This window comes from Microcoleus sp. AR_TQ3_B6 (genome assembly GCF_036702785.1).
Lineage (GTDB): Bacteria > Cyanobacteriota > Cyanobacteriia > Cyanobacteriales > Microcoleaceae > Microcoleus.
Genome location: NZ_JAUBVJ010000009.1, coordinates 13,202 through 128,544 on the forward strand (window position 1 = coordinate 13,202; position 115,343 = coordinate 128,544).

General features: G+C 46.0%; 93 protein-coding genes, 31 tRNA genes and 2 pseudogenes. 32 read left to right on the forward strand and 94 right to left on the reverse strand.

The window, feature by feature from the left end; genetic code table 11:
- The first annotated feature begins 629 nt into the window (after positions 1–629).
- Together secA and QUB56_RS06720 are read left to right on the forward strand one after the other, a co-directional pair.
- Positions 630–3,446 (forward strand): preprotein translocase subunit SecA, encoded by a 2,817-nt coding sequence (gene secA, locus QUB56_RS06715; RefSeq protein ID WP_332954253.1) that lies wholly within the window; start codon positions 630–632, stop codon positions 3,444–3,446.
- A gap of 472 nt (positions 3,447–3,918) precedes the next feature.
- The gene (locus QUB56_RS06720; protein WP_332954255.1) at positions 3,919–4,542 is read left to right on the forward strand and encodes a hypothetical protein; all 624 of its coding nucleotides are present in this window, start codon (positions 3,919–3,921) and stop codon (positions 4,540–4,542) included.
- 519 nt (positions 4,543–5,061) lie between these two features.
- Here QUB56_RS06720 and QUB56_RS06725 read toward each other — a convergent pair.
- The 4 genes from QUB56_RS06725 to QUB56_RS06740 form a co-directional block, all read right to left on the reverse strand.
- Positions 5,062–5,190: a hypothetical protein gene (locus QUB56_RS06725; RefSeq protein ID WP_332954256.1), complete on the reverse strand. Its 129-nt coding sequence runs from the start codon at positions 5,188–5,190 to the stop codon at positions 5,062–5,064.
- A gap of 17 nt (positions 5,191–5,207) precedes the next feature.
- Positions 5,208–5,501: a DUF3288 family protein gene (locus QUB56_RS06730; protein ID WP_332954257.1), complete on the reverse strand. Its 294-nt coding sequence runs from the start codon at positions 5,499–5,501 to the stop codon at positions 5,208–5,210.
- A 202-nt stretch (positions 5,502–5,703) separates the two neighbouring features.
- Positions 5,704–6,624, reverse strand: a complete 921-nt coding sequence (locus QUB56_RS06735) for a hypothetical protein (protein ID WP_332954259.1) — start codon at positions 6,622–6,624, stop codon at positions 5,704–5,706.
- 73 nt (positions 6,625–6,697) lie between these two features.
- Positions 6,698–7,243: a tetratricopeptide repeat protein gene (locus QUB56_RS06740; protein ID WP_332954261.1), complete on the reverse strand. Its 546-nt coding sequence runs from the start codon at positions 7,241–7,243 to the stop codon at positions 6,698–6,700.
- Between the two features lie 172 nt (positions 7,244–7,415).
- Here QUB56_RS06740 and QUB56_RS06745 point away from each other — a divergent pair, with 172 nt between their 5' ends.
- Both QUB56_RS06745 and QUB56_RS06750 read left to right on the forward strand, forming a co-directional pair.
- Positions 7,416–8,144 carry an SDR family oxidoreductase gene (locus QUB56_RS06745; protein WP_332954263.1) on the forward strand — a complete coding sequence of 243 codons (729 nt, stop codon included), beginning with the start codon at positions 7,416–7,418 and terminating at the stop codon, positions 8,142–8,144.
- 203 nt (positions 8,145–8,347) lie between these two features.
- Positions 8,348–9,337, forward strand: a complete 990-nt coding sequence (locus tag QUB56_RS06750; RefSeq protein ID WP_332954265.1) for an NADPH:quinone reductase — start codon at positions 8,348–8,350, stop codon at positions 9,335–9,337.
- Between the two features lie 569 nt (positions 9,338–9,906).
- On the opposite strand, the gene QUB56_RS06755 is transcribed toward QUB56_RS06750, so the two are convergent.
- Positions 9,907–11,961, reverse strand: a complete 2,055-nt coding sequence (locus QUB56_RS06755; protein ID WP_332954267.1) for a serine/threonine-protein kinase — start codon at positions 11,959–11,961, stop codon at positions 9,907–9,909.
- A gap of 437 nt (positions 11,962–12,398) precedes the next feature.
- Between QUB56_RS06755 and msrP the strand changes: the two genes are divergently transcribed.
- The 4 genes from msrP (at position 12,399) to QUB56_RS06775 (ending at position 15,777) form a co-directional block, all read left to right on the forward strand.
- Complete coding sequence (gene msrP, locus QUB56_RS06760) at positions 12,399–13,382, forward strand: protein-methionine-sulfoxide reductase catalytic subunit MsrP (protein WP_332954268.1); 984 nt, start codon at positions 12,399–12,401, stop codon at positions 13,380–13,382.
- 244 nt (positions 13,383–13,626) lie between these two features.
- Entirely contained in the window at positions 13,627–14,187 is a 561-nt protein-coding gene (locus QUB56_RS06765; protein WP_332954271.1) for a hypothetical protein, read from the forward strand.
- Between the two features lie 204 nt (positions 14,188–14,391).
- Entirely contained in the window at positions 14,392–15,054 is a 663-nt protein-coding gene (locus tag QUB56_RS06770; protein WP_332954272.1) for a Uma2 family endonuclease, read from the forward strand.
- Between the two features lie 66 nt (positions 15,055–15,120).
- On the forward strand, positions 15,121–15,777 hold the full coding sequence (locus tag QUB56_RS06775; RefSeq protein WP_332954274.1) for a Uma2 family endonuclease: 657 nt from the start codon (positions 15,121–15,123) through the stop codon (positions 15,775–15,777).
- 111 nt (positions 15,778–15,888) lie between these two features.
- Here the strand turns inward: QUB56_RS06775 and miaA are convergent, their stop codons facing one another.
- Positions 15,889–16,791, reverse strand: a complete 903-nt coding sequence (gene miaA / locus QUB56_RS06780) for a tRNA (adenosine(37)-N6)-dimethylallyltransferase MiaA (protein WP_332954276.1) — start codon at positions 16,789–16,791, stop codon at positions 15,889–15,891.
- Positions 16,792–17,050: 259 nt separating this feature from the next.
- On the opposite strand from miaA, the gene gyrB reads away from it, so the two are divergent.
- The 5 genes from gyrB to QUB56_RS06805 all read left to right on the forward strand — a co-directional run bounded on the left by gyrB (position 17,051) and on the right by QUB56_RS06805 (position 25,618).
- A complete protein-coding gene (gyrB, locus tag QUB56_RS06785; RefSeq protein WP_332954279.1) occupies positions 17,051–18,991 on the forward strand; it encodes a DNA topoisomerase (ATP-hydrolyzing) subunit B in 1,941 nt (646 codons plus the stop codon).
- Positions 18,992–19,698: 707 nt separating this feature from the next.
- Complete coding sequence (locus QUB56_RS06790; protein WP_332954280.1) at positions 19,699–20,415, forward strand: heme oxygenase (biliverdin-producing); 717 nt, start codon at positions 19,699–19,701, stop codon at positions 20,413–20,415.
- 1,221 nt (positions 20,416–21,636) lie between these two features.
- The gene (locus tag QUB56_RS06795; protein ID WP_332954282.1) at positions 21,637–23,127 is read left to right on the forward strand and encodes a hypothetical protein; all 1,491 of its coding nucleotides are present in this window, start codon (positions 21,637–21,639) and stop codon (positions 23,125–23,127) included.
- Between the two features lie 76 nt (positions 23,128–23,203).
- Positions 23,204–23,383 (forward strand): hypothetical protein, encoded by a 180-nt coding sequence (locus tag QUB56_RS06800; RefSeq protein WP_332954283.1) that lies wholly within the window; start codon positions 23,204–23,206, stop codon positions 23,381–23,383.
- Positions 23,384–24,217: 834 nt separating this feature from the next.
- The gene (locus tag QUB56_RS06805; protein ID WP_332954285.1) at positions 24,218–25,618 is read left to right on the forward strand and encodes a hypothetical protein; all 1,401 of its coding nucleotides are present in this window, start codon (positions 24,218–24,220) and stop codon (positions 25,616–25,618) included.
- A 668-nt stretch (positions 25,619–26,286) separates the two neighbouring features.
- On the opposite strand, the gene QUB56_RS06810 is transcribed toward QUB56_RS06805, so the two are convergent.
- A complete protein-coding gene (locus QUB56_RS06810) occupies positions 26,287–26,985 on the reverse strand; it encodes an S-layer homology domain-containing protein (RefSeq protein ID WP_332954287.1) in 699 nt (232 codons plus the stop codon).
- 81 nt (positions 26,986–27,066) lie between these two features.
- Positions 27,067–30,630, reverse strand: coding sequence for a transcription-repair coupling factor (mfd, locus tag QUB56_RS06815; RefSeq protein WP_332954289.1), 3,564 nt, complete (start codon positions 30,628–30,630; stop codon positions 27,067–27,069).
- Positions 30,631–31,053: 423 nt separating this feature from the next.
- Between mfd and QUB56_RS06820 the strand changes: the two genes are divergently transcribed.
- Positions 31,054–32,385, forward strand: a complete 1,332-nt coding sequence (locus QUB56_RS06820; RefSeq protein ID WP_332954292.1) for a hemolysin family protein — start codon at positions 31,054–31,056, stop codon at positions 32,383–32,385.
- A gap of 198 nt (positions 32,386–32,583) precedes the next feature.
- Here the strand turns inward: QUB56_RS06820 and QUB56_RS06825 are convergent, their stop codons facing one another.
- The 15 genes and pseudogenes from QUB56_RS06825 to QUB56_RS06895 form a co-directional block, all read right to left on the reverse strand.
- Entirely contained in the window at positions 32,584–33,915 is a 1,332-nt protein-coding gene (locus tag QUB56_RS06825) for a hypothetical protein (protein WP_445243317.1), read from the reverse strand.
- 6 nt (positions 33,916–33,921) lie between these two features.
- The gene (locus QUB56_RS06830) at positions 33,922–35,247 is read right to left on the reverse strand and encodes a hypothetical protein (RefSeq protein ID WP_332954295.1); all 1,326 of its coding nucleotides are present in this window, start codon (positions 35,245–35,247) and stop codon (positions 33,922–33,924) included.
- A gap of 13 nt (positions 35,248–35,260) precedes the next feature.
- Entirely contained in the window at positions 35,261–36,493 is a 1,233-nt protein-coding gene (locus QUB56_RS06835) for an SGNH/GDSL hydrolase family protein (protein ID WP_332954296.1), read from the reverse strand.
- Positions 36,494–36,497: 4 nt separating this feature from the next.
- Positions 36,498–36,662, reverse strand: coding sequence for a DUF5989 family protein (locus tag QUB56_RS06840; RefSeq protein WP_190657062.1), 165 nt, complete (start codon positions 36,660–36,662; stop codon positions 36,498–36,500).
- Positions 36,663–37,070 (reverse strand): SxtJ family membrane protein, encoded by a 408-nt coding sequence (locus tag QUB56_RS06845; protein WP_332954298.1) that lies wholly within the window; start codon positions 37,068–37,070, stop codon positions 36,663–36,665.
- Between the two features lie 79 nt (positions 37,071–37,149).
- A complete protein-coding gene (locus tag QUB56_RS06850) occupies positions 37,150–39,126 on the reverse strand; it encodes a carbamoyltransferase (protein WP_332954300.1) in 1,977 nt (658 codons plus the stop codon).
- Positions 39,127–39,297: 171 nt separating this feature from the next.
- Positions 39,298–39,783 (reverse strand): hypothetical protein, encoded by a 486-nt coding sequence (locus QUB56_RS06855; RefSeq protein WP_332954301.1) that lies wholly within the window; start codon positions 39,781–39,783, stop codon positions 39,298–39,300.
- 162 nt (positions 39,784–39,945) lie between these two features.
- Positions 39,946–40,866 carry an NAD(+) kinase gene (locus QUB56_RS06860; RefSeq protein WP_332954302.1) on the reverse strand — a complete coding sequence of 307 codons (921 nt, stop codon included), beginning with the start codon at positions 40,864–40,866 and terminating at the stop codon, positions 39,946–39,948.
- A gap of 547 nt (positions 40,867–41,413) precedes the next feature.
- Positions 41,414–43,063, reverse strand: coding sequence for a hypothetical protein (locus QUB56_RS06865; RefSeq protein ID WP_332954304.1), 1,650 nt, complete (start codon positions 43,061–43,063; stop codon positions 41,414–41,416).
- A gap of 41 nt (positions 43,064–43,104) precedes the next feature.
- A pseudogene (locus QUB56_RS37145) lies at positions 43,105–43,475 on the reverse strand (DUF3226 domain-containing protein).
- A 173-nt stretch (positions 43,476–43,648) separates the two neighbouring features.
- Positions 43,649–44,758 carry an AAA family ATPase gene (locus QUB56_RS06875; protein ID WP_332954309.1) on the reverse strand — a complete coding sequence of 370 codons (1,110 nt, stop codon included), beginning with the start codon at positions 44,756–44,758 and terminating at the stop codon, positions 43,649–43,651.
- A 45-nt stretch (positions 44,759–44,803) separates the two neighbouring features.
- On the reverse strand, positions 44,804–48,667 hold the full coding sequence (gene cobN, locus QUB56_RS06880; RefSeq protein WP_332954310.1) for a cobaltochelatase subunit CobN: 3,864 nt from the start codon (positions 48,665–48,667) through the stop codon (positions 44,804–44,806).
- 190 nt (positions 48,668–48,857) lie between these two features.
- On the reverse strand, positions 48,858–49,718 hold the full coding sequence (locus QUB56_RS06885) for an EamA family transporter (protein ID WP_332954311.1): 861 nt from the start codon (positions 49,716–49,718) through the stop codon (positions 48,858–48,860).
- Entirely contained in the window at positions 49,715–50,452 is a 738-nt protein-coding gene (locus QUB56_RS06890) for an ABC transporter ATP-binding protein (RefSeq protein WP_332954314.1), read from the reverse strand. The genes QUB56_RS06885 and QUB56_RS06890 overlap by 4 nt, the downstream gene beginning before the upstream one ends.
- 172 nt (positions 50,453–50,624) lie before the next feature.
- A complete protein-coding gene (locus tag QUB56_RS06895; RefSeq protein WP_332954315.1) occupies positions 50,625–51,437 on the reverse strand; it encodes an ABC transporter ATP-binding protein in 813 nt (270 codons plus the stop codon).
- A 211-nt stretch (positions 51,438–51,648) separates the two neighbouring features.
- On the opposite strand from QUB56_RS06895, the gene QUB56_RS06900 reads away from it, so the two are divergent.
- The 3 genes from QUB56_RS06900 to QUB56_RS06910 all read left to right on the forward strand — a co-directional run bounded on the left by QUB56_RS06900 (position 51,649) and on the right by QUB56_RS06910 (position 57,370).
- Positions 51,649–54,651: a HEAT repeat domain-containing protein gene (locus tag QUB56_RS06900; protein WP_332954316.1), complete on the forward strand. Its 3,003-nt coding sequence runs from the start codon at positions 51,649–51,651 to the stop codon at positions 54,649–54,651.
- A gap of 4 nt (positions 54,652–54,655) precedes the next feature.
- Positions 54,656–55,429 (forward strand): Uma2 family endonuclease, encoded by a 774-nt coding sequence (locus QUB56_RS06905; protein ID WP_332954318.1) that lies wholly within the window; start codon positions 54,656–54,658, stop codon positions 55,427–55,429.
- Positions 55,430–55,501: 72 nt separating this feature from the next.
- Positions 55,502–57,370, forward strand: a complete 1,869-nt coding sequence (locus tag QUB56_RS06910) for a tetratricopeptide repeat protein (protein ID WP_332954319.1) — start codon at positions 55,502–55,504, stop codon at positions 57,368–57,370.
- 381 nt (positions 57,371–57,751) lie between these two features.
- On the opposite strand, the gene QUB56_RS06915 is transcribed toward QUB56_RS06910, so the two are convergent.
- Complete coding sequence (locus tag QUB56_RS06915) at positions 57,752–58,378, reverse strand: L,D-transpeptidase (protein ID WP_332954322.1); 627 nt, start codon at positions 58,376–58,378, stop codon at positions 57,752–57,754.
- 672 nt (positions 58,379–59,050) lie between these two features.
- Between QUB56_RS06915 and QUB56_RS06920 the strand changes: the two genes are divergently transcribed.
- Positions 59,051–59,557, forward strand: a complete 507-nt coding sequence (locus QUB56_RS06920) for an autotransporter (RefSeq protein WP_332954326.1) — start codon at positions 59,051–59,053, stop codon at positions 59,555–59,557.
- Positions 59,558–60,142: 585 nt separating this feature from the next.
- Complete coding sequence (locus QUB56_RS06925; protein ID WP_332954328.1) at positions 60,143–61,489, forward strand: sorbosone dehydrogenase family protein; 1,347 nt, start codon at positions 60,143–60,145, stop codon at positions 61,487–61,489.
- A 210-nt stretch (positions 61,490–61,699) separates the two neighbouring features.
- Here the strand turns inward: QUB56_RS06925 and QUB56_RS06930 are convergent, their stop codons facing one another.
- The 4 genes from QUB56_RS06930 to QUB56_RS06945 all read right to left on the reverse strand — a co-directional run bounded on the left by QUB56_RS06930 (position 61,700) and on the right by QUB56_RS06945 (position 64,375).
- Positions 61,700–62,266 carry a DUF924 family protein gene (locus QUB56_RS06930; protein ID WP_332954329.1) on the reverse strand — a complete coding sequence of 189 codons (567 nt, stop codon included), beginning with the start codon at positions 62,264–62,266 and terminating at the stop codon, positions 61,700–61,702.
- Between the two features lie 143 nt (positions 62,267–62,409).
- On the reverse strand, positions 62,410–62,895 hold the full coding sequence (locus QUB56_RS06935; protein WP_332954331.1) for a peptidoglycan-binding domain-containing protein: 486 nt from the start codon (positions 62,893–62,895) through the stop codon (positions 62,410–62,412).
- 1 nt (position 62,896) lies between these two features.
- Positions 62,897–63,535 carry a ThiF family adenylyltransferase gene (locus QUB56_RS06940; RefSeq protein ID WP_332954332.1) on the reverse strand — a complete coding sequence of 213 codons (639 nt, stop codon included), beginning with the start codon at positions 63,533–63,535 and terminating at the stop codon, positions 62,897–62,899.
- Between the two features lie 12 nt (positions 63,536–63,547).
- Entirely contained in the window at positions 63,548–64,375 is an 828-nt protein-coding gene (locus QUB56_RS06945; RefSeq protein WP_332954334.1) for a hypothetical protein, read from the reverse strand.
- 153 nt (positions 64,376–64,528) lie between these two features.
- Here QUB56_RS06945 and QUB56_RS06950 point away from each other — a divergent pair, with 153 nt between their 5' ends.
- Complete coding sequence (locus QUB56_RS06950; RefSeq protein WP_332954335.1) at positions 64,529–64,921, forward strand: DUF4189 domain-containing protein; 393 nt, start codon at positions 64,529–64,531, stop codon at positions 64,919–64,921.
- Positions 64,922–65,056: 135 nt separating this feature from the next.
- Here the strand turns inward: QUB56_RS06950 and QUB56_RS06955 are convergent, their stop codons facing one another.
- Positions 65,057–65,404: a hypothetical protein gene (locus QUB56_RS06955; protein WP_332954336.1), complete on the reverse strand. Its 348-nt coding sequence runs from the start codon at positions 65,402–65,404 to the stop codon at positions 65,057–65,059.
- A 428-nt stretch (positions 65,405–65,832) separates the two neighbouring features.
- Between QUB56_RS06955 and QUB56_RS06960 the strand changes: the two genes are divergently transcribed.
- Positions 65,833–66,087, forward strand: a complete 255-nt coding sequence (locus tag QUB56_RS06960) for a DUF433 domain-containing protein (RefSeq protein WP_332954338.1) — start codon at positions 65,833–65,835, stop codon at positions 66,085–66,087.
- Between the two features lie 84 nt (positions 66,088–66,171).
- On the opposite strand, the gene QUB56_RS06965 is transcribed toward QUB56_RS06960, so the two are convergent.
- The 8 genes and pseudogenes from QUB56_RS06965 to QUB56_RS07000 form a co-directional block, all read right to left on the reverse strand.
- Positions 66,172–66,786, reverse strand: a complete 615-nt coding sequence (locus QUB56_RS06965; RefSeq protein WP_332954340.1) for a Uma2 family endonuclease — start codon at positions 66,784–66,786, stop codon at positions 66,172–66,174.
- A gap of 58 nt (positions 66,787–66,844) precedes the next feature.
- On the reverse strand, positions 66,845–67,162 hold the full coding sequence (locus QUB56_RS06970) for a type II toxin-antitoxin system prevent-host-death family antitoxin (RefSeq protein WP_332954341.1): 318 nt from the start codon (positions 67,160–67,162) through the stop codon (positions 66,845–66,847).
- 47 nt (positions 67,163–67,209) lie between these two features.
- A pseudogene (locus QUB56_RS06975) lies at positions 67,210–67,419 on the reverse strand (Txe/YoeB family addiction module toxin); the annotation flags it as partial.
- Positions 67,420–67,598: 179 nt separating this feature from the next.
- Complete coding sequence (locus tag QUB56_RS06980) at positions 67,599–69,038, reverse strand: hypothetical protein (RefSeq protein WP_332954342.1); 1,440 nt, start codon at positions 69,036–69,038, stop codon at positions 67,599–67,601.
- 482 nt (positions 69,039–69,520) lie between these two features.
- Positions 69,521–69,982 (reverse strand): hypothetical protein, encoded by a 462-nt coding sequence (locus QUB56_RS06985; RefSeq protein ID WP_332954344.1) that lies wholly within the window; start codon positions 69,980–69,982, stop codon positions 69,521–69,523.
- A 748-nt stretch (positions 69,983–70,730) separates the two neighbouring features.
- On the reverse strand, positions 70,731–70,931 hold the full coding sequence (locus tag QUB56_RS06990; RefSeq protein WP_332954345.1) for a hypothetical protein: 201 nt from the start codon (positions 70,929–70,931) through the stop codon (positions 70,731–70,733).
- 174 nt (positions 70,932–71,105) lie between these two features.
- Complete coding sequence (locus tag QUB56_RS06995; protein WP_332954346.1) at positions 71,106–71,255, reverse strand: radical SAM protein; 150 nt, start codon at positions 71,253–71,255, stop codon at positions 71,106–71,108.
- A 420-nt stretch (positions 71,256–71,675) separates the two neighbouring features.
- Positions 71,676–72,638, reverse strand: a complete 963-nt coding sequence (locus tag QUB56_RS07000; RefSeq protein WP_332954347.1) for a GNAT family N-acetyltransferase — start codon at positions 72,636–72,638, stop codon at positions 71,676–71,678.
- Positions 72,639–72,657: 19 nt separating this feature from the next.
- Here QUB56_RS07000 and QUB56_RS07005 point away from each other — a divergent pair, with 19 nt between their 5' ends.
- Positions 72,658–72,837, forward strand: coding sequence for a hypothetical protein (locus QUB56_RS07005; RefSeq protein WP_332954349.1), 180 nt, complete (start codon positions 72,658–72,660; stop codon positions 72,835–72,837).
- 32 nt (positions 72,838–72,869) lie between these two features.
- Here the strand turns inward: QUB56_RS07005 and QUB56_RS07010 are convergent, their stop codons facing one another.
- The 12 genes from QUB56_RS07010 to QUB56_RS07065 form a co-directional block, all read right to left on the reverse strand.
- Positions 72,870–73,568: a SprT family zinc-dependent metalloprotease gene (locus QUB56_RS07010; RefSeq protein ID WP_332954350.1), complete on the reverse strand. Its 699-nt coding sequence runs from the start codon at positions 73,566–73,568 to the stop codon at positions 72,870–72,872.
- Entirely contained in the window at positions 73,565–76,813 is a 3,249-nt protein-coding gene (locus QUB56_RS07015; RefSeq protein ID WP_332954352.1) for an HsdR family type I site-specific deoxyribonuclease, read from the reverse strand. Before QUB56_RS07015 ends, QUB56_RS07010 begins: the two co-directional genes overlap by 4 nt.
- An 18-nt stretch (positions 76,814–76,831) precedes the next feature.
- Positions 76,832–77,524: a histidine phosphatase family protein gene (locus QUB56_RS07020; RefSeq protein WP_332954353.1), complete on the reverse strand. Its 693-nt coding sequence runs from the start codon at positions 77,522–77,524 to the stop codon at positions 76,832–76,834.
- Positions 77,525–77,570: 46 nt separating this feature from the next.
- Positions 77,571–78,932: a restriction endonuclease subunit S gene (locus QUB56_RS07025; RefSeq protein ID WP_332954355.1), complete on the reverse strand. Its 1,362-nt coding sequence runs from the start codon at positions 78,930–78,932 to the stop codon at positions 77,571–77,573.
- Positions 78,925–79,998 carry a hypothetical protein gene (locus QUB56_RS07030; RefSeq protein WP_332954356.1) on the reverse strand — a complete coding sequence of 358 codons (1,074 nt, stop codon included), beginning with the start codon at positions 79,996–79,998 and terminating at the stop codon, positions 78,925–78,927. Before QUB56_RS07030 ends, QUB56_RS07025 begins: the two co-directional genes overlap by 8 nt.
- On the reverse strand, positions 79,998–81,536 hold the full coding sequence (locus QUB56_RS07035; protein ID WP_332954357.1) for a class I SAM-dependent DNA methyltransferase: 1,539 nt from the start codon (positions 81,534–81,536) through the stop codon (positions 79,998–80,000). Before QUB56_RS07035 ends, QUB56_RS07030 begins: the two co-directional genes overlap by 1 nt.
- Before the next feature lie 670 nt (positions 81,537–82,206).
- Positions 82,207–82,280: transfer RNA gene (locus tag QUB56_RS07040), tRNA-Lys, on the reverse strand.
- Positions 82,281–82,355: 75 nt separating this feature from the next.
- On the reverse strand, positions 82,356–82,898 hold the full coding sequence (locus QUB56_RS07045) for a Uma2 family endonuclease (RefSeq protein WP_332954359.1): 543 nt from the start codon (positions 82,896–82,898) through the stop codon (positions 82,356–82,358).
- A gap of 319 nt (positions 82,899–83,217) precedes the next feature.
- A complete protein-coding gene (gene tuf / locus QUB56_RS07050; RefSeq protein ID WP_332954361.1) occupies positions 83,218–84,447 on the reverse strand; it encodes an elongation factor Tu in 1,230 nt (409 codons plus the stop codon).
- Positions 84,448–84,572: 125 nt separating this feature from the next.
- The gene (locus QUB56_RS07055) at positions 84,573–84,707 is read right to left on the reverse strand and encodes a hypothetical protein (protein WP_332954363.1); all 135 of its coding nucleotides are present in this window, start codon (positions 84,705–84,707) and stop codon (positions 84,573–84,575) included.
- 198 nt (positions 84,708–84,905) lie between these two features.
- Positions 84,906–84,977: transfer RNA gene (locus QUB56_RS07060), tRNA-Lys, on the reverse strand.
- 101 nt (positions 84,978–85,078) lie between these two features.
- Positions 85,079–85,651, reverse strand: coding sequence for a dihydrofolate reductase family protein (locus QUB56_RS07065; RefSeq protein WP_332954364.1), 573 nt, complete (start codon positions 85,649–85,651; stop codon positions 85,079–85,081).
- A 235-nt stretch (positions 85,652–85,886) separates the two neighbouring features.
- Here QUB56_RS07065 and QUB56_RS07070 point away from each other — a divergent pair, with 235 nt between their 5' ends.
- On the forward strand, positions 85,887–86,057 hold the full coding sequence (locus tag QUB56_RS07070; RefSeq protein WP_332954368.1) for a hypothetical protein: 171 nt from the start codon (positions 85,887–85,889) through the stop codon (positions 86,055–86,057).
- A 71-nt stretch (positions 86,058–86,128) separates the two neighbouring features.
- Positions 86,129–86,359, forward strand: a complete 231-nt coding sequence (locus QUB56_RS07075; RefSeq protein ID WP_332954370.1) for a hypothetical protein — start codon at positions 86,129–86,131, stop codon at positions 86,357–86,359.
- 415 nt (positions 86,360–86,774) lie between these two features.
- On the opposite strand, the gene QUB56_RS07080 is transcribed toward QUB56_RS07075, so the two are convergent.
- The 33 genes from QUB56_RS07080 to QUB56_RS07240 form a co-directional block, all read right to left on the reverse strand.
- Positions 86,775–87,341 (reverse strand): 3'-5' exonuclease, encoded by a 567-nt coding sequence (locus QUB56_RS07080; RefSeq protein ID WP_332954371.1) that lies wholly within the window; start codon positions 87,339–87,341, stop codon positions 86,775–86,777.
- A gap of 289 nt (positions 87,342–87,630) precedes the next feature.
- Positions 87,631–87,843, reverse strand: coding sequence for a hypothetical protein (locus QUB56_RS07085; RefSeq protein ID WP_332954372.1), 213 nt, complete (start codon positions 87,841–87,843; stop codon positions 87,631–87,633).
- Between the two features lie 132 nt (positions 87,844–87,975).
- Positions 87,976–88,058: transfer RNA gene (locus tag QUB56_RS07090), tRNA-Ser, on the reverse strand.
- Positions 88,059–88,062: 4 nt separating this feature from the next.
- Positions 88,063–88,137: transfer RNA gene (locus QUB56_RS07095), tRNA-His, on the reverse strand.
- A 6-nt stretch (positions 88,138–88,143) separates the two neighbouring features.
- Positions 88,144–88,216, reverse strand: a tRNA-Ala gene (locus QUB56_RS07100).
- 207 nt (positions 88,217–88,423) lie between these two features.
- A tRNA-Ala gene (locus tag QUB56_RS07105) sits at positions 88,424–88,500 on the reverse strand.
- 7 nt (positions 88,501–88,507) lie between these two features.
- Positions 88,508–88,581, reverse strand: a tRNA-Arg gene (locus QUB56_RS07110).
- A gap of 356 nt (positions 88,582–88,937) precedes the next feature.
- Positions 88,938–89,010 (reverse strand) — tRNA-Arg (locus QUB56_RS07115).
- 6 nt (positions 89,011–89,016) lie between these two features.
- Positions 89,017–89,087, reverse strand: a tRNA-Val gene (locus QUB56_RS07120).
- Positions 89,088–89,223: 136 nt separating this feature from the next.
- Positions 89,224–89,294 (reverse strand) — tRNA-Gly (locus QUB56_RS07125).
- 5 nt (positions 89,295–89,299) lie between these two features.
- Positions 89,300–89,376, reverse strand: a tRNA-Thr gene (locus QUB56_RS07130).
- A 2-nt stretch (positions 89,377–89,378) separates the two neighbouring features.
- Positions 89,379–89,450, reverse strand: a tRNA-Thr gene (locus QUB56_RS07135).
- Between the two features lie 5 nt (positions 89,451–89,455).
- Positions 89,456–89,534: transfer RNA gene (locus QUB56_RS07140), tRNA-Met, on the reverse strand.
- A gap of 11 nt (positions 89,535–89,545) precedes the next feature.
- Positions 89,546–89,619 (reverse strand) — tRNA-Leu (locus tag QUB56_RS07145).
- Between the two features lie 104 nt (positions 89,620–89,723).
- Positions 89,724–89,797: transfer RNA gene (locus tag QUB56_RS07150), tRNA-Leu, on the reverse strand.
- Between the two features lie 28 nt (positions 89,798–89,825).
- Positions 89,826–89,901: transfer RNA gene (locus QUB56_RS07155), tRNA-Leu, on the reverse strand.
- A 4-nt stretch (positions 89,902–89,905) separates the two neighbouring features.
- Positions 89,906–89,978 (reverse strand) — tRNA-Pro (locus QUB56_RS07160).
- Positions 89,979–89,982: 4 nt separating this feature from the next.
- Positions 89,983–90,063 (reverse strand) — tRNA-Leu (locus tag QUB56_RS07165).
- 23 nt (positions 90,064–90,086) lie between these two features.
- Positions 90,087–90,163 (reverse strand) — tRNA-Leu (locus tag QUB56_RS07170).
- Positions 90,164–90,192: 29 nt separating this feature from the next.
- Positions 90,193–90,266 (reverse strand) — tRNA-Gln (locus tag QUB56_RS07175).
- A gap of 35 nt (positions 90,267–90,301) precedes the next feature.
- Positions 90,302–90,484: a hypothetical protein gene (locus tag QUB56_RS07180; protein ID WP_332954373.1), complete on the reverse strand. Its 183-nt coding sequence runs from the start codon at positions 90,482–90,484 to the stop codon at positions 90,302–90,304.
- Positions 90,485–90,598: 114 nt separating this feature from the next.
- Positions 90,599–90,988 carry a hypothetical protein gene (locus tag QUB56_RS07185; protein ID WP_332954376.1) on the reverse strand — a complete coding sequence of 130 codons (390 nt, stop codon included), beginning with the start codon at positions 90,986–90,988 and terminating at the stop codon, positions 90,599–90,601.
- 80 nt (positions 90,989–91,068) lie between these two features.
- A tRNA-Asn gene (locus tag QUB56_RS07190) sits at positions 91,069–91,143 on the reverse strand.
- A gap of 6 nt (positions 91,144–91,149) precedes the next feature.
- Positions 91,150–91,222: transfer RNA gene (locus QUB56_RS07195), tRNA-Phe, on the reverse strand.
- Positions 91,223–91,226: 4 nt separating this feature from the next.
- Positions 91,227–91,313 (reverse strand) — tRNA-Ser (locus tag QUB56_RS07200).
- A gap of 4 nt (positions 91,314–91,317) precedes the next feature.
- A tRNA-Arg gene (locus tag QUB56_RS07205) sits at positions 91,318–91,392 on the reverse strand.
- A 34-nt stretch (positions 91,393–91,426) separates the two neighbouring features.
- Positions 91,427–91,508 (reverse strand) — tRNA-Tyr (locus QUB56_RS07210).
- A 4-nt stretch (positions 91,509–91,512) separates the two neighbouring features.
- Positions 91,513–91,589: transfer RNA gene (locus tag QUB56_RS07215), tRNA-Glu, on the reverse strand.
- A gap of 6 nt (positions 91,590–91,595) precedes the next feature.
- Positions 91,596–91,670 (reverse strand) — tRNA-Trp (locus QUB56_RS07220).
- Between the two features lie 3 nt (positions 91,671–91,673).
- Positions 91,674–91,769, reverse strand: a tRNA-Ile gene (locus QUB56_RS07225).
- Positions 91,770–91,871: 102 nt separating this feature from the next.
- Positions 91,872–91,945 (reverse strand) — tRNA-Cys (locus tag QUB56_RS07230).
- A tRNA-Glu gene (locus QUB56_RS07235) sits at positions 91,946–92,020 on the reverse strand.
- 132 nt (positions 92,021–92,152) lie between these two features.
- Positions 92,153–92,226 (reverse strand) — tRNA-Asp (locus tag QUB56_RS07240).
- 6 nt (positions 92,227–92,232) lie between these two features.
- On the opposite strand from QUB56_RS07240, the gene QUB56_RS07245 reads away from it, so the two are divergent.
- The 3 genes from QUB56_RS07245 (at position 92,233) to QUB56_RS07255 (ending at position 95,163) form a co-directional block, all read left to right on the forward strand.
- Entirely contained in the window at positions 92,233–92,355 is a 123-nt protein-coding gene (locus QUB56_RS07245) for a hypothetical protein (protein WP_332954378.1), read from the forward strand.
- Between the two features lie 545 nt (positions 92,356–92,900).
- Complete coding sequence (iscB, locus tag QUB56_RS07250; protein ID WP_332954380.1) at positions 92,901–94,238, forward strand: RNA-guided endonuclease IscB; 1,338 nt, start codon at positions 92,901–92,903, stop codon at positions 94,236–94,238.
- A complete protein-coding gene (locus tag QUB56_RS07255) occupies positions 94,231–95,163 on the forward strand; it encodes a biotin--[acetyl-CoA-carboxylase] ligase (protein WP_332954382.1) in 933 nt (310 codons plus the stop codon). Before iscB ends, QUB56_RS07255 begins: the two co-directional genes overlap by 8 nt.
- Positions 95,164–95,494: 331 nt before the next feature.
- Here QUB56_RS07255 and QUB56_RS07260 read toward each other — a convergent pair whose 3' ends face one another.
- Both QUB56_RS07260 and pdxA read right to left on the reverse strand, forming a co-directional pair.
- Positions 95,495–99,100 (reverse strand): OmpA family protein, encoded by a 3,606-nt coding sequence (locus tag QUB56_RS07260; RefSeq protein ID WP_332954385.1) that lies wholly within the window; start codon positions 99,098–99,100, stop codon positions 95,495–95,497.
- A gap of 124 nt (positions 99,101–99,224) precedes the next feature.
- On the reverse strand, positions 99,225–100,322 hold the full coding sequence (gene pdxA / locus QUB56_RS07265; protein WP_332954386.1) for a 4-hydroxythreonine-4-phosphate dehydrogenase PdxA: 1,098 nt from the start codon (positions 100,320–100,322) through the stop codon (positions 99,225–99,227).
- A gap of 1,043 nt (positions 100,323–101,365) precedes the next feature.
- Here pdxA and petM point away from each other — a divergent pair.
- The 3 genes from petM to QUB56_RS07280 all read left to right on the forward strand — a co-directional run bounded on the left by petM (position 101,366) and on the right by QUB56_RS07280 (position 103,858).
- Positions 101,366–101,470 (forward strand): cytochrome b6-f complex subunit PetM, encoded by a 105-nt coding sequence (gene petM, locus QUB56_RS07270; protein WP_332954388.1) that lies wholly within the window; start codon positions 101,366–101,368, stop codon positions 101,468–101,470.
- Positions 101,471–101,961: 491 nt separating this feature from the next.
- Positions 101,962–102,939 carry an SDR family oxidoreductase gene (locus QUB56_RS07275; RefSeq protein WP_332954390.1) on the forward strand — a complete coding sequence of 326 codons (978 nt, stop codon included), beginning with the start codon at positions 101,962–101,964 and terminating at the stop codon, positions 102,937–102,939.
- 1 nt (position 102,940) lies between these two features.
- The gene (locus QUB56_RS07280) at positions 102,941–103,858 is read left to right on the forward strand and encodes an NAD(+) kinase (protein WP_332954391.1); all 918 of its coding nucleotides are present in this window, start codon (positions 102,941–102,943) and stop codon (positions 103,856–103,858) included.
- A gap of 187 nt (positions 103,859–104,045) precedes the next feature.
- Here QUB56_RS07280 and QUB56_RS07285 read toward each other — a convergent pair whose 3' ends face one another.
- From QUB56_RS07285 to QUB56_RS07305, 5 genes are all read right to left on the reverse strand, one after another.
- Positions 104,046–104,195, reverse strand: coding sequence for a hypothetical protein (locus QUB56_RS07285; protein WP_332954392.1), 150 nt, complete (start codon positions 104,193–104,195; stop codon positions 104,046–104,048).
- Positions 104,188–104,610 carry an aspartyl protease family protein gene (locus QUB56_RS07290; protein ID WP_332954395.1) on the reverse strand — a complete coding sequence of 141 codons (423 nt, stop codon included), beginning with the start codon at positions 104,608–104,610 and terminating at the stop codon, positions 104,188–104,190. The genes QUB56_RS07285 and QUB56_RS07290 overlap by 8 nt, the downstream gene beginning before the upstream one ends.
- Positions 104,603–104,824, reverse strand: a complete 222-nt coding sequence (locus QUB56_RS07295; RefSeq protein WP_332954397.1) for a hypothetical protein — start codon at positions 104,822–104,824, stop codon at positions 104,603–104,605. The genes QUB56_RS07290 and QUB56_RS07295 overlap by 8 nt, the downstream gene beginning before the upstream one ends.
- 284 nt (positions 104,825–105,108) lie before the next feature.
- On the reverse strand, positions 105,109–107,409 hold the full coding sequence (locus QUB56_RS07300; protein ID WP_332954398.1) for a hypothetical protein: 2,301 nt from the start codon (positions 107,407–107,409) through the stop codon (positions 105,109–105,111).
- Positions 107,410–107,636: 227 nt separating this feature from the next.
- Positions 107,637–109,187 (reverse strand): ATP-binding protein, encoded by a 1,551-nt coding sequence (locus QUB56_RS07305; RefSeq protein WP_332954400.1) that lies wholly within the window; start codon positions 109,185–109,187, stop codon positions 107,637–107,639.
- A gap of 199 nt (positions 109,188–109,386) precedes the next feature.
- Between QUB56_RS07305 and ppsA the strand changes: the two genes are divergently transcribed.
- Positions 109,387–112,083 (forward strand): phosphoenolpyruvate synthase, encoded by a 2,697-nt coding sequence (gene ppsA / locus QUB56_RS07310; protein ID WP_332954402.1) that lies wholly within the window; start codon positions 109,387–109,389, stop codon positions 112,081–112,083.
- Between the two features lie 60 nt (positions 112,084–112,143).
- Here ppsA and QUB56_RS07315 read toward each other — a convergent pair whose 3' ends face one another.
- The 4 genes from QUB56_RS07315 to QUB56_RS07330 form a co-directional block, all read right to left on the reverse strand.
- Complete coding sequence (locus QUB56_RS07315) at positions 112,144–112,329, reverse strand: DUF5615 family PIN-like protein (RefSeq protein WP_332954403.1); 186 nt, start codon at positions 112,327–112,329, stop codon at positions 112,144–112,146.
- Positions 112,326–112,556 (reverse strand): DUF433 domain-containing protein, encoded by a 231-nt coding sequence (locus tag QUB56_RS07320; RefSeq protein WP_006634608.1) that lies wholly within the window; start codon positions 112,554–112,556, stop codon positions 112,326–112,328. The genes QUB56_RS07315 and QUB56_RS07320 overlap by 4 nt, the downstream gene beginning before the upstream one ends.
- Positions 112,557–112,699: 143 nt before the next feature.
- The gene (gene era, locus QUB56_RS07325; RefSeq protein WP_332954426.1) at positions 112,700–113,611 is read right to left on the reverse strand and encodes a GTPase Era; all 912 of its coding nucleotides are present in this window, start codon (positions 113,609–113,611) and stop codon (positions 112,700–112,702) included.
- A 68-nt stretch (positions 113,612–113,679) separates the two neighbouring features.
- Complete coding sequence (locus QUB56_RS07330; protein WP_332954407.1) at positions 113,680–113,853, reverse strand: hypothetical protein; 174 nt, start codon at positions 113,851–113,853, stop codon at positions 113,680–113,682.
- Between the two features lie 267 nt (positions 113,854–114,120).
- Between QUB56_RS07330 and QUB56_RS07335 the strand changes: the two genes are divergently transcribed.
- A complete protein-coding gene (locus QUB56_RS07335; protein WP_332954408.1) occupies positions 114,121–114,552 on the forward strand; it encodes a hypothetical protein in 432 nt (143 codons plus the stop codon).
- A gap of 440 nt (positions 114,553–114,992) precedes the next feature.
- Here the strand turns inward: QUB56_RS07335 and QUB56_RS07340 are convergent, their stop codons facing one another.
- On the reverse strand, positions 114,993–115,265 hold the full coding sequence (locus QUB56_RS07340) for a hypothetical protein (RefSeq protein WP_332954409.1): 273 nt from the start codon (positions 115,263–115,265) through the stop codon (positions 114,993–114,995).
- Between the last annotated feature and the right edge of the window lie 78 nt (positions 115,266–115,343).

The window sequence follows — 115,343 nt, forward strand, 5'->3', positions numbered from 1 at the left end:
TTTCGATTTTCGATTTTCGATTTTCGATTAAAACGCGCTCGCACTTGCGGAACTTTCACCAGAAATGCGATCGGTCAGTCTGCTGTTTGACGGTTAGGCCCCTCGAACCCCTGAATAACCCGGAACACAAGTCAATCGATTTTCGATTTTCGATTTTCGATTTTCGATTAAAACGCGCTCGCACTTGCGGAACTTTCACCAGAAATGCGATCGGTCACTCTGCTGTTTGACGCTTAGGCCCCTCGAACCCCTTAATCACCGGGAACAGAATTCAATTATTCAATCGAAAATCCAAAATCTCAAATCTAAAATCGATCGCTCGCCCTTCCGGACTTTTCACCAAAAATGCGGTCAGTCTGCTGTTTGACGATTAGGGCCCTCCATCCCCTTAATAAACCGGAACACAGGTCAACTATTCAATCGAAAATCCAAAATCGAAAATCCAAAATCGATCGATTATTCAATCGAAAATCTAAAATCGAAAATCCAAAATCGGTCGGTTGCCCGCACCGACGGCCCAGGAGAGCCAATGGTTGCTACAATCGGGGAGGGTATATGTTGTGGCTAACACTACAGCCCGTAACCCTGAAAGCTAATAGCTAAATTATTAAAAATCTGCCTCTCCTGCCATGTTTAAAAATCTGCTAGGCGACCCCAACGCGCGCAAACTTAGAAAATTTCAGCCTTGGGTAGCTGATATCAATATCTTGGAACAAGACTTCCGCGCACTCTCAGACGACGAGCTCAGAGGCAAAACGGCGGAGTTTAAAGGACGTCTGGCAAAAGCTAAATCTCTCAACGAAGAGAAAGAGATCCTAGACGAAATCTTGCCCGAGGCTTTTGCAGTGGTGCGGGAAGCAGGACAACGGGTTTTAGGAATGCGCCACTTTGATGTCCAACTCCTCGGGGGCATTATCCTGCACAAAGGCCAAATTGCCGAAATGAAAACCGGTGAAGGCAAAACTCTCGTGGCGACGCTGCCGGCTTACCTCAACGCCCTCAACGGTAAAGGCGTACACATCATCACCGTCAACGATTATCTCGCCAGACGCGACGCAGAATGGATGGGACAGGTCCACCGCTTCCTGGGATTGACTGTGGGACTGATTCAGCAGGGCATGGATCAGGTGGAACGCAAGAAAAATTATAGCTGCGATATTACCTACGCCACTAACAGCGAAGTCGGCTTTGATTATTTGCGCGACAACATGGCTACTGTCATGGAAGATGTTGTGCAGCGTCCTTTTAATTTCTGCGTGATTGATGAGGTTGACTCGGTGCTGATTGATGAAGCACGGACGCCTTTAATTATTTCCGGCCAGGTGGAACGCCCCAGCGAGAAGTATATCCGGGCGGCTGAGGTAGCTGCTGCTCTGAGAAAGGAAAATGAAGAACATTACGAGGTTGACGAAAAGGCTCGGAATGTGCTACTGACCGATGAAGGCTTTGGTGAAGCTGAGCGGTTGTTGGGTGTTACGGATTTGTACGACCCGGCTGACCCTTGGGCGCATTACATTTTTAATGCGATTAAAGCCAAGGAATTGTTTATTAAGGATATTAACTACATCGTCACTCCCGATCGCGAAGTGGTGATTGTCGATGAGTTTACCGGGCGGGTGATGCCGGGACGGCGCTGGAGTGACGGTTTGCACCAGGCGATCGAAGCTAAGGAACGGGCGGAAATTCAGCCGGAAACTCAGACGCTGGCGACGATTACTTATCAGAATTTCTTTTTGCTTTATCCGAAGCTGTCGGGGATGACTGGGACGGCAAAGACTGAAGAGACCGAGTTTGAGAAGATTTACAATCTGGAAGTGACGCTGATTCCCACTAACCGCATTACCAGCCGCACAGACCTTTCGGATATGGTTTACAAGGCTGAGGCTGGAAAGTGGAATGCCATCTCCCAAGAATGCGCGGAAATGCACGATATGGGCCGGCCGGTGCTGGTGGGTACTACAAGCGTGGAAAAGTCGGAGTTGCTGTCGCGGCTGCTGCAGGAGAGGAAAATTCCTCACAATTTGCTTAATGCTAAACCGGAAAATGTGGAGCGGGAATCAGAAATTATCGCTCAAGCCGGACGCAAAGGCGCTGTGACGATCGCGACAAACATGGCGGGACGCGGTACTGATATTATTTTGGGCGGTAATTCTGAGTACATGGCGCGCCTCAAGTTGCGGGAGTATTTTATGCCCCGAATCGTGCAACCCGAGGATGACGACGGGTTTTCGGTGGTCCAAGTGCCGGGTATTGGTGGCCGCCCCGCAGCTCAAGGTTTTGCTCCGACTACGAAAAAGGTAAAGTCTTGGAAAGCTTCGGCGCAGATTTTCCCGACGCAGCTATCGAAAAATGCCGAACAAATGCTCAAGGCGGCGGTGGAATTCGCGGTGAAAGAGTACGGCGAGCGATCGCTCTCGGAATTGCAAGCCGATGATATCGTGGCTGTAGCTTCGGAAAAAGCGCCGACAAAAGACGCGGTAATTCAAAAATTGCGGGAAGCTTACAATTCAATTCGCAAGGAATACGATGCTTTTACCAGCACCGAACACGATGAAGTGGTGCAGTTGGGAGGCTTGCACGTCATCGGTACCGAACGCCACGAATCGCGCCGGATCGACAATCAGTTGCGCGGCCGGGCGGGACGCCAAGGTGACCCGGGTTCAACGCGGTTTTTCTTGAGTTTGGAAGACAATTTGCTCAGGATTTTTGGCGGCGAACGGGTGGCCGGCTTGATGAAGGCTTTCGGTGTTGAGGAAGATATGCCGATCGAATCTGGAATGCTGACTCGTTCCCTCGAAGGCGCTCAGAAAAAAGTCGAAACCTACTATTACGATATCCGCAAGCAGGTATTTGAATACGACGAAGTGATGAACAATCAGCGTCGAGCAATCTATGCGGAACGCCGCCGAGTATTGGAAGGTTTGGACTCCAAGGAACAGGTAATTAGATATGCGGAACAGACGATGGATGACATCGTGGGAGCATACATCAACCCCGATTTACCTTCGGAAGAATGGGAAATCGACAAACTTGTGAGCAAGGTGAAGGAATTTGTTTATCTGCTGGCTGACATGACACCGGATCAGCTAGAAGATTTGTCCGTTGAGGAAATTAAAACTTTCTTGCACGAACAAGTCCGCAATGCTTACGACATGAAAGAAGCGGAAGTTAATGCAATCCGAGCTGAATTGATGCGCGATGCGGAACGGTTCTTTATTTTGCAGCAAATTGATACTTTGTGGCGGGAACACTTGCAACAAATGGATGCTTTGCGCGAGTCTGTAGGGCTGCGCGGTTACGGGCAGAAAGACCCGCTGATCGAGTACAAAACAGAAGGTTACGAGCTGTTTTTGGACATGATGACGGATATCCGCCGCAATGTGGTTTATTCGCTGTTCCAGTTCCAGCCGCAGCCGGCAATGCAAGTTTCGCCAGAGATGGTTTGAAGATAGTTAACTGTTGACTGTTGACCAAAAAGAGAGCACCACGATTCCCGACTTTTTTAAAAAGTCGGGAACTTAAATCACAGCATCAAAAAATTGGGTATAAACCCCGTCCTTTTAGGACGGCTTTGTGTTACAATATAATTGGTGAATGACCCAGCCGCCGCCACGATGGAGACATAAACCCGCGTCTCCAAAGCTTGCAATGACTGCAACGGGGAAGAAAAATCGGTAGACCGGGAAAAGATGACTTGGCTATGGGCACTCTGCCCCTAGAATCAAACAACAAAAATTTTTGTTGCTATTCGACAGATAAAACCGCTTTCTCTTGCGGGGTTAGTCTGTGGAGCGAGCATAAGACTAAATCTCCTTGAGGGTGGAGCCCGCTGCTAAGAAACAGAAAGGTTCAAGAAGTGATTCTTGGAATCACCGTGCCTGATTGTCGGCGAGGATCTCAAAAGTGAGAGGTTTAGTTATGAAAAATAATGTGTGGGTTGTAAGCGGTTTAGCGCTTTCTCTTATAACTACCACTTTGACGGCTAGTGCTGCTTCTTTTCGTAATGACATTACTGGCGTAAAAAATGCTCCTAATGCCACACCTTGGGGAGGATGGTCTACCGCAATTTATTGCCCTGCTGGTAGCTACGTTGGTGGGTATTCGATGAGGGTTGAACCACCGCAAGGTGGGGGCGACGATACTGCACTCAATGCTGTTGCCTTATATTGTTACAATCGTGCTGGAGATATGGTCGAGCGGATTGTACCGCATCCGGGATTTTGGGGGAATTGGGGTGAAGGAGCTAATTGCTCGAAAGGAGCTTATGCAGTGGCCTTTAAACTGAAAGTAGAACCAGAACAAGGCAATGGTGATGATACAGCAGCAAATTCTGTAGCTTTTGGCTGTAGTAATAGCACTGTAATTGAAGCATCTGGTGGAGGTCAATGGGGAAATTGGACACGAGATTGGTTAACAGGTCCGCCGAATTCGGCAATTTGTGGTGTTCGCGCCAAAGTTGAAGATCAGCAAGGAAGGGGAGATGATACTGCTTTGAATGATTTAGAGTTTACCTGGTGCCAATTACCAAAACCGGTTAGCTAAGGTTCACCACAGCCATCACCAACTTCAACGCCAATTGCAAGTAACAGTGGCATCCGCCTTTTTGAAAATCCTGTCGGTGAAAATGGTATCCCAATTGATGTAGCGCTAAAAGGTGCCAATGGGCTAGATCCTAGCGCACGCCAATTGGGGGCAGATACATTTTGTCGGTTGAGGGGATATGGAAAGGCTGTGAACTTCCAAGTTGCAAATGGGAGCAACAGGGGTACCTTGCAATTCGATCCCAGCACAGGAGGCTGGACATCCTGCCCGAGTTGTGGGATGTATTTTACGAGGGTAGCTTGTCAATAAAGAGCAGTACGGGCGATTTAGTGGTTAGAAACTAATGAAGCTGTAAGTTTGAATCTGAATGGATGAGTTGCTGTCAGTGCTGCGGCAATTAACCTCGGCACTAGCTATTTGGGTATGGTTCAAGCGCTTGCTCACAGCGATATTACGGCAAATGTTTTTGTTGCAAGGTGGTTTCTTTAGCCCGGGCTTTACGGACATACTTGAGTGGAATTAAGCGCGATCGCCTTTGAGTTTGACTTGAGGCGATCGCAATGCACTTGAATAGTCGTAGACGCACGGCTCGTCAGAAACCGGTTTTTTTTTACGAGAAGACGCCTTACAGCCCGCAGAAACTGCCAAAAACCCGGTTTCTCAAGTTATACCCAATCTTCTTGATCGCTTTTTTGCTTTCTATAAACTTCACCTTGGGCGTGAATTTTACGGGTTTGTTCGTAAAGAGTTTCTTCGGTATGATTCCATTGTTGCAGGACTTTTTTTAAGTCTGATTGAATATCTCTAGCGCCGGGAAAGCCTCGGTAGCGAATTATTAATCTTGCTAATTCCGATAAATTGTAGTCGGTTGCTTCTGAGGCTAATAAAGTATCGACGGTGGCTCGATCGCGCTTGTATTGCGGATGCTGCTGATCTTGAGTTTTTTCTACTGAATCCATATTAAGTAAGTGGGTATAAATAAACATTACATGGGAGCGGGCGGGTTTATGATATTATTAGTCTTAGGCTATTATGGTTGGTAAAACCCGCCCCTACAATTCAGATTCTTCTAAGATTGTTTTTGTGTTTAACTACATATTTATATTTCCCAATCATCAGAATACCAAAAACCTCGACTTCTTGAAAAAGTCAAGATTCTGATTAGAGTTTTGCTTGTGTTGTCCCTTCAGTCATCCCCAGAAATTTTTGTGTTTTTTCAGTAATACCAAATAGTCGATCGCCCTGACAAAAGATTTCCCAGGCGCGAATTCCCATAAAACCAATACCTGCAACCGCCAAGGGCATCGCTGCGGCACCTAAAAGCGCGGCAATCGGGGGAAATATCATGCACAGTGTTAACAGAATGCCAGTAACAACACCGCCAGCAATTCCAGCTTTGGCGGTGGCGGTGGCGACTTGTTCCACTAACTCTGACTGGGTAATTTTCCCTTCCACGCACAATAGCGAGTTTTCTAAGATAGAAAATATTAACTCAATTACTGCGGCGGCGATCGCCCCTTTCATTGCAGCCCCCACGATTTCCGCAACTGCTGCTTTAAACGCTGCATCCGCTAAAACTTGCTTAGCGACTGCTAATTCTGCAGCAGTCATGTCTTTACCACCGCGAGCACGATTCACCCAAAAATATTCAAAAATCCCGTTAGCAGCTTCGCTTGGGCCTCCATTGACGTGCGCTTGGATGTGACTCCAATCTTTATCTTGACAGAATTTGCGAATGGCTTCTGGCCCTTGGGCGCGAATTTGGGCGGGTATAGATTCAAATACTTTTGCTGCTTCTTGCACATTTCGCATTCCGTCACGCACCCCAGCCCTAGCAAATTTGAATTGCAGCTTTGTTGGCAGGTTCTCAAAACGGATGTTATGTGCTATTTTGAAAGCTTCTTGAGAGGCGATCGCCCCAGCACTAACCATTGAACTTGGCGCTGATTGTACCCACGCCGTTAATACAGTTGCACTTTCCTCAACTTTAGCAGCGACTTCGTTGGCTAAGTTTTGGGTGTCGGCAACAGTTTCTCGTACTTTAGCCGTTAGCAATTCGAGCAGATTCTGGTTAATTTCCATGTCGAGCCAGCTTGCATGGTTAATGATTGAATTATTCCGACTATAACATTCCTCTTCCACTAAGTCTTATTTTTTACTTAAATGCTTCTAACTCCGGCTGTAAATCTAGAGCTTTTTTCTGATAAAATAAACTTTCATTGATTCGCCCTTGCTGTTCCAAAATTTTGCCTAAATTCCAATAAGCTGGGGCTAAATCTGGTTGAATAGCAATAGCTTTGTGATAGTACATTATGGCATCATCTAGCCGCTCTTGTTTGTAAAACATACTGCCCAAATTAACATAGGCTTCGACAAAATTAGGGTCAAATTCGATCGCCTTTGAGTAGGCGCGAATTGCTGCGTCTATTTTGCCTTGGGCTTGCAGGATATTGCCTAGAGTTTTGTAGGCGGCGACGAAAGTGGGCTGCTTGCGAAGTGCTTGGTAACAGGAGGCGATCGCCTCTACATATTTCTGTTGCGCGTAATAAATTTCTGCTATCTTGCTGTGTACAACAGCCTCATCCGTCTTCAGGGCTAGTATTTTTTGATATTGAGCGATCGCCTCCTCAAGTTTTCCTGATTTCTGGAGGGTATCGCCTGCGGACAAATACTGCTCTGCTAACTCGGAATTTACAGTCATAGATTTTACTTTAAAAGCCGAGACTACTTTACCACAACTGTTAGTTAGCAAGCGCGATTTCTAGGAATATTCTGACTGTGTGATATTTTCAATTTGTTTGTGTACCGGAATGCGGAAAAAAATAGTATGATTATTTTGAACTAGCATCAATGCTAATTGCAGAGGAAATCTCATGGCATCACTAGCAGGAAAAGTGGCAATTGTGACTGGTGCATCGCGAGGAATTGGACGCGCGATCGCCCTCCGATTATCCCAAGAAGGCGCAGCGGTTGTCGTCAACTACGCCAGAGGCGCACAGCAGGCTAAAGATGTTGTGTCAGCGATTGAAGCATCGGGCGGCAAAGCATTAGCCGTGCAAGCCGATGTCAGTAAAACCGCAGAAATTCGCGATTTGTTCGATCGCACTCAGGAAACCTCTTCACAAATCGATATTTTAGTCAATAATGCAGGAGTAATTCTTTACAAACCTCTAGCCGAAGTTACCGAAGCAGAGTTTGATAATCTTTTTGCAATTAACGTCAAAGGCACGTTTTTTGCTTGTCAAGAAGCTGCTAAACGCATGGCGGAGGGAGGAAGAATTGTTAATTTTTCCAGTTCGACAACGGCGATGCTACTGCCAACTTACGGAGTTTACGTGGCGACAAAAGGCGCGGTGGAACAGCTAACTCGATCGCTGGCTAAGGAATTGGGCGATCGCCAAATTACAGTCAATGTAATTTCTCCTGGTCCAACAGATACAGAACTCTTTACAGTCGGCAAAACCGCCGAACAAATACAAAGATTTACCCAAATGACTGCTTTGGGAAGACTCGGAAAAGTTGAAGATATTGCCGAGATGACCAAGAATTTCAAAGGTGGTACCCGCCACGTGATTTATCCGTGGAATCAATCCAAAATCTAAAATCTAAAATCCTCAAGAAAGAGCATTTATCCGTGGGGTCAATCTAAAATCTAAAATCTAAAATCTAAAATCGATTGACGGCTTTTTTGTGCAGCGAACAAGCCCGGTGGATTACCGGACAAAATATCCGCGTTAACGGCGGCCTTGCTTAAAGTAACGGGGGGCGCGTTTATGAAGATTAAAAACATCAGGAGAAAACAACAGTGAAAGCTGCTTACTACGAACAAATCGGCAACGCCAAAGATGTCCTCAAAATTGGCGAAATGGATGTTCCCGAATTGGGTGCAGGTGAAGTGCTGATTAAAGTACACGCATCCGGCATTAACCCCTCCGATGTCAAGCAGCGCAGCGGTTGGGGCGGACTCAAAATGCGACACCAGCGAGTCATTCCCCACAACGACGGTGCAGGAATAATTGAATCAGTAGGAGAAAGCGTGCCGCCGTCACGAATTGGCGAACGTGTTTGGATTTATGAAGCTACAGTGGCCCGCCGATTGGGTACGGCGGCGGAATATGTGGTTGTACCCAGCGAACAAGCGGTTTTTCTGCCAGATAATACAGAATTTGTAGAAGGTGCTTGTTTGGGAGTACCCGCAATGACAGCTCACAATTGCGTTTTTAAAGATGGTGCTGTTACGGGGAAAACAATATTAGTTACGGGCGGCGCGGGTGCTGTGGGAAATTATGCGATTCAATTAGCCAAATGGGGCGGAGCAACTGTAATTGCGACTGTAAGTTCGGCGGAAAAAGCAGAAATTGCCAGAGCTGCCGGAGCGGATTATATTGTCAATTACAAAGCCGAAGATGTGGCGGCGCGCATCAAAGAAATTACGAAAGGGGAAGGAGTCGATCGCGCAATTGAAGTTGACTTTGCTAGCAATTTGGAAACTAATTTAAAAGCGCTCAAACGCAACGGCACGCTCGCCACCTATGCTTCGGATTCGGATGTAACGCCTCAAATTCCAGTGTACTCCTTAATTTACAAAAATCTTACCGTACATTACGTGCTAGTTTATATGATCGACAAAGCAGCGCATCAACAAGCTGCAGAAGATATTACAACTTGTTTAAAAGCAGGAGTTTTGCGCCACGTTATTGCTGGTCGGTTTGCTTTAGACGAGATTGCCGCCGCCCACGAAATGCAGGAAAGCGGAAAGGCGATCGGGAATTTGGTTTTAGTCATTAGTCATTAGTTATTAGTTATGAGTTATTAGTCATTAGTTGTTAGTCATTAGTCATTACTTATTAGTCAGTGGTTATATCATGTCCGGTCGAGCGACCGCGATTTTTGTAGGGGGATTCACCAACAATACCTGCCAATAATTGACTATCTCAAAAACCCGCCCCGACCGGGATATTATGGTTAATCGATCGGACATGATATTATATGATGTCCGGCGATCTAAGCATCATAAGTTTGTAGTGAGGAAGAAGAGTCCTTTGTTAAAGCTTTTAGCTAATAAAGACTAAAGTCATTACTACAAACGACTTTTATTATGGGTAATTTACCCCAAATGATATTATTTTTTATTTCTAACTGAGAAAGGTTATATATGAAGGTTGATATCAAATCCGTTAGCATCGGAATAGTAAATTAGAGTTCACTGTTCACTGTCAACAGTCAACAGTCAACCGTCAACATCATTGGGGTGTAACCGGAAATGATATGACCTAAGAAAAAGACAGCCACACCACCCAATCAGAGTTTGTTGAGACTGTCCTTTCTTAAAAGTGTATATCTAACTCCGGCCGATCGCCAAAATCAAGGAGACAGCCGCCAGACCTTAATCGTGTCGTCAAAACTGCCGCTGATCAGAGTTTTGTCCTGAGGATTAAAAGCCAATTCCACCCAAGTAGAATGACCCTTCAGAGTACCCGCCATTTCGCCGGAACCCATCCGCCACAGCTTGATAGTCCCGCTCAAATCGGCGCTGGCGAGCTTGTCTCCGTCGGGACTGAAAGCCAAGGACTTAACCTTGTCAGAATGGCCGATCAAAGTCTGCTGCAGAGAACCGTTGGCGTGCCGGGACTGATTGTTGGGGCTGATATCCCACAACTTCACCGTCTTGTCCCAACTGCCACTGGCGAGAGTTTGACCGTCCGGGCTGATGGCCAGAGACCAAACCCCCTCGGAATGACCCCAAAGAGTTTCTTTCAATTCCCCAGTCTGCCAGTTCCACAGGTTGATCTTACCGTCGCTGCTGCCGATCGCCAAAGTTTGTCGATCGGGACTGAAAGCCACCGACTGCACCTCGTCAAAAACCCGCTTGAGAGTTTCCAACTCGACCCCGCTTGCAACTTCCCACAGCTTCAAAGTTTTGTCCTTACCGACACTGGCCAGCTTGTCTCCGTCGGGACTGAAAACCACCGAGAACACCCCGTCTGTGTGTCCGTCCAAAGTCCGAATTAACTTGCCCGAATAGAAATTCCACAATTTAATCGTACCGTCAACGCCGCCGCTGGCGATCGTCCTGCCGTCGGGACTGACGGCCACCGACCACACCGGCCCCAAATGTCCTGCTAAAACCTTGAGCAGCTTGCCCTGACGCTTGTGCAGCAGGTGAATTGTGCCGTCGTTGTTGCCGCTGACAATCACGCGACCGTTGGGAGCGACTGCTACCGCCCAAACCGGATTTTTGTCTTGATCCGCCAGAGTTCGCACTGCGGGCTCTGACGGCGATGCCTCACCCCTGAAATCCTGCATCGGGGGCGGATTGAACCGAATTTCGGGAATGCTAGAAACAGGCTCAGAAGAAGTGAAAGCTTGCGGTGCAGGAGATGGCAAGCGAGAACCCAGCACTACGGACAGCAGGGCAACCGTACTTGCTCCCCACACGGCCAAAGTCCACTTGGGTTTGCCGAGAATCACGTCTACCGGTGCCGGGCCGTATTTCATGTCTGTGAGAATTGCCTGGGTCGAGCGATAGCGTTTTGATGGTTCTCGCTGCACCATTTTATCCAGGATGCGGCCGAGTCGCGCCGAAACTGGTACTTTCAAATAATGCCTCCATGCCCAAGTGTCGGCTTTGATGTCAAACAAATCAAAGGGAGACATTCCCGTTAACAAGTGAATGCAAGTGACGCCCAAACTGTAGATGTCGCTGCTTTTAATCGCTTGACCTTTAATTTGTTCCGGGGCCGCGTATTCGGCAGAACCCATCGCAGTTTCTGTTTTGAGCGGTCCGCTGTTGGCAGGAATTGCCGCGCCGAAATCCACTAAAACTAGCCCTCGACCACCTTCCCCGGACACCGAATGCAGAGGTTCTCGGACTGCCAAAGCTGGGGATGCTTGGGGAGATTTGCGGTGAATAATATTGGACGGTTTGATATCTCGGTGAATCAGTTGATTGTCGTGAACAAATTGCAGGACTGGCAACAATTCGCTCAGCAGATACCAAATTTGAATTTCTTTAAGAACACCTTTTTCGGAAAGCCGATCGGCTAAATTGAGGCCTTCGATGTATTCTTGCACTAAATACTGGCAGCCTTCGACTTCAAAAAATGCCAGCAGTTTCGGTATTTGAGGATGTTTCCCCAACTCGTCGAGCCGCTCGGCTGAGCCTAGAAATGTCCGGTTTAGCTGGTGAGGACCGTCTGCAGCCCAGGATGAGCCGCAGAACTGTTGAATGACGCAGCGGGGTTGCGAAGGTTGGTCTTCATCGACACCTAAGAAGGTACGGCAACTGAGACTTTGACCGAGGGTGTGAAAGACTCGGTAGCGACCTTTTAGCAGCAAGTTCGACTCGCAACTTTTGCAGATTGTCGCGCGATCGAGATTTTGGGGGTTGTGGCAATGGGGATTGGTGCAGTAACTCATTTGTCTTTCCGCTGGAGACCCCCGTCCGAGATACAAAGCTGGTGGGGGAGGAAAGCGGGGCGGTGCGTGCCGCTTCCTGTGGACAAATTAAATAATTGGAATCTTTGCTTTATGATAATTGTTTCCTAGATTTTCGCCACAATGGCTTCGGTTTACGCGCGTAAATAATTGCTGACTTTCCTGCGAGCGAGGTTTAATAGGTCTATCGATTGCTCGAGCGAGCGGTTCGATTCGCTGTTACCGAATTACGTTATACTGTCATTGCGAATACTTTCAGGGCGATCGCAAGCATTGCCAAAGCAATGGCGACGCATTGCCAAATATCCGCGATTCTTTGTTCTATGGAGTCAATCTCAAACCTCAAATCTCAAATCGACTAACAGATTAAAACTTAAGCAACTTTCGCCCAACTAACTACTAACTTTTAACTATTACTTATGCCCTTAATTCGCGTTTCCAAACCTTGGGAAATTCTCGAACCCCAAATTACCCCAGAAACAGCCTTTCTCAACCGCCGCCGCTTCATGACAAATTTAATTGGCGCCGGCGTGACTGCTTCGCTGCTGCCGCTGACCGGCTGCCAAAGCAATGCGAGCTCAAAAACTGCTTTGGATCAAAGCTCAACCCAAGCATATGCGGGATTGAGCCGGAATCCGGCCTTTGCCAAAGTCGATCGAGAGATTACCGACGAAGCCTTAGCTACAAAATACAACAATTTTTACGAATACGGCGGCACAAAATCTATTTGGCAAGCAGCTCAAGCTTTGCCAACAGAAAACTGGAAAGTAGAAGTAGGCGGTTTAGTAAAAAATCCCCGAACTTATGATATTGACGACCTCGAAAAGAAATTTCCGATCGAAGAACGAGTTTATCGATTTCGCTGTGTAGAAGCCTGGGCGATGGTAGTTCCTTGGGTCGGATTTCCCATGAAATTACTCATGGCTGATGTCGAACCGCAATCGAAAGCGAAATTCGTTCGCTTCACCTCATTTTACGACCCCAAAATAACTCCCGGCCCCGGTTTGATGTCGCAATTTTATCCTTGGCCTTATACCGAAGGTCTGCGAATTGAAGAAATGGCCAACGATTTAGCTTTTTTTGCCACAGGCTTGTATGGCAGAAGGCTACCAAAACAAAATGGTGCGCCCCTGCGGCAAGTGATTCCTTGGAAATACGGTTTTAAGGGTGCAAAGTCGATCGTCAAAATTGAATTTGTAGAAAAACAGCCCGCCACTTTTTGGAATACAATCGGCCCCAACGAATACGCCTTTGAAGCAAATGTCGAACCCGACAAACCGCACCCGAGATGGTCGCAGGCCAGCGAACGGATAGTCGGCCCCGGTAACAGTTGGTCCTGGGAAACTCGCCCAACTTTGCCCTATAACGGTTACGGCGAATATGTGGCGAGTTTGTACAGTTAATTGACGGATTTCCCCTCGTTTCTAGGCTCTGCCTTTGTACAGTTAATTGACGGATTTCCCCTCCCTCGTTCCCCTCGTTTCTAGGCTCTGCCTAGGAACGCATATCCGGAGGCTCTGCCTCCTTATTCCCGCGAGGCAGAGCCTCGGGTTCAGGCATTCCCAGGCAGAGCCTGGGAACGAGAAAAGAAACTCCACGCTCCGATCCTTTACTACGAGTGACACCAGAACTTTAGGAGGTAAAAAAATGCAATTGTGGCATCCACTTCAGTTAATCCCCGGTGGTTTAACTCATTGGCTAGTATTGGGACTGTTGGTTGCTATCTCTTTGGGATTGGCACTAAAGACAAACCACAGATCGCTCAAAACCCCTGGTAAAGCTCCCTGGGGTATTCTTTCTCTTGAATTTGCAGGCAATGAAGAGAAAGCTAGCGCAATTATTGCCTCTTGGCAGAAGACGGGAGCATCCAACAATGCTTTAACCAGCCTGTATTGGGATAATTTTTTTCTAGTGGTTTATTCAACGACGATCGCTTTAGGCTGTATGATGGCTGCTGATAGCCTGCACGCGCCTGGAACTTTGGAGTACAACTTAGCGATTCTACTGGCTTGGGCGCAATGGCTGGCAGCGGTACTCGATCGAACAGAAAATTTCGCGCTTGAGAAAATGCTTCGCGGTGCTGTAAAAAGTCCCTGGCCTCAGATCGCTTGGTGGTGTGCTGTACCCAAGTTCATCATCATTTCTGCAGGACTAGGCTATGTAGCGATCGCATTCATTCTCTGGCTGGTTGCTCTCCTAAAAACCTAAAGCCAAATACTTCCCGCAGGTGACGCAATGCCTAATATCCGAGCGAATCAGGCATTCCCAGGCAGAGCCTGGAAGAAAAACAACCTCCTATTTTCTGCGAGGCAGAGCCTCGGATTCAGGCATTCCCAGGCAGAGCCTGGAAGAAAAACAACCTCCTATTATCCTCTATAATAAAAATTGATGAAGCTACCAAGGAATTGTTAAATGGTAACAACAACATCAACTCCCATCGAGCAGCAAACTACCCCAGAAAACCGAGTTATTTTAAAAGGTGTCAGTTGGTCAACTTTTAAAGCATTGCTGGCAGATGTTGGGGACGATAGAGCTTGGAGAATTGCTTACGATAGAGGATTATTAGAAATCAGGATGCCACATCTAGAACATGAACTTCCCAAAGGACTGATAGAAAGCTTTATTGAAGCTACAGCAGACGAACTAGAAATCGAAGTGATGAAAGCTGGTTCTCTGACTCTCGAACGGGAAGATTTAACTCGTGTTGTCGAACCTGATACTTGTTTCTACATTCAAAATGAAGCCAGCGTCAGAGGTAAAAGAGATATCAACCTCCCAGAGGATTTGCCGCCTGATTTAGCAATAGAGTCGGATTACACGAATTCTTCAGTTAATAAAGATTCCATATATGCTGCTCTTGGTGTTCCCGAACTTTGGAGGTATCGGCGGGAATCTCTGCAAGTTTATCAACTCGTAGAGGGAAAATATGAAAAGTGCGAGATCAGTTTAGCTTTTCCCTTTTTACCCGTTGCCGAAATTCCCGGTTTCATCGAACAAAGCAGAACAGTCGGACAGCGTGCGGCTGTGCGTTTGTTTCGGCAAAGAATTAGAGAGATTTTGCCGATTCAAAGTTAACGCAAAAATCAGACTTACTCTAATCGACTACAATAAAAATTGATGAAGCTCCCAAGGAATTGTTAAATGGTAACAACATCAACTCCCATCGAGCAGCAAACTACCCCAGAAAACCGAGTTATTTTAAAAGGTGTCAGTTGGTCAACTTTTAAAGCATTGCTGGCAGATGTTGGGGACAATAGAGCTTGGAGAATTGCTTACGATGAAGGAGTATTAGAAATCAGGATGCCGCTGGAAGAACACGAAGAACCCAAACGACTGATAGAAAGCTTTGTGGAAGCCCTTGTAGATGAGCTGGAAATTGAACTTAGGAGTCTTGGTTCGCTGACTCTTGAACGAGAAGATTTAACTCGTGCTGTAGAACCTGATTCCTGTTTCTACATTCAAAATGAATCTTTAGTTAGAGGCAGAAATATCAATTTGCCAAATGACCCGCCGCCGGATTTAGCTATCGAGTCGGATTACACAAATTCATCTGTGAATAAGTTTACAATTTATGCTGCAATTGGCGTGCCCGAAATTTGGAGGTATCGCCGGGAATCTCTGCAAGTTTATCAACTGGTAGAAGGGAAATATGAAGTGTGCAAGATCAGTTTAGCTTTTCCCTTTTTACCCGTTGCCGAAATTCCTGGTTTCATCGAACAAAGCAGAACAGTCGGACAGCGTGCGGCAGTGCGTTTGTTTCGGCAAAGAATTAGAGAGATTTTACTCAGTCAAAGTTAACAATAAAATCCAACTTACTGTAGTTAAAAAACTAGCAAGTTCATTTAAATTATATCAGCGTTCATCAGCGTTCATCCGCGGTTAAAAAAATCTTTAATTCCGAACAAAAAATCAACGAACAAACTCCTGCACTCTCTGCCAAACTCGCTCCAATAAATCTGGCGTGCTAACATCAAACCATTCAATTTCAGGATAAGCTCGAAACCAAGTCCGCTGTCTCTTCGCAAATTGCCGCGTGTGCAAAATTGTTAATTCTTTGGCTTCTTCAAGCTTAATGTCGCCCGCCAAATATTGTTTCATTTCCTGATAGCCCAGCGTGTTCAACAGTGGCAAATCGCAGCCGTATTTTTTACACAAATATTCTACTTCAGCGATCCAACCGCGTTCTAACATTTGTTCGGTGCGCTGTTCGATCCGATCGACCAAAACATCGATATCGCAATCCAACCCAATTTGTAAAATAGGATAATTGGGAGGATTTTCGCCCTGCTGTTCGGAAATAGGGCGACCGGTCGCATAAAATACTTCCAGCGCTCTTAAAGTTCTTACTGGGTCATTGACGTGAATTTTCTCAGCAGCAGAGCGATCGACCTGCTGCAACATCGCGTAACATAGAGATTGTCCGAGCTGGGCAAGTTGCGATCGCAATTCGGGCATGGGTGCTACCCTGGGAATTTTCAAACCCCTGACTACAGACTTAATATATAAGCCCGTCCCTCCCACCAACAACAGGGGGGGAGAAACAGGAAAATCGACAGCAGCAATTAAATTTTGAGCTTGTTGCTGGTAATCTGCCAGTGTCATTGTTTCTGTCGGATCGCAGATGTCAATTAAGTGATGCGGTACACAAGTGCGATCGACCGCCGTCGGTTTTGCCGTTCCGATGTCAAATTCGCGGTACACTTGACGGGAGTCCGCACTCAGGATCGAGGATTGCAGTCGCCCCGCCAAAGCCAAAGCCACTCCCGACTTCCCCGTCGCCGTCGCCCCGCAAATCGTAATTAATTTAGGCATAATCTGTCGCACATTTCCCTATAAAAACTCTCCAATCCTCTCCTATCCATGCTTTCCCCTCTGTCCCTCCACTGATTCACCGCGCCAGGCCCGCCAGAGTCGCTAAGTAATCTCAAAACTAATCCCCTCCCTCCCCCCAATAAATTTCCATTCAGAAAGCCCTAGCATCGCGTTTAACGGTTTTGTGCTATAATTTTAGAAGTTTTCCTATTTTAGAAGCTTTTGGGGCTTTAGACCTCATTATTGGAGCTATTTTTGTATGACCAGCAGCTACAGCGCCGACCAAATTCAAGTTCTCGAAGGTCTCGAAGCAGTCCGTAAACGACCGGGGATGTACATAGGTACCACCGGCCCGCGAGGACTCCACCATCTAGTTTACGAGGTTGTGGACAATTCCATAGATGAGGCGCTGGCTGGCCACTGCACTCACATCGAGGTTGACTTCAACGCAGACGGTTCAGTTACTGTCACAGATGACGGTAGGGGCATTCCCACCGGCATCGTTTCCAAGACTGGCAAATCGGGAATAGAAACCGTCATGACTGTACTTCACGCCGGCGGCAAGTTTGGCGGCGGCGGTTACAAGGTTTCTGGAGGGTTGCACGGTGTAGGTATTTCGGTTGTTAACGCGCTTTCGGAGTGGGTAGAGGTTAGGGTTTGGCGCGACCAAAAAGAACATTTGCAGCGCTACGAAAGAGGCTTCCCCGTCAGCGAACTTCAGGCAAAGCCCAGCAAAGGAAATCGCACCGGTACTTCAGTTTCTTTCTTGCCAGACTCTCAGATATTTAGCACTGGCATTGAGTTCGATTATGCTACGGTTGCCGGACGCTTGCGAGAATTGGCTTATTTGAATGCGGGGGTGAAAATTACCTTTGGCGATCGCCGCTTGGCATTGCTCAAAAGTAGCGAACCGCATATCGAAACTTATTGTTACGAGGGTGGCATCAAGGAATATGTCACCTACATGAACCGCGAAAAGCAGCCCTTGCACGAAGAAGTGATCTACGTGCAAGGAGAACGCAACAACGTGCAAATAGAAGTATCTTTGCAGTGGTGTGTCGATGCTTTTAGCGACAACGTTCTAGGTTTTGCTAACAACATTCGGACGATCGACGGAGGCACCCACTTAGAAGGTTTGAAGGCAGTTTTGACGCGGACGATGAATTCGATCGCCCGCAAGCGCAACAAAATCAAAGAAAACGAGCCCAACCTCGCCGGCGAAAACGTTCGCGAAGGTTTGACTGCAGTGATTTCGGTCAAAGTTCCAGATCCGGAATTTGAAGGCCAAACTAAAACCAAGCTAGGCAATACAGAAGTTCGGGGAATTGTCGATTCCTTGGTAGGCGAAGTATTGACAGAATATTTGGAGTTTCGCCCCCAAGTAGCGGACGCTATTTTGGAAAAAGCAATTCAGGCATTTAAGGCCGCTGAAGCCGCCCGCCGTGCCCGCGATTTAGTGCGCCGAAAATCCGTCTTAGAGTCCTCTCCTTTGCCTGGAAAATTAGCGGACTGTAGTTCCAGAGACCCCGCCCTGTCTGAGATCTACCTGGTGGAGGGTGATTCTGCAGGCGGATCGGCAAAACAAGGGCGCGATCGTCAATTCCAAGCAATCCTCCCTTTGCGCGGTAAAATTCTCAACATTGAGAAAACCGACGACGCCAAAATCTACAAAAATAACGAAATTCAGTCGTTAATTACAGCCCTGGGTTTGGGCATCAAAGGCGAAGAATTCGATCCGGCGCAATTGCGGTATCACCACATCGTTATTATGACTGACGCTGACGTAGATGGTGCCCACATCCGCACCCTGTTGCTGACTTTCTTCTACCGCTATCAGCGCGCACTTGTAGAACAAGGTTACATCTATATTGCTTGTCCTCCTCTGTATAAAGTGGAACGGGGACGCAATCATTACTACTGTTACAGCGATCGCGAAATGAACAATCTCATCCGCAATGAATTTCCGGCGAATGCTAACTACACCATTCAGCGGTTCAAAGGTTTGGGCGAAATGATGCCGACACAGTTGTGGGATACGACGATGAACCCAGAAACTCGGACGCTGAAACGGGTGGAAATTGAAGACGCGGCAGAGGCCGATCGCATCTTTACGATCTTAATGGGCGATCGTGTCGCCCCCCGCCGCGAATTCATCGAAACCTACGGCCCCAAACTCAACCTCCTCGACTTGGACATCTAAATTAGTCAGCAGTCAGCAGTCATTAGTCATTAGTCAGTAGTCATTCGCTAACAGCCAAGGACTAAGGACTAATGACTCAACTGTTTGTGCCTTCTACCTTCGGATGCCTTCTGCTGAGTCTAAGTTTTGTTATAAAAATTAATACAATCTCTCATCAAATCGATCTAAGGTAAATGCTTAGGTAAATTTGAGATTTTTGGCGAGTGGATCGACCATCACAAAAATAGAAGGTTGGACAATATAGCGTCAACAACCCAGGTCTAAAGACATTGGGCTTCTAGCCTCAGACTTAAACCACTGTTGACCAGACTCAGTACCTGGGTACTACGTTAACGGTAAGAGTTAAAGACCTACCAGGTAATGCTCAGCTAGTTCCTGCAACCGCGAAATTTAGGATTAAACAGACTTATGGGGTTAAATAAGTTTCCTAGATCGAGTACCGGCCGTTAACTAAGGTGCAAGCTAACATCACCCCTCTCAATTAGCCTCGAAAGAGCAAACATTATGGGTGAGCCGGTTGCAAAATTTGAGATGGTAATTTCGATGCACGATCGCGTACCCGAAGTATCCCATCGCTCGTACATTACATTCATTACACCCAATCTAGCAATCCTCGTGTAATGGAAAGATTCACGGCGGTTTCAACCGCCAGGCCGTTTCCTTCTCAGGTCTAAAGACGCTGAGTTTCCCACTTACCTAATTTTTTTATGAGCATCAATTTAGCGACCAAATTGCGTGAGGGAACGAAAAAGTCCCACACAATGGCAGAAAACGTCGGTTTTGTCAAGTGTTTTTTAAAAGGCGTTGTAGAAAAAACTTCTTACCGGAAGTTAGTAGGAAACCTCTACTTTGTCTACTCGGCAATGGAAGAGGAAATGGAACGCCAAAAGCAGCATCCGGTTGTTTCAAAAATTTACTTTTCTCAGTTGAATCGGAAACAAAGCTTAGAGCAAGATTTATTTTACTACTACGGTGCCAGTTGGCGCGAACAAGTAGCCCCATCACCAGCAGCCAAAGCCTACGTCGAGCGGATTCGCGAGATATCGGCGACCGCACCGGAACTGTTAGTAGCTCACTCTTACACACGCTACCTTGGCGATTTATCCGGCGGACAAATCCTTAAGGGAATTGCCCAGCGGGGGATGAATCTTTCCGAGGGAGAAGGCATTGCTTTCTATGAATTCCAGGATATTCCTGATGAAAAAGAATTCAAAGCTAACTACCGTCAGGCAATGAATGAACTGCCGATTGACGAAGCAACAGCACAGCGAATTGTTGACGAAGCTAATGCAGCTTTTGGCATGAACATGAAGATGTTCATGGAGTTAGAAGGGAATTTGATTAAAGCAGTCGGTCAGATGCTTTTCAATAGCCTGACCCGGAAGCGCGGCGGCGGCAGTACCGAATTGGCTACTGCTGATTGAGCCAACACCCATTGGCAATAATTTGAGCCTCGTTTAAGAGGAAAAACTTAAATCCTGGGGGTTTGATGGCTGCTTTTACAGTCACCAAAGCTCCGGGATTTTGCATGGCGGGCGAGAGACTTTGTAACTCACAACTCCCCACTCACAACTTCTAACTCATAACTCATAACAATTCTGAAAATGGTCTTGCTGAATACAGGTATGAATTCAAAATTTCCCAATTGCTATGAGCCCGCTTGAGGGTGAGTTTTGTAACTGCAAGCGAAAAGTTGATTGATACCGTGAATTAACAACGCCTTGAAGTGTTATTTTTTGGCGATCGCACTAGAATTTTACCATACCCTAATTGAGCAGAGCCACTTAAGGAAGCTGTAGTGGCTCAAAAGTCCTTGCCAGAAAAATCTCAAATCTCGTCACCGCCCTCGGCGCCTCCCTCAAATCCCAATCCTCGCTACCGATAATAGATAGCTATAGTCAATCCACCCTTACCCAAGAACCGCACCAATATCTCATGGAATGGTTGTGTGCTAGGAAAGATGAGTGCTCGGTATTTCGGCAAAGCTCACTTCATTTGGGATGACACTCAGCAGAGGGAACGAGGGATGTTTACCGCGTTGCCACACACCTAGCAGGAGGGATGCTCTCTCCCGGCCCTCCATTTGTTCAAATCCCGTTAAATCGCAGCCTCATCAGCAATTACTTCAGATTCAATAGTCTTATTTTTAGCTAAATATGTCATTTTTTATGACACTGTGGAAACCCTCGACTGTCATAATAATCTGGACTTCCCCCGTACAAATGTAATAAAATATCTAAAACATTTACCAATTATAGGTTTCAATTGTTGAGTAAAAAAACTGTACCCAAGTTAAAGCAATAGCCGTTTTGGCGATCGCGCAGAACGCAATAGATCAATATAATTGGCGTAAGCTTGCAGGCGTGAATAACCTACATGGCTACAGAAATTTTACTCAACAATGGAAACTTTTGCACTGATAGGCTTTTGATCCTATGTAAGTATATTTGCAGGGGGAAGTCCAGAATAATAGTCGTCAATTATTTATTGAGGCAAAAAAACTCTCAAAGCAAGTTTTCTAATCAAAATAGTTTGGGGTATGTTAAAAAAAAAAAATATAGAATAAAATCTCTTCAAATTTGATATTAGTAGAAGTTATAATAGATAATATTTGTTCATTTTAATTGAAATTCCGAGGTCTTCCTATGACAACCGACCTTTCAACTATAACGTTTACCAACCAAGCTGATATTGTCCCTATGTCTGGCCAGGATGACATAGTCAATACTGGTATCGCTAATACTCTTGCTGGCAACGACACAATCACTGGCATTGGGCTCGGAGCCAACCCTTACACCCCCAAAAGTGGATACGGCATTTTCAACTCCGGCACGTTGAATACGGCCGAGGGTAACGACATAATTACTGGCACTGCGCGCTTCAACTTTTTCAACCCCAGCCCTGCGAGTGGATACGGCATTTACAACACCGGCACGTTCAATACGGCCGAGGATAACGACATAATTACTGCCAGGGGGGAGCGCGGTGGCATTTACAACACCAGCACGTTGAATACGGCCGAGGGTAACGACATAATTACTGCCACGGGGGACTATTCCCGGGGCATTTACAACACCGGCACGTTCGATACGGCCGAGGGTAACGACATAATTACTGCCACGGGGGGGTTCTCAGGGGTAGACGGCATTTACAACACCGGCACGTTCAATACAGGCCAGGGTAACGACATAATTACTGCCAAGGGGAAGTTTCGCGGCATTGACAATTCTGGCAAGTTAAATACCGCTGATGGTAATGACGAAATCACTGGCATTGCCAGCAGCTTCGAGGGAATCAAAATCGCTGATGGTAGCATCCTCGATACTGGAGGCGGCAACGACAGAATCAGCGGTAAGAGCAACATCGGTACCGGCATCTACAATGGCTCCATCACTTTCAATACTGGTGATGGTAATGACACGATCGAGGGCACCGCATATTATATCGGCATCTACAACACAGGACTTATAAATACCGGCAATGGAAAAGACACAATCATTGCTAATGCTAATTATTTGGGCCGTAGTCTCTCCAACTCTTCCACCATCGATACAGGTGATGGTGAGGACATAATAACTGCCAGTGGTGGCATTAGGAACAACGGTACCATTGATACCGGTGATGGTGACGACATAATAACTGGCATTCGTGGCTTTGACGAAGATGACGACATAAATGGCATTTCCAACAAAGGTACCATTGATACTGGTAATGGTAACGACTCTATCATTGCCGAGGGCTTGTCTATCGGTACCGACGGCACCATTAATACTGGTGATGGTAAGGACATAATCACTAGCAGTAAGGGCATCGAAAACCTCGGTACGATTAATACTGGTAATGGCGCAGACTTCCTCATTGCCAATGGAGGATTTAAGGGTCTGGGCAGCGTGTTTTTAGAAAATGGTAAAGACTATCTCAATGGTTTTGGTACGGGTAAATTTAATGGTGGAAACAATGAAGACACACTCGAATTAAGTTCAGGAAGTTATACCGTTGGAATATCGGGGACAACGGTAAGCTTTACTAAGAGTGGGGTTATTATGATAACTTCCGAGTTTGAAAAACTCATAGCTGGTAGCACAACGTATAACTTTACCAGTTTGACCGACGGTCAGACAATTGTTGTCGCCTAGTAGTCTATTTGAGAAGTACGGGACAGCTAGTCTGGAAGAATTGCAGCTTGAGCTTTGGTGATGGGGCGATCCTTGTTTGTCTATATTTTGGCACCTTGATACCTCTGTTTCTGCTTACGACAATCGGGCCGAGGCTTTGCGAGCGCGATCGCCCATTTTACGAGTTACTCGATTGCAACTACTTTTGCTGTTAATGATGAGCGTAAATAGTTCGACACAGCCCGTCAAGCCTGTGGTACTTTCAGGGTGTGAATGAGGCTATGTAAGAGTTACAGACATTAATTTACTGTAGGATTGAGTGGGTATCCGTTTCGTGTCAAAGCGTTGCTGAATAAGGCTATGAATTCAAGATTTCCCAATTGCTATGAGCCCGCTTGAGGGTGAGTTTTGTAACTGCAAGCGAAAAGTTGATTCCTACCGTGAATCAACAACGCCCTGAAGTGTTATTTTTTGCCGATCGCACTAGAATTTTACCATAGCCTAATTCAGCAGAGCCAGTTAAGGAAGTTGTACTGGCTCAAAGGTTCTTGTCAGAAAAATCTCAAATCTCGTCACCGCCAGAGTCCCCTCCCTCAAATCCAAATCCTCGCTACGGATAATAGATAGCTACCATCAATCCACCCTTACCCAACAACAGCACCAATATCTCATGGAATGGTTGTGTGCTAAGAAAGATGAGTGCTCGGTATTTCGGCAAAGCTGACTTGATTTGGGATGACGGTCCCGACAGGGAACGAGGGATGTTTACCCCTTTGCCACACACCTAGCAGGAGGGAGGCTCTGTTTGGGCTTGAAATTTGTTCAAATCCCGTTAAATCGCAGCCTCATCAGCCATTACTTCAGATTGAAAACTCTGATTTTTAGCTGAATATGTCATTTTTTATGACAGTGTTGAAACCCTCCACTGTCATAATAGTCGTCAAGTATTTATTTAGGCGAAAAAAGTCTCAAAGCAAGTTTTCTAATCAAAAGAGTTTTGGGTATGTTAAGAAATTAAACAATACAGAATAAAATCTCGTAAAATTTGATATTAGTAGAAGTTATAATAGATAATATTTGTTCATTTTAATTGTAATACCGAGGTCTTCCTATGACAATCGACCTTTCAACTATAACGTTTACCAACGGAGCTGATATTGTCCCTGTGTCTGGCTACGATACCATAGTCAATCCTGGTATCGCTAATACTCTTGATGGCAACGACACAATCAATGGCAGTGGGTCCTACGACTTTTTCAGCCCCAGCCCTCCGAATGGATACGGCATTTACAACACCGGCACGTTGAATACGGCCGAGGGTAACGACATAATTAAGGGCAGTGGGGGCTATTCCGGCAGTGGCATTTACAACACCGGCACGTTGAATACGGCCGAGGGTAACGACATAATTACTGCCACGGGGAACTCTTCCCCGGTCATAGTCAACACCGGCACATTCGATACGGCCGAGGGTAACGACATAATTACTGCCACGGGGTCGTTGAGAGGGGGAGACAGCATTATCAACACCGGCACGTTCAATACGGGCGGGGGTGACGACATAATTACTGCCACCGCGAAGTTTCGCGGCATTAACAATTCTTCTGGCAAGTTCAATACCGGTGATGGTAACGACGAAATCACTGGCATTGCCAGCAGCTTCGAGGGAATCAAAATCGCTGATGGTAGCACTTTCGATACTGGAAACGGCAACGACAAAATCAGTGGTAAGAGCAACATCGGTACCGGCATCTATAATAGCTCCATCACTTTCAATACTGGTGATGGTAATGACACGATCGATGGCAACGGATATTATTCCGGCCTCTACAACAACGGACATATAAATACCGGCAATGGAAAAGACACAATCATTGCTAATGCTACATATGGCTATGGTCTCTCCAACTCTTCCACCATCGATACTGGTGATGATGAGGACATAATAACTGGTAGTGGTGGCATTAGGAACGACGGTACCATTAAGACCGGTGATGGTGACGACATAATAACTGGCATTCCTGCCTTTTCCTATTGGGGTAGCGAGATAACTGGCATTGACAACAAAGGTACCATTGATACTGGTAATGGTAACGACCTTATCATTGCCAATGGCTTGTTTATCGGTACCGACGGCACCCTTAAGACTGGTGATGGTAAGGACATAATCACTAGCATTAAGGTCATCGAAAACCTCGGTAAGATCAATACTGGTAATGGCGCCGACTTCATCCTAGCCAATGGAGGCTTTAAAGGCCTGGGCAGCGTGTTTTTAGAAAATGGTAAAGACTATCTCAATGGTTTTGGTACGGGTAAATTTAATGGTGGAAACAATGAAGACACACTCGAATTAAGTTCAGGAAGTTATACCGTTGGAATATCGGGGACAACGGTAAGCTTTACTAAGAGTGGGGTTATTATGATAACTTCCGAGTTTGAAAAACTCATAGCTGGTAGCACAACGTATAACTTTACCAGTTTGACCGACGGTCAGACAATTGTTGTCGCCTAGTAGTCTATTTGAGAAGTACGGGACAGCTAGTCTGGAAGAATTGCAGCTTGAGCTTTGGTGATGGGGTGATGCTTGTTGGTCTATATTTGGGAAGGGAGATGCCTTTGTTTCTGCTTACTACAATCGGGCCCAGGCTTTGCGATCGCGATCGCCCATTTTACGAGTTACTCGATTGCAACTACTTTTGCTGTTAACGATGAGCGTAAATAGTTCGACACAGCCCGTCAAGCCTGTGGTATTCCCACGGTGTGAATGGGGCTATGTAAGAGTTACAGACATTAATGTACTGTCGGATTGAATGGGTATCCGTTTCGTGTCAAAGCGTTGCTGAATTAGGGTATGAATTCAAGATTTCCCAATTGCTATCAGCCCGCTTGAGGGTGAGTTTTGTAACTGCAAGCGAAAAGTTGATTGATGCCGTGAATCAACAACGCCCTGAAAAGTATGGACACGGGGCTGTGTCGTTTCCGGCGCGGGGAGTACGACACGGCCGGGCCCCGTGTCCCTAGGATTCGCTTTGACTTTTAATAATTGGTATAAGATGGAGGATGAGAGCAAGACTTTTTTAAATTCCTATCACAACTATAGCTGTTTTTAATTCGATGAGATATAGTCTTATCAATTACCAATTACCAATTACCTTCTCATGCAAATTAAACTTACTCTATTTACCTTCCCACGCCGCGATTAGGAGGCGGCTCGTCCGGGACAGGCAAAGAAGTAGGCCTTAATTGCCGCTCCAAATACTTGCTCAAAGCGTAAGCCATATCCCAGCGAGTCATCGGCTTCAAAGGATTAATTTTATTAGTTCCGAGTTCAACGTTAACAAACCCTTCATAAAGTGCAGTAGCCATAGACTTTCTAGCCCAATTAGGGATTTCCTCTGCATCTGGATACTTAGCTAAAATCTCGTAAATGCTGGCCTCGGGAAACTGAAAAACCCCATAAGCTTGAGCAAAAATCGCCAAAGCTTCAGCGCGAGTCACCCTTTGATTTGGAAAAAACATTCCGTCGCGATATCCACTCATCGTTCCCGTTTTCAAAGCAGTTTGAATCGCGCTGTAAGCCCAGTAACTGTTCGGTACGTCCGGCAATTCCCTATCCGGTTTCTGAGCAGTTTTCCGCCGTTCTAAACTAAAAGTTTTTACTAAAATCACCGCCAACTCGGCGCGACTGACAAATCCTTGAGGATTAAAATTGCCAGTGGCATCTTTTTGCATCAATCCTGCACTCACAACCCGCTCGATCGGGTCAATTATTTGTTGAGAGTGAACCGCCATTGTCACTCCTTGCACTAGGGCGATCGCCAAAAAAATACTGACTAACTTTTTGACGGTTTTAATCCTTTCTGTCAGTAAAACAATCATGACAACAGCAGTAATATTTTTTCCTGTTCCCTCGGTATTATTCTCGAGTTTTGGCGGTGCGCGAGCTTTGAGGATTATATATTAAAAGCCAACATTAGCCGACGGCAAAGCGCCCTGCATTTTACCCAGCCAATCAATCAAATTATCCAATTGCTTTTGGGCCGTCAAAACCGCCATCCCTCGAATAGTAACCTTCCCCTTGCTGTAGACAAAACGAGAGCGCAAATGTTCGGGCAAATTAGCCTTGAGCAAATTCCACGCAGGTTCTTCCATAGCAGTTTCCAAAACTATGTGCTGCTTGTTCTCCGGTTTGATCCGAGAAAAACCGATTTTTTTAGCGATTTGTTTGAGCTCGACAACCCGGATAAGTTGCTGGGCTGGAAGAGGAATTGGCCCATAACGATCGCACCAATCAGCCTGAATCTGCTGTAACTCTTCTGAGGTATTAGCATTCGCCACAGACCGGTAAGCGCTCATCTTTTGATCCAAATCTGCGATGTAATCAGCAGGAATAAACGCCGTCAAAGTTAGGTCGATTTGCGCGTCCTCGACTTTCGGAATTTCCTGACCCTTAATTTCCCGAATAGCCTCCTCTAACATTTCAGCATACAAATCAAAACCGATCGCCTCCATTTGACCCGACTGTTCAGTACCCAAAACATCACCCGAACCGCGAATTTCCATATCTCGGACAGCCAACTGATAGCCTGAACCCAACTGCGCGAACTCTTGAATTGCCCGCAACCTCTGCCTTGCAGCATCAGACAGCTTGTTCTGCTTCGGATAAAACAGCCAAGCGTGAGCTTGAATCCCCGCGCGTCCCACCCGTCCCCGCAACTGGTAAAGCTGACCCAAACCAAAGCGCTGCGCGTCTTCAATTAAAATGGTATTGACACGGGGAATATCCAAACCCGACTCAATAATCGTCGTGCACACCAAAATATCGAAATCCGCCGCACTAAAGCTCAGCATAATCGATTCTAATTCCGAAGCCTCCATTTGACCGTGGGCGATCGCAATTCTGGCAGACGGTACCATCTCCTGCAACTGAGCGGCCAACTCATCAATCCCCTCAATCCGCGGCACCACGTAAAAAACCTGACCGCCCCTGTCCAATTCTTGACGAATTGCCGATCGCACCACTTCCGGGTTATAGGGAGCCAAATGCGTCTGAATCGGGCGCCTGGAAGGAGGCGGAGTCGCAATCAAACTCATCTCGCGAATCCCCGAAAGCGACATATACAAAGTCCGGGGAATCGGCGTTGCTGTCAGAGTCAGAACATCTACCTCTGTTTTGAGAGCTTTTATCGCTTCCTTTTGCTTAACTCCAAAGCGCTGTTCTTCATCCACCACCAACAAGCCCAAATCCCGAAATTTAATCGCTTTGCTCAAAACAGCTTGAGTACCGACAATCACATCTAATTCCCCAGTCGCCAAACGCTTGTGAATCTCCCGGCGCTCGGTTTCTGTGCGAAAGCGATTGAGCAAACCAACTTCGATCGGATAAGGGGAAAAACGCTCCGAGAGCGTGTGATAGTGCTGTTGGGTCAAAATCGTCGTCGGCGCGAGCAAAGCCACCTGCTTGCCCGCCGTAACCGCCTTAAAAATTGCTCTCAGAGCAACTTCTGTCTTGCCAAAACCGACATCGCCGCAGACCAAGCGGTCCATCGGTCGATCGCCCTCCATATCGCGTTTCACATCCTGAGTTGCCTTCAACTGATCCGGGGTTGGCTGGTAAGGAAAAGAATCCTCTAATTCTTGTTGCCACGGCATATCAGGAGGAAAAGCGTAACCTGTTTGTTGCGCTCTTTTAGCATAAAGATTCAACAAATCTACCGCTAATTTTTTAACAGCTTTGCGAACCTTGGTTTTAGTTTTTTCCCAAGTTTGACCTGTCAGCTTATTGAGTTCCGGAACTTTATCTGCTACCGTCCGAAACCTCGATAAAGCCCCCAATTGATCGGCCGCAACTCTCAGGGTACCATCAGCGTATTGAATCAATAAATACTCGCGAGTTTCCCGATCGATAGTCAAACGTTCTAACTTGATAAATTTTCCCACTCCGTGCTGGCGGTGAACCACATAATCACCAGGGCTTAATTTATGCGGGTCTACTTGCTTAGAAGCAGCGCGGCGGCGCTTGCGGACGTAGCTAAAAGTAGCCAAAGAATGCTGACCGTAAAATTCCCTATCTGTAATTAAAACAATCCGAAAAGTCGGCAGAATAAACCCTTCCAGTTCTGCCAGCCCGCTGTACTTCAAAGCAACCGGAACGTGCTGCAACTGCAACTTATCTATCGCCAAATAATCGCGCGGATTCACCACAAACTGAGCCGGACAGTCGTGCTCCGAGAGCAAAGAAACAGAACGGCTGGGTTGAGCCGAAACCAGGAAAATAGTAAAACCCCGATCGCGCTCTTCCCTGAGCATTTGAGACAGCTTAGCAAATTGGTGAGGCATCACCGGCACAGGCCGAGAAGCCAAATTAATCGCAGGCGGTAGCTGGTCGCCCTCTGCAGAGCTTTGAAATTTTTTAGTAGTAGAATCTTCTGCCAATTCTGAAAGTTCGACGCTGTCGAAACCTGCGACATCTGCCATAGATTCAGCAAAAGTGCGGTGAATTTTCGGAACTTTCAACTGAGAAATTGGCAATTTTTCTGTTCCCGCCTCCGCAACAACAGATTCCCGAGCGCAATTTTTCCACTGTTGCTCTGCATTCTCAAACCAGCGGTCGCTGTGACCTTCGCAGCCTTGCGGTTCGTCAACAACAACTAAAGTATTTTCTGGCAAATAATCCAACAAAGATGCGGGTTTTTCAAACGCTAAACCCAACAGCCTGCGGACAAATTTTTCGGTTTCATTTTCTGTGTCAACAGAGCCGAGGTGGTTGATTTCGTCAACCTTTTTTTCAGCTAAAACTGCTTTAATAATTGCGTTAAAATTAGTAGGAGTTAACACCAACCGCTCGATCTTATCAAGCGATCGCTGCGAAGACGGGTCAAACTCCCGAATTTGCTCCAAATCATCCCCAAACCACTCCAGCCGCACCGGCAACTCAGCCGCCACCGGAAATACATCGACAATATCACCCCGACGGCTCCACTGACCCTCCATTTCCACCAAAGCCACCCGATCGTAGCCCATTGAAGCAAGTTGGCGGTCTAAAATCTTCGAGTCTTGAACCATACCTCGCTTCAGCGTCAGACAGTAGGGTTCAAAAGCAGCAGGCGGCGGCAAGTGAGACTGGAGAGCTCTTTCGGTAGATACAATCGCGATCGGCTTAGAATTAGCGTTTGTTTCTCGTTTCTCGACCAAATCCGCCAGCACCTGCATTTGACCCCAAGTCATTTCGCTTTCATCCGAGTAAGATAGCTCGTAGGGCGAAGCCTCCGAAGTCGGGTAAAAATGCACAGTCTGCCAGTCCATAGCCTCTAGCCCTGCCACCCAGCGGCCGGCTTCTTCTAGAGTTGCCGTCACTACCAGTAAACTCCGCCCTTCTTGCTGTGCGAGGGCGGAAGCTACCAAACCTTTGGGCAGGCGGGCTAAGCCGTTGAGCTGCACGTAGCGATGGCGCTTGAGCTTGTTGAGGAGTTCTGTTGCTAGGGGCGATCGCCCGAGGGTACGAATTATTGAAGAGAAAGTCATGCGCTTTTAATTTTAATCCCCGATCGGCTCCGGCTCTTTCCCTTTGCCTGTTAAGGAGATTGTACGACAAACATCCATGATTGTGCCGATCGGCTGTGGATGCCTGGGAACTTAACTGGAGATAGATTTCTGCCTTAATATGTCGATCCTGCGATCGGGATCGAGCCCGTTCCGTTAATCTAGTGACAGGTTTAGAAAAAATTTCGATTTTGCGATCGAGATTCGCAGATTCCAGACCTCTCCTGTGACTGCACCCAAAGACGGATACAAGCCCCCGACTCAAGTTGTGAAGAGCGAAGAATTTTAGACATTAGGGAAATCCCCCAGATACTGGCGGCGTCGTCAATCTAAAATCTAAAATCTAAGATCTAAAATCGACTAACCGGGCAGAGCGCTTCGCCGTTACTACCGAAAATTTTAGAAATGTCCCCAAGTACCGATATTCTGATTGTTCTCCTGCTAATTTTCCTCAATGGCTTGTTTGTGATGTCAGAGATGGCCATCATCTCTGTACGGAAGGTGAGACTGCAACAGATGGCTAACCAAGGTTCCACCAATGCCCGGGTAGCCTTGGATCTGGCTAATGCCCCCAATCAGTTCTTACCGACAGTTCAAATCGGGATTACGATGCTGGCCATTCTGTCGGGCGCTTTCGGAGAAACGACGATTTCTAGAAGAGTAGAGCCTTTGTTGAACCTGATTCCTGGCGTCGCGCCCTACTCTAAGACGATCGCCTCAGTAGTAGCAGTTTTAACTATCACTTATCTGACCTTAATTATCGGCGAACTCGTGCCGAAGCGGCTAGCGCTCAACAACCCGGAGCCGATCGCTTCTAGCGTAGCAATTCCCATGCGAATGCTCTCAAAAATTGGCGCTCCTGCGGTTTATCTGTTAAGTCATTCCACTGACTTAGTGATGCGGCTGATGAGGATATCGCCCTCGACAGAACCGCAAGTTACGGAAGAGGAAATTAAAGTTTTAATCGAGCAAGGAACCGAAGCCGGCACCTTTGAAGAAGCCGAACAAGACATGGTAGAAAGAGTCTTTCGTTTGGGCGATCGGCGAGTCAGCGCCTTAATGACTCCGCGGCCGGATCTTACCTGGCTCGACCTCGACGACTCAGTAGAAGAAAACCGCCAAAAAATGCTCGGCAGCGGTCATTCTCGGTTTCCAGTGTGTCAAGGAGGCCTCGACAACGTGCTCGGTTTAGTACACGTTACAGATATGCTGTCGAGGACTTTAACCGGTCAACCCCTCGATTTAAGCGCTTCTTTACGGCGGCCTTTATTTGTACCGGAAAGCACGCGGGGTTTAAAAGTATTAGAGCTTTTCAAGCAATCTAGCAATCAAATTGCCTTGGTGGTAGACGAATACGGCGTAATTCAAGGATTGGTTACAGTCAACGACATTTTAGTCGAACTTGTTGGCGACTTTCCCTCGGTTGAAGATGCTGACGAGCCGGAAGCCGTGCAGCGCGAAGACGGTTCTTGGCTGTTAGACGGAATGCTACCAGTTGAAGATTTTTTTGAGCTGTTTGGCCTCGAAGAAGTATCAGCAGAAAACAAAGGAAGTTACCACACAATGGGCGGCTTTGTGATTACACATTTGGGCAAGATTCCCACAGCAGCCGAGCATTTTGAGTGGAACGGTTTGCGCGTGGAAGTAGTCGATATGGACGGCAACCGAGTTGATAAGATATTGGTAATGCCGATCGACTCAGGGGGCGATCGACCTCAAACCGAACCAAAAACCTAAAAACCATTCGCCACAGTCAATTGTTCTCATCAGCCCAGTAGGGGCGGGTTTCACCAACAATCTCGTCAAGAATTCAAAAGATCGATAAACCCGCCCCCGGCCCACAATAAATTTGAATGTACATTTCGATTTACCGTGGGTGGGGGCGGGTTTTTAAGATTTTTTGTTTGAGTCGTTGATGGTTGGTGGAAGCCGCCCCTACTTCTTGTTTTTTCTTTCATCCTTCCGCAAAGATTCCAGAAGAGAACGGCCCACATAATTACTAAAAATTACTTCCCCAGCTTTATTGTAGTGGCAGCAGCTATCTACATAAACCGCATCTTTAGTCCGATCAAATACATTTACAGCATTCAATATATTAATATTATTTTTTTCCAAATTGGGAAACTTTTTGAAAAGAGCCGGATATCCACTTTCTACAGATTTAGCATAAGGACTCTCTTTGTTAAAAGCAATCTGCTTTTCGGCTTCACCAAACACCCTTTTCGTCTGATAATATTGATTAGGCTGAAGAATATGAAAATAAGGCACATTACTAGCAGACAGGACTTTGTGCATAAAAATTGAACTTTTCGCCCAATTCCCTGCCATTTCTTCAAAAGCTAATGAATCCTGTAAAACAGACTTATTAGTATTGATATAAATAACGCTACCACCGTCCTTGTTTTGTTGTTTAGTCTGTTCTTGTTCAAACTTAATTAGATCGGTTTTATAGTTATTAACTAGATTTTGAACGTAAACAGAAGTCACAGCATCGCACGTAGCTAAAAAGCAGTGTTGCAAACTTTCCAAACCCTGATTAATCCTAGCTTTATTTTCTTTAATCCTGATAGTTGCTTTCATCGCTTTTGTAGAAAGGCTATTATTCGCCAAGCTAGTCAGCGGCAAAATATGCTGAACACTTGGCATTGCCAAATCGAGTTTATATTTATTGTTTAAGTTAGAAAGTGCTACTTCATTAAAACCATCTATATTGACGACTAGATCCAGTTCTTGCCCTAAAGCCAAAAAATAGTTTAAAATTAATAATTGCTGGGGTTGCTTGTAGCCTCCCGTAGCAAAAGACAAAATAACAAATTCTTTATCTTTCAAACCCGGAAGCTGCTTGAGGTATTGAGGTAAAATTTTGTTTTGAACTTCAAATACTGCATAATTAGAAGCCACAGAACCGCCAAAAACTCCGATAAAAAACTGATTTTTTTTAGTTTTTTTGAGAGGGTAATCGTAAGGAGAGATAAATCCGTAATTGTTAATTTTAAAACCAGGGCGAAAATCGGGGCCTGGTTGTTGAATAAATCCCAAAAAAGGATGAAATCTTTCAACAATAGACTGATTCAGCCGCACTCCTTCTAAATTAATTCCTAAATCCGACTTATTTGGCACTTTGTCTCTAGTATAGAAAAATTGCTTGTGCTTGACAAAATACCATCCCAAGGAACCTAGTTCCACGAAAACCAGTAAAAGCGCTAAGTTAATCAAAGCAATTTTTAGAAATTCTTGTCCTTTTTTGAGCACTGTTAAATCTTTCATAAACCTCTATTTCGACTCCCTGACTACTTTAATAATAGAATTGGAAACATAATTTGCTAATATTTCTTCTCCCACTGAATTATAGTGGCAGCAGGAATCTTTGTAAACCGTATCTTTTGTATTGTCTAAAATATTCACTGCGTTAAAAACATTAACCCGAGCTTTTTGCAAATCATCGACTTTAGACAACAGCACCGGATAACCTTTTTTCACCCCTTCAATGTAAGGACTCTTGTTGTCAAGCGCGATTTCCTTTTCCTTTGGAGTAAACGCTCGCTTAGTAGGATAATACTGGTTGGGCTGAATAAAGTGAAAATACTTAATCTTTCTACTTGATAAAATTTGATTCATCCCGATCGACGATTTGTACCACATCGAAGCCATTTTGTCAAAAGCTGCGGCATCCTCGAAAACAGAGTCAGCTTTGGGAATGTACACTATACTGCTATTTGCCGTGTCTAAGTGGGATTGTTTGACTTGTGAATCGTACTTGACAACTGCTTGCTGGTAATTGTTGACTAATTGTTTCACCTGTAGCGAGGTAACAGCGTGACACAAAGCAAGCTGACAAGTTTGCAATTTTTGAATACCTGCTTTCAACTGTTTTTTGGTTTCGTTAATTTCCACGATCGAACTCATCGCTTCCGGCGGCAAGTTGTTGTTGGCTAAACCCGTCAGAGGCAGTATGTGCTGAACGCTGGGCATTCCTATTTCTACTTCGGCTTTGTTGTTTAAATTTGACAGTGCTACTTCGTTAAAACCGTCAATATTGATGGCTAAATCTAGCTCTTGACCCAAAGCCAGAAAGTAATTTAAAATTAATAATTGTTGCGGCTGTTTGTAGCCGCCATTGCCAAAATTTAACACCACAATTTCGCGACCGGCAAATTCTGGATAACTCTGCAATTTTTTAGACAATATTTGATTTTTATATTCATCTACTGCAAAGTTGTTGGCAACGGAACCGCCAAAAACTCCGATAATAAATTGTTTTTTATTGCTTTTGACAAAGGGATATTCGTAGAGGGAAAAAAAGCCGTGTTTGTTGACTTTTAACTTTAATTTCTCATTGGTGAAAGCACCTTGTTTGAGCACGTAGCCAAAAAATGGGTGCAGTCTTTCTACGATAGATTCATCAACTCTAATTCCGAGCCGTTCAATATCTTCTACTACTTGTTCTTTAGCTTTAGTTCTGGTATAAAAAAACTGCTTTTGTTTGATAAAATAAAAAGCTAGCGACCCAGCTTCCAGAAAAATAAAGGCGATCGCCAAATTAACCGCGATTAGAATTAATATATTTTTGCCTTTTTCGAGCGCCGGTGAATATTTCATGAAATTTGACTGATTAAGGTTGTTTTTTGGGGACTTGAGACTGCTGCAATTTTTGGCACAAATTTCGGTTGATCAGGATACTGGCCAGCCGGTGTCCGAGTTCATTCCAGTGACCTCCACAGGGTACATAATTCTCAAAACCGTGGGCGCAGACTTGATATTTGTCCGTGTAGCCTTGGAACTGTTCGGATAAATTCAGTACCGGAAAACCCTCGCGCACCCCCAATTTTTCTAGCCGCCTCTCGGGATAAAACAAATCCTGAATGTTGTTTTTTATCATAAAATTTTTTCGCTCCTGGGCTTCGGGTCTAACTTGCATCGCATCCCCGATCGTCACAAGCAAGAAATCAGCATTTTTCTGCACGACTTCATTCCGCATCGTCACAATCAAACCCTCTGTCACTCTCCAAGCCTCTTGCCAAGCTGCATCCTGAGGTTCCTTGAAATTTTGGGTACTTAACTTTGTAAAATCCTCCGATAACTCCTGCTTTTTCCTATCTAAGTCTACCTTTTTAATGACCTGCAAAATGCGCGAATTGTTGACGAGCAAACTGGGCATCCGGTCTACGAAGGAAACTGCTCTTTGGTTGCGGTCGATTGGCGCCAGATTGCGAAAAGACATATCCGGTACTAACTTGCCGCTAGCATCATAAGCAAAAAATGGTCGGTAGCGATCGTATTCCAGTTTCGGAGAATTATTTATCACATCATTGCCAATAAAAAAAGCAAGAATTACAATATCAGGACTGTAATCCCACACTTTTTTTCGCAGCATTATCAATTCTTGAGCAGTACCGTAACCCTGCACGCCGAAATTGATGACCTCAACATTTTTCCGTCCCTTAACCGCCTCGCAGTTGCCTAACTTTCGTTCCAATTTTGACCAGAAAGTTTGTTCTACAGGTACGTGAATTGCTTCGGTGAAAGAATCGCCCAAAACCGCCACGCGCAAAGTATTTGGAGGTTTGGCTTTTGTATGTTCCCGATCGCGCAAACCCTCGCTATTCACCTGCACAAAACTCGCACCTTCCCCATTCCACTCCCCCGACGCACCCGGTTTCAGCTTCCAGCCCAAATTCGGATCGGAAGTGTGGAAACCAGTGGGCGCCGAGTCTACCAAATCTCCTATTTTTGGATAGCCTTCAATCTTGGCCACCCGCAATCCAATTTCACCAATTACCACCCCCATAAATAAACCTGCGAGTGTCAAACCTAAATTGACACCCAAATTTTTCAACTTGCTCATTCTTTCAAAACAGGGTGTAAATAAACGGAGCAATCACAGAACCCTGACTCAATACAATCAAAGCTCCCAAAAAGACTAAAGTCACAATTAACGGCAGCAGCCAATACTTTTGGCGTTCTTTCATAAACGCCCACAAATCTTTGAGGAAATCTAAAGTTGCTTCAAACACTTAAAAAGGACGCTCCATACTAACTTTTGTTCTGGCTTTACTTGGGACGCGGTAAGTATCCATTTTCGGATTGAGTTTTCGCCGCATTGCATCTTCGCCCAACAGGCTTTTAATAACTCCCATCGGCCAAATTATCAGGTAAAAAACTATCCCTAGGACGATCGGCGTTTCGATTTTGTTAAGAATAAGTCCAAAGCGCATCCACGCGTGATAAACGGGGTTCAGCGATTTCGGCGCAACCAATGCTAGCAGCACTAGCACTCCGCCGACTGCCCAAGGCCACCAAGGTAGAGAATGCCGGCGCAGTAAAGGTACTGCTAAACCGAAAAGGACTGCAATTAAGCCGCCAATTAGCAGCCCGAAATCGCGCAAGCCTTTTTTGTCAAGTTTTTTAATTTCTTCGCTCATTAGAAATGGGGAATGGGGAATTGGTAATTGGGAATTAGTTATTAGTTATTCGCACCAACTAATAACTAATAACTAATGACTAATCTAGTTCAAATTCATTTTTCCAAGTATCATCTTGTTTCCAAGGAATTTGTTCGGACTTGGGAAGCAAGTAATTTTCCAATACCAGATAGTCCATTTCGGTTCGCATGAAACAGCGGTAAGCATCCTCGGGAGTGCAAACAATGGGTTCGCCTCGGACGTTGAAAGAAGTATTTACCAGAACCGAACAGCCCGATCGCTCTTCAAAATGGCTGATTAAGTCATAGTACCGAGGATTGGTTTCTTTGTGAACTGTTTGGATGCGAGCCGAGTAATCGACGTGGGTAACAGCCGGAATCTCGGAACGGGGAATGTTGAGCTTTTCAATGCCAAACAACTGCTCTTGTTCCGCAGTCATGGGAATGCGGAGACTGGCTTTGACAGGTGCTACCAATAGCATATAAGGGCTGGAATGGTCAATCTCGAAATAATCCGCAACTCGTTCGGCTAAGATTGAGGGAGCAAAAGGTCGAAATGATTCCCGATATTTAATTTTAAGGTTCATCACGGACTGCATTTTAGCATTGCGGGGATCGCCGACGATCGAGCGACCGCCCAGAGCCCGCGGTCCAAATTCCATCCGTCCTTGGAACCATCCCACCACATTTCCCTGTTCCAAAATTTCCGCCAACTGTGGCATTAATTCGGCATCTTCCAATCGGTAATAGCTGGCTTTGACAGCATCCAAATATTCGAGAATTTCTGCGTCAGTAAACCTCGGCCCCAAATAAGAACCCCGCATTTGGTCGTGACAAGTTAAATGAGCAACAGACTTCGCCACAGTTGCCACCGCTTGTTTGGCAGTGAGGACTTCAGTCCTCTCCTCAACTGCTGCGTTGGTAGTGATAAGTTCACTCTTGAGGGATTCTCTACTATTTGCTGTCGATAAAGGGCTCACAGTGCGAGTTTGTTCGGAATACTGATACCAAATCGCCAAAGCGGCGCCCAAAGCACCGCCAGCATCTCCCGCAGCCGGCTGAATCCAAATATCTTTGAAAATACCTTCCCGCAAAATTCTGCCGTTAGCAACGCAGTTGAGAGCAACGCCGCCGGCAAGACAAAGATAATCGACATCCAATTCTTTTTTAACTGTTCTGCAAAGCCGCAAAACCACTTCTTCGGTAACAACTTGAATGGACGCGGCAATGTCCATTTCCCGCTGAGTCAATTTTCCTTCAGCTTGGCGTGGCGGTCCTTCAAACAGTTCGTCAAACTTCTTGTTTGTCATGGTTAAGCCAACCGTATAGTTGAAATAATCCATGTTCAAACGAAAAGTTCCGTCATCTTTGAGGTCGATTAAATAGTTGAGAATCTTGTCTACATACTTGGGCTCGCCGTAGGGAGCTAAACCCATGAGTTTGTATTCGCCAGAGTTGACTTTGAAGCCTGTGTAGTAGGTGAAAGCTGAATAAAGTAAACCCAAGGAGTGGGGAAAATCGATTTCCCACTGAGGTGTAAGTTCGTTCCCGTCTCCCAACCAAACCGAGGTTGTTGCCCACTCGCCCACGCCGTCGAGGCACAAAACGGCTGCTTTTTGAAACGGGCTGGGGAAAAATGCCGATGCTGCGTGGGATTGGTGGTGTTCGGTAAATAGCAGAGATGGCAGTTTATTTGTTTTGCAGTTTGCCATGGATGCTAGCTCTCTTTTGAGCATTGTTTTGAGGTAAAGCTTTTCTTTGAGCCATATCGGCATGGCGGTTAGGAAAGAGCGAAAACCTTGGGGTGCGTAGGCTAAATAGGTTTCGAGAAGGCGCTCGAATTTGACTAAAGGTTTGTCGTAAAAGACTATTCGATCGAGTTCCCGCAAATCTATTTTTGCTTCTTTCAGGCAATACGCGATCGCATTCTTAGGGAATCTGGCGTCATGCTTTTTGCGGGAAAATCTTTCTTCTTGCGCTGCTGCTATAATTTCTCCGTCACGAATTAAGGCTGCGGCGCTGTCGTGATAGTACGCCGAGATTCCAAGTATGTTCATCGCTCTCCTCACAAATCGCAATGCGTTTGCTTTTGACTATTTAGAATAGCTAACGATTATAGCTGTTTAAGTGCTGATTGGGAATTGAGTTTTGCGATCGCCTCTAATTTTACCTGAATCGATACGGCTGCACCCCCTGAGCGGGCGATCGGCTGTTTGAGAGAATTTAAGCTAGCGCCGGCGAATCCTGCGCCCCCAAGCTCTGAAGTAAGTTACCAGCGGGAATTGATAAAATTCACCTACCAACCACAGCACAATGCCTAAATGGGACAAAAAAGCTAAGCCTGTCCAAGCGGCGGGCAGCCACGACAACCGGCTGCCGGGAACCGGGGGAAAATAGTAAGCTGAAAGTCCCAGCAAGGTAGTGGGAAGGAAAATTAGACCAAGAGCCACTGCCAAGTAGGGCCATCCGAATTCTACGCCTTCGAGGTGGGCTCCTATCCACTTTTTGCCGTTCCAGTGCCAAGTTACGGGCGGTTGGCGATCGGCCATTTCGAGCGATTGTCTTTCCACGCTGGCGGTAAAAATGTGCTGGCAGAAGTTGCAAGCTAGGGCGTCCATCAGCGCTAGGGTGGAAATTTGACCGGTGCGGCACACGGGACAGGGATATGTATCTTGAGGGTGGAAAGGTCTGGTTGATTTTTTGAAACTACGCATTGATCGGGGTGTTTGTCAAGATATTGAGCGATCTTAACAAAGTACAGAGATTTTGGGGTTGGCTGATGGCGACTTTTGTATGTAGATTGTTGGTGATTTAACAGGTTTTTTCACGCTTACCTGTCTCAGGGGTTAATGCAGTTTCACGGTGGATGATTCGGATTAATTGCGGTGATTGTTGCTGTACCGAATTCTGGCTCCTGCCCAGTGAAGTTTTTCCCTCAAAGTGTTGTAATAAGAATAGTTTTCTCGCAAAATGATAAACTTGGCTTCGCAGTCTGCCCTCCGCACATCTACGCGCTGTCCCGGCCAAATTGCAGTACCCAAAATGCCGTCTGTCCAAAGTTTGGTAGTGAGTTCGTAATCTGCTAAAGGCCAAATGCTGACGACTGAACCGGGCGGGAGTACGATCGCCCGACTGGATAAACTCAAAGGGCAAATCGGAGTAACTGCGATCGCGTCCATTCCCGAGTGCATAATCGGCCCGTTGGCAGATGCGGTGTAGCAAGTCGAACCGGTGGGAGTTGCCACAATTAAACCGTCGCCTTGATATTGATCGACTACTTCGCCGTCAACTTCCATTTCTAGAATACAGCTCGGCATTCGATCGGCTGAAGCAGGTTTGACACACATTTCATTGAGTGCCAAAAATCGATCGCTCTGGGGTTGGAGATTGGTTCTGTTTCCCTCAAAAATCCCCGCCTGCAACATCATCCGCTTCTGCACGGCATACCTGTCTTCCAAAAGTCTGTCCCAAATCTCCTCAGTCTTTTGGAAATCCTCAAAAGACTCGGTTAAGAAACCCAGATGTCCCCCCACATTCGCTGCCAAAATTGGGATGTCGTCAGCAGCCAAATTTCGCGCTGCAGCTAGGGCCGTACCGTCGCCGCCCAGCACCACGGCTAAATCTATTGAGCTGTTACTAGAAGCTAAAAACACCGGATACGGGTTATCTTTCGGGCCGCTCGGACCCATTAAAACTTGACACCCGCGACTTTCTAATTGGCGGGCACACTGTTCTGCCCACCTCTGGCTGAGGGTATCTCTGGCTTTGTGGGCGATAATTACTTGTTTTAGTTCCACAACCTATCGATTTGAGATTTGAGATTTGGGATTTTCGATTGTTAGATTATTATATTTTAGACTGAATCGCCACGAGCACGACGATCGGATGGTACATCGATTTGAGATTTGGGATTTTTGATTGTTAGATGATTAGATTTTAGACTGAATCGCTACGAGCACGACGATCGGATGGTACATCGATTTGAGATTTGGGATTTTCGATTGTTAGATGATTAGATTTTAGACTGAATCGCCACGAGCTGCAAACCCTTATCTGATATCATGTCCGGTCGATTACCCGACCTCAGGTAGGGGCCGGTGAGCCAACAATATCTGCCAACAATCTCCAATCTCAAAAACCCGCCCGGCCGGGATATTACGGTCAATCGATCGGACATGATATGATATCAATTCCGGTTAGATTGGAATGATTAAACCACAGAGGACGCAGAGGATACAGAGGAAGGGAAGAGAGATGAATAATTCCGATGAAGGGCGGATTTGATATCATCTGTCATTCCCAATTCTTGAATCTAAAATCTAAAATCTAAAATCTAAAATCGTATTATCCCTCGGTGCGCCTGGATTTGGGCCGCGGCCAGACAATGCTGGAATCTGTTGCGAGTAGGCGAGAAACTGCGATCGCCCCAAAGCGGTTGAGGTGGCTGGGGTCAAAAAAATAGTCGTTGCGGCCGGGCCACCGCTGCGACAAGTCGCGGAAAGCGAAGCCTTTTTGCCGCGACAGTTGATCCATTCGCTGCCGGAACTGCTGTTCGGCCCACAGGCGAGTTCCGTCTAAGTAGTCGTCGGTGAGGGGCAAATTGACGAAAATTAGGGGAATTTTGCGAGCTTTGGTAAATGCTACAACTGAATTAAAGGCTTTTGCTTGTTTGCCTCCGAGGTTGAAGTCTTTGTAGTCGCGATCGTACTGGCCTGAAACGTAAGCCCGTTCTCGATAATAAGTGTTGGGATTGTACGTGCCTGATATAGGCATGAATCCGTTGGAGTCGATCGCCTCTGCCAATTGGTTGACTTGTCTGATGGCTACAGTTGTCGGCCGCGAGACTGGAATCAATTGTGCTTGAGGGGTTGCACCGTCCGCTGCCATTGGTTTTAACTCATATCTTGCAGCATTCTCGGCAACGGGCAAGATGCCTGTTCCACTAGACTGGAATTTGATTTTGGGGTGGGTGTCGGCAACGGGCAAGATGCCGGTTCCACTAGACTGGAATTTGATTCTGGCGTGGGTGTCTTGCCCGCCCCACAAAGGTCTCTTGACGGAGGTCAATCCTCTGCGGAAAGTGTTGTTAGGGCACCGCTGCGGGAATCTGTAACACTGGGGAATCACGTTGGGTTCATCCGACGGCAGTTCGGGGCGAATGCCTGCTGCTAAAAGTTGGCTGCCTTCAGAATCGACGATCGAATTAAAAGTGCGATCGTCCCGGCCGCTGTTAAATCCCCGCACACCATCCGCCCAGACAATCATTTGAGGCAAGTGATCCGGCTTCAACAGCCGCCGCAGTTGAAAGTCAACTACTTGTGCAGTTGCGCCGTTGACTGAAAAGTTAAATACTTTTAAGCCCGGAGTGCCTTGTTGGGCCAAAGATTGTTTTAGCTGTTTGGGATCGACGCCCTGCAAGGCGCGGGAACTACCGACAATCAAAACATCTGGCGGCCCGACCGCAGCAACGTAGGATAGGTAAAGTTCTAGTTGTTCGTTGAGCAAATCGCTGCTAAAGCTGACTGTACTGGCTTGCGATCGGGTTGCGCCCGCTTGCTGTTGGGAATAAGCCAGGTTTCTCATGTACTCCACCACTTTTTTCTCAGCAAAAGCCCGTCTGGGACTGCCTGGGGGAACCGCTTGCATCCAGGCGACGGCCTGCACCCAGAGGGCGGCTACTTCGTCCCAGTCTTGCTTTGAATTGGCTGATTGAGCCAAATTAGAAGCTTGGGTGGCAAAGTTAACTGACTCCGTAAAGGCATCGTTTTGGGGGCATGAGGGAACGCTGACGGATTTTCTGGATTTGTTGGGGTTTCGAGCGAGAATGGGCTGAGGGGACTGCACAGCGGCAGCAGATTCGATCGAACCAGAAGCCGCTGCGGTGTTGGGCGGCTTGGTTGACGAACATCCCAAAGTTAAAGCTAGCAAGGCGGCTGCGGCGCAGGTACGTTTTAAGATGCTGGTGCTGATGCTAGCAATGTAGCGGCGAATCATAAAGCTTTCAGCGAGCGCGAAATATTACTAGATATTACTAATTATCCGGCGGATCGAGCAGTTAGCTCAAACAGATGTTTTAACCATTCAATAAAAATTAAGGCGATGGGGGAATCGCAGCTAAGCACCTGCGCTGTTATTGCTTGTCCCATCGGCATTGCAGGCGTTTTCTGCCATGCCAGCCAAGTGTGGATTAGCGCTTTGGGATGATGAATTAAACTGTAGCGGTTAAGTCCGGCTTGTTCGAGTTCTTGTAAACCCTGCCTTCGGCAGGGGGAGATTGGGGGATGTCTCGATCGCCGATCGAACTCAGTTTATCTTTAAGAGATTGCCACCGCCCACTTAAATTGCGATCGGCATCAACCACAATTCCCAACCTGCGTAAATTCTCTGCTTTCAATCTTTCTGCCAAGGCATTTAGCAGCGCTTCAACTCCTTCTGTACCTTCTTCTTGCGGTACTTCGACGGAAAATATTTCTGGCAGTTAATATGGCTGGCACAAAGCCCAGATTACCTGTCGGTCATTCTCACCTTATATAAATAAATGTTGAGGTTTTGGTTGAGGAGGTTTTCGTGCTTTTGGCATCAGCGCACCTCAATACTTTGGCGCACTGCAACGGACAATTCATCGGGAGTGTATTCAACTGCACCAATATCCTCGCCGCGCCGGCTCAAGCGAAATAATTTGCCAACCGAACTATCTTCTGACTGTTCTAAGGCTTCTTGAAATGCGGCTATGCAGTCCCAACTGTGGGTAGTGGCAAAGACTTGAACGTTCAATCGCTGCGCTGTTTCAAATATCAATCGCCACATATCAGTTTGCGTTTGATAGTAAAGACCTGTATCAATTTCATCAACCCACAAAAACCCATTCTCTGATGATACGGCTGCCATTGCTATACTAAGAATTCGTCCCATACCATCTCCCATACTGCCAAGAGGAACTGGGTGAGGCTGGTTCCGAAGTTTAAGCAAAATACCACTATTAGAAGTCTGGCGACTGGTGAAACTAATCCGTTCCACATCCGGCTCCAGAATTTGCAATGCTTCTACTACACTTTGTTCTTTCGGTGTGAGTGTTATTCTATCCCACATTACAGACAGTCGCGCAAAGCTTATATTAGTGGTGGTTAGAAAATAATTTTGATTGCTGCTCCCTATAGGAAAAACTAACTTAGATGTGTTGCCCAACCGCAAGTAACGCGAATCGCCTATAGTTCCATCAGTACGGATAGGAATTTTTATTTGGGTATACTGTCCGTATGAAACAACTAGCTCACCGAATAAATCTTCACTTAAAACTAAATCCTCTAATCCAGGAAGTGCCAGTTGCTGGGCAATAGGATTAGGCTGAATTTTTAATGACAGCGGATGCTCTTTTGTAGAGCGGATATGAATAGCCCCATCGAAGTTATTAAGTTGATGACCGTAAAAAATATGTAAAATCTGATAGTGATGCCCAGAAACGACTTCGCCATTTCTTTGTCTAGAAGGCTCGACTGTTAGTTCACCTCTGCTGTTTAGCACCTCAAGTAGAAACTGAATGTTTCCTTCATTAACTAATAAATAAATAGCTTCCAAAAAAGTAGTTTTACCGCTATTGTTCTGACCCACTATCAGATTAACCCTAGCTAGATCGTCGATATAAAAATCTTTAAAACAGCGATAATTTTGGATGGTGAGATCGCGCAACATGGATTCCTCCCATATTAACTATATTCTATCATTTCTCCGTTCAGACTACAAACCAGTATGGGACTCGATGACTGCTTCGGCTTCCAGGGCGATCGACCTCAATTTATCCAATGTATCCTGGTTTGCACTCTCCCACAACCCCCGCTGACGAGCTTCTAGCAATCTTTCCGCCATATCTCGCAGTGCCCAAGGATTGTTTTCTTGAATAAATGCCTGCACTTTCTCATCAAAAATGTAAGCCTCTGCAATTCCTTCATACATAAAATCCTCTACACAATTTGCCGTAGCATCGTAAGCAAACAAAAAATCAACAGTTGCTGCAATTTCAAAAGCACCTTTATAACCGTGTCGCATCGCACCTTCTATCCATTTCGGATTCACAGCCCTACTGCGGTAAACCCGCGCAATCTCTTCCCGCAGTTGCCGCACTTTCGGCTTCTCGGGAATCGAGTTGTCTCCGAAATAGGTTTCAGGATTTTTGCCTTGCAAATTGCGAATTGCGGCCGTCATTCCCCCTTGGAATTGATAATAATCATCCGAGTCGAGGATGTCGTGTTCCCGGTTGTCTTGGTTTTGCAGAACAATTTGCATTTGGCCGAGGCGTTGTTCAAATGCTTCGGGTGCAGAACATCCCCATTCACTCTGTTTAACTCCTGCTACATCTCCCGGCAAATTTGAGGAACTAGAGGAGGTATAGGCGTAACTGCTCCAATTAATGTAAGCTTTTGCTAAATCGCTGTTGTCTGTCCAGTTTTGAGCTTCAATTATGCCTTGAAGTCCTGCGCCGTAAGCACCCGGTTTTGAGCCAAAGACTCGAAATTGCGATCGCCCTTGCGCCTCTTCCTGACTCAAACCTGTAGATTCCCAATACAGAATCTCTGCTTGAACTTGTGCCGCTAAAGGGTTGTTTTCTGCCGATTCGTCTAAAGCTGCCACAGCTTTTACCGCACTGTCAAACAAATCAATTAAATTAAAAAAAGCATCGCGGAAAAAGCCAGAAATTCGCAAAGTAACATCAACGCGCGGCCGCCCCAAAACAGAAACTGGCAATATTTCAAAATCTACAACCCGGCGCGAAGGTCCATCCCAAACTGGTTGAACTCCTATCAGCGCCAAGGCTTCGGCGATGTCGTCTCCCCCCGTCCGCATGGTGGATGTTCCCCACACCGACAAACCCAAAGTTTTTGGATATTCGCCGTTTTCTTGGGTGTATCTTTCGATTAAAGTTTCAGCAGCAACTCTGCCAACTCTCCAGGCGGTTTCTGTGGGAATGGCGCGGATATCTACTGAGTAAAAATTGCGGCCGGTGGGCAATACATCTGGTCTGCCGCGGGTGGGCGCGCCGGATGCGCCGCTTGGTATGTGCCGCCCATCTAGTCCGCGCAAAAGGTTGGTAATTTCTTGGTTTGTTTGGAGGAGTGAAGGTAAAAGATAGTTTTCTATCCAGTTTAATTCTTGTTGGGTTGCTTCGGGGATTTGGTTATTTTTAACCGCAGATGAACGCGGATGTACGCGGATGTTTTTGATTAAGTTATCTACTAATCCAGCAGCTTTTTCTTCGAGTTCTGCTGTTAAATCGCCTGCTGTGCGGTTCTGAATTATCAACGTTGGATCGCAGGTTAAGGGGTCGAAATCGTAGCCTGAGTCTTCTGCTAGGGCGCGGGTTAGGCCCGATCGCCCGTTGGTGGGATGGCGGGCGATCGCAATTATCAAATCTCTCAACTGTCTACCTTCGGGACACTGACCAAAAATGTGCAATCCGTCCCGGATTTGGGATTCTTTGAGTTCGCAAAGATAGCCGTCTGTGCGGGTGATAAATTCTGTAAATTCCGATTTATTTAGTTGGATTCCTAAGTCTTTATCTAAGTTTTCTTTGTTGGTGAGGGCGAGAATGCGATCGCGAATCATGGGCAATCTGGACGGATCTAAACTTTGGGCTTCGCAATACTCGTCGATTAAGGTTTCCAACTGCTGCAAAGGCCCGTAGAGTTCGGCGCGAGTCATCGGCGGTGTCAGGTGGTCGATAATCACAGCTTGCGATCGTCTTTTTGCTTGGGAACCTTCCCCCGGATCGTTGACAATGAAGGGATAAAAATTCGGCACCGCGCCTAGTGCTACTTCTGGATAACATTTGTTAGACAATGCTATACTTTTACCGGGAAGCCATTCTAAATTGCCGTGTTTTCCGGCATGAATTATAGCGTCAATTCCCAACTTTTCTCGCAGCCAATAATAGTAAGCTAGATAATTGTGAGTTGGTTCTAAGTCTGGTGCATGATAGTTCAAACTCGGGTCAATTTCATATCCCCGCGATGGTTGAATTCCCACAAACACATTCCCCAACTGAATCCCCGGAATGGGAAAGTAGGGACAGGGGATTGCCGTTTCCTTCCCCTGGAGGTAGGGAGATGGCATTGCCGTGTCCCTAGGTTGTGTATGACCTTCGGCCAACCCCCATCTTTTACAAATCCCATCTTGCACTTGCTGCGGCAAACTAGCAAAATATTCTTCATATTCTACCAAATCCAAAGATTGATGAACAGGCCGCAATTCGCGTCCTTCCGGGTCATTTGTCACGCCCGAAGTCAGGAGTTCAATTAACTCGTTGCCGCTAGCGGGGATGTTTTCAACTTGATAGCCAGCTTGCTGCATAGCTTTGAGGATTTCGACACAGCTAGCGGGCGTATCTAAGCCGACGCCGTTGGCTAAGCGGGCGTTGCGAGTGGGGTAATTTGCTAGAATTATGGCGATGCGTCTGTTGGCGGCTGGGGTTTGTTTCATTTTCACCCAATTCGCGGTTAAATCTGCTACAAATTGAATGCGATCGCCCGCTGCTACATAGCTTACTACATCTGTTTCTAATTCGCTGTTCCAAGTCTGTACTGCTTTAAAAGAAACAGCCCTAGTAATGATTTTTCCGTCTACTTCCGGCAATGCTACATTCATCGCCACATCCCGGGGCGAAAGTCCCTGAAGTTCCGTTTCCCACTGTTCCAAACCGCCACCGCTGAAGATTGCTTGCAATACGGGAACGTCTAAGGATTTTAAGCTGTTTTGTTCCGGTTCTTGACTGCTGAAACCGGAGACTGCAAAACTTGTGGTGTTGAGCAATAATTGAATGGGTTCTGATTCTTTTGGCTGGAAATATTCCAGCAATTCTATTTGCAAATCTGGTTCCCGCAGAGAAGAGACAAAGACGGGAACTGGTACTAATTTTCGCTCGGCTAGAGCTTGACAAAGTGCATCAATTGGTGCTAAGTTTCCTGATAAATAATGAGCGCGATAAAATAAAATTCCGACTTTAGAGTTAGAAGTAATGTCCCCGTGTCCGCAATATGACGATGAGTCAATTGGCTTTTTCCATTCGTAAATTCCGACGCGGGAAACTGTTTGAGGTAGGGGTGGATTGTAAGCAGTTTTCAGGCAAGTATCGGCTGCAAATTTGAGTGCGTTAACAAAGTTTTGGACTCCGCCTTCTGTAAAGTAGCGCCACAGTTTATTGACTGCTGATAGCGATACATTGGAATGGCTGATTAAATCTGGATCTGGACTGTCTTCTCCCGGCATTACAATCAGTGATGCCTTAGTTTTCTGCACAGTTTCCCGCAGAATTTCTAACCCGTAAGACCAATAAGAACGCCCTCCTAACAGTCTTAATATTATGACCTCTGCGCGTTCTAAAACTTCCTCGGCATAAGTATCAATTGTTAGTTGTTGCTGCAACTGAAGGAGGTTGACTGCGCGCACTTGGGGGAATTTTTGCGGCATTTTGGATGCGGCGGCCGCGAGGGTTTGAATGTCGGTGTCAGCAGCACTAATAAATACTATTGGTGCGGGGGTTTGCTGAATAAAAATTACTCCTTCTGCTTGAGGGTTCCAACCTCCGGGTGTGGCGGCTATTTTGTGCATTAATTTTTTTTATGTTAATAAATAGTTAGAGAAAGTGCGATCGCCTTTACTATAACATGACTTATACATAAATAAAGGCTAGGGCGTGTTTCCCAACCCGGACATCCTCCCCCAACCGAGAGATGGCGGGCACGGGCACCGCCCCTACATTCGGGGCGAGAATTAGCGTCAAAGTCCCGGAAATCTCAACCTATAAACTGATAAATAAAACTCCCAAAATCATGATTCCGGCCCCTAATAATCTTTCTTGAATATCTTTTTCCTTAAAAATGAAATGACCGAACAATACACCCATTAACACGCTAGTACGCTTAAGGGCGATCACTCGCACTACGAAAGTTAATGTCAAAGCTTGCATTTGAAAAATTACTCCAGTAGCATTGATAAACCCCATAGCAGCTAGCATTGGTAATTGTTTGAGAATTTGTCGCCCTGGCTTTGGGGTTTTGTACAATAAAACTGGCAGTAGCAAAACACTCATTGTACCAAACAAAGAGAATACCCAAAAAATAGGGTAGGAATTTGTAACTCCTATTTTGTCACAATTTGAGGCAATACTCCAGAGAAATGCGACGATTAACATCAATTTTGGTCCGGCTTCATTCAGCAGTGCTTTGAATGGAGCTAAATATCCTTTAGATTTCTCTTTGATATTTAATAAATAAGAGCCTGCTACGATTAGTAAAATGCCAATATAATCAAAAAGTTTGGGATATTCACCGACCATTAACGGTGAAGTTAGCAACATAAATAAGGGTGTCAAAGCTACCATCGGTAGTGTCAGGGATAAATCTGATAGTTTGATGGCTTTCATGTAGAGGAGGGCTGTGAGAGCGTTGATGCTACCTCCGGTTAATAGGGCGAGCCAAAATTCCGAGTTTAATGGCGGAATTCCTGTATGAAGTACCCAGGGAATCAAAAAGATGACTGAAAAAAATGAGAAAGACCAAGCGACGACATATTCGTCACTTTTTTGGAGGTTTTGTTTGCCAAAAACGTCTTTGACGGCTTCAAAGAAAGCGGTCAAGATTCCTAAAATTAACCAAGTCAACCTAAGTATGCCCTCCTAACTCGATCGTCGTTTAGCAAATCTGATGCCAAGCCTGTGAGAGTAATGTTACCAGCTTCTAGCACGTAACCCCGATCGGCAATTTGCAGTGCTAAACTGGCGTTTTGTTCCACTAAAAGGATTGTAACGCCCGTGGAGCGCAAGTTTTGAATGATTGCAAAAATTTCTTTGACGATCGCGGGTGCTAAGCCTAAACTAGGTTCGTCTAATAATAGCAGTTTGGGGCGCGACATCAGAGCACGGGCGATCGCCAGCATTTGCTGTTCCCCGCCGCTGAGGGTTCCTGCTAGCTGGCGGCGCCTTTCTGCTAAGCGCGGAAATATCTCAAATTGCCGCTCTAAATCGGCTTTTACGGCCACCGAGTCCGATCGAATATAGGCCCCTAATTCTAAGTTAGCCAACACGGTTTGCTGCGCCAAAACCCTCCGCCCTTCGGGACTGTGGGCGATTCCCAGTTTCACAATTTCGTGAGGGAGACGGCGGGTAATGTCGCGCCCGTTATAAATAATTTGTCCTTGTCGCAAATTAACTATTTTAGAAATAGCTCTCAAAGTGGTACTTTTGCCCGCACCGTTGGCGCCGATGAGACTGACAACCTCGCCCGCATTTATCGTGAGATTAATATTTTGTAGGGTTTGAATGCCACCATAATTTACAGAAATGTTTTTGAGTTCTAAGAGAATGTTTTGGGGTTTTTCTGGCGGGGTGTCGTGCATTTTGTGTGACTTTGAGGTAGATTCCTATTTACCGTTGGGTGGGGGCGGGTTTATGAAATTATTGGTTTTAGGCAATTATTGTTGGTGAAACCCGCCCCTACAGAATGCGTGAGAATGGTGCAAGATGTGAGTTTACTCGTTCCCCGGCTCTGGCTGGGAACACTTAAAATTTCTACATTTCATCTCCCAAATAAGCCTCAATCACAGCCGGGTCATTCCGGACAATAGCAGGCTCGCCCAAGGCAATAAGCTGACCGAAATCCAAGACGGCAATGCGATCGCACAATCCCATAACCAGCGGTACATGATGCTCGATCAATATTACAGTTAAATTGAATTGTTGGCGCACTTCGCGGATAAATTCGCTTAATTTGTGCTTTTCATTGGGATTCATCCCCGCTGCTGGTTCATCTAACAGCAATATTTGCGGTTCTAGGGCTAAAGCGCGGGCAATTTCTAAGCGCCTCTGGTCGCCGTAGGGCAAGTTTTTCGCTTGTTCGCCCGCGCGATCGCCCAATCCGACTAAATCCAACAATTCTAAGGCTTTCCGCTGGGTTTTGCGTTCCACTGCGTTAGACGCTGGCAACCCGAAAATCCCCGCCAGCAGCGATAAAGCTGGATTGCCCGATCGACTGTGGATGTGTCGGGCGATCGCGACATTTTCCACAGCCGAAAGTTCCCCAAACAACCGAATATTTTGAAAAGTTCGGGCAATACCTTTATTAGCAATTTGATAAGGTCGCAGTTTAGAAATATTTTCATTTTGATAAATCAGATTGCCACTCGAGGCAGGTATCAGTCCAGTCATTAAATTAAATAGAGTGGTTTTGCCAGCACCGTTAGGGCCGATCAATCCAAAAATCTCGTGTTTTTGAACTGTAAAAGATACATCGTTTACAGCAATTAAACCGCCAAAGCGGCGAGTTAATCCTTGGGCGGCTAAAACCGGATTGCTGGTGGAGAGGGTAAGGGGTTCGGAAATCATAAACAAATCATAGAATATCAGATATCTAATTATGCCTTAAACTGCGGAATGTTCTGAAAGTGCGGCTTTTTAAGCAGTATTTAGGGCGCTCGATTTCACCACAGACAATCACCAATTTAGATACCCCCGACTCTGAAACCAATTTGATTAGAATGTAGATACAATTATTCAAATGGATGAGACGGCTCATCAAATATGAGGATTCTGGCCCATGACGAAGCACTACCGACCAAGATTAATTGCCGTACTTGTCCTCTCGTTTCTATCTTTCACATCGCCTTTACTGTTAACTCGCAATGCTGCTGCTCAAAACCTGAGCGCATCCAAGGCTAATCCCGAAGAGATTGCCTCCCTCATCGAGAAGTTAAAGACTAACGATGAAAGGGAACTTGATGCAGCTATTAAGAATTTAGGAAAAATAGGTGAACCAGCCATCCCTGCTTTGATGACTGCTTTGCAGGATAAGAATTTGCAAGTCCGCCGGAGTGCTGCCCAGGTTCTGGCAAAAATTGGCCCTCCTGCTATTCCTGACCTTGCTCAAGCTTTGAACAATCCCAATGCAGATGTGCGTAGCAGTGCCGCCTATGCTCTGGAGGGTATTGGTGCAGAAGCTTTAACTGCACTGCCACAGCTAGTTTTCCTGCTTCAAGACTCCAATGCAGATGTGCGTAGCAGTGCCGCCTATGCTTTGGGGGGTATCGGTGCAGAAGCTCAAACTGCACTGCCACAGCTAGTTCCCCTGCTTCAAGACTCCAATCCAGATGTGCGCAGCCGTGCCGCCTATGCTTTGGGGGGTATCGGTGCAGAAGCTAAAACGGCACTGCGGCAGCTAGTTCCCCTGCTTCAAGACTCCAATGCAAATGTGCGCAGCAGTGCCGCCGAGGCTTTGGGGAGAATCGGTCCAGAAGCTATAACTGCACTGCGGCAGCTAGTTCCCCTGCTTAAAGATTCCAATGCAAATGTGCGTAGCAGTGCCGCCTTGGCTTTGGGGAGAATCGGTCCAGAAGCTAAAACTGCACTGCCGCAGCTAGTTCCCCTGCTTCAAGACTCCAATGCAAATGTGCGTAGCAGTGCCGCCGAGGCTTTGGGGGGTATTGGTGCAGAAGCTATAACTGCACTGCCGCAGCTAGTTCCCCGGCTTGAAGACTCCAATGCAGATGTGCGTAGCAGTGCCGCCTTGGCTTTGGGGAGAATCGGTCCAGAAGCTAAAACTGCACTGCCGCAGCTAGTTTCCTTGCTTCAAGACTCCAATGCAGATGTGCGTAGCAGTGCCGCCTCTGCTTTGGGGAGTCTCGGTGCAGAAGCTAAAACTGTACTGCCGCAGCTAGTTTCCCTGCTTAAAGATTCCAAAGCAGGTGTGCGTAGCAGTGTCGCCGAGGTTTTCGACAGTCTCGGTGCAGAAGCTAAAACTGTACTGCCGCAGCTAGTTTCCCTGCTTAAAAATTCTAATCCAGGTGTGAATACGAATGCCGCCAAGGCCTCGGTGAGTATTGCTCTTAGCCTTCAAGGAAAAGCAAATACGCTAACTCCAATGGAGTTAAATCTGGCTGTATCAAACTTAGAATCAGCCTTGAAAATTATGGAAGAACCTAAAGCTAATTTCCAAAAATCAAAGATCGCATATCTCCGTTTATCCCTCAATGTTCTCAAAGCCGAACAAACCGATCGCCTATTCGTAAAATCACTTATCCAAAAACCCTACTTCTGGGGAACCGGAATATACTTATTTTTACTCTTCGGAACCTTTGCCATCCGCCCATTGTGGCTGCTAAAAATTTACGAAACATTAAAACCTATCGCCTTCAAAATACGAGTTATCGGCACAGATATATCCCTCGGCAACTTGATATTTTTAAAATACCATCCCAGAGTTCTCGATGCTTGGGTGGCAGCACACATCCAATCCACGCGAGACGAATTTCAGAAGCGGGAAACAGTGCGCGATCGCCAAATTATCGTCCCCGTCCCCGTCATTCTCGACAACAACACAATTGCCACCCTCAAAGGCAAAGATTTGCAGCCCACATTTGCTCAAAAGCGCGGCTGTTTGTTGATTTGGCAAGAAGGGGGAGCCGGAAAAACCAGTTTAGCTTGTCTGATTGGCAAATGGGCTATGTCGGATACTCCTGAAGAACGCATTTGCAATCATCGCATGCTGCCAGTTCTCATCGAATCAGAACTAAACATGAAAGTAGCAGAAGGTCAACAGCCATTCATCGAAGCAATTCGCGGTCAATTGCAAGATTTAACCGATACTGCCGAGCCGATTTGTGAAGAATTATTAGAAGAGTTGCTCAGACAGCGGCGCATCCTAGTCATCGTCGACAACTTCTCAGAAATGAGCGAACAGACACAAACAGCAATCCGACCGGAAATGCCAAATTTTCCCGTTAATGCTTTGCTTGTAACTTCGCGGCTGGAAGAACCTTTAGGTCTAGTCACGAAGACAGCAATCAAACCCCTCCGCATTGCCGGAAACCGACTGTCATCGTTCATGGAAAGCTATCTCAGCCAACGACAAAAGCGCGACTTATTCAGCGACACAGAATTTTTCAATGCCTGTAGCCAACTATCAACTATAGCCGGCAACAGAAATATCACCGTTTTGCTAGCCAAACTCTATGCCGACCAAATCATTGCCAAGAAAGAAGGCACAACAGACGGCAATTTACCGAATAATATTGCCGAGTTAATGCTGCACTACTTAAACCAACTCAATCGCATCGTAACAGAGAATAAATTGAGCGATTGCACCGTCCACAAAGATGTTAAAATTCTAGCTTGGGAATGCCTGAAGCCTACCTATCGACCCGCAGCCGCCAACCGTCAAAATGCGATAGATGCTCTGGGTGAAGAGAATGCAGAATCGCGGCTCAAGTATTTAGAAGACAAACTCAAAATCATCCAAACAAAAGGTGTAGCCCACGACAAAATCCACTTTCCTTTAGAGCCGGTAGCCGAGTATTTAGCTGCGTTGCATTTGCTAGATATTAACGGCAAAGATGAGAGTAAATGGCAAGGTTTTTTGCAGGTAGCAGACTCACAAAATTCACCAGAAGCGATCAAAAGCTTTCTGTTAGCAGTAAAAGATTGCTATCTCGATAAAATTCCCGGTGCAAAAGATACTGACTTTCTGCCGCAAGAAATCACATCGCGCTATAATATTACAATTGCCGTGCCGCCTCAATCTCCTCAAACCGTATTGCCAGGGTAATCTTATGACGATGTACGTACCGGATTCGCAGCCTTCCCAAACAAAAGTCCTCCCTACGATGTATGATTTACCCGGTGAAGACCCGCAGGAACCAGGTTTGCCTGACGAATTCCACGACTTTCAACCCGAACTGCTGCGTCTAACCTGCCGCCCCCCAAATCATCCACCAGAACAAATATTTATAGCGACATACCTTAATCTCTACTACGATTCTTACCATTTCAATTGGTACAAAAAACCTGATTGGTTTGTCGTTTTGGGGGTTCCGAGATTTGCTCGAGGTGACGAATTGCGTCTGGGCTACGTGATGTGGCAAGAAAAGGTCAGTCCTCTGGTAGTGGTGGAACTGGTGTCACCTGGTACTGAAGATGAGGATTTAGGAATTACAGAAGAAGCACGAGATCAACCCCCTACTAAGTGGCGAGTTTACGAGCAGATTTTGCGGATTCCTTACTACTTTGTTTTCAGTCGGTACAACAATCAACTGAGAGTATTTCGCTTGATTGGCAATCTGTACCGCGAACAAGTTTTAACCGAGTCGCGCTTCTGGATACCGGAATTAGAATTAGGTATAGGTTTGTGGTCCGGTTGTTATCAAGGTTGTTCGAGGTTGTGGCTGCGTTGGTACGATGTCACTGGCGATTGGGTTCTGACTCCAGAGGAGTTTCAAAGACAGCGAGCCCAATTAGAAAGTCAGCGAGCTCAATTAGAAAGTCAGCGAGCAAATCGTTTAGCCGATCGCCTCAGAGAAATGGGCATTAATCCAGATGAGCTGTAAAATTAAGTAGCAGCATGAAATGGTGCAAGCTGCAAGCACTGTCGATAAATATTTATTAAGTAAATATAACTTATGCCAGAATCTACCTCACTGCGCGATCGCTACTTAGCCCTAATCGACAAAATTGTCGAAATCACCCTCAAAGGTCAAATTCGCTCTAAAGAACAAGTCTATCAAATGCTGGTGCAAGACATTAGCACCGGGACCGGCGAAATCTTTGAACGCTGTTTCGGCGAACGCCTTGATGCCGCCGAAAATCAACTCAGAAATGAAAAAGACGAAATTAAACAAGCAAAGGCAAATCGTACCCTCAGAGCTCTCAAAACCATCCAAGGAGAATGGGAACGCTGGCAGAAAGATAACCGCGTCGATCGCGAAATTGCCTCCTCAATCCAACAAATCCTTACCACCGAATCTAACAGCCGTCTCCTGGCATTATTGCAAGTAATCGATCCCAATAAAGAACATCCGCTGACTCTGCCTCAATTGCAGCAATTGGCAAAATCCCTACACCAACAAATGCTGCAAACTGCAAATCCCGAAACCGAGCGAGATTTGCTGCAAATCACGGCTGGTATTGCCAAAGGTTTAGAATCTTGGCAGCGGTTGGAACCGGAACTCGTGGGCTGGATTTATCAGCCGCAGCAGCTAGGATTTTACAGTAGTCCCGAACTAAATGGGCCTTGGGCTTTTTGGGCCAAAAAAGTTAACAGTCCCTTTCCCCAGGATCTCTTCAATACTATTGCCCTCGGTGAATCGGTAGTTCAATTTGCAGCCCGGCAATCGAATTTAGAGTTAGGCGTATTGCTGGAATTAGCGATTATCTTGCAGTGCTTGCAGCGGGCGTTGGCAACATGGTTTGACAAGCAAGTTTACGATGCCAAAGTGTCAACAAAAGCTTCAATTTCTACTTACATTACTTTTGCTGTAATTTGGAGTCAGCTAGCTAGCGGGTTTAATAATTCTACTAAGAGCGGGGAACAGTTGGCCAATGCTTGTTTTCAAGTAACTTTGCAAATTTTGCGCGCTTTTTCTCAGCGGGAATATTTTCCGCTTTACGGCGGGATTTTTGCTTCGTTTGATGGTAAAGCTCTGCGTCATACTTTGGATTATTTAGATGAACCGCTGCGGCGAGTAGAAGGCACTCAAGCAAAAGCTCGGATTCTGACGCTTTTGGGTTATTCGATGCAGGCGGCTGGGGCCTACGAGCGATCGCTCTTGCTGCACAAGCAAGCGCTGGAAATTGCCCGCATGGAAGGAGACAAAGCTTGCGAAGTTGCCAATCTCAATCACATCAGCCGCAACTATGTTGCTCAAAAAAATTATCAGGAAGCGATTAATTACAGCCAGCGGGCTTTAATTATGGCACGACAAACGGGAGAGCGACAAGGCGAGGCAAATGCTCTGGCTAATTTGGGTTACAGCGAAGTGTTTCAAGCGCGGCAGTTGGAGGAGGTGGAGCCGGAGGTTTATGAGAGTGCGATCGGTTATTTGGAACAAGGTTTGTTGCTGTCGGAAAGATTGGGCGATCGCCAAAGTCAAGCTTTTTGTTCCAGCAGTCTCGGTATCGCTAAAATTGCCCTGGAAAATGCTGAAGCTGCGATCGAATATTTGGCAAAAGGTTGGCAAGCTGCCCAATTTTCGGGCGACTTATATTTGCAAGGTCTGAATTTGGCTTATTTGGCTCAAGCTTATTACAGAATCAACGAACTAGAACAAGCGATATTCGCTGGCAGTTTGGGAATGTATACTTTGGAGCAAATTGGGGCGGCGGAGTGGCGCCAATCGGCTGGATTGCTGACAATTTTGCAGGGCCAAATGGGGGCGGAATCTTTTAAAGAGTCTTTGGCGAAAAGTCGAGGGAATATCATTCCGGCGATCGGTGTTGACGGCTACGATTACATCCTGGAATTGTTGGAAGAATATCAGAAATCTATTTAAGGTTGCATTCATTTGCCGCGCGGGGATTAGAAACCGGGTTTCTTCGGAAAATCAACTTGGTTTCTGGTTGATTTTTTAAATAAACCCGGTTTCTTTGCCCTTCAACCTGCCAATAATATCAACTCCGTTAACTGAGGAACTGTAAAATCGAATCAACAGTCAATACTCAACTATCATTCAGTTTTTCGACCCGCGCGTTAACAGTCAATCGATTTTAGATTTTAGATTTTAGATTTTAGATTGAACTTCTAGGAAGAGCCTCAATTGCGGAGGAAAATTGGAGGCACAGCCTCCTTTCTCTGCGTTATCAGGTAGAGCCTGGAAGTCAAACAACACAGTCAACAGTCAACAATAATTCCGGTGCAACCGGAATTGATATAATTAATGCTCAACTATCACGGGTGTGCCAATTGCGACTTTCTCAAATAAAGCCTGTGCGTCTTTGTCAAACATTCTGACGCAGCCGTGAGAAGCCGCCGCCCCGATCGACTCGGGATTCGGAGTACCATGAAAACCAATCACATTCTTGCCATCGGTCCAAAACCCCATCCACCTACTCCCTAATGGATTGTCCGGCCCAGCAGGAATAAGTTCTCCTGTCCAAGGATTTTGCCAAACTGGATCTTTGATCATTTGCATAACTTTAAAATTGCCTGTAGGAGTTTCCCAGCCGCCTTTTCCCACAGCAACCGGGAAACTGGCTTGCACCTTATCTTTTCGGTAAACATAGACGCGACGTTCTCGCAATTTCAGCACTAAACGCACTTCCTCAATTGGATTTACCGGAGGCTTTGGTTCCTGGGGAATATACCGAAATGGTTCTCCCAAGGGCGGCAGTTCTGGGGCTGGGAGATTCGGCAATTGGACCTCGGATGTTAGCCCCTGTGGTGCGATCGCGCTATTACTTGAATTAGCGGCAGCCGCTTGCTGCTGTAGGGCGACCGACAGCGCGGCTGCACTCAAGCTCACCACAATTAACTTGTTAAATAAAAATTTGCTGTTCACCATTGTTTTGTTGACTAAATTCCTCACCAGCACTTCCTACAAATTTCCTATCTCATTATCCGCAAACCGCACCGGATTTGAAAACTTTTGACATGGCTTTTTGACGGCAACTGCGCTGCGCAGTTATTAGTTTCAATTCCACAACTGATAACTTGTAACTCTACACAAAGCTTAGGCAATAATACCAAAAAAACCTGGTTTTTATAGGGGGAGCAGTGGAGAGCCGCGAGAGATTATTGTGAAAAAAACCGGTTTATGCGTAAATCCTGCCAGAAAATGATTAAATTTTACCTCCGATTAATTTGATGTTTGAGCATTGGCCTGCTGGCGATCGGGAATTGAAACTATGGGGTTGCTGCATCCGGAAAGCACAATCTGTCTTTGGGTAGAGTTTCCAGCCCAGCAACAGTTAGGTTGGCTTAAAAAAACTGCAACGGTCGAGCGAACAAACTCAATATATCACGCCAACACTCTATAGATGCCAAGCGCTGAACTTGTTGTAAATCGGGAACTTATGATGTAAAATTTAGTCTTTAAATACTTGTTCGATAATCTTTTTTTGAGATTGTCCTAAATTTCCTACTCTGGGGATTAAACTAGATTAGGTCAAGATGTTGGGACTTTCGCGCAGCGGAAGCCAACCCGACCCTAAATAGCAGTTAATGTGAGGTTTCAATGCGTTTTCAGAACATCAAATTATTGACAGGTGCAACCCTGTCCGTGTTAATTTCGGCGGTCTCAGTACATCCTGCGATGGCTAACCCTGCAACTCAAATAGCCCAAACGCAGACCACCACAACAGCAAACTCTCGAACCATTACCGGTTTTGTCAAAAGTATTGTCGGCGACGTAGTAACAATTCGCGAAGAAAACGCGCCGTACAGGACTCTCAGGATTCAAAGATGCGTCCTGAGAATTATTGGCCTAGTACCGGGAATGAAAGTCAGAGCCACCGTGACCGGGGATCAGGTGCAAAATATCGCCGTAATCTCCGATTATAAGGTGGTAGCCACAACGGTTGCTCGTCCCGCAACCCCAGCACCGGCACCGCGTCCGGCCCCAGAACCCCCTCCCCGTCCGATGCCGGCTCCCCGTCCGATGCCGGCTCCGGCTCCCCGTCCGGCTCCCCGTCCAATGCCGGCTCCGGCTCCCCGTCCGGCTCCTGTGAGAGGACTTTGGTAGAGCTAGGTTATACGATTTTCGATTTTCGATTTTAGATTTTCGATTGAAGATTGAAGATTGGCAATGACTATCAAGCAATTTGGTTCCGGGTTCCCGGATTCAATCCTGGGGTCGCTTTCTTCAATTCTTTAATCTTTAATCTTTAATCTAAAATCTAAAATCGATTTAGTCCCGGACCCCCGGATTCATTCGTGGGGTCGCTTTCTTCAATTCTTTAATCTTTAATCTAAAATCTAAAATCGATTTAGTCCCGAACCCCCGGATTCATTCCTGGGGTCGCTTTCTTCAATTCTTTAATCTTTAATCTAAAATCGATTTAGTCCCGGACCCCCGGATTCATTCCTGGGGTCGCTTTCTTTAATTTGGGGTCGCTTTCTTCAATTCTTTAATCTTTAATCTAAAATCTAAAATCTAAAATCGATTGACTGATGAAGCTCAAGGTTTGGAGCAGGGGCCTATAGTTGCATTCTTTTTTGGCAACTGGTATGAGCAAGCGGAACCAAGTCACCGCGCACGCGGTGGCTTCGCTGTTTAATCGCAGTTAGAATAATAGAATTGTCCAGCAATTGTTGAGAAATCGCTGCTATGTATTACTTGCGTTTCTTGCTGCTAATTCTGCTGTTGCCAGTGATTGGGTGCGATCGAGCTACAGATGCTCGCGCCCCTGCTGTTGGCGACAACGGCCCCCTGTCCCAAATTCCCTCCCCTGCACCGCTGGTAAATGTTGGGACAAATCAAATTGTACCGACCAAACCGCTTTCGCCGCAGCCAATCCGCATTGTTGCAGCTTCTTTGCCGCAGCCAGGAGCCAGCGAAAGCGCCTCAAAACCTCCTCAAGTAATACCGATTCCCGCATCGCCTGTGCTGCGAGTGCCTCCTGGTTTTGTCGTTAACGTTTTTGCTGACAATTTAGACGCCCCCCGATGGCTGGCTTTGACGCCGACAGGCGATGTTTTGGTAACAGAAACCCGGCAGAATCGGATTACACTGTTGCGGGATGCCAACGGCGACGGGGTTGCTGAGGTTCGCAAGACTTTTGCAAGTGCCCAAAACCGGTTAAATATTCCCTTTGGCATGGCTTTTGCCGAGCGCTATTTTTTCCTCGGAAATACCGCTGAAGTCCGCCGATTTCCCTACACAAAAGGGCAGGAACAATTAACTGGTACTGGTCAAAAGATTGCCGATTTACCGGGCGGTGGCTACAACCAACACTGGACGCGAAATGTTGTCGCTTCCCCCGACAATAGCAAGATTTTCGTATCAGTTGGATCGCAGTCTAATGCAGATGTCGAACCGCTGCCGAGGGCGTCTGTTCAAGTGATGAATTTGGACGGCCAGAACAAGCAAATTTTTGCTTCGGGTTTGCGAAATCCGGTGGGATTGGATTTTCACCCAAAAACCAATCAACTCTACACGACAGTCAACGAACGCGACGGTTTGGGTGATGATTTGGTGCCGGATTACTTGACAAGAATTCGTCAAGGCGAGTTTTACGGCTGGCCTTACGCTTATTTTAAGCCGAATTTGCTCGACCCGCGCCACTCCAGAAATGGCAATAGCGATCGACCTGATTTAGTGGCTAAAACATTAATGCCAGACGTGCTGTTTCAGGCGCATTCGGCGGCTTTGGGGCTTCAGTTTTACGACGGCAAAACGTTTCCCAAAAGATTCCTGAACGGGGCGTTTGTGGCGTTTCGCGGCAGTTGGAACCGCAACGCTGGAACTGGTTATAAAATCGTGTTTGTACCTTTTAATGCGGCGAACGGACGCCCTCAAGGTTATTATGAGGATTTTCTGACTGGTTTTCTCACAGATCCGTCGGGCCCGAAAACTTGGGGGCGGCCGGTTGGTTTGCTGGTTTTACCTGACGGGAGTTTGCTGTTTACTGAGGAAGCGAATAACCGGATTTATCGGGTGCAGTATCGCGGCTGACGGTTGGGCGCTTGATAAATTCTTCACCCTCCTATACTTTTTGTTGAATCGGCAATTTATCTTGTTTTTTAATTTCACTATTCAATTTTGAGAGTCGCTGGGTTGGGGCGGGTTTTGTACAGAGATTGTCTGCTGTTGGTTCTGGTTGCTGGCTAAAACCGCCTCTACAAGCCTCGAATATGTCAGAACGATCGAGGTTTTGCGCGCCCTTTAAAATTCCGAACCGGGTTGTTTGAGAAACTCGGCTTCTTCGGGGGTTGTTTCGCGTCCGAGAATTTGATTGCGGTGCGGAAATCTCCCAAAACGCTGGATTATTTCTAAATGCTTCATCGCGTATTCAATGACTGAATCGCTGTCTGTATCGCCGCTGAGTTGACGAAATAGTTCAACAGATTTTTGCTGGTGTTCTAAGTTTTCGCTGTGTTCAAAAGGCAGATAAATAAACCATTTTTGTACAGTCAGCAATTCGCGCTCGAAGTTATTGTTAACAGCGTATTCGGCGGTGGCTAAGGCTTTGCTGTCTGTGGCGAATGCTTGGGGCGTCCCGCGAAACATATTGCGCGGAAATTGATCGAGCAGTAGTATTAATGCTAGGCAGTTGTCGGGGGAATCTTGCCATGAGTCGAGTTGACCGGAGGCGGCTAGTTCGTATTGCTGCATAAAGCGCGATCGCACTTCTGCATCAAACTCCGCATTTTTTTCAAACCACTTCTTTTGGACTTTGCCATACTCAGGAGAGTGCGATCGACCAAACCAAAAATCTAAAACTTCATTCATTAGCAATCCAGTATGCGATTGATTGTTGATTAAAGCTTTTGTGTCTGTAGTTGCACAAAATGCGCTATCTGCGCAACTACAAACCGCAGCGATTAATGATTCGCAATGATGACTTAGGAACTTTTGTTGTCCGGTGCTTAAATTTACGAACTAGCAAACAGTCTGTCCCAAGTTTCGCCTCCCACAACTCCGTCTACATGAAGGTGAGCTTGCCGCTGAAATCTTTTCACTGCATCTAGGGTTGTCGGGCCGAACACTCCATCAATTACGATCGGTTCGGGGCACAAACCCCGGGCGTTCAACACCTTTTGCAGTCTCTTAACATCTTCTCCTCTCGAGCCGTGTTTTAAAATCCTTTTATGGTGTCTCACTTGTGGTCGATGGCAATCATCAGTGTGGCAAGCTGAGCCGCCCGCTGCATAGTTGGCTCCACTTGTGCCCGTCAAAACTAATAGACCGAGAATTGCTAGTAAATAATAAAAAGTCTGTGTTCCGGCCATACTTTCCCTGTGAATTTTCTCAAGCGTTTTTTGCAAGTTTGACGATTGTTTGAGGGTGAGAAACCGGGTTTCTGGGATGGGGGCATCCAATCTTGATTGACCGGGTTTCTGGCAACAGTCAACCGACATTTTACAATATAAGTGGCTTTACTGCAAAATCTCCGATCGTGCAAGTTAAATTTTGTTGCTCTTTGGTAGCAGCAAAGGTAACAATTACTTCGCAGGCAACTGCAACTGTCAGGATTACCAAGTTTCGCGCCAGCGGGTAATCGCAAACGTCATCATTCGCCGCTGAAGGAACCCGATAGTGTTGGTTCCAAATTATTTCCGAGTAATCGGCAGCTAATCCGACGTGCACGCAGGGAAGGGAGGCGCTCGCACAGTAATCCTTGACTGCTTGCCGCCCGACACTGTTATCAAAAGTATCGATGACTGTGGCGCTGACAGCAAGCAGCCGATCGGCATTGGCGGGGGTCAATTCTTTTGAGTGCGCGTCAATGCTGACCCCCAAAGCGCGGTAGAGGTTGTTGGCGAGAATTTTGGCTTTGAATGCGCCGATGTCCGATCGATAATAGGGTTGAGTGGAAAGGTTGCGTTCCTCGATGCGATCGCGATCGATGACTTTTAAATGGCAAAAGCCCGATCGCGCCAGACTTTCTGTAATATTGGCACCCAAAGCCCCCGCGCCGCACACCGTTACCGGGAAATTTTTTATCAGCGACATCACTGCGGCACTTCTGTAAAGTTGTTCGTGAAAAAATATGCTCATGGTAATCAAGAATTATCGATTTTCGACTACTCCAACCAATGAATGCAAGTCGAAGTCTTTGTCCAATCCGCTGAGACAAATGCCGGCACTCAAAACTGTCAAGTCATTTTTGGCGATCGCAGAAGTGTGATGTTCTCCACTCCCGCTAGTCCATTCAACCAGCCAATAATTTTGGCGATCGCAAAAATCCCGCAATTCACCGCCGCCCATTTTTAGCGCCCGCTGCAAGCGCTGTCGGTCCCGCACTTTCGGATCGAAACCTTTAATATTTCGGGACACTAATTCGTAAACAGTCTGCATTTCCGGCGTCATCCCTTTAAAGCGAACTTCTTGAGGCAAAATCAACTTTTTCAAAGCTGCTTTCAATTCCTCAGACGGCCGCGGATCGGCGCGCCTGTCAATCTCTTCAAACCACAAACAATGACCGTCCCACCGGGCAACAATCTGCTCAAACTTCGAGCCTTCTGTTACTAAATGAACTGGTAGGGGTTTCGCAACACCAGTGCGCTGTTTAGCGTCAGATTCGTTAACAGGATAAGCCAGCCAAGTTTGCCCTTGCAGCAGGCAGGCCAAGTGCAAGCGAACGGGTACGAGCAGTTGCAAATACTCGGCCACTTGCGGCAAACTCGGCTCCTCAATTACCGCAGCAATTTTCTCATTAATCGGCCTAAAAATCGCCCACCCTTCAAAGTTTCGCGGCTGCGGTTGAAAAGTATAAACCATTGAGCTAACCCGTATCCGCACCCTTCCCCCGCGCACGCACGGAGCCAGGAATTGAGTATCGAGTAGCTGCCCTTCTTCTGCCGCAAGTTGGCTGAGAATTTTGCGAATATCTGTCACTGAATAGACCTCCGTAATTTTACTCTTTTTTACAGAACGCACTTTTAATTTAAGCAATCCTAAAGATTTGTAAACCCTCTTGACACGAATCAATCTCCTAATATAATATTGAGCGAGCATTAAAATTTAACCTTGTAAATATCTCAAGTAAATATGCTGCCAAAGCTCTTTTCTAAGTTGGTTGTAGTGACAGCTCTGACACTTCCTATTTTCGGCTCGGCCCAGGTAGCTAAAGCTCAAAACACCTATGGAGCTACTGCTTATTCTCCGACTTCTGACGCCACTGGTATTAGTTGGGATCATGCTACAGAGAAAGAAGCGCTAAACGCAGCAGTAGCGGCTTGTAATGAGCAAAGCGGAGGTGCTAACGATTGCGAACCGCTGACCTCTAATAGCAATAATTGTGGAGCGATCGCAGTAGGCAAAGGAGGAGCAGGTGCGGGCTGGGGTGAGGATAAACCAGCAGCAGAAGCTCAAGCTCTCGCCGGTTGCAGCGAACTTGAAGGAGGCCAATGTAAAGTCCAGCTTTCCGCTTGCAACAAGTAATTAAACTGATAAAAATCGGTCGGAGCGGTGTATATTTGGGCTCGTAAAATAGCTGAGAAAATAGTAAATGTAGGGTGCGCCAGGCGCACCTTACAAACTACACGCGACCTAAAAGTTGGGTGCGCAAGGCACACCTTACAGTGAATCTCCTACTTCGGAAGTAACTGCATCAGGTGGCAGCAAACTTTCTAATCTATCTTTAGACCAGTATTCCGTAGGATAAGCGAGTGCAATAATATCAGAGAGTCTAATCAGCCACGTAACTTGTCCGTAAGCATCGATATTTTCCGCCTGTTCGTGAGGGGAAACTATCACCAAAAGTTCCACAAACTCCCCGAACAAATTAATCGGGATGCCGCCGAAACTGCTATTATTTGTTTTAATCCAAACTTTACTGCCTCGATCGAGAGCTTCTTGGAGTCGCTGGCATAGCAAACTGGATTTTTTGACCTGGGATTTTTTGGCTTTAGACTTTTTTCCCATAGTTTTAAGAAGTTTAAGTAATTCCACAGTGGGTTACACAGTGGGTTGCACAGTGGGTTGAGATTTAGTGCGATCCTCTTCGAGGGCTTCGCTAACGCAGTTGGGTATTGAAACGGAGAAAAGCAAAAAGGGCGATCGCGCCGTCGCTACCCCATCACTCTACTCTATAAGAAAGTGCTGTACTGCGATCGTAATAACAATTTAATCCCAAATCGGGAAATGACACCAGTTCAATAAAAATGCGACTCTAGCCAAGCTTCAAACCCTTAAGTCATCAGTGATTCCCAATCTAAAATCTCAAATCTCAAATCTCAAATGGTATCACCTGCGGTGGCACTGTTGGAGAGTCAGTCAACGCGCCCCGTGTTTATACTGTGCCCAAATGCAGTATAATCGGCGGAATCTTCCCAAATCGTTTAAGTAAAACAATGGACTGGCGAAAGCTCATTCATCCAAACCCGAAAGCTTCCACAAGTCAACCTGCAGCGCCAGAAACTCGATTGTCTGTAGAATTCTTGCTGGGGTTCTTTGCTGCGGGATGGACCGAACAGCAGGTGTTAGAGAAATATCCCGCACTGACTTCGGAAAAGTTGCGCGCTGCTTTAGCTGCTGCGGATTCTCAGTTAGTGTCATCCATCGCTAATCCAGAGTTACTAGAAATTATCGCTCAAACGAAAGAATAATTGAAAATAGGTAAAAAGTTGTCGCTTGAGGATATTGAGGGAGATATTTGGGAGTAAACAGCGATATTAAATCTCAACTTCCCCCTAATTTTCTCTAACTCTTTCCCGAAACTCCAACACCGCCTCAAGGGGGTCGGGGCGTTGTACATACTCTGCAATCAGTGATAAATTCAAATTCGGCAACAACTCGCTTTGCTGCATTTTTTCATATTCCTCTCCCCGAAGATGATAAACCTCAAAGCGACGATTTTTCCAGAACCAAACCTCTCTGATTCCGAGCTTTTTGTAAACTGCTAACTTGTCCAGGCCGCCACTGCTGAGTACAACCTCGATCGCTAAATCAGGAAATTCTTTTTCAGTACCGATACAATAGCACTCATCCGGTTCTGTACCGCCCTTTTTGGCTTGAATGCGGAAGGTAGTTGAACCCAATCCCCAAAACCGAGTCCGTGTTTCTTGAAAATACGCTTCTAGCAGCATCCCAATATTGGTTTTATCTCGATCGTGACGGCGACTTGGGGACATAATTTCTAGCACTTCATCTAAATAAGTAACCCGATACCAAGGACTATCTCCGAGTTGAGTCAGTAGTTGTTCATACTGTTGCCAACTTACCCCGCTGGTAATAAATCTTTCCACGGGATCTTCGGTGAAAATCTCTAAATCGGTTGCTAAATCTTTGATTAATATTGAAGTCACCAACTGCTCCTCCCAAGTTTAGAGTCTAGTAGAAGATTGTGATTCTGTCATCAATGGTTTAACTGGCGATCGCTACCTCATTTTCAGTATCATCCTCTTCATTAATGCCAAATTTTTTGCAAATTTCATCGAGTGTCTGAGGTTGAATGACTCTTGCTTTAGCTCTTTTTAATGCTGTAAACAAACGAGTTGCATTGGCAGGCGACCTCAGCAAATAAAGCGTTTCTAGCAAACTTTCTAATTCTGCCTCAGAAATCAAAACCGCATTTTTGCCGTTAGGTCTAGTAATAACTATTACTTCCCCAGTTTCAACAGCGCGCTCGCAGAGATTTTTAAAATTTGCTTCTGCTTCAGTGTATGTAATCTCAGTTGACATAAAATTATAACTCCGACTAACTTAATGACTCAACTTTTATCACTTTACTAATAGTGATAGCGCGCTTTCAGAAAATCAATACGGTTCTCACTTACTAAATAAACAATACGATGTTCTTTATTCAAGCGACGCGACCACGCGCCAGAAAACTCGTATTTCAAGGGTTCCGGCTTGCCAATGCCTTCAAACGGATCTCGCAGAATTTCTCTGACCATTTTGATTAAGCGTAACGCCATCTTGCGGTCAGTTTGTACCCAATATTCTAGGTCTTATAAAAACTCAGGCTGAAAAACGGCCTGACGTTCTACGCGATCGCTCTCACCCTCAGCACTCATCTGGCAAACCCTGAATCATTTTTTCAGTTTTATGCTCCCTGCTATAAAAAATAAGGTGAGCATTGCCCGCGAGCTTAACTCACGAGCCATGCCCCATTATATCACTTATCATCCCTCACAGGCAGCGACGTGTCGAGAATTTCCATCAACAATTCCAGCCGCGAAGGACGGCTCAACATCGGCACTAAATTCGGCAAGGAGTAATAATCACCCGCAAACGTAAAGGTTTCCACCGATACTTGTTTGTCCTTCAATTGCTTCTGGACATATTGGCACCAAGAACCAACTCGCACAATCACAACATCAGGATTTACCCCCAAACTGCGGCAGTAATTCTGATAAGCATCTGCAAAATAAGGTGCAGCGTTTTCGCCTTCATCTGTTACCAGAATGAATTGCTCGACAACCTGCTTTTTAATTCGCATTGCTTCCACCGCGCAACCGCAACTTGTGCCGCCGCCAGCGCGAATGTGCTTGAAAGCGCCTTCCCAGTCTGTCAATTCGCTGCCGTTTGCTTGGACTGGATACGGCATGGTGTCAAAGGCATAAACGAACAGTGCAGCCTCGGAAATGCCGGAAATCAAAGCAGCGAGACGCTTCCCGACTTCGATCGCACTTTCCATACTTCCCGACTTGTCAATCAACAAACCGGTTGCTTTCGCAATCTTGCCGCCCTTCTTCACCTGTTCGTTTGTCACCGCTTCCAGCTTCGCCGCCGTTGCTGCGTCGAAGTTCGCGCCCGCGCCCGCAACACTTGCTTTGTAAGCAGAAACCCGATCGCACTTTGCCGCTTCATCCAGCTTCGAGTCAATCAACTGCTTGACTTCCGCGTGATCCATCGCGCCGCGCGACTGAATCGATTTCAAATTGTTGATGACTTCCTGCGGCGACATCGAGTTAATCAGCGCCGCCAAAACCGTTGGCGTTAGCTGTTTGATCGCACCAACTGCGATCGTATACGGAATCTTGTACTCCACAATCAAATTCGCCTGTTCCGCAGGTGTCGCCGCCTTCGCCAACTGCTTCAAAACGAATGCCAGAGAGTCTTCTGGCGGATTGTCTTTGAAGAGAATAGCGTTAGCGCGATCGCTCGGCTTGACGTGCAGCGTTGCGTACAAATGCTTCATCGCCTTGCGGTTGCGGATGGCGGCGCGATCGAAAAACTGTGCATTCTTTTCCCGCGATTTCAGATAGCGAGTGACAGCAGTGCGCGCGCTGCGGGGCACCTTATTCTGGTGCTGCTTCATAAAGTCCACAATCCGCGAAACCTCGTAGGGAGGGAACTCTTGCAGCATCATAAAACCGGCATCTCGGTGTTCCGTCAGCGCCGAAGTCAGCAAATTTCCGGCAAAAACTTCCTTGTGATCGCGCACGTCGCCGTGGCGTTGATACCACACTGCTAAATGACCGTAAAATATTGGGTCTAATTCGATAATTAACTTGTGAATTTCTGCCACCTTTTCCAGTTGACGGTGAGGAGTGGTGAGCAGACTGTTGAGCATTTCCAAACGCAAATCGCGTTCTGCTGCATTCATATTCATTGGTGCTACCTCCCATTTGGATTTTCGATTTTGGATTTTCGATTTTGGATTGTCAGGAATATCCAAAAATCAGGGGGTGGCAGTTGTTGCACGCTTGGCAATGAATGTAATAGTCACCGCGCAAGTTTAGCGAGCTTTTTTTTTATAACCTAGATAAGGTTGGTATGTAAGCTCTCCGAATTGGGGCGCGGCAACAACTGCTATTTTCAATTATTTCTGGGAAACTTGTTCTAAGTCGATCGCTCTCTTGTCTGGTTCCACCCACTTAATCCGAGCTTCCCAGGACATTTCGATTTTGGATTTTCGATTTTGGATTTTGGATTGTCAGGAATATCCTAAAATCAGCGGCTGGCAGTTGTGGTACACTTGGCCAGGGATGTAATAGTCACCGCGCAAGTTTGGTGAGCTTTTTTTTTCTAACCTGGATAGGGTTTGTATGTAAGCTCTCCGAATTGGGGCGCGGCAATAACTGCTATTTTCAATTATTTCTGGGAAACTTGTTCTAAGTCGATCGCTCTCTTGTCTGGTTCAACCCAATTAATCCGAGCTTCCCAAGACATCAGGCGCTCGCGCGTGTAATAGCGAAAGGGTAAAGTGCGATCGGCATATTTGGCAATCAAACCGTTAGCCAAATGTACGATCGAGCGATTTTGGCTTTCATCGGCGAGATACCGGCGAATAGTTCGCACCCAAAACAGCGTTAGTGTTTCGTGATACCCGCTGTTTGTTGTGGTTTCAATTCCTTGAACCGAGTTGTAACGTTTAATGCCATTGCGAATCGCATTTATCGCTTCTTGTTCCGAGTCATAAAACAGATACCACAGAGCAACGGTTAAATGTGCTTCGTGAGTCCATTGACTTCGCGGCAAGCTGCATTCTTGGAAGGCATGAATCAGACTGTCTATCTCCTTGGGCGAGCGGTAAATTATAGTTGTATTTTTCATAATTTAATTCTCCTCACCACTTTTACATCTAATATTTATAAATATGAGATGTTCCGCGCAAGTTAGCAAAGCGTTTTGACAGCCCGACCGCTCTACCCCTGAGCTACAGTCCCTTAAGCGGGACTGGCAGGATTTGAACCTGCGACCAATCGATTGAATTGTGTGTATGCGCTTCATCTGTTAGGGCGCGGAACAGATTTTTTTTTAAACAAAACCGGAGAATAATTTTACTTTTTCTTTCTCTTACCTCGGTAAATAATTATTTCCTTAGAGTAGTGAAATACACTTCGCGCAAGTCAAGAAAGCCGTTGTTCATACGCAGGAGTTGAACCCGCGACCTTTTCCTTTAGAGGGAATTGCTCTACCAATGAGCTAGTATGTAAGCTTCCTCAGTTAGGGCGCGAAGTGTTTTTTTACTTTAAAAAATGCTGGTTTTGGCGGCGCACAAGTCAGAGAAGCTATTTTTAAAACCCCTCTCCAAGAGGCGGAGAGGGCAGGAGTCGAACCTACTATTCGATCGCTCGAATGTTACCAGTTTGTAAGCTTCTTTAGTTGGGGTGCGCCTCCGACAACTGATGATTTTTTTATCCCGCGCAAGTTTGAAAAGCTTTTGACAATTTCTAGCGTGTTTGCCATTCCACCATAAAGACCGAAGCCTTCAGCGGGACTCGAACCCGCAATCTTTTCAGAACTAGAACCCCAATGTGTGTAGGCTTCTCGAATTAGGACGCGGAATAAAAGTTAATTCTTAGCCGTAAACGGCTTCTGGGCGGACAATTAAATCACCGCTGGGACGGCGATCGAGCACGTAAGAGTCGAAGCGATCGCCCTTGACATCAAAATGATTTGCCAGACGTTCCTGAATAGCCTTGTCGCTCATTCCTGCCCAGATGCCCAGTTGGTCTTCTGCCAGATCGTAGGAACGTCCTTCAAAACGAATGTGAACCATTACCGATACCTCCTAGAGCAATTTTGGATTTTGGATTAGTAGCTTATCTGCTCTCGACTTTGGCTTTTTGTGAGACTTTGCAAATTGCCAGCATCGGTAAAGATTCACGAAATCTGACAATTTTTACTGAAATAAACGCCGTCCTAAGTGATAAGCTTCTTTGATTGTGCGGATTTACTCAGCCTTTTTAATTGCTTCGACTTGGGCAGAACTTTTCTGTGCTGCATCCGCATTAAATTCGTTTAAATTAGACTGATTCGGTACAATCTCTGGCTCGGATGGAGTCGGTTTGTAGCCGAACACTGTGGTGTACAGTAACAACATGACAATTCAGTCTCTGTTACAAGACTTTCAAATTGATGTTCCTTGGAATTTCGATATATATTCAGTTTTCAAGGTTCAGAAGCGGTAGGAAAAATACAGGTTTTTGCTTGTCCTGTGCTTTCCATACTTTTATACTACATACGTAATACAAGGTTGTCAAGGGGGTCGGAAAAGTTTTTTGGTTTTTGGCCCAAACCAGCTTGGAAAGGTCAACTGCGGTGCAGGCACGCGGCACTGCGCGTACAATCCGGGGTAGGCACGGGGGCACTACTCCTACAATCCGGGGCCGGCGGGCACTGCCCCTACAAATTCTCTCCTTACTAGGCAGAACCTAGTAACGCATACCCAGAATTCTCTCGTTACTAGGCAGAGCCTAGTAACGCATACCCAGAGGCTCTGCCTCTTCAATTTGGATATCGATCAAACATCCTTAACATAAGAAATGCTGTCGCGAATATTGTGGAAGCCAGCAGACTCGTAAAGACGCAATGCACCTGAGGAATTTTCAGCATCGACGCCGAGAATAGCAGTAGCTACACCGGCAGCTTTCAGTCGATGCAAACCAGCCAGCAACATCGCTCGTCCCAATCCCATTTTGCGGAAGCCGCGCCGAGTGCCGAGACAAGCAATCCAGCCTTCATTGCGCCCGGTACGATCGCACTCTTGCACACTAATCTCGCAGCAACAAAAACTGACAAATGTGCCGTCATCAGCAACAGCAATCAAGTCTAAATCATTTCTGTAATCGGGTTTAGCTAACTCGTGCTTAAATTTATCCACCGTTAAATCGTGATGATTCCAGTGATCGATAAACGACTGGTTGAACATTTCTACCCAAGCTGCCGCATCCTGTTCGCCGGGGAACTGACGCAGGGCAAAACCTTCGGGAAAGTGCGGTTCTGGGATCGGTTCAGAGAGCGATCGCGCCATTCGGCAAAAATAGCGAGCGACCTTAAAACCGCAACTTGCCAGCACAGAAATGCGATCGCAATCCTCAGCGCGAGCGTAGGTTCGCAGCTTCACGCGCCCGCCCCGCATCGCAGACACCTCGCGCATCCGCACTTCACCCCAGGCGATCGCGGCTGCTTCCACATCGCCGGATCGCGCGTCGGGGTGGACGCGAAACCACAGCCAACCGTCAATTACTTCCCCAGGCTCAGAAATCGACAACTGAGCAAAGCCGATTAATTTTCCCTCCGCATCTTCCCAAAGGCGGATATCGCGGGCTACATCTAGGGACGGTGCGTTAAATTCTTGTTGTAGTTCCAAGATGGAAGTGCCTTCATCGAGCCGATCGACTTCTTCGCAAGTATTGATTAAATCGGCGATCGCATCTAAATCGCGATCGCCCCCATAGCACCGCCCTGAGAGATTTGCCATCATAGCTAATCACCATTCCCTGTTGTTATTCAGTTTAAAAATAGCTTGGGCGATCGCACTTTTATCGATCGACTCGGCCCAATGGTCGATCGGCATTAAAAATCCGACAACACAAACACCCCGACGCATCGAACCGCTACAGCAGTTGACTGGAGTCTTGAATTATCGCTTGCCAAATTATTTGTCTGCTGGCTGCAAATAAACAGAAAAATCGCCTCTACTTTTCCCCCATCGCTAAAGGTCATAATTCACCCCATTCTGGGCTAACCAGCGCTTACGTTTGTCGAAATCTGGCAAAATCTGCTCGACTTTATTCCAAAACGCATGATGGTGGTGCGGTTCAATCAAATGCACCATTTCGTGAATCACGAGATACTCGATCGTCACTCGCGGTAGCATCGCCACTCGCCAATGAAAATATAAATCTCCCTTGTGCCCGCAGGAACCCCAGCGATAGCCTAAATCTCGGACTTGCACGCAACGGGGAGAAGCTTCGAGGCGTGAAACAACAGCAGCAATTTGTGTATCTAAAATCGACGAAAGGCGATCGCCATACCATCGAATAAAAGCTTCTCTCCCCTGCGCCAGGGCTTCTCGCTGCAATTCAAAACGACTTTGATACAATCTCAAAGGAGGCTTTCCCTCCACGCCATCCACCAGTTTGAGGCTGTAGCGGCGTCCCAGATAGTAAAAGCCTTCCCCGGAAACGTATTCTTTAGCAGTGGTGGGAGGATTGAGAGATTCTTTCTCGATTAATTTACTGTGAATCCACAAGCGCTTCTCGTTGACGACTTTTTCTAATGTTTCAATTGGCACTTGTGGGGGAGTTGACAGAATTAATTGACCGTCCCGTTCGACGGTGATGCCAATGGTGCGACGTTTGGCACTGTGGCGTAATTCAAAGGAAAGGTCGCCAAAGGTTACAGTTGTCATAAGATGAGGCGAGATCGATTTTTACGGGCAAGTTGTACCAGTTTATCGGCTACTAATCCTATTTGGTCATAATTTACTGCATCACGCTCGTCTAAATAACCTGCTATCCATCTTATTAAATCTTCTTGAACTACAGGACGCTCCCAATTTACTCGCCGAAATTCTTGCCGAATATGGTTGACAATTTCGACAGTTATTGCTACAATTTCTGTGAGTTCTTTGTCTGAATGTTCGCGTAAAATATTCAGAAATGGCTGTTCAGTTTTGGGGTCTAGTCCTGTTTCATTTGTCTGGCAGCCTGTTTTGATTTCTTGGATGTATTCCCGCAATACTTCGACTTGTTCTTGCCAGTTTTCGGCGAGAGATAGGAGGATTTCTTGCAGTTTATCGCTCAATTTTTCATAATAAACAGGGTCTTCATCATAGTGGATACTAATGTGGTGGCGGGCGGCGAATTCCATTTCGGCTGCTTGGGCTTTAATTGACCGATGCCGCTGGACGTGGGTTTCAAACTCCAGAGACATAATATCAATAGGTGGAACTTTGGGGTCGATTCCTTGGGATTCAATATATTGGTCTATTAATGCCCGGACTTTTTCTTTGGCGCTGACAATGTTTAGCTTTTCGTCTCGATAAAGGTCAGCGACGGATTTTTTAATTAAACCGAGTTTTTTGGCATCTTTGACAAAGTTATAAGGATAACGGGATTCCGGACGGGGTAAAATTGTGTCTAAGGTGTCGAGAAAGTCGTTAAAATAATTATTGAATTTGACTCTAAGGCTCTCGTCTCTCAGCAAATCTACACAATCATCTACATCGTCGATAGTGCAACCGTTTTCGGTAAATAAATCCATCAATTTCTGGTGTTGATCTCGCAATCTCGGCAACTCTTCCCGGATATCAAACCAAGCGGCTTCTGTATCTACTTTATCGTAAATTTCCAAAGCTTTTGGTAGATTTACCCCGTAGTAATCTACAACTAAGCCATATTTTTTGGTATCATCATAAACGCGGTTAACGCGGGCGCTCGCTTGCAGTAATTCATACTCTTTCATTCCCCTGTCTAAATATAAAACTTGTTCCAAAGGTGCATCAAACCCCGTCAGCAGCATACTTTTAACAATTAAAATGGCTAAACTATCTTGGGCTAACGGCTTTTTAAATTTCTCAATATTTGCGTCTTGTTGGCTTTTACCAGTCCATTCTTTCCAGTTGGGAAGGTCATTTTTATCGGCAGAGATAACGGCGGCGAATTCTAGGCAGCGGATAGTTTCTAAGTGCGGTAAGGCTTGGACGAGGAAGCGAGTTTCTGGATCGAGGTTTTCTAGGGTTTCTGGGTCGAAACTTTGCAGGATGGGGGCGCGATTTTCCAGTTGTTGCACCAGTTCGTTTTGTGCTTCTATAAATGCCTCTTGGTAACGGACGGCGGCGAGGCGAGTTGAGGCGACAACTTGGGCTTTAAAACCTCCGGGCAGGATGCACTCGCAATAATGGCGCAGCATATTTTTTGCTTTAGCTTTAATCAGTTCTCGCGCTTCGCAGACTTGGGTTTTGGTGGCGTATTTGGCTTTTATTTGCGCCAGTTCTTCGGGGTTTTTATCCTGAAATACGAGTTCAAAGAGTTTATCTAAATCCTCGCCTTGGGTGACTGCACCTCTGGCTTCTAATCCTTCATAAATAATTGGTAAGGTAACTTTATCTTCTTGGGATTGGCGGATGTTGTATTGGTCGATAAAATCACCAAAAATTTGCTCGGTCGTTTTCTTGGCAGATTGGACGATCGGAGTGCCAGTAAAACCAATTCGCGCACAGTTGGGTAAGGCTGTCAAGAGGTTGGTGTGGAGGGTGCTGGCGTGCGATCGGTGGGCTTCATCAATTAGCACTAAAATATCTTCAGAAAGATTGAGATTTTTCGGCATTAGCTCGATTTTCTCTTCTTCTTCCGAGTCTTCGCCGCCTTGGAATTTTTGAATCATTCCGAATACTAAATCTGCACCCGGTTGTTTAAGATGTTTTTCTAATTGTTTGACTCTTTTGGCTCTTTTTGGCTTTTCTCCTGTGAGGGTAGCAGTATCAGAAAGTTGTTTTTCGAGGTCGGTGCGATCGGTCACGATGACTATTTTAAAGCGGCGCAGTTCGGGAATGGTGCGGAGTTTCCGAACTAGGTAAACCATTGTCAGGCTTTTACCCGAACCTTGGGTATGCCAAATAATACCGCCTCGTTGGTCGTCTGTGCCGTGTTGTTGGCGAGTTTGGTTGTGCAGAAGTCGCTGAAGTGCTTCGTGGACTGCGCGATATTGTTGGTAACGGGGGATAACTTTAATGGTGCGTCCGCTGCTGGTTTTAAAGAGGGTGAAGTTTCGCAGGATGTCGAGGAGGTTGGCGGGGTGCAGCATTCCGGCAATTAGGGTTTGGCGGGAGTTGAGATGATCCCCCCCAGCCCCCCTTAATAAGGGGGGAGAATCGGAAGCCCCGCTTGGTAAGGCAGGAGAAGCGGGAGAATCAGAAGCCCCCCTTGGTAAGGGGGGTTGGGGGGATCTCACATCTTTCCACTCAATATAATGTTCGTAGTTTGCACCGATCGCACCTGCAAATGCTCGTTCCTTGGAAGCGGCGATCGTTAGTTGGTTGTAATAAAATAGCTTTTCTGCGCCTTCGGGTTGGCTAGCACCTCTTTGGTTGGAATATTTTAAAAGATCGCCTATTGCTGCGGTGATGGGATTATCCAGCTTGGGGCTTTTGCACTCGATAACGACGAGGGGAATCCCGTTAACAAATAGCACGATGTCGGGGACGATAAAACCTCCGCCGCCTACTGCCCAAGGGGGGTTTACTCGATATTGGTTGATGACTAAAAACTCGTTACGGTGAAGATGTTCGCGGTCAAATTCGATAAAGTTAACGGTGACATCTTTGCCCTCTGGCCCTTCTACAACGGTGCCTTTGAGTAATAATTCTGTGGCGGCTTGGTTGGCTTCCATTAGTCTCGGGGAAGCGAGGCGTTCTAATTGGCTGGCTGCGGCGTTGACTTGGGTTTCGTCCAGCCATTCGTTGCCGTTTTCGTCTAGGTTGATGCGTTTGATGGCGGCTTTGAGGCGGTTAATTATCAGGACTTGCTTGAAATTCTCGCGATCGCTAACTTGGGGGTTGTCCCAACTGCCTTCGATGTACTGCCAACCCATGCCGATAAGTTCGTCAATGGTTGGCTTTTCAGAGTGGATATATTCTGGTGTTGGTTGGGACATTGTTCCAGTAAAGGTAGGTTACGAGGGTTGATCGCCTGCATCCGAAGCCACAGTTGCATCGGGTGCTACCGATTCTAGCTGTGGTGGCAGATGATTGGTAATAAAGGAACTCCAGTGAGGTATCCCATCTGAATCAAATTCCATCTGTAAAATAGACGCATTCGGTACTGGAAAGCCTCGGGAAAATCCCAAAAGCCGAGTCATCGCAACGGCATCAATTACCCTTGGGTTAGCCAAAATCTGCCACAGCATTGCTTTGATAAAAAATCCATGTGAAAAGACAACAACAAAACCGGATTGTTGTTGTAACTGGTTCAGGGTAGTTCGGACTCGTTCCATCAGTTGAACCAACGATTCGGCGTTGGTTCCATCGACATAATTAGGATCGCAGCGGTCCCAGTAAGCTTTGCTCAAAGGTTTGCGATCCTGGGTTGTGGTTGGTTGGTCGAACTGTTGGCCCAGATACGTAAATTCCTGAACTTGCCAAACCTCGACGGGTGTATGTGGAAATTTTTCAATCAATGGTTGAGCAGTGAGTTGTGTTCTGAGATAAGGTGAAATCACAATCAAGTCGGGAGTTTGCTTAACGGCGGTTGGAATACATGAGGATTGTCTGTAGCCCAATTCACTTAAGCCATTTTCATGGGGCCCAATAGTTGCCACTCCTGCATTTGATTGACTTTGACCATGACGAATAAGCCAGATAGACACGGTTTGATATTCCCTCTCATTTAATGGGTGAAAATCCCAGGACTAGCTAAACTGTATCACTTGCAGGGGTGAATTTATCGACATCTTTGACCCGCACTTTTCCGGTTAGCAAGTCGTGCATCAGTCCTTTTTTCTGGAGTTTGATCTTGTCGCGGTAGGCTTCTTCTTTCCGGATGCGGGTGTCATGGGTGTCGATGAACTTCGCAATAGCTTGTTGTTCCAATGGTGGAGGAAGAGCAATTAATAACTCTCGTAAGTCAGCTAGATTCAATAATGATTGGGTACTTCCAAAGGTAGTAGCTGCAATAGCTTCTTGTACTATATGTGATTGCAAGTAATGAAAAACGAACCGTGATGAATTTATCAGAGAAATTGGAATACGTGCCAAGTTTCTATGCAAGTTAGCACCAGTTAGCGAATCAGGAATTTGAGCGATTTTACCAATAGTACCGACTAAAGACATGACAATTTCACCACCGCCGAGTCGAGTTCGTGCATATTGAGCATCAAGCCCCTTGCTAATTCGGTGCAGGTTTAAAGGTTCAATTTCCCCGTGAATAACGTCTTGTATTTGAAGTAGAGGAATACCGCCAGAAACATACTCTCCTGGCTTTAATACACCATAAGTAATTGAATCTGATGAATCTGTTAAAGCCTTTAAAGGGCGAACATCCCAATCTTTCGGAATTCGTCCTAGTGGTGAGTCTTTGAACTGTTCGGGGTGCCCGATCGCATCCCTCAATTCCCCATTCTCATCTAACCCCCGTGTCAGCAAGTCGTGCAGCAGTCCAGCCTTAATCTGCTTGAGCTTGGCGATGAGAGAGGAGGTATGTGCGATCGTTTGATCTACCGTATCCAAAATGTCAGCAATGCGCTGCTGCTCATATATCGATGGCAGTGGTACACAGAGACTAATTATGTCCTGAGAGCTAAAGCTTGCTTGGTTAATTGCAGGCTTTACTGTTGCACTTATTTGTCTCTGGAAAAGACTGTGGCTGAATAGGTAAAAAGTAAATCGGGGTACAACAAGGTTTTTATCCAGCGACAAAGCAAAATTATTAAACCCTACCGTCGTTGTTTCATGTAAAGAATCAATAAAACTTACTTTTCCTATCTGTGCAGCACTGTTTACACAATTGATAATTACATCTCCTGGGCTGAGAAGGCTATCCAAAAGCTCGGGTTTTATATCTAAATGCTTACAAACTGCCCAATCAATTTCCCCAGATTCACTAATATTATCGCTAGTTAGGTAGCGTACACCAACTCCATCGTTATTTACAGCAAGTGAAGGACCACGCTTAATTTTTCTGACAATTTTAGATAAGGAAAATACATCCCAATCCTTCGGAATTCTCCCAACAGGCGAATCCTTAAACTCCTCAGTCTTAACCAAAGTCTCACGCATACCCTAACCCACTCAAAAACTCATTCAACTGCTGACGCGCCGCATCCCGTTCCGATTCAATATCCTGCAACGTCACCCGATACTTATCCCACCAATTCTCTACCGCCACAATAACCTGCTGACGGTGAGCCGAGACATATCGCTCCAACTCAGCAATTAAGCCATCCTTGAAAATCCCCAACACCAACCCCTGACAGTCTTCATCCGTCAACGCCGCACGCGCCGCTTCCAAACGCTTCACCAACTCATTCTTCAGCCTCCTCAGCCTCCCCTTCGCTTCATTCAATTGCTTTTTAATTTCCTTATAGGGTTCCAGTTGTTTCTCAATCTCGGCAATTTCCGCTTCCATCGGCTCAACCGTCGCCGCAAGTTCTGCGATTTTATCCGCATTCAACAACGGCGAATTCTTCCTTAAATCCTTAATTTCCTTCTTCGGCTCCTTAATCGAATTTTTCAGAGTCTTGAGCCTTGTCTCCAACTCCTTAGCAAAATTAACCGCCTCCGCCTCCTCATCGCTGGCTTCTCCCTCTTGGGCCTCGGCCTCTTCCCCCCCTTCAAACGCTTCTTTTTGCTGTTCTAACTCCGCAATTCTCGCCTCAGCCTCAGCAATTTCCTCCAGATAGTCCGGCATCAACCGCACCACCAGCTTATGATTGAGCGGGTCGAACTTCGTCTGATTTTTCTGCGTCTCATCATCCTGTTCTAAAGCATCCCGAATCGTATCCACCCAACTATCAACCAACCCGCCAAAATCCGATTCTGACAGCGTTCTGAGTTCATACTTCACCTCATCCCACCAACTCGCCACCACACCCGCCACCTTAAAGCGGTCAAGTAAACCCACAGGTTCCAGGCTATCAACAAACGAATGCAAAAACTCCCCTCGCAGTTCCATCACCTTCTTCGTTTTCGGCAACTCGCCCAAATCTGGTGCATGAAGTTGCCACCAAGCAGCAAAAACACTATAAAGCTTACCTTCTTGTTGTTGAACGCCAGCATCAGATTCAATAAAATTTTTAATCTGCCCTCTTTCCGTAATAGAGGCAATAAAATCTAAATAATCCATTAACAACGCTCCACTAAAATTCTAGTTGGATCGAATCCATGCGCCTCCAACAATGGACGCTTTGCCTCTACCTCAACTTTCGGAATTCCTCCCAATAAATGAGCTTTCACATCCTGCGGTTCCGGCGGTGGCGCATTGTCCGCATAGCGGCGAATATTGCAGTTATAATCATTGTCTGCTAATTCCTGCTTTGTCACCACAGCCGAATAACCCGGTAAAGCCTGAAAATTTTCAAACACCCAGGTAATCTTTTCAATATGTTCGGGGCGCAAATAATTCTGAGCGCGACCTGCATAATATTCCGCATCGGCATTAATAAATAATACCTGATTTTTACGTTCCGCAGGTTTCGCTGCTTTACTCCCCCGCATCACCAAAATACAAGCCGGAATCCCCGTCCCATAAAATAAATTTGGCGGCAAACCTATCACCGCTTCTAAATGGTCATTGTTAATCAAACTTTCCCGAATTTTCTTTTCTTCACCCCCCCGAAACAGCACCCCATGAGGCATTACCGTCGCCATCAGCCCATTATCTTTTAGCACCGCCATCATGTGCTGAGCAAACATTAAATCTGCTTTTTTCCCCGTCTCAGGACAAAACCCATGGGTAAACCTTCCCCTAAATGCCATCCCTTCACTGGTATAATTTTGGGAAAAAGGCGGATTGCTAATTACTCGGTCAAACCGCATGAGTTCCCCGCCTTCAATATGTAAGGGATTAAATAGGGTATCATCATTCTGAATATCCGCGTCCCGAATCCCGTGCAGCAGCATATTAATCGTACAAATTGCCCACACGCCGCCGTTATAGTCCTGCCCGTAAAGGGCTAAATTTCTGCCATCGCCGCCGCACTCTTCAATATATTGCTTTGCCTGAATTAATATCCCCCCCGAACCACAACAAGGGTCATAAACAGACATCCCTGCTTGTGGTTTCATCAGCCGCACCATCAACTGCACGACTTCACGCGGCGTATAAAATTCGCCCCCTTTCTTCCCCGCCGAATCAGCAAAGTCTTTAATCAAATACTCGTAGGCAGCGCCCAATAAATCGGGAAATACTAAATCTTCATTTCGCAACCGATACTTACTAAAATGTTTAATTAGTTCGCGGAGTTTGGCATCAGGAATTCTACTTTTACCAACTTGACGGTTAAAGTCAATATGATTCAATACTCCTGCTAAAGCTTGGTTATTCTCTTCCAGCCCTGCCAAAGCCTTATTTAGCCCATCAGCTACTTTTTGATGTAGTTCATCGCGAATATAAACCCACCGTGCTTTTTCCGGTACAAAAAAAGCCTCTTGGTAACTCATGGGATTTTCCGCCCTCAGTTTCGCATCTTCCGGCGTGCGTCCCCGTGCCAGATTGTCTTGTAGAATTTGGTCATAACCTTGCTCAAACACATCCGAAGCGCGTTTGAGGAATAGCATCCCAAAAATATACTCTTTGAACTCCGAAGCATCCATATTGCCCCGCAGGATATCGGCGGCGGCAAACAGATGTCGTTCAAGTTGCGGCAGAGTTAGCTTACCCATAAAAATATACTTAATATTAAGAAAAAAATATTCCTGAGAAATACGATCGCACCTAATACCAATTTTTTATGAGGCCCCGTAGAATCCGATCCCCCCTAGCCCCCCTTAATAAGGGGGGGACAAGAGCCCGATCGACAGTCCCCCTTAATAAGGGGGGGACAAGAGCCCGATCGACAGTCCCCCTTCTTAAGGGGGATTTAGGGGGATCGAGATATGTGCAACTTCACATTAAATTGGTATAACTCACCAGCTTACTAGCTAGCCCTTGATGAATCCGATCTAACCAGACAGGAATTACAGGCTGACGAGATTTTAAGGATGCGTTCGCGAAGCGTGCCGGAGGCATATCGCACTCTCCAAATCAAACTCTACCAGTTGGAGCGATCGCTATGAAGGAATCCCAAACATCAACCGCCCCAGCCAAACCCAATTTGTAAATTCCGGTTCCTTCCCCCTCAGCCGTTGCCGCCTCCGAAGCGCCGCCTCAAAACTCAACCCCACAGACAGACAAGACTCGATCGCAGCCAATGCCGCCCAATCAGACCGAGAGTAATAAACACTGGGCCCGGTACCCGTCCCGGTAATCGCAGAACAATCCCCTTCTCTCGCCAATACTGCAACTGGCCAAGGGTGCAGCCTGTAATATCAGCCGCCTGCTTGCTGGGAAAAATGGGAGTAGAAGGACTCGAACCTTCGACCTTGAGATTAAGAGTCACCTGCTCTAACCAACTGAGCTATACTCCCGCATTTAAGCTAGGATAACACAACCGTTCTGAAAACTCAACTATTTTTGTAAAAATTTGTGGCGATCGATCCCAATCACCCGAAAAGTCTCTCAACGGATACGCGAATGTCGGGAAATGCCAGCGGTATAACCGTTCCCGCCTCGATCTTTTGCTTTGTAGCGTACTCGCCATTTTGAGGATAGCGAAACACGATCATTTGCTTAGCAGATAAATTTAAAACCCAATATTCTTGAATTTCGGCCGATGCATAAATGGCGGCTTTCAACTCTAAATCCTTCTTCAAGCTAGTTTGAGCAACTTCTACAATCCAAAAGATATCTTGAGGTTCCGGATGGCGATCGTTGTAAGCAGACTCCGGCAATCGCACGATCGCAATATCTGGTTCTGGTTCAGAGTCTGATAGCGTAATCGGCCCGTTGAAGCGGACATCAGCTTTACCAGCGAGTAGTTCTTCGAGGTATTTAGTACCTCGTTTGGTTGTGTTGTAATGAATTGGGGTTTCTGGACTCATCTGGCAAACTTCACCGGCTAGCAACTCCACACGGCGATCGCGTAGAATCCCTGCTTCAATCATGCGGTGATAGTCGCCCACAGACCATTTAGCTAGCGTTTTCATTGCAGAATTGACGCATTTTCTTAAAAGAACAACTTTATTTTACACTATCGCCCTTATTCAATACCTAATTAAAATGCGATCGCCCTGATTCCACATTTGATTTAAGCGCGATCGACCTCAACTACCTCCCCAGAGTTGTGCAAAACCTGCGGCAGACCATCCAACCAAATCTGAGACTTGGCCATCTCCAATCTCGACAATTCCCTTGACTCCATCTTGGCCTTCTACTGCATCCACACAGAAAAATTTGCTGTGAATAAATGAATGAGTAAGGTGGACTTTTGCCCACCCTACTGATTCTAATTGGTTCCGAAAGCGTCTACTTCAGAATTCGGGAGACCACACCGGCGCCCACAGTGCGATTGCCTTCGCGGATGGCAAAACGCATATTTTGTTCGATCGCGATCGGCTGCAACAACTTCACAGTCATATTAACCCGATCCCCCGGCATTACCATGTCGATCGAACTCCCGCCATCAGCCGTAAAAGATGCGATCGTACCTGTAACATCCGTTGTCCGCACGAAGAATTGAGGGCGATATCCCGCCAAGAAAGGAGTCCGGCGGCCGCCTTCTTTTTCCGACAACACGTAAACCTCAGAATCGAATTCAGTGTGAGGTTGAATTGAACCGGGTTTAGCAAGTACCATCCCCCGCTCAATTTCGTCTTTTTGGATGCCGCGAAGCAACAAACCGACATTATCTCCAGCCATTCCTTCATCCAGAATTTGCTGGAACATTTCAACACCGATAACAGTTATCGTGCGAGTGTTGTGGATTCCCACCAATTCCACAGTGTCGCCGACTTTGATTTTACCCCGCTCGATTTTGCCCGTGGCGACAGTTCCCCGACCTTTGATCGAGAACACATCTTCCACAGCCATCAGAAAAGGTTTGTCAATATCGCGATCGGGCGTAGAAATCCAGTCATCTACCGCATCCATCAAATCGTAAATGCCATCAACCCACTCATCCTCGCCGCGGTGTATTTTCGGATTAGCAGTCATCTTTTCCAGCGCTTTCAGTGCCGAACCTGCGACAATTGGAATATCATCGCCCGGGAAACCGTAAGAACTGAGAAGTTCGCGAATTTCTAACTCGACCAACTCCAAAATTTCCGCATCCTCCACCATATCTTTCTTATTCAAAAAGACAACCAGCTTCGGCACTCCCACTTGCCGCGCTAACAAGATATGTTCGCGAGTTTGAGGCATTGAACCATCTGCAGCGGACACGACGAGGATTGCACCATCCATTTGAGCGGCACCCACGATCATGTTTTTCACGTAATCAGCGTGACCCGGACAATCAACGTGAGCATAATGGCGATCGCCTGTTTCATACTCAACGTGAGCCGTATTAATCGTGATTCCCCGCTGTTTTTCTTCCGGTGCAGCATCGATTTCATCGTACTTTTTCGCCTTGGCCCGACCCTGGGCAGCCAGTGTCATTGTAATCGCCGCTGTTAGGGTTGTTTTGCCGTGGTCTACGTGACCGATTGTACCGACATTGACGTGGGGTTTGTTCCGTTCAAATTTGGTGCGTGACATTACATTTTATTCTCCTCTAAGTGTTGTTTTTGGTTTCTAATCATGAGTTTTTAGTCCTTAGCCTGTTATTGATGACTAATGATTGATGACTAATGATTAAAAAGGAAAGTGGAGGAGTCGAACCTCTACAGTTTTGGCTGTACGCTGGTATTCCAAACCAGTTGCTGTCCACACAGCCGCACTTTCCAATTTTTGGACTTTTTAACCGCAGATAATTGCAGATGACGCTGATGAACGCAGATAAATGCAGCAGATTCCATGCAACAATATGCCCTTTAATCTCAAATCTCAAATCGATGTTTGGGAATTTTTAACCGCAGATAATTGCAGATGACGCTGATGAACGCAGATAAATGCAGCAGATTCCGTGCAAGAATATGCCCTTCTATCTTAAGTCTAAAATCTCACAGCTCTCCCTCAATCTAAAATCTAAAATCTAAAATCTAAAATCGATTCAGTGGGTGGTATAGGAGTTGAACCTATCTGATACCGGTTAAAAGCCGGGTGCATAACCGCTTTGCTAACCACCCTGAAAATTTTAGCGTTTGGGTAATTCCTAAAAAATCATTTTGTAGTAAATACTTCACTCCTTTTTTGCTGGCGGCAATTGCAACGGATAAAGTCCCGATTGCTAATGCTTCAGTCGATAATGAAGCAACATGAAACCGTTGCTATAGATTTTGCGATCGGCAAGTTCCAAATTTGTCGGATCGAGTGCACGGGAAAAAAGAGGAATTCCCGATCCGATAACTAGCGGATTCAACTTGACAATCATCTCGTCAATCTCAGAAAAAAGAGTGGCCGCTAAAGTGCCACCACCGCACAGCCAGATGTCTTTACCCGTTTCTTTTTTCAATTCCTTAACCAATGCGACAGGATTGTCCGAAACAAGTTCAATATTCTCATCGGGACTGGCTTTCATAGTGCGCGAAAAGACATACTGCTTCAAGGTAGGATAAGGATTAGTTACACCAACATTTAGCCCTCCCTCATAGGTTTTCCGTCCCATTAAAACCGCATCAAACTGCTTGTTCTCTGCACGAATGCCTCGGGCTTCCTGAAAGTGAGCAGGAAAAGTCTCAGGAAAGGACTCGAACAAATCAGCGAAATGCTCCCCTTGCATAGGAAAACAATCAAATGAGCCATCTTCGCGAGCAATAAACCCGTCAACGGTGCAAGCAACGTAATATTTTAGTTTTCTCATATTTCACCTTTTTTATTAAGTTGTTTGGTTACTGCTGGCTTCTGAATGTAACTAATATATCCAATCGCTCCCTTGGTTAGAGATTTGCGATCGACCTTTTTATTGGTTAGCGCACTGTTTCGCAGCAGCAGCCATTTTATCGCGCGGAGCCCGTATCCCTACAGACATCGCAGCAAAGCGCGATCGGTACTCGGAAAGGAGATAAGCTGGTGTCAACTAAATATGACTGCTGCTAATGCCTGAACAAGAGGAAGGTTCCAAAACCATAAAAGTTACAATGCCCAACCGAATCCATCAAAAGCTGAAGAAGCTGTCTGACGAGTCAGGAATATCCATGTCTAAACTGATGCTCCTGGCAACTATCAACGAATATAAGCTGATTGACGATAAACTTACCCCAGACTAGCCCCATTTAGTACCCTTTCTTTCCCCATTGTGCTATCCTTCAGGGAAATAGTCAACCCTGGAGGTGTGCTTGTGACTCAAGATCAACTCGAAGCCCTTGTCGATGAACTCGGCTTAGTGTCAGTCGTCAGCCTGCTGGCAAATATCTGCCACAACAAAGCCCGACAAACGTTGTGCCTGAAGGGACAAGGGGCTAATCCTTACACCGCTTGGAACAGCAACGGCTTCTTGCTGAAGCAGTTGATGACCAGACTGCGGCCAATCGGCAGCTACGATCGCGATTTAGACCTCAAGAACAACTGAGGTTCTGAGGTTCAACCCGTGCAAGTGCGTAAAGCATTGGTTTTATTCGGTTAATAGCCGAGTATGTATGCTTTAACTGTTAGGGCACGGGTTGAAACTCTTCGATTTGGACTTGAACCTTGAATGGAGAGGACGGGACTCGAACCCGCATCGATCGACAGCAACTTTCAGGAAACGCGCTTCCTTACTGCCCGCAAGCAGACGGGAACTGCCCCCATCTCGGACTGTTAATTCCTTTCAGTGCCTCCGCAACCCGCTGCCAGTTTGCGTTTTCAGGGAACGTCGCGAAGCAACTTTTTACCCTACTCAACAAACCCGATCGTCCTTTTGAGAGCCGCTTTTCCAAAGTTTTTACGGTGCCATTCCACTTAGGCGACCTCCCCATAATTTTGCTCGCTGTATGTACGATCGCAAATCAGGACAACTGTTTTCGCTCTAGAATATAAGGCAACAGTTTGGCGATATTTCTCGCATCATCAATACCTCGGTGATGAGTTCCTTCTAGCGGTAAACCCGCGAGTGTCAAAGCTTTTGCCATCCCATGACGTTTTCGCAAACCTTGCTTGTCCGAAAACAATCGTTTGAGATTGACATGAGGATAAGCAATGGGAAAAGGTACTTTGTGAAAATTGCTGTCTTGTTGAAATTGTTTGCGATCGAAATCGCCCCAGGAACCAAATACACCATTTGAGTAACCAGACAGCCAGTTTTTCATAAGTGCGATCGCTTCCGGGTAAGTCGGAGCTCGATCGACTTGTGCTTGAGAAATAGATGTTAGCGATTTGCAGAATTCAGTCAGGATAGGATGGCGGATAGGTTTGATGAAGCTTTGAAATTCATCAACAATACTTAGAGATTCTGAATGCACCATAACCGCTCCTATTTCGATAATTTCCATTTCCTCTTTTCTGATATTTCCGCGATCGCAGCAAGTTGCTTCAAGGTCAACCACCAGATAGTAATTGTAATGCTGTAAATTCATATACTGGAATTAAACCTCACATAATATATTTCTGACCAAGAATTTCAAAGGTGGTACCCGCCACGTGATTGATCCGTGGAATCAATCCCAAATCGAAAATCTAAAATCCTCAAGCCCCCGCATTTATCCGTGGGGCCAATCTAAAATCTAAAATCTAAAATCTAAAATCGATTGACTCGGGCGCTCCCACCAAAGAAACCGGGTTTTTTACGAAAAAACTTCGTTACAGCCCGCAGATTGGTAAAAAACCCGGTTTCTGATCTCCATGCGTAAGCCCTATATTGATGACTTACGCATATTCTTCAAAACCCGGAGGTGTTTCATCAAAATCATCCGCAACGTAAGTAAAAATTCCTTGACCGCAGCCAAATTGACCAGGTTTGAGTACAGCAGTCTTTTCGGGTGACTTTTCTTTCAGTTTTTGGATTTCGTTTAAAAGTTGAATATCCTTTAATAACAAAATCCACTGCATCAATTCTAATTTGAGAACTTGAATGCTCATGGCTTCTATGTTGAATAACTAGCAAATCTAGACTTATTATAAACCAATCCATCCACCGAGGAGGTACTGCCCCTCCTATCGCCGCGTTATCAGCACGGTGTCTCACTTTTCGACTTCCGGTGGTTAATTAAAAGGAAGATGAAGGAATCGAACCCTTACAGTTACCTGTACCCCAGTTTTCAAGACTGGTTGCCAACCATTTAGCGGCATCTTCCAAGGGGTGTCCGACGGGGCTTGAACCCGCTAATAACTAGCTTCACGGGCTAGCGTCTCGACCGCTTCGACTTCAGACACCGGAAGTGGAGTCAAGGAGAATCGAACTCCTGGCCTCTTGCGTGCAAAGCAAGCGCTCTACCAATTGAGCTATGACCCCTTATACTATTTTAGATTTTAGATTTTAGATTTTAGATTGGGGATGAGTTAGTGGATATGGTTTGGAGATTCCCCACACTTGAATTAGTTTTTTAAAGTGGTATTAAGTCGCCCCTAACAAAATTTTAGACGAATATTCAAGCTTCTAGATTGATTTGTGCAATCAATCTCAAATCCAAAATCCAAAATCCAAAATCTAAAATCGGTATGGTGGATTGCGATCGGATTTGAACCGATATCTTTCTAACAGCCAGTTAGATGCTTTACCAATTAAGCTACGAACCCCAGACAGCAGGAGCGGTAGGACTTGAACCCACAACATTCGAGGTAGAAGCTCGACACTCTATCCAGTTGAGTTACGCTCCCATGTTTTTTGTTAATGTGCGATTCCCTACGAGATAGCTGCGCCGCGCGTACTTTCCGTGCAAGTTATCAGAGCATTGCGTTTTCTCAGTTACTAGAGGGACTGGACCGATGAGTTATTACACACTCTTTAAAGGATGGCTACCTTTAAGCCAACCTGCCGGTTTCAAAGCACTCCCCGTTCTCAAACGCCCGCTGATTTTGACAGCGTTACCTTTCCTCTCGTACTAAAGTATGTAGGCTCCAAAGATTGAGACACGCAAAGGGCGTGAAGCGCTGCTATCCCGTAGGGAATCGCTCTTAATATAAAAAATTATCCATTCAATGGAATCAACCTCCTTAAATTAAAGCAAAAACAACGAGAGTGGTAGGACTCGAACCCACAACATCCGCGTCCGAAGCGCGGCGCTCTATCCATTGAGCTACACTCCCATAAATTGGTAGTCCTGACAGGATATTACCCCGCGTCTGCTTGTAAGGCAAACGCTCTACCGTTGAGCTACAGGACTACAAAAGCGGATGATGGGACTCGAACCCATGCGCTGAGAATGGCATACTCAGATGCTAGCCTTTACATCACACCCGCAAACCGATTTTAGATTGGAAATTTGAGATTTTGGATTGAAAAAACCTCTCGTTTAGCCAAGCGGATAACGAGGCTCGAACTCGTGCCTAGAGTTTGGAAGACTCGAATGCTACCGTTACACCATATCCGCAATTGTGGGGCTGGCGATAGGAATTGAACCTACAACCGACTGATTACAAATCAGTTGCTCTGCCTAATTGAGCTACACCAGCACAGCAGATGGCGAGATTTGAACTCGCAAGAAAGCTTTACAAGAACCTCATGTTGCCAATTACATCGTACCTGCATTTTTGGTAGCGGGGGCAGGAGTTGAACCTGCTGATTTGCAGCTTATGAGACTGCCGAGCCTAGCCGTTGCTCCATCCCCGCGCTATTACCAAATACCCCTGGCTGGTCTCGAACCAGCAACCTTCTCACCCTAAATGAGACGCCTCTTCCAATTGGGCTACAAGGGCAAATTTTAATTGGGCGATTCTCTACGGGATAGCTGCGCCGCGCGTACTTTTTTCCTAAACTTTTCTAAACACTGTAAGTTCCTCCTATATTTATTAAAAATTCATGCTCTCGACAGGATTTGAACCTGTAAAAAACTAGGCTCTCGACCTAGCGCGTCTGCCGTTCCGCCACGAGAGCAAATAGCAGAAATTGGCTGTTAGCCAAATACCCCTGACAGGAGTTGAACCTGCAAAAAACACTCGTTCTGAGCGAGTGATGTTTTCCAATTACATCACAGGGGTAAAGTCGGGATGGTTGGATTTGAACCAACGACTCCATGCTCCCAAAGCATGGCTTCTGGCCGCTGAATTACATCCCGTTCATGCTCCTAGTGAGACTCGAACTCACACTCAAAATAAAACAGATTTTAAGTCTGCCGCGTCTGCCAATTCCGCCACAGGAGCAAGTAGAAACTTAGTTGAAAATTTGGTACTCCTGGTGAGATTTGAACTCAGACAACACAATTTTTGAAATTGCGGCCTCTGCCAATTGGGCTACAGGAGTGTAATTTATCTGCTTTGGTAATAGCAGAACTGGGAAGGCAGGGCTCGAACCTGCATTTTGCCGCTTTCAAAGAGCGGTGCCATACCGATTAGGCGACTTCCCAATAACATTTACTCAACTTACTAAATATTGAGATATTTAATATTTTTTATTTCGGTTCCAATATCCTCTTGGCGGTTTCTGAATTCCATAAGTCTTACACCATTTTTCTATTGCCTTGCCACTGACACCAAACTCTTTTGCTAACCAAGTGGTCGGTTTTTCCCAGAGCATTTTTTCTAGCTCCTCTTTAGAGGGACGCTCCACTTTTCGGGCTTTCATATGAGGAACTCGTTTGTTCTGGTGAACTAGGTAATTATTTGCTTCCGGCTCTCTGCGTTGACTTCCATAAGTTTCAGTTTGTCTGTGACAGTTAGGGCAAAGAAATCTCAGATTCTATTGCCTATTATCTTGCCAGTTTCCATTGATGTGATCGATATCTAAAACCAACTTCTTTCCTAACCATTCATTTTGCACCAAACATTTATTGTTTTCACATTTGTACTCTCTCCCTATCTCCATTAATGCTCTTCTAAGTTGGAATGTTTGTGTTCTTTGATTGCGCGAACTTAGAACCAAAATTTCTTGGCAAGGCTTTTTAGGATTAAGCCCTTTCAAACTTTGATCGGATTGTTTAAAGTGAGAGGTATCAATACCCAAATCTTTAATCCGCTTAGTTATGTGACCATGACTTCCACCACCTGCTATACCAATTTGCCTTAAAACCCCACTGATTGAAAATGAATGTTTAACAGCTTCTTCCAAGATTTCTTTGGTGTATTTCATGAAAAGTGTAGAACTCAAGTATTTATTATTATAAATGAGCTCTGCACCATCCTTTACCAACTTTTTAACGTTGTGTAAAATGGCTGCCCCAGTAGGACTCGAACCTACAACCTAGCGGTTAACAACCGCTTGCTCTACCATTGAGCTATAAGGCAACGCAATCCCCCAAGTCAGTATCGAACTGACGACCTCTTGTTCTTCACACAAGCACTCTACCAACTGAGCTATCGGGGGAAAACGGAGAAGGAGGGATTTGAACCCTCGACGGCTGTTAAACCGCTCTTTCTTAGCAGGAAAGCGCCTTAAGCCTCTCGGCCACCTCTCCATAGCGAGAACGGAGGGATTTGAACCCCCAAATCTTCAGTTTCGTAGACTGAAATGTTATCCAGTTACACCACGTTCTCAAGATTGCAACTGCGGATTAAATGCAGTTACAAATGGGTCAGGCTGGAATTGAACCAGCAACGCTTTAAGCTACTGTTTTACAGACAGCTACCCACGCCAATAGGAGGGCCGACCCAGTTTGGAAGTGCTGACGGGAGTTGAACCCGCAATCACTTGGGTGAAAACCAAGCGGCTTAAACCATTTGCCTACAGCACTATAAATTGGCACAGGAACTGAGATTTGAACTCAGAATGCTGGTTTTGGAGACCAGAGTGTTGCCAGTTACACCATCCCTGCTTGTGGTCGCAGCGGCGGGATTTGTAGCTTGCTTCCGCGAAGCGGTACCCGCATTGACCAAGGTATGAACTTGGCGCTTTACCATTAAGCTACGCTGCAATGTCACTTTCGCTTCGTTCCTTTTCAAAGTTAAAAAAATTAATTAAAAGACTGTTAGTTTAATCTTTTAATTTCTAATTTTTAATTTCTGATTGGGAACAGAGGTTAGGGCGGGATTTGAACCCGCGAAATTCGGTTTTGCAGACCGACGCCTTCAACCACTCGACCACCTAACCTGGGAGTCCCGACGAGGTTTGCACTCGCAATCTTCTCCTTGAGAGGGAGACGGCTTGACTTTTGCCTACGGGACTTTGACCACCGCCGAAAAACGGATACTTGCTTTCCGACAGGATGTGTGGATTTTAGACCCTAGTTCCAATTCCCAGATTCTTCTCCTGTGGAGTAAATCTAAAATCTAAAATCTAAAATCTAAAATCGACTGACGGGAGTAACGAGACTTGAACTCGCAACCTTTCGCTCGACAGGCGATTGCTCTGACCGATTGAGCTATACCCCCGCGAAAATGAACAATTTTCTGTCCTTGAATTACTCGAGTTGGGACGGGGTGGCGGTTGATTCCGCGTACTACAACCCGATCGGGCTATTGTTGCCGGAGTCTACACCGCCGCTGTCCACAATTATGTGACACGATTAACTTCCTATTCTGTTTTCAAGGTTCATATTGCTCCTGGGGTAAGGCTTTGAAGCTCTTTCCCCTTCGCCATACATTTATACTACATTGTGTAATACAAGACTGTCAAGGGGGTAATACAACTTTTTTTTAAATTGGGTTTTTAAAAGGGGTGCCGATCGCTCCCACCAACCCTATGCGTTCCCCCAAACCCTTATAAATCAAGAGATTTTGCTGCTAAACTGATGTTGTTGCGTAAGGTAAATGTCACGAACCCAGCGCTGACTGCTTAGGCAGTACAGCGTGGGCTTGAGAGAAATCTTAAGCCTTCGCGATTAGCCTCAGTGTTCCAGTATGCAAGGAATACTACGTTTTCCGAGAATACATAGGCACCGTGAAGTGTAGGGCTAGCAACCCGATTCCTAGCTTCACGCTCTGCGGTTTTCATTAAACATTCCTGTTGGGTCGGGAAAGTGTGGAAACATCAAAACCTTGTGAAAACATTGGCGAAGGAAACCACATTCTTAGGAATGAAAACCTGTTTACTAGGTTTAACAATCATGAAAGTCTACGTTATCAACAGAAAAGGGCGTCCCTTGATGCCCACAACTCCCAGGAAGGCGAGACTCTTGCTCAAGACTGGTAAAGCCAAAATTGTTCGGCGCACCCCTTTCTCTATCCAACTCATCTACGGTTCGAGTGGCTACACTCAGCCTGTGAATTTGGGTATTGATGCAGGGTACGAGAACATAGGCTTCAGTGCCGTAAATGAGAACCGAGAGCTTATTGGTGGCGAACTTAAGATGCTCAAAGGAATATCCGAAAGGATTACCGAGAGGCGCAAGTATCGTCGTACCCGTAGGAATCGACTACGACACAGAAAACCCCGTTTCTCCAATAGAAGGATAGAGAAAGGCTGGTTGGCACCTAGTATCCAGCACAAGCTAGATACTCATCACCGACTTATCCACAAGATATGCTGTACCCTCCCTGTCAGAACGGTAACAATCGAAGTTGCTGCATTTGACATCCAGAAAATCAAGAACCCCACAATCGTTGGGGAACAATATCAATATGGAGAGCAATACGGCTTTGATAATCTGCGGGAATATATCCTGCATAGAGACGGACATAAATGCCAGAATCCCAACTGCAATAACAAAACAGACAAACCAATTTTGCAAGTTCATCACTTGGGATTTTGGAAGAATCCGCCTGACCGCACGGATAGACCCGCCAATTTGATTACACTTTGTACCAAATGCCATACCCCCAAAAACCATCAGAAAAAAGGTTTCTTGTTTGGATGGCAGCCCAAACTCAAGTCATTTAAGGGTGAAACCTTCATGACAATGGTGCGGTGGCGATTGACCGAACAAGGTCGGTACGAGTCCACCTTTGGTTACATTACCAAAGGTAAACGCCGGGATCTGGAAATAGAAAAGTCCCACCACAATGACGCTTTTGTCATTGCTGGCGGGACAACTCAAACCCGTGTGGTCAAGCCGTTGATGCTCGAACAAATTCGACGTAATAAACGGTCACTAGAACAGTTCTACGATGCCAAATATCGTGATATCAGGGACGGAGAAATCCGTTCTGGAGGCGAGTTGTCTTCCGGTCGTACAACCAGAAATACCAATCTTAATGGTGAAAATTTACGACAACACCGTGCCCATAAAGTTAGCACTGGACGCCGCGCCATTAAGCGGAAGCGATATCCGTACAAGCAGCGTGACTTGGTTTTGTTTGAAGGAAAAGCTTACGAAGTTATCGGGATGCAGAACTTGGGCACTCGCCTTAGTTTGAAGCCCGATACCAACAGTAAAACCAAGTACAAAACGGCAGCTTTAAGCAAAGTTAAACCATTAAAAAGAAGAGGAGGAATCTGTGAATAACAAACATGATTTGGATAATTGGGAGACATTTAGTCCCACAAATTATCCCGCCATTCGTCTCGACGCCGACGTAAAGTACGGCGCGAGGCTCCTGGCGGAAAAAGCTGAATTGCCCTTAACTCCCGTGCCCGCAACCACAGAACCCGATCGCCCAAACCTCCATCACTGGCTACACTCCTTGGATACCTGTCCCAGTACCAACAGTTGGGCAATCGCCCGCGCGGCCCAACTCCACCACGGAGATGCAGTATTTACTAGGCGACAAACCAGCGGGCGCGGCCAACACGGGCGCACCTGGCACGCCCCAAGCGGTGTCTTGACTGTTAGTTTTGTTCTCGACAACCTCAACCCCACTCTGTTGCCAGGGCTCAGTTTAGCAGCGGGTTTAGCGGTGATTTACGCGATCGAAGATTTGGTGCCCGACTGTCGCGATATGCTGCGCCTGAAATGGCCAAACGATGTCTGGATCGATCGCCACAAATTAGCCGGAATTCTCTGCGAAGCTACCAACGGCAATGTTTCTGGCAAAACTCGCGCCGTTGTGGGAATTGGACTCAACCGCTGCGTAGATTTCGCGGCTGCGGGATTGGATGAAAGGGATCTCGGCAAGGCGGTAAGCTTGCATTCTATTGCTAGTACAGTACCAGATGAACTGTGTTTGCTCGATCGACTGCGGCACTATTTACTCGAACTAGCCGATATGTTTTCTACCACAGACAAGCCAGCATCCAAGTCCGGTTTAGCGCTACTTTTGCCGGAATTGCGCCGCCGCGATGCGTTGATTGGCTGCTCGGTGGCGATCGAACTTGCGTCGGAAACCATCTGCGGAGAAGCCGCCGGCATTGATGGATGCGGCCGCTTGTTAGTATGCTTGGCGGGCGATCGAATACAAGCCTTTACCTCCGGGCGAGTTAGATTAATTTAAGAGGAAGAAGGAAGAAGGAAGAAGGAAGAAGGAAGAAGGAAGAAGGAAGAAGGAAGAAGGAAGAAGGAAGAAGGAAGAACAAAGAAGGAAGAACAAAGAAGGAAGAAGGAAGAAGGAAGAAGGAAGAAGGAAGAAGGAAGAACAAAGAAGGAAGAAGGGAAATGCAGTCAGAGCAATATTTTCAGCGATAAAAAATGTCCTAACCTTCTTGCCAGTTACTATAAATTAAGAGAAATAAGTCATTAGTCATTAGGGAAAATTCCCCATTAACCAGGCCCGATGCCCGGTGCCCGATCCCCTATTCCCCATTCCCAATTCCCAATTCCCCATTTTAATTTATCACTTCAAATATTACTAATCTGCTCAGCCACAGCGGTTGATTTGGTTCCACACCTTCGGGACGACCCTTAGTAGAAGCAACTTGTATTCTGTTGCCATTTATCCCTTGTTTAACCAAAATACCTTTCACATTTGTCGCCCTTTCCAGTGCCAACTTTTGATTTTCGGTCGGAGTGCTTTTAAAATCGCTGTAGCCAATTATCCTTAAATTCTTCGTGCTATTTCCCTCCATATATTCCTTGACTTTGCTAAGCTTTTGTGCTACGTCTTTCGCCTGCACACTTGCCGAGCCGGCATCGAAATACACGCGAACTGCCATTCTTTTTGGCTGCGGTTGAGTTCCTATTATCACTGTATTTGTTACAGACTTCACCCCCGGAATTTTCTCAAAAGCTTGAGTTATTTTCTGAGCATCTGGGACTTGGCTCACACTGCCTGCAATGGCGACTTTTCCCTCTGTATAGCGAGCCGAGATATCAATGCTTTCTACTTTATTCAAAAGAGCTGCCGTCCGCTTGACATCGGCTTCGACTAAAACCGGATCGGGAGGTACTTCAACGGCTATAATTTTATTTTCAATTCTTGATTTGGGAGCCGCTTGCTGAGCTATTTTTTCGGCTTTCGATCGCAGCTTTTGATTCGGCACTCGTCCAGAAAGCTCCAATATTTTATCTTTAACATTTGCCGCGAGGCGATAAACCGATAACTCCGGAGCAGATTGTAAAGCTAAATTCGTATCTGCTTCTAAGCTCGCTTCAACTCCGCTGCGGTATTGATGAATTCCCCAAGGTACGCCAATTAAACCTAATGCTGCCAAACCGATAATTGGTAAAATTGGCAGTTTAGGAGATTTAACTTTTACCTCTGTATCGATTAATTTTTGCAAGTTCGAGTTTACTTCGGCCGGCACAGTGGCTGGATCGCCTTTAAATGACTGGATTTGAGCCCCGTATTCTTGAACAATCTTTTTGAATATAGATCGCATTTTGTACTTAAACCACTGGCGGGTTTCTCCTTGCATAACTACTGCCAGATAACACGAACCCGCTACTTCCAATACTATCTTAGATGTGCCGTATTCTATAGCATCAATCTCTGCAAAATTTCCAGACTGAGATCTGCAATCATTGACAAAAGCGCGAATAGCAGTCAGCATCCCCGCTACCATGTCTGATTCTAGCTGTTCGCGTTCCGACGGCTGCACTGCTGAAATTACTAAGCCCGATTCTCCTTGAATTAAAAAGACAGCTTTCACAGTCAGTGGAGTTGTTTCTTTCATCAGCAATTCTGCTTCAGAAATTCCCTGCAACTTGGCTTTAATTTTGCGACTAATTCGCTCGGGACTTAAAGATGATTCCAGTTTTTCATTAATCTCCCGCATCCTCTCAGAGAGGTATTTTAAAATCGTGCTGCCGACGATCGGATAAAGTGCATCCGACATAGCTTCTCGCTTGAGATGAATTTGCTGTTTGATAGCGGCGGCCATTTCCGGCGCGATCGCCATGGCAATTTCATCGGGCGATTCACTGATTCTGTGGCTGATTCCCACAGGAATAGCCGGCGATATGGCTACTCCCATCGATTGCCTGTTTTCTCGGGTTTTGGTATTAATTACTTCATCAATTATCGGAGTTATGGTTTCGGCAAATGATTTTCTCGACTCCTTAATTGTTTGGATCATCATTTCGGGAAACATGATTTTAATTCGGTCGATTAATTCTTCCCGATTGCCTCCCCATTCAGCATCAGTAATTTTGCGCTCGAGTTCCCCTACTTTATCGTTGAGTCGGTAATTATAACCTACAACTTCATCTAACAATGGTAAAATAGATGCGATCACCGACTTTTCTAGCTGGGCGTGATGGCTAACCATCAGCTCGTCAATCAAAGGTTTCAGTAAATCTGTAAACAAGTCTGTCGATTCATAAATCCGGTGTTCGATCGCCACAATCTGTTGTTCGATCTTCCCGAGTCTTTTATCGATCTTTTTATGCTGAATGATTGCATCGACAGTGGGGGCGATCGCAGATTCTATCTCTAGCTTTGCTTCCTCGATGTTTCGGGACAGCATTTCTACAATCACTGGCATTATTCTTGCCATCAACCCTTCTATCTCGGCTAAAACTTGCTGATGAACTTCGACAATCTTATTTTCATTGTTTAATATTTGTGCTGCTATACCGCTGTTTTGAATCGCGGTGTTGACAGCCGGCGCCATCGCCTCTCTCACCTCTAACTTTGTCTCGTCGATTTTCCGGTTCAGCGACTCAATCATTAAGGGCATCAACCTTGCCATTATTTCTTCCGGCTGAAACTTTTGCTGTCGCTGGAGATTATTTAGTCTACTTTCTACGTCGCTCAATTTTCCTTGAACTTCTTTTGGAAGAATTGATGATTCTATCAAAGGTTCGATCGCCGCTGCTACCTCTAATTTTGATTCATCGATTTTCTGGTTCAGCAAATCAGTTATTGCTGGCATTAGCATCGCCCTTATCTCTTCTGGCTTCTGAATTGGCGACTGTTGCGCAGCCAGCCTGCCCTCGATGATGTTCAATACTTTTTCTTCTATTTCTACCCAAGCTATTCTTACTTGTACAGAGGGTGCGACAGTTGCTATCACCTCTGATTTTAATTCACTAATTTTGCGGTTCAGCAACTCGCTCACTATCGGCACTAGCTGCTTGATTAAATCTTCTGGTTGCTGATGGTAACGCTGCTGAATATTCGCAACTCTATCTTCAATTCTTACTACGTGTTCTTCAACTTTGTTTTGATTGTTAATTACTTGATTAACTGTCGGTGCGATCGCCGAAGCTACCTCTAACTTAGACTCCTCTAGTTTGCGGTTGAGCAGCTCGCCCACCACCAACATCAGCCGTTGCATTAACTGTTCTGAATTCGGCAGTTGCTGGTGGAAGTTAGCAATTTGATTTTCCAAATCCGCTATTTTTGTCTGCAATTCGAGGCGATTAATTTTATTATTGCTCGCGACTTCGATCGCCTTTTTCAATTCAGACTTCAACCCTTCTAACTCTTCTCTCACTAACTCAGGAATTAACCCTCTCAGTAAATTCATCAACTCTTTCGGTTCAGACATCAGCTTCTCAAAATTTTCTAACCTTTCTTCCACGCTCAAAGCATTACTGTAAAATTCCGGCAAATCCCTTTCAAACAGCAGTTGGTGCAACCGTTTAAACTCCTCCACTGCTTGTTCTAATTCTTCCTCCGACGGTCGATATTTTTTTGCTACCTCTGCGGTTCTAGATAAACCGGATTCCTCATTATTGTTTTGTCGTCTTTGAGATGGTATCTTTTCATTATTAGTCAATACTTCAGGTACAATAGCCGATGGTTCGATCCGAAAAGAGAATTGATTGCGCCGATTTTCCTCGTCCTTAAGTTGCTCGACCGACTTGTCAGAAAGCGGTAACTTCAGCTTGCTGGGTTCCTTTTTAGATTTCTTCAATAACTGCAATTCACTCAGTATGGTTAGCAATTCCTGAAGTTGCTCTCCAGCTTTAGGACTTGCCAAAGTTGCATCAGAAACCTGTTTTTCTGACTGATATCTTTGGTCTGAATTATCATTAAGTGCTGCCATACTGTGCTACCCAAATCTGATTTTAACCGATCGACTCAAATGACCAGCTTGCTTGCCGCCTCGCGCCAGCGAACATCAAGAGGAATGACACAATTTTTCGCAGCCAGCGTCAGGCTTACTAAAGCTAGCGCCCTATTTTAAGTGCTTTTCTGCGACTAGCCAATTGGGCCGCTAACTGCAATGCTGCCTTCATGCTGGAGGCATCTGCAATCCCTTGACCTACAATATCAAAAGCTGTGCCGTGATCCGGAGATGTGCGGACAAAAGGCAAGCCAATTGTAGTGTTGACGGCTTTGTCGAAAGCCATCAATTTTACTGGAATCAACCCTTGGTCGTGGTACATTGCCAAGTAACCGTCGTGAGCTTCTGTGGCTAAACCGTACCAAACTTTAGCAGGTTTTACCCACAGGGTATCGGGGGGTACTGGCCCGTCTAACTGCACTTGAGGAAAGCGATCGCGCTGCGTTTCCAACCAAGGTATCATCCAGTCTTGCTCTTCATTTCCCAGTTTGCCATTTTCACCGCTGTGAGGATTTAAGCCAGAAATCGCAATTTTCGGTCTTTCGAGCCCAAAATCTTCCCGCAAACACTCTACCAGCAATTCTAGTTTTTCGCTCAGCAATTCTGGAGTCAAAGCATCGGGGACTTGACGGAGGGAAATATGTGTGGTTGCGAGTAAAGTTACCAGGGTCCAGCCACTGTGGGGAGATGTGGCGGCAAACAGCATTCCGAAGCGCTGCGATTTTGCCCTTTCTGCGAGGAGCTCTGTTTGTCCGGGATAATTGTAACCTGCCGCCTGCCAGCAAGTTTTGGAAATCGGGCCTGTGACGATCGCGGAGAATTCGCCGGCGATGGTACGGGCGATCGCGCTTTCCATGTAAGCAAAGCTAGCCGCCCCGCTAGCTGCACTCCCGACACCGGGGACAATTTCGCCCCACTTGCTATCTGGTTCGATATCAATAATGTTTAATGTTTCGGGATTTGCCGCTTTTGCTGCTGGATTGCTCGATCGCAACTTCTCGTATGTTTGCTGCAACACTATTCTAGAGCCTAGAACCGTCACCTTCAAAGCAGCAGCGGGATCTGCCAATGCCTTGAGAATCACTTCCGGGCCAATTCCCGCCGGATCTCCCAGAGTTACAGCTAGTTTTGATTCCCGATCGAGACTCAAGGCAGTTCTCTCCAACAAAATACAGGAATTTCCGCACTGAAATCTTAGCATTTAGCTAGCTCGTTTGCCAAAAACAGCCAAAAACTGCTGAAAACCTCGCGATTGCGACACCATGCATCAAAGCTAACAGCCGGCTTTACACTCCCTGTTAAGTTCTTGGATGCTGATTGTTGATATTATTCGCTTGATATAGTAAAATCTCTTGCATCACACAGGCTGTAAAACCGTAGATACGTTAAACCGCGATCGGCAAGTGGAACGATCGAGAAAGAAGTAGTAATGTCGAGTCAACTACCCACACTAACCCGTAGGGTACAGTGTGGGCTTTTGGGAAACCATAAGCTTTGTTGACTGGCCTGTGTTCCTGGTTTCCCGGACCTATGTTATGCCGGTCAAGACACCTTTAAATGGGTGCGAGTTTAAAGCTGTGTCGTCTGAAGTTAAACAGGCTATTGGGAAAAACCAGTGCTTGGGACCGCAGAAGCCGGCGATTACTTTGGCGAGGCCAACTTCACGGCGAAAGGAAGAGTAAGACTTAAGCGGCAAAAAGTTATCCTTACTTGCCTATACTTATTTACTTGAGGTAAGTTGACTAGCGATCGCACGTAGTGTTATCTTTACTTGAGAAGCTTTGGCGATCGGGGGATAGCCTACTTATCTTGGGATTAGCCGTCTCCCCAACAGCATTGTCAGTAAACACTAATTATCTAAAGAAAACTTTGGATAAGTTTAGACAAGTTTTACAAAGCAGACAACAATAATGTACATTTTTGTCTGGGATATTAACAAAGAGTGTCTAGACCCATGCCATCCGGTATGAGCTAGAGAGTTGATAAAAATTGGATAAAAAAGTAGGGCGCGACACGCCCAAACTCTAGGCCAGTATCCTAGTAGGCTTGATTCAGGTCGGCCCGCACAGATTGTCTAAACTCGACTGTTTGGTTGTTACTTTGGTACGGTCAAAGAGTTCAGGAATTGCTCGCAAGAGATAGCTAATTTTAAGGTAGGTCCCTGAATTAAGAATCCCCGTCTCTAACACAGCGGAGAGTGTCAAAATATGTTTATTTGACGATCGTCAAGGAACTCTAAAACTAATGAACCCTGAAATTTTCAACGCAGCCTTTTTGGCCTTTTCCTTAATTTTCGTCGGTATCGGTGGAGGCTTCCTACTGCTCAAACTCCAAGGCGGCGGAGAGTAAGTTATACCGGAAGCAGAAATCGGGTTTTTCTACATAAAAATCATGCAACCGCCTTGGCAAGATTAGAAAAACCCGGTCCAGATTCATCTGTGGAATAAATCTAAAATCCTTGGACTGCTCGCGGGAGCCGAACGTCTGGGCCCGAAGTCTAAAATCCAAAATCTAAAATCTAAAATCTAAAATCCTTCGACTCTTGTTCAATATCCCAGATTCATCTGTGGAATAAATCTAAAATCCTTCGACTGCTCGCGCGAGCCGAACGTCTGGGCCCGAAGTCTAAAATCTAAAATCTAAAATCTAAAATCTAAAATCGACTGACTCCTCTCACATCCCCGATGCGGGACGCGCCAGGCACATCCACCTTGCGCCTGGGAGCGCCCCGATGTTTGATTGATGAGAAAATTTCACGTTTTTGTTAAGTTTTTATAAAAAACTGAGAAAGACCTGATACTATTTTATAGAAAGTTTAAGATTCGTAAATTAATCCCTAGATGACTTTATTGATTGTAGGTGCCACCGGCACTCTCGGCCGCCAAATAGCCCGCCGCGCCCTAGACGAGGGCTACCAGGTACGCTGTTTAGTCAGAAGTTACAGAAAAGCAGCCTTTTTGAAAGAATGGGGCGCCGAACTCGTACCCGGGAACCTTTGCCAACCAGACAGTCTGCCTCCGGCGCTAGAAGGCGTCAGTGCTATCATCGATGCAGCAACCGCCAGTGCCGGCGATTCTGTCAGCATCAAAAGAGTAGACTGGGATGGAAAAGTATCGCTGATCCAAGCAGCAGCAGCCGCAGGCATCAAGCGTTACATATTCTTTTCCTTTCTCGACGCCGAGAAATATCCCCAAGTCCCCTTGTTGGAAATTAAGCGCTGTACCGAGCTGTTCTTAGCAGAATCCGGTTTAGACTACACAATATTGAGACCTTGCGGCTTTTTGCAAGGACTGCTGAGCCTGTATGCAATGCCGATTTTGGACAATCAGGCAGTCTGGCTGCCTAACAAGCCGTCCGCCCTTGCTTACATGAACACTCAGGACGTTGCTAAATTTGCCATCCGGGCCCTTTCGGTTCCCGAAACCGTGAAAAAAAGCTTTCCGGTGGTGGGGAATCGCGCTTGGGATGCTGACGAAATCGTGCGGTTGTGCGAACGGCTGTCAGGGAAGGAAGCCAAAATTACGCGCACCCCTGATGTCTTGTTGCAGGCTACTCGTAAATTAGCTACGTTCTTTCAGTGGAGTTGGAACGTAGCTGACAGATTGGCTTTTTCAGAAGTTTTGGCAGCCGGAAAACCCTTGAAAGCTCCGATGGATGATGTTTACAGTGTCTTCGGCATCGATCCCAAAGAAACTACTACTTTGGAATCTTATCTGGAAGAATACTTTAATCTGATTATGAAGAAGCTCAAGGAAATAGAGTACGAGCAGCTTAAGACGAAAAAACGGAGTAAACAAAAGATGCCCTTTACATTTTAAAGTGCCGAAAGCTGGGATTATATACAACGACGTTAAACCTGTGGCTTGTCGCATCGCCGCAGAGTTGAAAGACAAGCTGACTGCCCGCGGCTGGGATGTCTGCTCGGTTTCTGGTTCCGGAGGAATTCTGGGCTATTCTAGCCCGACTCGCCCGATGTGCCACACTCCGATCGACCAACTCGTCCCCCCCGGTTTTGACAGCGACATGGAGTTTGCAGTGGTGTTGGGCGGCGACGGTACGGTGCTGTCGGCATTTCGCCAAGTTGCTCCCATCGGGGTGCCTCTGCTGACTGTCAATACCGGTCACATGGGCTTTTTGACAGAAACTTACCTGAACTTGCTGCCGCAAGCTTTGGAAAAGGTAATCGCCGGAGAATACGAAATAGAAGAAAGATCGATGCTGGCGGTGCGGCTGTTTCGGGACAACGACTGCCTCTGGGAAGCCCTTTGTCTCAATGAAATGGTGCTGCACCGGGAACCGCTGACTTGTATGTGTCATTTTGAAGTGGCGATCGGTCAGCACGCCTCTGTGGACATTGCCGCAGATGGGGTAATTATCTCGACTCCCACGGGATCGACAGCTTACGCCCTTTCTGCCGGCGGCCCTGTGATCATTCCGGGAGTGCCGGTGTTGCAGTTGCTGCCTATTTGCCCGCATTCAATGGCTTCGCGGGCTTTGGTGTTTTCCAACACTGAGCCGATCAAGATTTTGCCGGCGAGTCCGACCCGCCTGGTAATGGTGGTAGACGGGAACGGCGGATGTTATGTTCTGCCGGAGGATTGGGTGCAAGTTGAGCGAGCTCCGTACCAAGCCCGGTTTATTCGGGTGCAATCTTTTGAGTTTTTCCACATTTTGCGGGAAAAATTGGGCTGGGGCTTGCCTCACATTGCTAAACCGAGTTCCGTTGAGTTGCCTTGATAGTTGTTGTTGACACTCCCCGACCTAAAGGTACGGGGATTGTTGGCTCAACCAGTTGGCTTGCTCGTAGGTATCATATCAAGTCCTAGCTGTAGTCGATCGCAATCACAATCACTCCAGACCGCAATTCCCGTTCCCGTTTTTCACCGATTGAAGGGATTTTGATTTTTTTATCGGTTGATAAATTTTAGAATAAAGCAGCAATTAGTGTTGGTAATGTAGCCCGACGTTTATCCACCGGAATCTTTAATTGTCGATCGAGATTACGAACCATCTCCAAAGTCAGGCTGCGTTTAGGAGATAACGGTATAGTTGGAGTGTCTTCATTTCTATTCACTCTGTTTAGGACGGATTTCAAATTCTGAACGTGCCCGGAAGAAACAGACATCAAACTCGAAGAAGAAATTAGCTTGCCCCAAAATCAAAGGTACATTGGTTGCTTGTGTCCAGGCAAATGCCAGGTTAAGCGTTGGGAATGAACTAACTCGAGCATTAACAACGACTGCGCGGGCTTCAAATCGAGCCAAATTCCCAGCCAATACGACTGAGAGTGTCTCATTTTCCCAGACTAAGCCCAGTTGTAGCCCTAACTCGTAGGGCAAAACATTAACGCTTGCGCCTGTATCTAGTAAGCCCTCAGCGTTCAAGGATTGACCGTTCAGGCTGAGTGTCAATGGCAGATACGGCATTCGATCGACCATGCCAAGACTGCTGTCAATGATTTTGTAGGGAAATCTCTGAGCGTCAATCATTCTGTTCTTGTTGTTTTGTCGTCAGAAGATTCATTAAAACATTGGCAGCCTCAGAGCAATTGTAAGGCGACCAGACCGGATACTCTCGATCGGCAACAAAAAAGTTTGTTGCATCTTCTTCTTTGATCAGTTCTGTTGCCAGAAACTGCATCAGGCGAAGCTTGTCAATTTTTGAAAGTTCCTGGATCTGTGACATTAGTTCAGCCAATGGCATTTGAGCATCTCCTCGTTTGAGGTTTGGTGAAAAGATTGGATCTACTAGCTTGTTGCATGGTGCGCGATCGAAGCGTGTCTATTGATTCTACCAACTTTCTGTAGGTCAAGCTCTCGATCAAGATTCCGAATCCTCTCCAAGGTCAGGCAGCGTTTGCCAGATAACAGTCCCGTTCACCGGACGCAGGCAAACTTTACATCCCAACGACAAGTTAGATTCGTTCCGGTGTAGCGGGGTTGTTAGGCGGGTCGAAGAGGATACATTCTATTTCTAATAATGCCAGCCTAGAGATACGCATCCATTCTACGTCTGCGCTCAATGAGAGCGGGACATTTTGGAATCAACCTTTGTCTCTCAGTCTCTCGATCATTATCCTCCGGACATTCAGATTCCCATCTTGCAAAAAGACTTGGTAAGGCAGACCAATCCTCCATAGATTCAATCGTAAGAGCCATTGCACGAAATATCTGATACTGCAACGAGTAGTTTCTTACATCTGGATTGTTATGGTTGAGCGCACGATCTAAATAGACTCTTGCACGTTTGAGATATTTCAGTCCAGCATCAGAATCATCTTCGCTCATCAATTCTTTTCCTTGCCGATGAAGCGCATAACCAAGGCGGAACAGTAAACCTTGATCTTCAGGATATTTTGCTACACCAAGTTCAGCAGCATTCATTGATGCATTCCACTCTTTGAGTCTGGATTCCATTGCAGACCAATGCCAATACGCATCTGCATTACAAGCTCCTAAATCGTGAGATCTTTTAAAGTTTATACGTGCAGATGCCAAGTTTTCTGACTTTAGCTGTATCCATGCAAGTGTTGCATACAAGTCAGACCTAGCTGGGTACCGCTCCGTTGCATCCTCTACAGTCTTTTCAGCCTCTTCTAAATTTGACTGAGCTAGGTAACGAGCTTGCTTTAGCAGTGCATTTACCCGTTGATCCTCTGAACGCTGTGTTCGTAACTCTCCTGTCACTGCTTTGATTGACCGCTCCATTCGACGATAAGCCTCGGTACCACTAAATACATCTTGTACTAGAAGCCGCGTATTCTGCCCAAGGATAAATCCTTTTTTGCCACTACTTGGATTATGAGTCGGCATTAAAAACATCTTTTGTAACTGCTGTAAAGCATCTACTAGCCTCTCCTCGCTCCAGTCCAGTCCTCGACAAAGAGTGTCTGAATCACATGGACTATGAACGCTAAGCGCTAAAAGAATCTGTTGAGCATCATCATCTAATCGGTCATATTCCCGCTGAATAGCGTATTTTCTAGCTTCAATTCCACGCTTTTTTGCCCACAAGCCGATCGCTTTTTCAATTGATAAACCAGTTTTGGTAAGCCTTAACAGATCTTCAAGGAAAAGTGGTGATGAATCTGTAACTTCAAGGAGCTTTTCCTTGAAGTCGAGTACGTGGCTTGAAGAAATGCCTATGAAATCACATCGAGACTTGATAAATTCCTCTGCATCTGAGGGGGTAAGTCCTCTAACTGGGGTTGTGAGATTACCCATACCAAAAATAGCTCGTCGAGAGGTGACTAGCACTATCGATTTCGTACGTTCTGGAACAGTCATGACCAAAAATTGTATTGCATCCTCACCTTCGGTCTCTACTGTATCAATATCATCAACAATTAACAGAGAGGGAAAGTCTGTCAGAAGGCTGAATACGGCATTTTCGTCAGCAACTTCCTGCTCAACACCAAAGAATCTGAGAATCGCAAATATAGCTGTTTCCTTGTTATAAAAATCTGGTCTATCAATAAGAACTGTACTCCCTTCTACAAAACGCCGCCGCTTTGCCGACATCCAAAAGACTCCATCTATACCGTGATCTTCCCTACCTGCAACCGACTTAGCAAAAGCATAGGCAATTGCTGATTTGCCCTTTCCTCCTTCTCCAGACAACGCCCAACGTCTAGACGGGCGATTACTTAGCCACTCATTTAAAGTTAAAAGCTCAGAATGCCTCCCCACGAAATCTATAACTACTTCATCAGGTGGAGGCAGATCAGACAATATGGACTCCATGTCATACGAAAATCCACCTAGAAGTTTTTTCTGGAGGCGTAATATCTGAGATGAGGCATTAGGAAGTGAACAGAAATCGAGTGTCTTGCGAGCATTGTATAGAACGTTCCATGAGTCATCGTAGCTAATATCGTCAGTAGTAGGGTGCGAAATTGGATCTCTAACATTTTTTATCTGTTTGATCCACGTTAATAAAGCCTGACGAGCTTGATTCTTCTCTGCTTTAGGCTTCGTAGCATGAACTGGACATAAAATCTCGAAGTGCGTTTCAAAGATATTGTAGAAATGCTCAACGCCAATCAGTTCGTACTCATCTCTTATAGGAGTGGACAATTCTCCTGTCCCACCTGATCTTCTTTGTTCTGCTGCCGACTTAATTTCCTCCCATTGTGTTCTACCTGATTCCTGATTTTTCTTGGCGAACAGCTTCTGAACTGCTCCAATTCCTCCTGCATCGGGAGCCTCAAGATTACTGCGAATGAGGTCAACCATTGCACTTCTATAAATGCGTTGAATAGAGTTGTACAGAATTGTTGTGTTATCCATTGTAATTACAAATAGCTCTACTTCTGTCAGAATACTAGGAGGAATACAAGAGCTGCTTAACTATTAATTAGACCGACTTTTTCCATATATCCTAATAATTATACCAAATAGACGGATAACTGGCAAGTGATTTTCCAATTTCCCATGTATAGACAGACAGTTGGTCTGCCTAACACCTCTATTTAAATCCCCTAGTTATCTGGAAATTTTCCGTTATCGCAACTTCTTCACGCACGAATAACTGTAACGGTTCGCCCCATTGGTGTCAGATGAATTTCAGTATTCAGTCGTTCTTCTAATTCGATCGCATTCTCGCGTCGATCGAATATCACCAACCACCCTTCATCTTGTCCCAATCGAGCCAAATATCCATCTAACTGTTGCAACCCTTTACTCAACGGATCGACTTTCCGAGTTCGCCAAACCTTCAGTTCAATTCCCAACGTTACCTCACCATAACGCAAACATAAATCCATTCGGTCGCGTCCGATCGCATATTCCCGTTCCAACGTTCCCCCACCATTAATCACCCGATGCAGAAACGCCATCAACACTAAATGCGGTGCAATTTCGGGATAAGATGCACTTTTGAGTAACGGTTCGCCATGCTGCAGCCAAAATTCCAGAAAAGTTTTGAGTAACGCTTGCGTGTCTAATTTGCCGGCCTTAGTCAACCAACTCGGTGCAATTTGGGGTAGAGAAGCCATTGGCGTTACGGTGAGCACGCGGGGCAAAACTTCCCGATAAATTGGATTGGCGATCGTCAATCCACCCTGAACATCCATCTTACACAAACCCAAATCGATTAAAAACTGAATATCATCATTGGGGATATTGCCCAGTTCCAAACCCGCCAACATCGGCTCGATAATAGCTTTGACTCGGTTTTCTCGCAGTCGTTCTGCCAAACTATCCAAATGCGTATCTTGCCGATTGATGAGAATTTCTTTAGCTGATAAAATATGTTGTGGTGTAATTTCTATAGATTCATCTGTTACTAATTCTTCTACAATTTCCTTAGCCAAAGCATTCACTAACCAAGGTTGTCCCTGAGTCAGTTCAAAAGCTAAGGCTACGGCTTCAGGTGTAAAAACTTGTCCGGTATCTTGGGTATGTTGCGCGTAGAGTTCCGCGACTTCTGAGGCATTAAAATCTCTCAGAGTAATCGATCGCACTTTAATATTAAACGGACTGGATGTATTGAGTCGATCGCTTCCCCCCGCAGCCACTTTGTAATCGCGAACATCCCGCAAACCAATTAAACCCACCGATTGCGGAAACGCTTTCGGGCGATTGGGATAACCATCGCGCAGTTGTCGCAGAATAGAAATCAAAGCTTGGTCTTGTAGTGCGTCAATTTCGTCGATAAAAATGACCAAAGGACGAGATGAAACTTGTGCCCAAGCTTGTAAAGCAGCCCGAATTTTCTGTCCCGATTGCATCGCTGTCCACTCAGGCGGTTGCAGTTCGAGTGGGAGACGGACGGAAATGTTATCTCGCCAAGCCCCCAAAATAGCCTCTTCTGCACCAGCAATGTCTTGACTGAAGGGTGCGCCCACTTCAACTGACAGCATCACGGCGGTGTATTGTCCGCTTTCGGTGAGTTGTTTGGCTAACGCCAGCATAGCCGTGGTTTTCCCCACTTGCCGGGGTGCATGGATGACGAAATAGTTGCGTTGAGCGATTAACCGTTCTAAGCTTGGTAAGCGTACCGTGGGCGACAGTGCGTAATGAATGTCTTCTTGGCATGGGCCAGCAGTATTGAACCAACGCGGCATAGGTCAACTGGGGCGAATGGGGCTGCTCTCAGTTTACTTTACTGTTGTTGGAATGGCCTTCTATTGTTGTTGGGCTAAGGGGCAATCTCGACTGGTTCTCCGACACGTTCTCAACCCCACTCCGGTTTTATTGCTTGATGCACAACGCGAACAGTTGATTCAACTGCTCGCATCCTCTTTCTGATTGGCTAAATTCGAGTTGAAGTACAATACTCCGGTAAATCGTTTTAGCCCGAAGGATGCGATCAAAATTATCAAAGAAGGAATTGCCACAGGAGGTCAATATATGAGTTTGTATGTGCTTGGTTTTCAGGACATTGACCAAACAAAACTCATGCTTGTTGGGGGTAAAGGCGCGAACCTGGGGGAACTATCCAAGATTGAAGGAATATGCGTACCAGATGGCTTTTGTATTTCTACTGAAGCCTTTAAAAGAATCCTTGGGGAAACGTCGTCGATTAATGAATTACTCGATCGCTTATCCCTTCTAAAAGTGGAAGACCGGGATAAAATCGGTGAACTTAGCGGTGAGATTCGCAGAGTCATCGAAGGGATAGCCATTCCTCATGACATTAATGAAGAGATCGCCAGCCTCCTCTCCAGGCTTGATGAAAAAAATGCCTGTGCAGTACGATCCAGCGCAACAGCAGAGGATTTACCGACGGCCTCTTTTGCAGGCCAGCAGGATACGTATTTGAACATTATCGGAAAGGAGGCAATTCTCAAGCATATCAGCAAGTGCTGGGCATCGCTATTTACCGAGAGGGCCATAACTTACCGTCTTCAAAACGGCTTTGACCACCGTAAAGTCCACCTGTCTGTGGTTGTTCAGAAGATGGTCTTTCCGCAGGTGGCAGGAATTTTGTTTACTGCCGATCCCGTCACTTCTAATCGGAAAGTGTTATCCATTGATGCCAGCTTCGGACTTGGTGAGGCGATAGTCTCCGGACGGGTGAATGCTGATATCTATAAAGTGTGTAACGGCAAGGTGATCGATAAGAAAATATCCACCAAGAAGCTGGCTATTTATGCCTTAAAAGATGGTGGTACGAAAGAACAGGAGATTGAGCCTGAGCGGCAGAATAGGCAAGCGCTGACGGATGAGCAGATTTTGCAGCTTGAGCGCATAGGTCGGAAGATCGAACAACATTTCGGCTACCCCCAGGACATCGAATGGTGTTTGGTTGATGACACATTTTATATTGTTCAGAGTCGGCCAATCACTACTTTATTCCCGATACCTGAAGCGAACGATCGGGAAAATCACGTCTTTGTTTCTGTCGGTCACAACCAAATGATGACCGATGCCATGAAACCACTGGGATTGTCTTTTTTCCTGTTAACGACCCATGCACCCATGCACACTGCTGGTGGAAGGTTATTTGTTGATGTTACAGCGACGCTGGCTTCACCTGCCAGTAGAGAAACTGTATTAAACGTCACATTGGGAAAATCTGATCCGCTCATGAAAGACGCACTTACAACCATTATAGAGCGGGGAGATTTTATAAAATCGTTACCCGATGATCGGAGTCTCGGCAAAAGCAGTAAAGGTCGATCGCCTGCTGATTTTCAAACCCTAAACGACTACGATCCGGCGATTGTTGCTGATTTGATTCAACAGAGTCAAACCTCGATCGAAGCGTTAAAACAAACCATCCAAACGAAATCAGGCTCGGATCTGTTTGATTTTATCCTGGAAGATATCCAGCAATTAAAGAAGACCAACTCTGATTCACAGAGTTTTGGTGTGCTTATGACTGGTATGAATGCTTCCTCCTGGATCAATGAGAAAATGATGGAGTGGTTAGGTGAAAAGAACGTAGCAGACACGCTTTCTCAATCCGTATCCAACAATATTACTTCGGAAATGGGTCTGGAGTTGTTGGATGTTGCAGATGTGATTCGCCCGTATCCAGAAGTAATCAATTACTTGCAAAATGTAAAAGACGATAGCTTTTTGGATGAGCTGGTTAAGCTTGATGGTGGACAGGAAGCCCAGGACGCAATCTATGCTTTTCTCAACAAATACGGAATGCGATGTGCCGGAGAAATCGATATTACTAGAACTCGTTGGAGCGAAAAACCTACGACACTTTTTCCCATAATCCTTAGTAACCTCAAAAACTTTGAGCCTGGTGCCGGCAAGCGGAAATTTGAGCAGGGGCGACAGGCGGCTTTGAACAAAGAACAAGAGTTGTTAGAACGATTGAAGCAATTACCGGATGGTGAACAAAAAGCCAAAGAAACAAAGCGGATGATCGGCCTAGTCCGGAATTTCGCAGGCTATCGTGAATATCCAAAATACGGCATCGTGAGTCGCTACTTCGTTTATAAGCAGGCATTACTTAAAGAAGCCGAACAACTCGTACAAGCCAACGTTCTTCATGAAAAAGAAGATATTTACTACCTCACTTTTGAAGAACTGCACGAAGTTGTACGCACAAATAAACTGGATTACCAGATCGTCAGCAAACGAAAAGACGAGTACAGATCATTTGAAAAATTAACTCCCCCACGTGTTCTCACGTCTGATGGTGAAATGATTGCCGGTGCGTACAAACGAGAAAATCTCCCGGCTGAAGCTATTGTAGGCCTGGCTGTTTCTTCCGGAGTTATAGAGGGACGAGCACGTGTCATCCTAAAGATGGAAGACGCTGATTTAGAAGATGGGGATATATTAGTCACCGCGTTTACTGACCCTAGCTGGACACCATTATTTGTATCTATAAAAGGTCTAGTCACTGAAGTTGGCGGACTGATGACCCATGGGGCAGTTATCGCACGTGAATATGGCTTACCGGCAGTTGTCGGAGTAGAAAATGCGACCAAACTGATCGAAGATGGGCAACGAATTCGTGTACATGGAACAGAAGGGTATGTAGAAATCCTTTGACACTCCCCGCCCGGTCGGTACGGGGATTCTTAAGACATTTCTGTCAAAATATCCCTATTGCTAGGGTTTCCAGGCTGACTGCGTTTGCACTAAGAAGTGCGCAGTCATATCTTTTGCATAATCCCAAACTATTAGGTCGATCGTTGCTTTCATTCCCACCTCTCGAACGTGAAGCGAATTTGGGAAAATATCGCTCAAACGGTTCGGTAACTCGGGCGACAAATTTTTATCAAAAAGTAATTTCATGCGGATAAGGTCGCGGTCATAAACCGACGCTCGCGGTCAGCAGCATAAGCAATGCAGGCTTTTAAATCTTCTCGCGTCAGATCGGGAAAATCGTCAAGAATTTCTGCTTCGGTCATCTCGGAAGCCAGGTACTCAAGCACTTCATAAACCGTAATTCGCAAGCCGCGTACACAAGGCTTACCACCGCGTTTATTTGCTTCGATCGTGATGTGGTTTCGGTAGTTCATAGTTAGAATTATCGTCCTTGTGTTCTCGACCTTTGCAAAATCTTAGCCTAGGGCTGCGGATCTGGCCAGGTTGTCAATCTTGGTTTTAATCTGTTTCTGAGCACATCAGGATTAAGAGAGGGAAACTGCCAACAGATAAAGTTTTATTCTTCTACCCGATAACCCAATTCGGCTAAACGGGTGCGCGACTGCCGCCACTTCGGCTGCACCTTCACAAATAACTCCAAATAGACTTTGCCTTCAATTAACTTTTGAATCTGTTCCCGGGCCGCACTGCCGATCGACTTGAGCATACTGCCGCTTTTACCGATTAAAATGCCTTTTTGGGAATCCCGTTCGACGTGAATTGTCGCCAGAATGCGAGTAATTTTTGCTTCTTCTTGAACAATGTCGATCGCAATTGCTACCGAATGCGGCACTTCTTCCCGCGTCAGCAGCAAAATCTGTTCCCGAATCAATTCGCCCATAATAAAGCGTTCCGGCTGGTCAGTCACCAAATTGGGCGGATAATAATAAGGCCCAACCTCCAAATGTTCGATTAACAATTTTTGCAGCGACTCGACACCCTCGCCCGTGAGAGCGGAAAATTTCACTACAGGCCACTCAGGATTGACAATTTGCTCGTAAGTGCGATCGATCAACACGCAATCCGACGGTTGTTCGTCCAACTTATTCATCCCAAAAATCACCGGAATGCCGATATTGCTGAGAATTTCGACAATATATCGATCGCCCCCTCCCGATTCCACCGAACCATCCACCACCAACAGCACCACATCCACCGACTTAATCGCGGTGCGGGCATTCTGCACCAAAACCTTGCCCAATTCGTGGTGCGGCTTGTGAATTCCGGGAGTATCTACAAAAATAATTTGTGCTTCAGGTGTCGTCAGGATTCCCCGCAGCCTGTTGCGCGTCGTCTGAGACACCGGCGAAGTAATTGCAATTTTCTGCCCCACCAACTGATTCATCAGCGTTGATTTTCCGACATTCGGGCGTCCGACAATACCCACAAAGCCCGATTTGTAACCCGCCGGAGCTGCGGGAACACCCATAATCTCCGATACGTCGATAAATTTACTATCTTCCACCAAAATCACCTATTTTCAAGCCCCTTCTCTGTCTATTGTCGCCTGAAAATACTCAAACGGCCATCGATGCACTCTAGCATCTTTCTCGTCCTGCTATAGCCCGCAACACTCAAACCTCGATCGAGCTGCCAACCAGTCTTAAAAGGTGATGCGCGATCGGCAAAACTTGATATCTGAGACAAAATTTGATAAAGTTCCAATGACATCGATCGAAAATGAATAATTCTGGTAAAACCGACTCTGCAATGCTGTAACAACTTCAGATGTGTAAATATCTCACTCAACTGAAACTATTCTACAGCTTGTGAGGCAAACCATTTTTAACATTTTTGAAGATGTTTGGTAATAAATTAGCTCCGTTGAACTCAAACTCAAAAGCTCAATATCATCAGGCGCTTTCTCAATAAAAGCTAGTGTCTTTTGATCGTACCTAAAGTAGTGCTAATCGTCATAAAGCTGAGGAGATGAATCGGATGAAATCGAAATTATTTTGGAGTGTCTGCACCGTTTTGGTAGCAAGCTTGCCTATTCCCGCCTTCGCTCAAACAAGCCCTCCAACCAGCCCTCAAGCAGGTGTTGACTACAAAGGCGGCTCGATGAAATACCAAATGCTACCGGGCAAAATACAGGACAGAACCTTGCCCAAAGCCTTTGACTTTCCAATTATTACCAATGTTGCTACTGACACTAGCATCACCTCGGATTTCCTAATTACCGACGAGTTCCGCGCGCCATCGGGTCGTACAGAATACACCGGAGCTCTCACCGCCTGGGCAGCATCAATCAGAGAATGTCTGGCAAAACAGCCCCGTTTGATTCGAGCCAGCACCAAGAACCCGATTCAGATTAATGGTACAGTAGGCACGATTGTTAGAAACGCAAATAACCGTGCAGTTTGCAGATAAGCCAGCAATATCACGGCGACTAAATTGAGCGTAATTGCTGTAGGGGCGGGTTCACCAATATCTCCCATGCAAGCAGCGATACAGTAAACCCCTCACCGCGACGATATTGTGGTCAATCGACCCCACTCGATATAACTTCCGCTGTCTGAATAAAAAAACTAGAGAGTGTTTTTGAACAAAAAGAGCAATAGAAAACCTATTGCTCTTTTTGTTAGCGAAATTTCAATTAATATCTATTACAAGTTACATGATGTCCGCTGAAACGACATCATCTAAGAGGTTTGTAGTGAGGAATGCAAGTCCTTATCAAACTTTGAGGACTTGCATTCCTCACTGCAAACAACATAATTACGCAGAAACGAGCTTTTTTCCAAAATATCCCGTGGAACCCGAGGGATATGGATTTTAACACCCGCTTTATGAAATGTGGTCTGCGTAATTCACGATTTAGTAGCGCAAAATTCATCTTTACTCAGTAAAATTTCGCCGTAATCAGGAATCCAAGCTAGCCACTTTTCATCGGAACATTCACACAACAGCCAGGCTTCGTCAAAGCTGAATGCGGTTGGCGGATTGAACAATTTAACCCAAATAGAAGGAACCAATTTGGGTGCAGGATAGGCGCAGCCAAAGTTTTCCCAGTCGCGGACAGTGGCGAAGCTTCCGGGCATTGATTGGGATTGCCAAGTACGAATATCTGTTTGCAGCTTCATAAAAACTCCTTTTGGGCTAAGAGTCTGCACCAGGGCGGGGTTGAAACAACCCAGGGCGAAGGCGCAGATAAACTTTGA

Excerpts from the sequence above, each read along its gene's own strand:
- QUB56_RS07260 (WP_332954385.1), bottom strand. The coding sequence starts at position 99,100 with ATGGCAGCACTTAATGATAATTCAGACCAAAGATATCAGTCAGAAAAA.
- QUB56_RS07025 (WP_332954355.1), bottom strand. The coding sequence starts at position 78,932 with ATGCGTGAGACTTTGGTTAAGACTGAGGAGTTTAAGGATTCGCCTGTT.
- QUB56_RS07080 (WP_332954371.1), bottom strand. The coding sequence starts at position 87,341 with ATGAATTTACAGCATTACAATTACTATCTGGTGGTTGACCTTGAAGCA.
- QUB56_RS07295 (WP_332954397.1), bottom strand. The coding sequence starts at position 104,824 with ATGCCATTGGCTGAACTAATGTCACAGATCCAGGAACTTTCAAAAATT.
- mfd (WP_332954289.1), bottom strand. The coding sequence starts at position 30,630 with ATGACTTTCTCTTCAATAATTCGTACCCTCGGGCGATCGCCCCTAGCA.
- QUB56_RS06805 (WP_332954285.1), top strand. The coding sequence starts at position 24,218 with ATGACAATCGACCTTTCAACTATAACGTTTACCAACGGAGCTGATATT.
- QUB56_RS07180 (WP_332954373.1), bottom strand. The coding sequence starts at position 90,484 with ATGAAAGCCCGAAAAGTGGAGCGTCCCTCTAAAGAGGAGCTAGAAAAA.
- QUB56_RS07185 (WP_332954376.1), bottom strand. The coding sequence starts at position 90,988 with ATGAAATACACCAAAGAAATCTTGGAAGAAGCTGTTAAACATTCATTT.
- msrP (WP_332954268.1), top strand. The coding sequence starts at position 12,399 with ATGCCCTTAATTCGCGTTTCCAAACCTTGGGAAATTCTCGAACCCCAA.
- QUB56_RS07070 (WP_332954368.1), top strand. The coding sequence starts at position 85,887 with ATGCCTGAACAAGAGGAAGGTTCCAAAACCATAAAAGTTACAATGCCC.
- QUB56_RS06890 (WP_332954314.1), bottom strand. The coding sequence starts at position 50,452 with ATGCACGACACCCCGCCAGAAAAACCCCAAAACATTCTCTTAGAACTC.
- QUB56_RS06810 (WP_332954287.1), bottom strand. The coding sequence starts at position 26,985 with ATGATTGTTTTACTGACAGAAAGGATTAAAACCGTCAAAAAGTTAGTC.
- QUB56_RS06930 (WP_332954329.1), bottom strand. The coding sequence starts at position 62,266 with ATGAATGAAGTTTTAGATTTTTGGTTTGGTCGATCGCACTCTCCTGAG.
- QUB56_RS07245 (WP_332954378.1), top strand. The coding sequence starts at position 92,233 with ATGAACAATTTTCTGTCCTTGAATTACTCGAGTTGGGACGGGGTGGCG.
- QUB56_RS07330 (WP_332954407.1), bottom strand. The coding sequence starts at position 113,853 with ATGTCATTGGAACTTTATCAAATTTTGTCTCAGATATCAAGTTTTGCC.
- QUB56_RS07000 (WP_332954347.1), bottom strand. The coding sequence starts at position 72,638 with ATGATGGCAAATCTCTCAGGGCGGTGCTATGGGGGCGATCGCGATTTA.
- QUB56_RS06980 (WP_332954342.1), bottom strand. The coding sequence starts at position 69,038 with ATGAATATGAATGCAGCAGAACGCGATTTGCGTTTGGAAATGCTCAAC.
- QUB56_RS06820 (WP_332954292.1), top strand. The coding sequence starts at position 31,054 with ATGTCCCCAAGTACCGATATTCTGATTGTTCTCCTGCTAATTTTCCTC.
- QUB56_RS06765 (WP_332954271.1), top strand. The coding sequence starts at position 13,627 with ATGCAATTGTGGCATCCACTTCAGTTAATCCCCGGTGGTTTAACTCAT.
- QUB56_RS06735 (WP_332954259.1), bottom strand. The coding sequence starts at position 6,624 with ATGGAAATTAACCAGAATCTGCTCGAATTGCTAACGGCTAAAGTACGA.
- pdxA (WP_332954386.1), bottom strand. The coding sequence starts at position 100,322 with ATGCTAAGATTTCAGTGCGGAAATTCCTGTATTTTGTTGGAGAGAACT.
- cobN (WP_332954310.1), bottom strand. The coding sequence starts at position 48,667 with ATGCACAAAATAGCCGCCACACCCGGAGGTTGGAACCCTCAAGCAGAA.
- QUB56_RS06830 (WP_332954295.1), bottom strand. The coding sequence starts at position 35,247 with ATGAAATATTCACCGGCGCTCGAAAAAGGCAAAAATATATTAATTCTA.
- QUB56_RS06915 (WP_332954322.1), bottom strand. The coding sequence starts at position 58,378 with ATGGTGAACAGCAAATTTTTATTTAACAAGTTAATTGTGGTGAGCTTG.
- QUB56_RS06825 (WP_445243317.1), bottom strand. The coding sequence starts at position 33,915 with ATGAAAGATTTAACAGTGCTCAAAAAAGGACAAGAATTTCTAAAAATT.
- QUB56_RS06755 (WP_332954267.1), bottom strand. The coding sequence starts at position 11,961 with ATGAGTTACTGCACCAATCCCCATTGCCACAACCCCCAAAATCTCGAT.
- QUB56_RS07315 (WP_332954403.1), bottom strand. The coding sequence starts at position 112,329 with ATGAAATTACTTTTTGATAAAAATTTGTCGCCCGAGTTACCGAACCGT.
- QUB56_RS07320 (WP_006634608.1), bottom strand. The coding sequence starts at position 112,556 with ATGAACTACCGAAACCACATCACGATCGAAGCAAATAAACGCGGTGGT.
- tuf (WP_332954361.1), bottom strand. The coding sequence starts at position 84,447 with ATGTCACGCACCAAATTTGAACGGAACAAACCCCACGTCAATGTCGGT.
- petM (WP_332954388.1), top strand. The coding sequence starts at position 101,366 with ATGAACCCTGAAATTTTCAACGCAGCCTTTTTGGCCTTTTCCTTAATT.
- QUB56_RS06985 (WP_332954344.1), bottom strand. The coding sequence starts at position 69,982 with ATGAAAAATACAACTATAATTTACCGCTCGCCCAAGGAGATAGACAGT.
- QUB56_RS06775 (WP_332954274.1), top strand. The coding sequence starts at position 15,121 with ATGGTAACAACATCAACTCCCATCGAGCAGCAAACTACCCCAGAAAAC.
- QUB56_RS06995 (WP_332954346.1), bottom strand. The coding sequence starts at position 71,255 with ATGTTGTTACTGTACACCACAGTGTTCGGCTACAAACCGACTCCATCC.
- QUB56_RS07045 (WP_332954359.1), bottom strand. The coding sequence starts at position 82,898 with ATGAAAACGCTAGCTAAATGGTCTGTGGGCGACTATCACCGCATGATT.
- QUB56_RS07275 (WP_332954390.1), top strand. The coding sequence starts at position 101,962 with ATGACTTTATTGATTGTAGGTGCCACCGGCACTCTCGGCCGCCAAATA.
- gyrB (WP_332954279.1), top strand. The coding sequence starts at position 17,051 with ATGACCAGCAGCTACAGCGCCGACCAAATTCAAGTTCTCGAAGGTCTC.
- era (WP_332954426.1), bottom strand. The coding sequence starts at position 113,611 with ATGGGTGTTCCCGCAGCTCCGGCGGGTTACAAATCGGGCTTTGTGGGT.
- QUB56_RS06835 (WP_332954296.1), bottom strand. The coding sequence starts at position 36,493 with ATGAGCAAGTTGAAAAATTTGGGTGTCAATTTAGGTTTGACACTCGCA.
- QUB56_RS07055 (WP_332954363.1), bottom strand. The coding sequence starts at position 84,707 with ATGGAATCTGCTGCATTTATCTGCGTTCATCAGCGTCATCTGCAATTA.
- QUB56_RS06730 (WP_332954257.1), bottom strand. The coding sequence starts at position 5,501 with ATGGATTCAGTAGAAAAAACTCAAGATCAGCAGCATCCGCAATACAAG.
- QUB56_RS06845 (WP_332954298.1), bottom strand. The coding sequence starts at position 37,070 with ATGAGCGAAGAAATTAAAAAACTTGACAAAAAAGGCTTGCGCGATTTC.
- QUB56_RS07065 (WP_332954364.1), bottom strand. The coding sequence starts at position 85,651 with ATGAGAAAACTAAAATATTACGTTGCTTGCACCGTTGACGGGTTTATT.
- QUB56_RS06970 (WP_332954341.1), bottom strand. The coding sequence starts at position 67,162 with ATGTCAACTGAGATTACATACACTGAAGCAGAAGCAAATTTTAAAAAT.
- QUB56_RS07010 (WP_332954350.1), bottom strand. The coding sequence starts at position 73,568 with ATGACAACTGTAACCTTTGGCGACCTTTCCTTTGAATTACGCCACAGT.
- QUB56_RS06795 (WP_332954282.1), top strand. The coding sequence starts at position 21,637 with ATGACAACCGACCTTTCAACTATAACGTTTACCAACCAAGCTGATATT.
- secA (WP_332954253.1), top strand. The coding sequence starts at position 630 with ATGTTTAAAAATCTGCTAGGCGACCCCAACGCGCGCAAACTTAGAAAA.
- QUB56_RS06895 (WP_332954315.1), bottom strand. The coding sequence starts at position 51,437 with ATGATTTCCGAACCCCTTACCCTCTCCACCAGCAATCCGGTTTTAGCC.
- QUB56_RS06770 (WP_332954272.1), top strand. The coding sequence starts at position 14,392 with ATGGTAACAACAACATCAACTCCCATCGAGCAGCAAACTACCCCAGAA.
- QUB56_RS06745 (WP_332954263.1), top strand. The coding sequence starts at position 7,416 with ATGGCATCACTAGCAGGAAAAGTGGCAATTGTGACTGGTGCATCGCGA.
- QUB56_RS06855 (WP_332954301.1), bottom strand. The coding sequence starts at position 39,783 with ATGCGTAGTTTCAAAAAATCAACCAGACCTTTCCACCCTCAAGATACA.
- QUB56_RS06740 (WP_332954261.1), bottom strand. The coding sequence starts at position 7,243 with ATGACTGTAAATTCCGAGTTAGCAGAGCAGTATTTGTCCGCAGGCGAT.
- QUB56_RS07335 (WP_332954408.1), top strand. The coding sequence starts at position 114,121 with ATGAAATCGAAATTATTTTGGAGTGTCTGCACCGTTTTGGTAGCAAGC.
- QUB56_RS07290 (WP_332954395.1), bottom strand. The coding sequence starts at position 104,610 with ATGATTGACGCTCAGAGATTTCCCTACAAAATCATTGACAGCAGTCTT.
- QUB56_RS06910 (WP_332954319.1), top strand. The coding sequence starts at position 55,502 with ATGCCAGAATCTACCTCACTGCGCGATCGCTACTTAGCCCTAATCGAC.
- QUB56_RS07030 (WP_332954356.1), bottom strand. The coding sequence starts at position 79,998 with ATGGATTATTTAGATTTTATTGCCTCTATTACGGAAAGAGGGCAGATT.
- QUB56_RS06950 (WP_332954335.1), top strand. The coding sequence starts at position 64,529 with ATGCTGCCAAAGCTCTTTTCTAAGTTGGTTGTAGTGACAGCTCTGACA.
- QUB56_RS06865 (WP_332954304.1), bottom strand. The coding sequence starts at position 43,063 with ATGATTCGCCGCTACATTGCTAGCATCAGCACCAGCATCTTAAAACGT.
- QUB56_RS06990 (WP_332954345.1), bottom strand. The coding sequence starts at position 70,931 with ATGGTTCACATTCGTTTTGAAGGACGTTCCTACGATCTGGCAGAAGAC.
- QUB56_RS06935 (WP_332954331.1), bottom strand. The coding sequence starts at position 62,895 with ATGTCGGTTGACTGTTGCCAGAAACCCGGTCAATCAAGATTGGATGCC.
- QUB56_RS06955 (WP_332954336.1), bottom strand. The coding sequence starts at position 65,404 with ATGGGAAAAAAGTCTAAAGCCAAAAAATCCCAGGTCAAAAAATCCAGT.
- QUB56_RS06940 (WP_332954332.1), bottom strand. The coding sequence starts at position 63,535 with ATGAGCATATTTTTTCACGAACAACTTTACAGAAGTGCCGCAGTGATG.
- QUB56_RS07300 (WP_332954398.1), bottom strand. The coding sequence starts at position 107,409 with ATGGATAACACAACAATTCTGTACAACTCTATTCAACGCATTTATAGA.
- QUB56_RS06875 (WP_332954309.1), bottom strand. The coding sequence starts at position 44,758 with ATGTTGCGCGATCTCACCATCCAAAATTATCGCTGTTTTAAAGATTTT.
- QUB56_RS07305 (WP_332954400.1), bottom strand. The coding sequence starts at position 109,187 with ATGCCGCGTTGGTTCAATACTGCTGGCCCATGCCAAGAAGACATTCAT.
- miaA (WP_332954276.1), bottom strand. The coding sequence starts at position 16,791 with ATGCCTAAATTAATTACGATTTGCGGGGCGACGGCGACGGGGAAGTCG.
- QUB56_RS06720 (WP_332954255.1), top strand. The coding sequence starts at position 3,919 with ATGAAAAATAATGTGTGGGTTGTAAGCGGTTTAGCGCTTTCTCTTATA.
- QUB56_RS07035 (WP_332954357.1), bottom strand. The coding sequence starts at position 81,536 with ATGGGTAAGCTAACTCTGCCGCAACTTGAACGACATCTGTTTGCCGCC.
- QUB56_RS07015 (WP_332954352.1), bottom strand. The coding sequence starts at position 76,813 with ATGTCCCAACCAACACCAGAATATATCCACTCTGAAAAGCCAACCATT.
- QUB56_RS07085 (WP_332954372.1), bottom strand. The coding sequence starts at position 87,843 with ATGAGCATTCAAGTTCTCAAATTAGAATTGATGCAGTGGATTTTGTTA.
- iscB (WP_332954380.1), top strand. The coding sequence starts at position 92,901 with ATGAAAGTCTACGTTATCAACAGAAAAGGGCGTCCCTTGATGCCCACA.
- QUB56_RS06790 (WP_332954280.1), top strand. The coding sequence starts at position 19,699 with ATGAGCATCAATTTAGCGACCAAATTGCGTGAGGGAACGAAAAAGTCC.
- QUB56_RS07340 (WP_332954409.1), bottom strand. The coding sequence starts at position 115,265 with ATGAAGCTGCAAACAGATATTCGTACTTGGCAATCCCAATCAATGCCC.
- QUB56_RS06850 (WP_332954300.1), bottom strand. The coding sequence starts at position 39,126 with ATGAACATACTTGGAATCTCGGCGTACTATCACGACAGCGCCGCAGCC.
- QUB56_RS06925 (WP_332954328.1), top strand. The coding sequence starts at position 60,143 with ATGTATTACTTGCGTTTCTTGCTGCTAATTCTGCTGTTGCCAGTGATT.
- QUB56_RS06960 (WP_332954338.1), top strand. The coding sequence starts at position 65,833 with ATGGACTGGCGAAAGCTCATTCATCCAAACCCGAAAGCTTCCACAAGT.
- QUB56_RS06905 (WP_332954318.1), top strand. The coding sequence starts at position 54,656 with ATGACGATGTACGTACCGGATTCGCAGCCTTCCCAAACAAAAGTCCTC.
- QUB56_RS06920 (WP_332954326.1), top strand. The coding sequence starts at position 59,051 with ATGCGTTTTCAGAACATCAAATTATTGACAGGTGCAACCCTGTCCGTG.
- QUB56_RS06900 (WP_332954316.1), top strand. The coding sequence starts at position 51,649 with ATGACGAAGCACTACCGACCAAGATTAATTGCCGTACTTGTCCTCTCG.